A 115343-nucleotide genomic window follows, 5' to 3' on the forward strand; every position below is an offset into this window, starting at 1 on the left:
AATAAAATTTTTCCGGATGTAATACAGGCTGGCGGCATCTGTAAAAGGCGCATAATCGCAAGTGATGTCACACTTTTACCACTGCCGGATTCACCTACAAGTGCCAGCGTTTCCCCCTCGAACACTTGAAAGCTAACCGCTTCGACAACATTCGTTTGCTTACCGTTTGCCATATCAAATGCTATCGATAAATTATCGACTTGTAATACAGCCTTTTTTTCCTCGGTCATCAGCAATTACCTCCCTTGAATGTTGTAGCGAATCGCAATATTTTTCATTTGCGTATAGTTACGCATTGCTACAAGTCCTTTTTCTCGTCCGATTCCACTCTTTTTATAGCCGCCGAACGGCATTTGGATACCGCCCGCTGCACCGTAGTTATTGATAAATACTTGACCGGCCTTTATACGGCTGGCCATAAAATGCGCGACGTCAATATCGCGTGTCCATACACCGGCAACGAGCCCGTAATCTGTACTGTTGGCGAGCTGTATCGCATTCTCTACTGTTTCGAATGTAAAAACAGTTAATACAGGCCCAAAAATTTCTTCAACAGCGAGCGGATGTGTTACATCAAGCCCGTCTACAATTGTCGGCTCCACATAATAACCGTCCTCATAATTTTCTACACGTAAAGGGTTGCCGCCAATTAACACTTCACCGTCACGCTGGGCAAGTTTCAGCAAACCCGTGATTTTTTGAAATTGGTTTGCATTTAACAGGGGGCCCATGTCTAAATCTTGCTCTCCAGCCCCAATACGGATCTGTTTGAAACGTTCAACAAGTTTCGTACAAAATGTATCTTTATATGATTTTTCAATCAATAAGCGTGCACCTGCAGAACATGTTTGCCCTGCATTTTGAATAATCGCACGCATAACTCCTTCAAGTGCAAGCTCCTCATTTGCATCTGCAAAAACAATATTCGGTGACTTTCCACCAAGCTCTAACGTTACGGGTACTATATTTTTTGCGGCTGCCTGCATGACACTACTGCCTGTAGGTACAGAGCCGGTAAATGTTATTTGGTGAATCCCCGGATGACTCGATAAATAAGCCCCTACATCTTTACCAAGCCCGGTCACATGCTGAATAATACCTTTCGGAAGGCGCGCATTTAGCCATTTTACCAATTCGTGTGTCGTTAAAGGTGTATCTTCCGCACTCTTAATTATTACCGCGTTACCTGTCGCGATTGCCGCTGCAACACTGCGTGACGTAATTTGAATCGGATAATTCCAAGGCACAATATGTACCGTCACACCAATAGGCTCCAATACGACCGCATTAAAAATACCGTCTTCTATCGGAATCGTGTCACCCATCACTTTATCTGCCGCACCACCGTAAAACTCAAAGTAACGTGCAGCTGCCTCCACATCGCCACGAGCTTGTTGTATTGGTTTCCCGACGTCCAAACTTTCCAATTCCGCCAAATGTTCAGCGTTTTGACGAATAAACTGAGCAAGTTCCACTAATAGTTGCCCACGTTCAAATGGCTTTATCTTACGCCATTCCTCACTTTCAAATGCTGCGTTTGCATGACGGACAGCATCATCAATTTGTTCATTCGTTGCATTGGCAACTGTTACGAGCGGCTTCCCAGTAGATGGGTTATAAACCGTAATTTTGTCTTCTCCCTCAATCCATTCACCATTAATACACATCGGAATATGTTCCATCGTTTGTCCACCTTTCTATAAGCCGCGCCCGCCATCGACATGAAGCGTCGTTCCCGTAATAATATTCGATTGCTCTTGCAATAAAAAACGCACCGCATTAGCGATATCTTGCGGTTCGATTAATCGACCGAGCGGAACGGAGGAAGCGAAAATTTGTGCCTTCGCCTGCTCTACATCAGAATCTGCTGCCGCAAATTGTCCAAGCATTGACGTGTTGGCCGGTCCGGGATGAATTGTATTGACACGCACATTATATGGAGCTAATTCAATGGCCATCGCTCTGGAAAAGCTTTCAGCCGCACCTTTTGAAGCAATATATGCTTGAAGTCCCGGTCTCGGGCGTACAGCAGAAATCGAAGCAATATTTATAATGACGCCATCGTTCGCTCTCTTCATTTTTGGAACAACCGCTTTTGCTAATAAAAATAAACTTTTAACATTTACATTCATCAACTTATCCCAGTAATCGGCCGTTACCTCTTCAATCGGTGTAGCGGCTTGTGCTATGCCATGTACATTAATAAGTCCGTATACATTTGAAAGTGATTCGACAATTTTTAAAATCGTCTGCTCATCTGTTACATCGCATCGTTGATAATGGAAATTCGGGTGATCGAATGGATGATCTGTTGCTAAATCAAGTCCGACTATTTCATAATTTTCCTCTAACAGCTGTTGAACAATTTTTTGGCCCATACCCCCGGCAGCACCTGTTACAATTACCGTTTTCATGTTATACACCTCTCATTTCATAACAGCTTTTTAATGCGTTACAAATTGCTTCACCCATTTGCTCTGTCGTTGCATTCCCTCCAATATCTGCTGTTTTCACTTCGCTTTTCGCCAACACTTGCTCAATCGCCCGCACGATCAGCTGTTCTAAATCAGGGCGTCCTGTATGTCCGAGAAGTAATGCAAGCGACCAAATTTGAGCAATAGGATTCGCGATGCCACGCCCGGCAATATCAGGAGCTGAACCGTGGACAGGCTCAAACATTGAGGGATAGTCTCGATTTGGATTAATATTACCTGACGGGGAAAGTCCCAGCCCTCCGATAACGGCCGATCCTAAGTCAGATAAAATATCACCAAATAGATTAGAAGCCACCACTACCTCGAATTCCTCCGGGCGCTCTATGAAGTAAGCAACTAGCGCATCGATATAATAGCTTTTTAGTTGCAATTGCGGGTAGCGGCTCATCGTTTCCTTAACAATCGCATCCCAGAATTTCATTGTATGGATGACTGCATTTGATTTTGTTGCACTTGTTACCGTTGATTTTTTATATTTCAGTGCATAATCGCATGCCGCGCTCACAATATTATCAATGCCTACTTTCGTCATCACCGTATTTTGTATGGCAAGTTCATGCTCTGTACCACCGTATAGCCTGCCGCCGCTATTAGAATATTCACCTTCCGTATTTTCTCGGAAAATAACGAAATCAATCGCTTCTTTTGTTGCAAGCGGTGAAGCAATACCTGGAAGCGATTTTACTGGTCGGAAATTGACATATTGCTGAAATTGTTTACGGATAGGCATAATAAGCTCCCAAACGGTCACATCGTCCGGTACGCGCGCATCACCAATGGCACCAAATAAGATGGCATCATATTGGGCCAGCGTTTCAAGACCATCTTCCGGCATCATGCGCCCCGTTCGTAAGTAGTAGTCAGAATTCCATTGAAATGTCATTGTCTCGATTTCAAGTGCTGGCTCAAGTTCCTGCAAAGTTTCCAGTACTCTTAACGCCTGCTCCATCACTTCCGGCCCAATGCCATCTCCTGGAATGACAGCAATTTTCATAGATCATCACCTGCCAAAAATAACAATGCAGCTTTTCTGTAAATTGCTGTTGTTTCAGCCAATTCTTCTATATCTACATATTCATCTATTTGATGGGGTATGTCTCTGTCACCTGCACCAATGGTTACAATCGGAATTCCATGCACATGTAAAAATGTTCCATCTGTCGCTCCAGGTACACCATTATAGATCGGCTCCTTTTCAAGTACATGTTTTACTGCATAATGCACGGCTTCAACGACCGGATTTGTTCGTTCTGTATATGTGGCCGGTCGATTATCCAGTACAGTCAGTTCCACTTTGAAATCCGGGTCGGACTCCTTCATACGGGCAATAACCGCTTCAATTTTAGCTAGAAGCTCATCATGATTTTGTGCTGGAACAGTTCGGATATCAAGCGTCGTCATACATTGATCCGGTATCACATTAATCTGAGCATCGCCAACTACAGGCGCTTGTAAAATTGTCGGAGTAATCGAAGGCCATTTCAGAAATGGATCCTCTCCTAAACGCTCCTGCTCTTCCTTTTCCAGTTTCTCCATTTCCGTAATAAAGCGTGCCATGCGCCAGTTTGGATTAATACCGCTCCACGAAATCGCGCCATGGGCCATTTTTCCATAAATATCAACACGCAGGCGTATTGCTCCACGTTGTGCAATGCATACTTGGTTTTCTTCAGGCTCACAAATAATCGCCCCATCTACCCCATCTGCCCAGCCCTGTGCAATAAAGTGTTTTATCCCAAGCATAAGTCCTTCCTCATCACATGGTATGCATAAAATAATTTTACCTGTAAAGCTCTCTTGATCTAGCAAGATGGACTGCACAGCCGTAATCATACATGCTAAATTCCCTTTTGTATCATTTGTCCCACGACCATACATGCGCCCATCAACGATTTCAGCACCAAACGGGTCATATGCCCAGACATCGCGGTTTCCTTCTGTAACAACGTCTGTATGGCCTTCAAACAAAAGGGTTTTACCAGGTCTGTTAGAATCAATAATTCCAATGACATTCGGTCTTCCTGATACTACTTCTTCCATGTGTACTTCAATGCCTAAATTTAAATTCCGTAAATACTCAGCAACGTAATTGGCTACTGCCTGTTCATTACCTTTGCCATCATTTCGAAAAACACTTTCAATCTGTACTAGCTTTTGCGTCAACGCAATGACTGTTTCTCTATCCCGGACATACGTTGAAGTTTGTTTCATATCCACCCTACAAACACCCCTTTTCCGAATTTTCTGAAATTTAAAATCAGATTTCTTCAAGTATTGCTTATCTCTTTTATATTTGACATTCCTAAAATTATTCCTTTATAAAAAAGACATTTTCTATAAAATGGCAACTATGTGGATTTCATAAATCATAACTATAAGTTGGAGATGACAAGATCAAAACGCTTTTCTAATGGAGTCCGTTCTGTTCTGCTACGGGTCTTTATACGCTTTGAAGAGAGGTGTTTTGAAGCATGGGTCCGTTGTACTGCGCTCCGGGGCAGGCTTTCCGGGCGGCGTGGCTCCAACTGACTTTTGCACGCACGCTTAATCGCCAAGGAGTCCGCCCTTTCGCTCCGCTACTACACTCGCTTAAACAAGTGTGTCAGTGACTCACCCTTCGCACTCTACTTTGTTATAGAGTTACTTCCATTTGGCATCTGAACGCAAAAAAACATGCTGAAGCAATTGCCCCAGCATGTTTTTTATTTTTGTACGAAAGATTATGCGCGTGAAACGTATGTGCCTTCAGTAGTGTTGATGATTAATTTGTCGCCTTGGTTCACGAAGAATGGTACGTTTACCATTAATCCTGTTTCCATTTTAGCTGGTTTTGAACCGCCTGAAGCTGTATCGCCTTTAATACCTGGCTCTGTTTCAGCAACTTCTAAAGTTACAGTGTTTGGTAATTCAAGACCTAACATTTCACCTGCATATGTTTGGATATGAACTTCCATGTTCTCTAACAAGTAGTAAAGTTCGTCTTCGATTTGAGCAGCAGCTAAAGTTGTTTGGTCATATGACTCTAAGTCCATGAATACGTGCTCGTCACCTTGTGCATATAAATATTGCATTTTTCGGTTTTCGATCATTGCTTTTTCTACTTTTTCACCAGCACGGAAAGTCTTTTCTGTTACGTTGCCGTTACGTAGGTTACGTAATTTAGAACGTACGAATGCAGCACCTTTACCTGGTTTTACGTGTTGGAATTCTAGTACGCGGAATAAGTTACCGTCAACGATAATTGTTAAACCTGTACGGAAATCGTTTACTGAGATCATGAGTTATTTCCTCCAAATTATAAAATGATTAATTCTTTAGTCGAATGTGTTAGTACTTCATTACCCGTTTTTGTGATTAAAATATCGTCCTCAATTCGAACGCCACCAATTCCAGGAATGTATACTCCCGGTTCAATTGTTACAACCATATTAGGCTCCAGCACTGTATTGGAACGGAATGATAACCCAGGTCCTTCATGTACTTCAAGGCCGATACCGTGACCAGTCGAGTGACCGAATGCTTCGCCTAAGCCTTTTGATTTTAAATAATCTCGTGCTACAGCATCCGCTTCGATCCCTGTCATACCCGGACCAACTTTTTCAAGCGCAAGAAGCTGAGACTCGAGCACAGCATTGTACATTTCTACCAACTTCTCTGATGGTTGGCCTACAGCGATTGTACGTGTAATGTCCGAAATGTAACCATTATAGTAAGCACCAAAATCAAGTGTTACAAAATCGCCCGTTTCAATAATTTTGTTTGTCGCAACACCGTGCGGCAATGCAGAGCGTAATCCGCTTGCAACAATAATATCGAACGAAGAACTTGCAGCACCTTGTTTACGCATGAAAAATTCTAATTCATTCGATACGTCAAGCTCTGTAATGCCAGGCTTGATGAAATTTAAAATATGTGTAAATGCATTGTCTGCAATTTCACATGCAACCTTAATAATATTAATCTCTTCTTCGGTCTTAATCAAGCGAATTTTTTCAATTAAACCTGAAACTGGCACGAAATCAACATTCACTGCCGAATTGTATACTTCATATGTACCATACTGCATGGCATCCTTTTCAAATGCCAATGATTTTACACCCATTGCCGCCACTTGTTTTGCCACTTCTTCATGGATCGGACCGCTATGCTGAACGACACGGAATTCCTTTACTTGCTCTGATGCTTGTTCCGTATAGCGGAAATCTGTAATAAATACTGCATCCTGCTGGGAAACAACTGCAACACCGGACGTACCAGTGAAGCCAGTCATATAACGGCGGTTGTATTCATTTGTTATGAGTATTGCTTCGACATTGTTCTCGATCAGTGCTTGACGTAGTTTAGTAAGTTTCATCTGTTTTCATTCCCCTTTTGTTTGTTGTAAAAACTTGCAGCTTGTCATTTAATTGCCGAATCTGCAAATTTGGCCGGCGTCTTTGGCGGTACGCGAAGTAAAAACTCCTATTTTTACAGCACCTTCCATCACTTTGCAATGTGTTAAAAAAGGGACTTTAATATAAGCAGCTTCATCGTGTACGCTTCTTTTTTATACTGTCCCTATTTTATCACAGACTTTTCAGACATCAATACTTTCGACTAACGAAATAATGCGATGGTACGGTATCTGGCCGTTTCGACGATTAAGCGCATCGAAGTTACTACTACAACGAAAAATGGAATGGAGAATTTTTTGAATGATGCCCATTCAATAGGTAGATTTAAAATTTGCCACTCCAGTATTGAGGCGATAGCAACTCCTAAAATAACAGAGAGTAAAAAAGGCGGTACCATAACGAGCAGCTGTGTTACAACGAGCAATATAAACACAACAATGGCGATAATAAGAAATAAAATGACCCACCGCTCGAATGCCGTCCATTCGAACCATTCCAATTTTTTCAGAAATGAAACAGGATGCCATTGTATAAAATCAAATAAGTGCAAGCCTTTTAAGCTTGCTGTCACAATAAATGATGTGAATAATGACGTGACAAACAAATGCATGACAAAAACCCCTTTTTTTGACTCAGTATGACCCTTTGTAAAAAAACTATTCGAATGGATAGTGCTTTTCTCCAAAATTTAGTACAATATGAGGGTATAACAAAGAAAAGAGATGGATAGATTCCATTCTCCTTCCTAAAAATAGATTGAAATTTTATAAGAGAGTGGTGTCGAGCAAGTGAGTAATAATGCGCCAGTATATGGTGGGCAAGCGCTTTTAGAAGGTGTTATGTTCACCGGTCAGGATCATATGGTAACGGCAATCCGTCGAAATGACGATTCCATCGATTATTTTCATGTTAAAAAAGAGAAAAAGCCTGTTTTTCAAAAGCTGAAGAAAATCCCATTCGTACGCGGGGTTGTCGCATTAATCGAATCGGCGGGTTTTGGGTCTCGTCATCTGCAATTTGCTTCTGACCGTTATGACGTTACACCAGGTGAAGAAGAGGAAAACAGTGGTGAAGAGCCGTCAAAGCTAATGATGATTTTAGGAGTAGCCGTTATTGGTGTACTTTCATTTTTATTCGGTAAATTTGTTTTTACATTGGTGCCGATGTTTTTGGCAGAATTTTTAAAACCTTGGTTCCCGGGAAAGATGGTTCAGATTTTTATCGAAACCGGCTTTAAATTAATTTTACTGCTTGCCTATTTGCAGATTATTTCAATGACGCCATTAATTAAACGCGTCTTCCAGTATCATGGTGCCGAACATAAAGTAATTAACTGCTATGAAGCAGGTCTTGACTTAACGGTCGAAAATGTTCAAAAACAATCACGTCTTCATTATCGTTGCGGTTCAAGCTTTATTTTATTTACCGTAATTGTAGGTATGTTTACATATTTCTTCGTACCTGTAGATCCGCTTTGGGTACGTCTTGTAAGCCGCATTTTATTAATTCCGGTTGTCATCGGTATTTCTTTTGAAGTATTACAGGCGACAAATGCCGTTCGTGAAATTCCGGTTTTACGTTACTTGGGCTATCCTGGATTATGGCTGCAACTGTTAACAACAAAAGAGCCAAAAGACGAGATGGTGGAAGTGGCAATCGCATCTTTCAACAAGCTGCATGAAGTGGAGAAAAATCCGGCTGTTGCCCAAACATTAGTACATGATTAATTGAAGATTCGGGGAGTTACGTAAAAGGAATTCACTTTTACGATAACTCCCCTTTTTGTTGCCGCCAATATATTTAGAGTCTCGAAATATTTTCATTGAGTTCCGATTGATGAAGTGGCATAATAGAGTTAAAATTCAGTGAATTCATTATAAGGAGTTAACAAATGAAAACGATTTTTCGATTTATGAGGCGCTATAAATGGCCTGCAGCAATCGCCTTTTTACTGATGCTGTTGGAACTATCGAGCGATTTAATCCAGCCCCTCTTTATGGCGAGGATGATCAATGAAGGACTGCTTGAAGAAAATTTACATAATGTCGCTTTTTGGGGCGGCTGTTTATTTGCTTTAGCCCTATTCTCTTTCATAAGCGGCGTACTCAACTCCTTCTTCTCTGCGCATGTCGCCCATAGTTTCGGTTTTGATCTTCGTAAAGCATTGTACAGTAAAATACAATCACTGACGATGGCAACCTACCTGACATTTCCTACTTCCGGGCTAATAACACGCCTGACAAGCGATGTTACACAAACGATGAATATCGTCTTTATGATGCTGCGGATTGCGATGAAAGCCCCGTTAATGACGGTTGGTTCGCTTATTATGGCGTTTGTCATCAATGCGAAACTTGCGCTCATTTTATGTGTCAGCTTTCCGTTTCTGCTTATTTTCCTCGTCTGGATGGTCTCGGTCGGGATTAAGCTGTTCGCACAAGTACAGCAGCGACTTGATTTTGTAAACCGCCAGCTTCAGGAAGGACTGCAGGCTGTCCGACTGATTAAAGCATATATGCGTGGTCAATATGAAGAAAGCCGCTTTTTATCCGTTGCTGAAAACTTGAAGTTCGATACGATCAAAGCGACACGTGTCATGGAAATTGCATTGCCTGTTCTTCAGTTTGTAATGAATATCAGTTTGCTGCTTGTCATTTGGGTTGGTGCTGATGCGATCCGTGACAATGATATTCTTGCCGGTGACTTGGCCGCTATTATTAACTATGCATTCCGTATGACGGCATCATTTTCTATTTTCTCATTTATCATTATTGCTTATGCCCGCGCCAAAGCGTCTGCAGAGCGTATTGAAGAAATTTTAAATGTCGAGGAAGGCGTAGAGGAAGTGCAGAAAAATGATGCCCCTGTCCTTAAAGACTTCTCGATACGCTTTGAAAATGTCTCATTCCGTTATCCGACAACGGAACAGTATACACTTCAAAACTTGTCATTTTCAATTGAAAGCGGCGAAAAAATTGCCATTATGGGCGCAACCGGTTCAGGGAAATCGACTATTTTACAATTGGTTGAGCATTTTTACGAACCGAACAGTGGTGATATCTTTATTAATGATCAAAATATAAAAGATATCCCATTGCAGCAGTTACGTCGCTCGATTTCCTATGTTCCGCAGCAATCCCTTCTGTTTTCAGGTACGATTACGGACAATTTACGATGGGGTAAAAATGATGCAACAATCGAGCACATTATTGATGCGACGAAAAAAGCGCAAATTCATCACTCGATCGAAAGTTTTGATGAACAGTATGAGACAATGATCGGACAGCGCGGGATTAACTTATCCGGTGGTCAAAAACAGCGTCTTGCGATTGCCCGTGCCCTGTTAAAACCGGCATCATTACTTATTTTAGATGACAGTACTTCAGCGCTCGATGTCGCGACAGAGCAAAAATTATGGGAGGCACTCGATCAGGAGGCCATCACAATGCTCGTTGTAACCCAAAAAATTCAGACAGCGCAAACGGCCGATCGTATACTGCTTGTTGATGAAGGCCGACTACATGGGTTTGGCACGCATGAACAATTAATGGCGACGAACGATCTGTATGCGAAAATTGTTGCTTCTCAGCAGGAGGTGCTTGCCTAATGAAGTTTTTCAACTACGAACCGATCATCTCAAAAGAACAAATTAAAAACGCAAGCGGCAAGAAGAAAAAAGGTGACCGTGCCCAAAACTGGACGTATACATTGAAACGTATTTTCGATTTTGTAGCCGAACAGAAAATGCTCCTGTTTATCGTTCTGCTGCTTGTCGTGTTAAGCTCAGCGTTTGCGTTGATCGGACCATTCATTATCGGACGGCTGATCGACCAGTTTATTGATGGCAGTTCACTTAGTCAGCTTTCCTATTGGCTGTACGGACTGGCGGTCGTATATTTTCTTTACAGTCTGTCTAGCTATTTCCAGAACTATTGGATGGTCGGCATCGCCCAGCAAACCGTATTTCGAATTCGTACACAGCTATATGGTCACTTTTTCAAGCTCCCTCTTCGCTTTTTCGATAAACGAAAACACGGGGAATTGATGAGCCGTGCGACAAATGATATTGAAACAATCAGCTCGACACTAAACAGTGCTTTTATCCAAGTGGTCTCAAGTATTTTGACCTTAACAGGTACGGTTGCGGTTATGCTTTGGCTCAGTCCTTTATTGACACTGATTACAATGCTGATCGTACCGCTTATGTTTTATGGGATGCGCTGGATTACAAAGCGCACAAGCCTGCTGTTTAAACAGCAGCAGGCCGCAATCGGGGAAATGAACGGATTAATCGAAGAATCCATTACCGGTCAGCATGTCGTTAAAGCTTTTTCGCAGGAAACGGAAATGCTGCGTCAATTCGACGAGAAAAATTCCCGCATTCGCACAGTCGGTTTTTGGGCATTAACGTATTCCGGGTTCATTCCGAAAGTGATGAACACATTGAACAGTTTAAGCTTTGCGATTGTTGCACTGGCCGGTGGTTTATTTGCCTATTACGGTCACATTTCAATCGGGACGATTATTATTTTCACGGAATATGCACGACAGTTTACCCGTCCGTTAAATGATCTGGCCAACCAGTTCAACACTGTCCTTTCAGCATTGGCCGGGGCGGAACGTGTTTTCCTGATCATGGATGAAAAAGAAGATGAAATTGATGGGGAAAATGTGGAACTGCTAGGGAATGTTCGTTTCCAAAATGTTTCGTTCCAGTATGATGCACAGGCTTCCTCCCCTACCCTGTCGAATGTGTCCTTTGAGGTGAAATCCGGGCAGTCGGTTGCACTGATCGGCCAGACCGGTGCCGGGAAAACAACGATCATGCAGCTGTTGACAGGTCTTTATGAAAAAACCGACGGGAAAATTGTATTTGACGATATGGAAATTGACGAGATTTCGAAGGCGAGCTTGCGCAGTCAAATGGCATTTGTCCTGCAGGATCCGTTCCTGTTTGAAATGTCGATCAAAGAAAATATACGCTACGGAAAGCTCGATGCAACCGATGAAGAAATTTATGAGGCCGCGAAAAAAGCGAATGCCCACACATTTATCGATAAGCTGCCGGAAAAATACGATACGATTTTAAGTGCGGACGGCAGCCAGATCTCTCAAGGACAAAAACAGCTGTTATCGATCGCCCGCGCCTTTGTGGCCGATCCGAAAATTTTATTATTGGATGAAGCGACAAGCAGTATCGATACGGTGACGGAGCTGCATATTCAGGAAGCGCTCGAGAAGCTGATGGAGGACCGTACGAGCTTTATCATCGCCCACCGCCTGAATACAATCCGCAAAGTCGACTATGTCATTGTCCTGAATCAAGGGAAAATCATCGAACAAGGAAAACGCCAGGAACTAATTGAAAACCAAGGCGTGTTCGGACAAATGCTTAACGTGTAATTTCAAACTCGGATTCAGAAGTAAATTTTATATCTAGTAAGGAAAAAATTAATAAACGGAATTAAGAAAATTGTTTGGAATGGAGGGCGAGTGTTCGTGCTGACGGTTTCACCTTTCGCACTGTTAAAACACTAGCTGACGGCTACGCCTTTCGCTACAAGCAAAGCTTCCTGCGGGAATAGCGTGACGCCTGAGACTAGGAACAAAAGCTAAGAACGCCACTTCCTGTGGCAACGCTTTTGTGACCAACATCCTGTTGGCCTCACGCCCGCGGAAAGCGTCCCGGAATGGAAATCAATTTTCATACATAGCAAAATGCCCATTTTCTCTAAGAGAGAATGGGCATTTTTAAGTTATATATTAGCCTGATAATAATATCCATTATCAGCTACACCATTTCGATATCCGTTTGCTCCTCCAGCTTCGGTGCCGGATTTTTTAACTGACGGAAGTTTTTGTAGTATTTGACGAGTAAAAAGATAATGACCGCCGTCAAAATGAAAAAGAGCGCCACATTTATCAGCAACCCTTGCTGCGCAGCTTCTGTTGTCGGTAAGTCGATTTCGGCCGTTCGATTCGTATAAACAAACTGGAGATATGCCAGGAAATTATTAAAACTATGTAATAGCATTGGTATGACGATATTTTTTGTTTTCAGGTAGGCATAGCCAAGCACACAGCCTAATGCAAAAGCAAATACGACATTGATCGGGTTGAGGTGGATAATGCCAAATATAATAGAAGAAACAATAATACTCTTTTGCGGACTCCATCTCAATGTGAAACGACGAAGCAAAATCCCTCTGAACAACAATTCCTCATAAATCGGTGCAAGTATGCAAATATTAATAAAAAACAGGACGTATACAAGAAGTGATGGCCGCACCTCTTCCAAATCCATCATCGGAAAGAATGAAAACAGTTCCCGTATATGCTCTTCAAAAACAAGATAGAAAATCGTTAACAAAATTGCTGTAAATACAACGGTGATTAGTTGGAAGCATGCTGTAATCGATAAATACTTTGCCCAGCGCCCTTTTGTCATCGTCGTATGAATCGGCTGTTCATTATATATGAAATTCCATTTTTTCGTTTGATGCACCAAGTACATTAAACAGCTGACCGATACAAAAAATGTAATCCACTCTTCACTGGCCGGAAGATCGGTTATAAATAACAAGATAAAACTTGCTATGAATATACCAATCGCAAACAGTATAAAATAGCGCAGCTTGAAATTTTTCAATTCAATATAATCCATTATTTCACACCCCCTGTACATAGAGTAACACGAAATGGAAGTTTTATCCCAAGTATTGCTACCCCTTTTCGATCATTTTTCAACGAATAACATTTCTCCATTGCCAATACCGCCTCTTTTACAATACGATGGATACAAAACAGATAGAAGTAGGTGTTTTGCATGTCTAAAATTTTAATAGTGGAAGATGAACAGCAGATAGCACGTGTATTACAGCTGGAGCTGGGATTTGAAGGCTATGAAACAGCGATCGCCCATACCGGCACGGACGGTCTGCTGAAATTTCATGAAGACGAGTATGATTTAGTGTTGCTTGATGTGATGCTGCCGGAGCTGAACGGTTTGGAAGTATTGAAGCGAATTCGCAAACATAACGAAACTGTTCCGGTTCTTTTACTGACCGCTAAAAGTAATATAGAAGATAAAGTGACAGGGCTTGATTACGGGGCAAATGACTATATAACCAAACCGTTTGAATTCGATGAGCTCCTTGCACGAATCCGTGTGGCATTGCGATTTTCACACAAATCTGCCCCCGAGCCAACTTCATCTTTTGTCCATACATTTCAGGATTTATCATTAAATGAGCAAACACGCGAAGTCACAAGACAAGCACAGCAAATCGATTTGACTCCCCGTGAGTTTGACTTGCTGCTGCATTTTATGAAGCACGCGAAACTTGTGCAGTCACGTGAGCAGCTGCTGAATGCGGTTTGGGGATTTGACTATTACGGGGATACGAATGTAGTTGATGTATATGTACGTTATTTGCGTCAAAAACTGGAGGTTAATCTGAATTTACCGTCACTGCTGCATACAGTTCGCGGTGTCGGCTATGTGTTAAAGGAAGCGGCCAATGAAACTTAATACGAAAGTAAATCTGTTTTCCATGTTGCTGACTTCGGTTATATTAATCGGCAGTTTTACAGGGATTTATTATTTATATAAAGAGTTTGCCTTTTCAACAGAGGCGGAACAATTGCAGGCACGGGCAAATGAACTGACGACCGCCGTTAGCGCACTGGATACAACAGATGGAATCGATTCAATTTTCGGAGCATATCTCCCGACTGACGGAGCAATCTTCGTTTACGACAGTGCAGGTAATCAAATGAAGAGGCTTCAGAAAACATTCGAGCAAATTGAGTATGAACTTGATCCATCCCAGCATTATACGGAAAAAACGATACATGATATTCCCCATATTGCGCTGGCTACACCACTCATTTTACCGAATGATGAAATTGCCGAGGCAAAACTGATACAGCCATTGCCGACAATTACCGAAAATATGAACAGGCTATTAATCATATTAGTGCTGATGACACTTGTTGCACTCATTCCGATTTATTTGGCGAGCCAGCTGTTTGTTCGACTGATCGTAAAACCCGTTCAGCAGCTGACAACGACGATGGAAAAAAATATTCAGCAGTCCAGCTATGAGCAAATTCCGGTCCGCAAGCAATCAAACGATGAAATTGCGCAAATGGCTGCGACATACAATCATTTGATGGCACAGCTGGAAGATGCCCATGACAAACAGCAGCAATTTGTCGGCAATGCCTCACATGAACTAAAAACACCGTTAACCGTCATTGAAAGCTATACGAAGCTGTTAAAACGCCGCGGTACACAAGATGCAAAAATTACGGAAGAAGCACTGGAAGCCATTTTAAAAGAAACAACCAACATGAAGTCGATGATTGAACAAATGCTCGCACTGGCAAAAACGAATGAAATGACGAAAATCAATATGACGACATTTGCATTACAGCCTTTTATCGAGCAGATTGTGCAAAGTATAAAAGCCGCCTATCACCGTGAGATTCTCATTAACATACCCGATGTTGAAATTACAACGGATGAAGCAAAATTAAAACAGCTGCTCTTTATATTTATCGATAATGCACGTAAATACAGTGACGATGTTATTAAGATCCACGCCTCTGTGAAAAATGATCTGCACATTTCCATCCAGGATTTTGGTGTCGGAATTCCTGAGGAAGATCTCCCGAATTTATTCCACCGATTTTACCGGGTTGATAAAGACCGGAACCGGAAAACTGGTGGCACCGGCATTGGTCTGTCGATTGCAAAGGAACTCGCCGATCGTTTGAATGCCGAAGTTTCCATCGACAGCGAACTAGGAAAAGGAACGACGGTTTTACTCATTGTTCCACTTTCAGGAGGTGCACAGCATGAAAGCTAAATGGATTATTCTATGCATCGCCGTCATCCTCATCGGATTTTTCATTACACTGACAGTCAAGCAATTATCAACACCCCATGAACTGAACACGAATGAACTGGAATTGAAAATTAGAGATATTTATAATGCGGAAGTCCAAACATTGGTGAAAGAAAAAGAGCATTTTGTCGCCTCTTTCAATAAAGATGGTTCGATTTTTGAAGTGAATGTAAATGCTGTAACCGGTCAATTTACCGATTTGAAGCTTATTCATAAAAATGAAAATAAGCTAGCCGAGGAGCAAACGAAGCCGGAATCACCAAAAGAAAATCAAGCCGCAGAAAATAAGCCGGCAGCGGAAAATGCTACAAAGCCATTGCTTTCAAAAGAACAAGCCGTAGACATTGCTTTAAAGGAAGTGCCCGGTGAAGTCGATTCCGTTGAGCTTGTAAAAAATGCAGAAGGCGGCATTTATTTTGTGGAGATTGAACAGGAAGATGATGTGACCGTTCAAGTACATGCCATTACCGGCGAGATTATCATCATTGAATTTGAAGATTAGTTTTCTCATCAATTTCTAATAATTCTCTCAGACCGTTTTCATATTCGCTCGTTATACTAACATTACAAACAAGAAAAGGAGCGAGTGAATATGAATAAAAAATTATTAGCAATCCCGGCATTACTAGTAGCAATTGGTGGAGGTGCTGTATTTGCACAGTCTGATCTGTTTGCGCAAGCCGAAAACAACCCAAGCATTTCAGCAGGTGAAGCAAAGAAAATCGCGTTAAAACAATTGGACGGTGAAATTATCGGTTTTGAATATGATAGCGATGACCGCACACCACACTATGAAATCGACATCGTGAAAGACAATGAAAAAATCGAAGTTGAAGTGAATGCAGGTACAGGTAAAGCGGTCGTAACAGAACGTGAAAACATTCGTACCGTGAAAGCGGAAAATACAGTAAAAACAGATGGCGCATTAAAAGCAACAGATTCAGTGAACAATTCTTCCATCATTACTGAAGAACAGGCAATTGAAATTGCTCAGGCGAAATCAAAAGGTACAGTAACGGGCCTCGAATTGGATGAAGATGATAACCGTCTGATTTATGAAATCGAAATCCGTAACGGTAAAATGGAATACGATTTTGAAATCGATGCAAAAACAGGCGATATTATTAAGTACGAAGAAGATTTGGACGATGACCGTTTTGATGACTAATTACTATATGTAATTTATTGAAATGACAGGACGGGACATAAACCCTAAAAAGGCCATTTTCCTCTCAGGAAAAAATGGCCTTTTGCTATGAAATTACAGCTATGTACATCTTATTTTTCCCAATTTAATACCCAAGTATTAATTGCTCCTTGTATATAAGAAGTATATTGAACACCTTCATATTCATAAACTTTGGGTGTTTCCTCAAACAACTTACTATTTCTTTCCATATTGATAAATTCCGAATCATTCATCGGAAACCCGTAATCTCTTGCTACTTTTGCGGCATAACTTAATGATAATAAGTTTGAATATTCATCTAAATATAATGAATAACTACTTCCTTGATCAATAAGAGCTCCAATTACAGTATTATCCTTTTCAATAACGTAGTTTCCATCTTTTTCAACGAAACTAAAACTTGGATTAGTATTATTTTTTTCATTGTCATCTTTAATAAGAACTGTTTTATATTCCCTATCCCAATCAACACTAGCACCTAAAGATTCACTAACAAATCTTAATGGAACCATAGTCTTTGAGTGATAGATTTTAGGAGCGACATCGATGGTCTCGTTTAACTTCAATCCACTTAGCTCGTTGACACTGACTTTTTTCGAACCGATTTTTAATTGAATGGTTTTTCCATCTTTTTTGGCAGTAATCGTTTTAGAAGAATTGTTCCAATCCACTGTTGCACCTAATTCTTCAAAAATATCCCTCATAGGAATTAAAACTCTTCCATTTTCCATGATCGGTTTAACAGAATAAAAACTTACTTTTTCTGCGTTATGGTATACGGTAATCTCTTCTTTTGCTGAAACATTATTTGCAGCCATAGATAAAGTAAATATTGCTACAGCCGAGACTAAACTATTCTTTAAGTACCTTTTCATCATGGTTCACCTTTTTTCTAATTATTATAAGCATATTATATTATATTATTATTCTGCCAATTTGTCTTGTCATGTCGGTCAGCTTCTATGTCGCTAAACTATTATACATGTCTGGAAAATTTTAAATAGACTTATATTTCAAATTTCAGTAAGATGTAGGTAGAGGCATGTCTAGTTTTACCAATTCAACTTTTTTGTAAAAACTATGCAAATTCCTTAGCGGTTTGCATAGTTTTTGTTTTTACGCCTTCTTCACACTTTCAGAACTGGGGAAATTTTATGAAAAACAATGACTCGAAAAGCATCCTGCTCTTTTTACTATTCGCTTTTATTTCCAATTTATTCTATGTCGCCTCTCAACGCGTAGAACACCTGGAGCTGCCTTTAGCTCTTGTGACATTTGCTGTATTTATTTTATTTATTGTGCTTGTTTTAAAGCTCAACTTAAGACCAATAGTCATTACACTGGCAACAATTCTAGCTTTGACCGATATTAATTCCATCTTCTATTTGTCTCTTCCTGATGTTTATACGATCGGCTTTACAATCGGTATCCTTGTATTTCTTAGTTTTTTCTTTAAAAAGGAAAAAGATTCCATACTGGCCGCGATTGGTTTTTGTATGATGAATCTGCTGATCCATATAGAATTTTTCATACAATGGGAGTGGATATACCTTTTTGTATTACATAGTATTCTGTTTATTATCGCGAGCCGATACCAATTTACGATTACGAAAAGAATCTATTTAGGATTGTTCAGTGTAACTTTCTTTTTACTCGTTATCGGAATGATGACTGATCACAATTATTTGGCCGTATTAGGACTTATCCTGTATTATGCGGTGCTTATTCTAATTTACTTTTTTATTCGAAAACAAAAACAACATCGTACATATTCAACACATTGAGGGGAATCAACCAGATGAAAAATGTAAATCGTTTATTTCTCATTATCGCCATCATTATCCTTGTTATTATTGGCCGTTATTTTATGGCACAAAATGAAGTAACGGTAATTCCTGACGTAACAGCAGTTACAAATGAACAGACGATTGAAACAGTTCGAGGAAGCTATTGCTGGCATTCAGCAGGTGAAGCAGAGTGTGTTGATACTGCTGCCCCGCATGAAATTATAAGTGAGCAAAATACCCCTTACGTAAAAGTACAGCCAGGGGAAGTACTGGAGTTTCAATACAGTCAGAATGTAACGAGTGTATCTATTCAACAATGGATAGAAGATTTTGATTATAAAGAAATTGCTACATCGACACGTTTTACGGCCCCGACTGAAAAAGGAATGTATATTATTTCCAGCATGGCACGTTTCAGTAACGGTGATGTCACAGACAGTATTGCGATAGAAGTAGAATAATAGAAAGGGAAGCGTCCAATTTTACCGGACACTTCCCTTTTTAGTTGGGTTTTCGCTTATTGACGCTTCGTAATTTCCGCCAATTCGCTTTGTAATTGCTGAAGTTCATTACTCGCATCTGCAATCGATTTCATCATGACATGCTCTTCATGTATTGAACTCGCGATTTCTTCAGTCATAGCGGCATTTTCTTCAGAAATAGCGGACAGATTTTCAACTTGATTCATTACTTCTTCAACAAGTTGGTTTGTATGCGTAATGGTTGACATGTTTTGGTGAAGCTTTCCTTGAATACTATTGAAAGATTGCTTAATTCCATCAAATGAACCGGTAATTTTGTTCAATGTGCCAACACTAGAATGTACCGCTTCTTTTCCTTCATATGCTTTTAACTGGGCAGTTGTTGCCCGTTCAAGCAGCTGCTGAGTAACAGTAGTAATACTCGTTGCGATATTCGCACTCTCTTCCGCCAGTTTTTTCACTTCTTCTGCAACAACGGCAAAACCTTTCCCGTGCTCCCCTGCTCTTGCCGCTTCGATAGAGGCATTTAAAGAGAGCAAATTCGTCTGATCGGCAATAGCTTTGATACCATTTAACAGGTTATTTACATTTGCAAGGCTCTCTTGCATATTATCGATCGTCGTAGTCGTTAACTCGATGGAGTCACTTAATGTTGCCATATCAGCCGTCACATCATGTACCTGTTTCCAGCTCTGTTCAATCGCTACTTGGACTTCATCCGAATCCTTTACAGTCGATTCAGAGGACTCCTTCGTTTTCACCATATTGTCATGTGATAAAATCATTTGTTCATTAATCTGCTGAATCATATCTGCTTCATTATGAATAGCCGCTGCCATTTGATTCGAAGACTGTAAAATCGTCTCGCTCGCACTATTCAATGTACCGACATTTTCATTTACATGTGTAATATTTTGTGCAAGCTGGTATGAACCTTCATCTATTTTATTTAAAATCGATGTTAAATTTTCCAACAGTTCTTTTGCTTCCCGCTCTTTTTCCTGGGCATCCTTTATTAGTTTGTTGCCCCATTGCGTCAATCGGTACAGCATATAGTTACAGCCTGTCATACTTACAAAAATCGTAATAAATACAGGGAGATTTGCATTTACCCCCAACAGATTTTCCGGTACTGCTATGTATAATAAAATATAAAAAATGCTGGCGATCAGTAAAAATGTTTTGATCAGCCGCTCATTAAAATACATGGCACTCATAATAAATGTTATTAGCAGCATGTAATGTTTATTAATGGAATATCCATCCATATAAAATAATAGAAATACGACAAATGCCGGAATCAGTACAAAAATTAAGCCTTTGGCGAAGTTGGAGATATTCAGGAAGTAATTGGCCGTCGATAATAGGATGACACCACCTCCTGCGATTACATAAGGGATTGAATTACTCAACCCATTTGCAATAACAAGCGGTAAAACAATTAATACCGCCAATACTATCGTAATAATTAGATTTAGTTGATGAATCCAATTAAGTTTTCCGTTTCGTTTCTTCAAGCTGTTTCCCTCCTAGGAATATTAGATTATTTATATAATAGTTTATAGGTATATATTACAACCCTTAATTATACAATACAATGGACTTTTGTAGTGTGAATAAAAAAACATCATAAAAAAAAGAGACTCACGAATATATTTAATCGTGAGTCTCTTATCGTTATTCTACTGTAACAGCTTTTTTACGAACGACCGCACGAACAGGTGCACCGTCAGCACCTGCTATTTTTAGCGGCAGTGCGATCAGTTCATAAAGACCTTGCTGAACATGCCGCAGGTCCAGTCCTTCCAGAATATGAATGCCATGTTCGTACAACTTGTGATGTGCCAATACTTCCTTGCTGTCCAACGGATCAACGGAAGGATTGTCAATGCCAAGCAATATTACACCTCGCTCCTTTAAAAATGGCGCGACATCTGGATGAATGACGGGAATGGTTCCCGGAAATTCTTCACCAAGCTGTTCCACTGTTCTAAGCAGAACACGCTTTGCGCCAAGAAAATCAATCGGCTCAAGCGTTTGGGCTGTCATCACTTCCTGCCCTCTACAATCCACGATTATGCAATCACCGATATACACATTAATATCCAATTGCTCGATTGTCTCAGCTTCACTGTTAAAATGAAACGGGGCATCTGCATGTGTACCCGTGTGCAGCGAAGTCGTCATCCGCCCGATATTGACCGAGCCCGTCTGTTGTTTCGTAAACCCTACTTCAAAAGAAAACGGTGTATCCCCCGGCCAATTCGGCATTCCGTTTTTCATCGTTTGTGTAATATCAATCCACATGGTTTCACCCCTAATATTGAATGACTAAATATGTTAAGACTACGACGATGACTGTCGGAACAACGAAGGTCATTAAAAAGCGATATGTTTTGTAAAAGCCTTCCCCCATTTTACTTCCTTGCAGCAGTTCGCTTTTCACGAGATTTTTATCCATAATATGCATAATGAAGATCGCGATAAGCAAGTTGCCGACCGGTAAAATGATATTCGACACTACAAAGTCGGTGAAATCAAAAATATTGCGTCCAAAGATCGAAACATCACCTAAAGAACTGTACGTTAATGTCGAAGGAATCGAAGCGATAAATACAAAGATACCGATGATGACTGTAATTTTTGCACGGCTGATTTTCCATTTTTCTATAATAGCAGCAACGATAATTTCATACATACTAAACGATGACGTTAACGTTGCAAATAAAAACAGAATTAAAAACAGCGCTAAAAAAAGTTCACCGAACGGCATTTGTGAAAACGCTGCAGGTAATACCATGAACAATAATGGTGGTCCGCTCGCCACTTCCATATCAAAGGCAAAAACAACCGGGAAAATCGCCAGTCCCGCCAAGAACGATACGAAAATACTCAATCCTACAACAGAACCTGCTGAATTCGGTAAGCTCACATCTTTCTTTAAATAAGAACTATATGTAACTAAACATGAGAATCCAACAGCCAGCGCAAAGAATGACTGCCCTAACGCATACAAAATTGATTCACCGGTAATGTTCGAAAAGTCCGGATACAGAAAGAACTTGATTCCTTCCATTGCACCGTCCAATGTTACGGCTCTAATAACTAATATAAAGAACATAATAAACAGTAACGGCATCATGAATTTATTTGCCTTTTCAATCCCGTTTTGAACACCTAGCGCAATGATCACAACATTCGCCAATGTAAACAATCCTAAACCGAGTAAAGCAATCCAAGGTGTACCTGTTACTTGTCCGAAAAATGCCCCTGGTTCCACAGTCGGCGCGATCACTTCTCCAACAACCGAAACCCCGCTGTAAACAAAAATCCAGCCGCCAACTACACTGTAAAACGATAATAATAAGAAACAGCCAATAATGCCGAGCTTGCCGATCCAAGCCCAAGCTTTCGTATTCGGCGCCAATACTTTATAGGCAGTTACCGCCTCTTTTTGTGTGGCACGCCCGATAATATATTCCGATAAAAGCATTGGCAGCCCGATAATTAATGTCAGCAGCACAAAAATCAGGAAGAATGCGCCGCCTCCACTTTGACCGGCTACATAAGGCATTTTCCAAATTGCCCCGAGCCCAATCGCTGCGCCCGCTGACGCTAATACAAATCCTAACTTACTTGACCACTGTCCTTTACTCTTCTCCATCTGTCTCACTCCACTCATCTGTCTAACCTAGCTATAATACTGTACGCAAATCCCAAAGTTCCGGGAAAAAGCGGTGATCGAGCACTTTTCGCAAATAATTGACCCCTGATGAGCCACCTGTGCCCACTTTAAAGCCAATAATGCGCTCGACCGTTTTCATATGACGGAAACGCCACTGCTGCAAGGAATCTTCAATATCGACAAGCTTTTCACCAAGCTGGTATAAATCCCAGTACGTATCGATATTTTCATAGACGGTTTTCCATGCGGCCGCAACAGAATCGTCACCACTATATACTACCGAAAAATCACGGTTTAGCAAAGCTTCAGTTATTGGCAATCCTGCTTTAGCCAATGCCTGAATCGCTACATCATAAATACTTGGCGCATCATATGCCTCTTTAAGAACCGCTAGAGTGTCCGGTTCTTTTTCATAGATTTTGAGTATATACGGTGTTTTATAGCCAAGTGCAAACTCGATCAGGCGATACTGATAGCTTTGGAATCCCGATGCTTTCCCCAATTCATCCCGAAACTGCAAATATTCCGCCGGTGTCATCGTTGCCAACACGTCCCATGCCTGAATGATCTGCATTTGAATTTTTGATACCCGTGCGAGCATTTTAAATGCCGGCTGCATTTCCCCATTTTCAATTGCCTGTATTGCACCGCGCATCTCATGAATGATAAGCTTCATCCAAAGTTCGCTCACTTGGTGAATAATGATAAACAGCATTTCATCATGATGGTCGGAAAGACGGTTTTGGCTGTTTAAAAGGGGATCCAGGCTCAAATAATCGCTGTACGTCATATCTTCACGGAAATCCGTATGAATCCCCTTTTCATCCTTTAGCTTGTGCTGCAAATCCGAAATTGATCGTTTATCCACTAAACCACTCCTTATGCAATGATGTCTCGTTTATTTTCGTACTTCTCATAAGATTTGTTTGTGACAATGTCTTTTAAAATCTGCACTGACTGCCATACTTCCTCATAGGAATTGTATAGCGCTACCGGTGCGAGGCGGATACCATTCGGTGCACGGAAATCCGGTACAACCCCATATTCTTTTAATGTTTTACAAATTCTTGCCGCCTCGTCATGCACTAAAAACAGATGGCCGCCACGTGTGTCATCAAGCGGATTACCGAATGTAAACGTATTTGGCAACTCCTGCTCAATACAATCCATCATAAATTGTGTCAACGCAAGAGATTTTTCACGAACCGCTTCGATGCCGACCTCTTCAAACAGCGACAGTGCGCCTTCAATCGGTGCCAGGCTCAATATATGCGGTGTACCGATCTGGTAAGCCCCTGCATGCGGTGCAGCTGTAATTGTTACATCCAGATCAAACTGTTTTTCCTTAGCCGAGCCAAACCACCCGGCCAGTCCCGGTGCTGTTCCAAAATGCTTTTCATGCACGAACAATCCTGCAACAGAGCCCGGACCACCGTTCAAATGCTTATAATTGCACCAAAAAGCAAAATCCGCGCCGATTTCATGAAGATGATGAGGAACAGAACCGATTGAATGGCAGAGATCAAAACCGACCAGTATGCCGCGTTCATGTGCTGCTTCCGTAATCGCCTTTAGGTCCAACACTTGGCCACTGCGGTATAGGACAGCCGGCAGAACCGCAACCGCCACATCCTCGGTCATCGCCTCGATGATGGCTTCTGTCGTAATCGTTTGCCCGTCATCACTTTTTACGAGCTTCATACTGCTTTCCGGCAAATTGTGCAAAGCAATTTGACTGGCAATCGCATACAAGTCCGACGGAAAGTTCAGTTCGTCTGCCAAAACTTTATAGCGTGCCGCAGTCGGTTTGAAAAACGTGGCCAACAGCTGGTGCAAGTTTGTTGTTGTCGAACCAGTCAGCATTACTTCTTCACTTTTGGCACCTATTAAAGGAGCGCACATCGCAGACAGCTTTTCCGAGAAATAAAACCAGGGATGCTCCCCATTTGTCCAGCCGTCGATGCCATAATCTTTCCACGAGTCAAGCAGTGTATGCACCGACTGTTCCGCACGCTTTGACAGCAACCCGAGCGAATTGCCGTCCAAGTATATCTGTCCTTCTTTTTTATAAAATTCATCTGCATACTTCTGCAGTCCATCCAATTTATCGAGTTGTTTTGCTTTTTCCAACGTCGTCATGCTTCCACCCCTTCTAGTAACTTATTAATATCGTACGGGGGATAGTAGCGGTTGTCAAAGTATTCTGAAAGATAATCAAATAAAAAAAGCCTACCTTTCGTATAAGGTAAGCTAGTAAAATCATATCCATAATAATCCGTACATTATTATTAAGAAATATAATTTACTTATTATAAATTGCACCATTCGCCACTTTTTCTTACCGTATTTTGCTTCTAAAAGAATATTTATCAGTGCTGACAACAATAAAAACGCGATCAACTGAAACAAATGGAGTTGAGGAACCGAAACAAACAACACAAGAATCAAAAAAGTAAGAATCTCCACTACACTTTGCCAATAAGTAGAATGTGTCGGGAGGTGGCGTTTCGGATCTTCAGGGTCCCTCAGCTTTTTGCTCACCCGATTCATTGCAAAAATCAATAGAATAAAAACTACTATATTGATGATGGAAGAAATATTACCGTCAGCCGGTTCATGTAATTCGATCATTCCCCGCAAAGTTTGATCCTCTAATAGATATCTCTGCCCTGTTCCTATATCCCGGTAATACGTTGCTTCACTTCCATGGAATTCCTGGAGGCGCATGACCGTGTTATCTTCAAACTGCAACCGGTAGCTTTTATCAATATAAGGTTCTTCCATGATAATATCTGTTTTCTGCAGCTGTTCCAATAAAGTTTCCACGGCTTTTAAGGTTTCTTCATTTTTTACTTTTTTTACACCTGCCTGCAGTGTGGATTTGGGATCCCCTTCCCAGTCCATATAATAAACCGCTTGCAATGCACTGCTATCCGGATCGTCAGAAGTGGTCTGCTGCTTTTGCGGAAATGTACCGACTAAAAACAGCGTGATGCATGCGATGGCAATCATCACGGCAGGGATTTGCCAATGAAAAGGTTTAGAATCGAGGCGTTGCTGAATTTTTTTGAAGTCTTCTGCCCTTTTTTCCGGATCGACTTGAATCTTTTTAAGCTCCCTTAACTTTTCTTCTTCAAACATCCTCTTCCCCTCCTAACAGTTCCCGTAATGCTTTTAGACCGCGTGCCGTATTATTTTTCACTTTCACTTCACTGCAGCTTAAGATCATTGCCGTCTCTTTTACTGAATACTCTTCTATATAGCGCAGCACGATTACTTCACGATAATTCCATTTAATTTGCTGGAGGGCGTCATACAGTTTTTCATTTTCCGCATTTCGCTCGACGATTGCTTCCGGCAGATCTCCAACTGCTACCGGCTCTGTTTTCAACTGAAAAAAGCCAATAATCTTTTTCCTTCGAAAATGGTCATATACAAGGTTTCTGGCAATTTTCAGTAAATAAGTCCGTTCGTGTTCGGTATAATTTTTTTGATAAAAGCGGTAAAAGGTTTCTTGCAGCAGATCATGTGTTAAGTCTGTATCATTCGTTAAATAGCGTATATATTTATAAACAGCGTCGTAATGCACATCAAAAATTTCCCGTCTCAACCTTACAGCCCCCCCTTCCTCCTTAAAGACGATCGACCATTCATTTGGAATCACTTAGACAAAATAAAAACCCAGGCAAATTTTCGTTTGCCCGGGTTCTCATCATTACACACCCATTTTACGACGGGTATTGCTCGTTTTCTTTGTTTGTTGGCTCTTCATCTTCTTCGTTGATGTGTCACCCTTTAAATTACCTTTGTTGCCGGCTGCATTGTTTTTCTTCGCTTCCAGCTGTTGCTTCACTAATTCCTGCAAACTTAATTTCTTTTTTTCATTTTGTTCAGACATATTCAGACCTCCTCATCAATCTACTTTTCTAAGTATAATCCGTTGCCGCCGCATTTGTAAAAGAAATGATGTAAATTACAGCATAAAAAAACATCTTGAAACTTGCACTCGCTCCAAAATGTTTTTTAACTTAAGAACTGTACGTTACTTCCTGTGATGAAAGATTGAAATAATACCCTAACCCGCTTTTAGTTTTAATCCACTTCGGTGAGCTCGGTTCTTCTTCAATTTTTTCGCGAAGCCTGCGTATATGTACATCGACTGTACGGCGATCCCCTTTTGTAAAGTCCAGTATATCAATAATTTCCTCACGCGATTTAATATTGCCAGGCTGATCCAGCAAATGAAGCAGCAATTTAAACTCGCGCTTTGTCAAAGGAATTTCCACTTCGTCTTTATACACTTTGAACATGACTAAATCAACACGAAATGGTCCGATCAGCATTTGGGAGACACGCTCTTGCTGCTGTAACTCTCTTTCATATCGTTTTAAATGTATCCTTAAGCGAGTAAGCATTTCACGGAATCCGAACGGTTTTCGGATATACTCTGTCGCCCCCATTTCAAGCGCAAGCACAATATCCAATTCATCCGTACGCGCACTGATCATAATGATCGGAAAATCATGCTTGAAGCGGACTTGACGGCAAATCTCGATTCCTTCCATATCCGGAAGCATCCAATCAAGCAGCATCGCATCCGGTTCAAATGTTTGGATAGCATCCAATGCCTCTTTTCCCGTCCGGACACTATGGACTTCATAGCTATCCTTTACTAAATAAATATGCAGTAAATTCACTAAATTTTCGTCATCTTCAACGACTAATATTTTTTTCGTCATTAATGATTCCCCGCTTCTCTAATCAATTACGCCTCGGTGTAACTATGTCCAGATTCCGTTCACGCTCGTGCAATGAGTCCTTTACCAAATCTGTGACATCCGCCGGAGGCATTAACTTCTTTCAGCAGGCATTTGGACACCCGATGAAAACAGACCAAAAATTAATATCTTCTATCTTATAGTCGGACTCTGTGCCTGCTGCTTCACAAGAAAATTAATTTAAATCAAATAGCTGCCCTTTAATAAAGTAAGCTGTAGATTCCGCCATATTTGTAATATGATCGGCTGCACGTTCAACAAAACGGTTAATGAATAACAATTGCAATGTTTGTTCGATTTCCTGAGGGCTTTCTTTTAAATACTCAGTTAAAAGCGCATAGTTTTCATGATTTTTTCGATCTACAATATCATCAAGCTCGCCTACTTCTTTCGCCAGTGCAATATCCGCATCGATAAAAGCTTTCATTGATTTTTTCAGCATATCCATCGCGACATTTTTCATTTCAACCAATGAAGTCCTATCTAAAATTGTATCAACTTTACTAATGCGAATCGTCGCTTTTGCTGTATTTACCGCAAAGTCTGCAATTCTCTCGATATCCGACGACATTTTAATGACACTGATAATTCGGCGCATATCACGGGCTACCGGCTGCTCTTTCGCCATCAGCCATATCGCCATTTGGTTGATTTCATTTTCCAGATCATCAATGTAATTGTCCCCTTCAATGACATCCAGTGCCAGCACCATATCCTGCTCCTGAAGGGCTTTAAATGCCTTTTCCATCGCTACAACCGTCATGTCGACCATTTCACCCATTTTGTCCTGCAATTCAAGCATGTTCTTTTCGAAATTTTCGCGAATCATTCCCAAATCCCCCTTTTATCCGAATCGTCCTGTTACGTAATCTTCTGTACGCTCATCTTTTGGCGTTGAAAAAATAACATTCGTATCATCATATTCGATGACTTCCCCATTTAAGAAGAATGCCGTCTTATCGCTAATACGCGCTGCTTGTTGCATGTTGTGCGTTACAATAACAATTGTATAGTCTTTTTTCATTTGTGTAATCAGTTCTTCTACTTTCAATGTAGAAATCGGGTCAAGTGCAGAAGTCGGCTCATCCATTAAAATAACGTCCGGCTTCATAGCAATTGCTCGTGCGATACAAATACGTTGCTGCTGACCACCAGAAAGGCCTAATGCTGATGACTTCAGACGATCTTTTACTTCATCCCAGATTGCTGCACCGCGTAAAGACTCTTCCACAATCTCATTAAGGATTTTTTTATTTTTAATTCCCTGCATACGTGGACCATAGGCAACATTGTCATAGATGCTCATCGGGAACAGATTCGACTTTTGGAAAACCATCCCGACTCTTGTACGAAGCCTAATAACGTCACTTGATTCATACACATTTTCACCGTCGATGTGAATGTTCCCGATAACCCGTACACCGTCGATCAGATCATTCATACGGTTTAATGTGCGTAAAAATGTTGATTTACCACAGCCTGAAGGACCGATCAATGCCGTTACTTCTTTTTCTTTAATGTCCAGATTAACATTGAACAACGCTTGTTTTTCACCATAATACAGGTTTAAATCATTTACTTTAATTTTTGTTGGTAAAGCGCCCGTAGAAGTCGTCGTTGATTTAAAAATTGATGCTTCAGAAATAGTCATAGTCATATAGGTTTCGCTCCTTTTAATAGTCCGCTTTGTTTAATTTTTTCGAAATATATGTTGCCGTTAAATTCAATACTAAAATTATGACGATTAAAACAATCCCGATTGCCGCTGCAAGTCCGATATCGCCGGCTTCCTGTGTTACTAAATACGAGTGGACCGTCAATGTGCGGGCAGATGAGAAAATACTTGATGGCATTGCCGCCACTGTCCCTGCTGTCAGGAAAATCGCTGCCGATTCACCGACAATACGGCCGATCGATAGGATGATTCCGGATAAAATTCCCGGCATTGCACTTGGCAAAATTACTTTGATCAATGTTTGTAATTTCGTTGTTCCTAATGCCAGCGAGCCTTCACGATATGTTGCCGGCACTGTTTTCAATGCTTCTTCTGTCGTACGGATGATGACCGGCAATACGATAATCGTTAATGTTAATGATGCTGCAATGATCGACATCCCCAGCTTTAATATCGCTACGAAGAATACGGCACCGAATAAACCGTAAATAATCGATGGAATCCCTGTTAAACTTTCTGTCGCATAACGAATGATGCGTACGAGACGTCCCTGCTTTGCATACTCGTGTAAATAAACAGCTGCCAGAATTCCGATTGGTGTTGCGATTAAAAGTGAAATGACAATCGTTAAAATCGTAGTGACGATCATCGGGAATATCCCGCCGCCACCTGTTGGCGAATAATCACCGAATATAAAATCAAAACTGATATATGAAAAACCCTTATAGAAAATATAGCCAACGATTACAACTAATACGGCTACTGATACGAATGCGGAACCCCAAAGCAAGCCGCGAAACATATTATCTTTAAATTGTCGCATGTTACTGAGCTCCCTTCGCTGTAATACGTGCCAGTACAAAGTTTAAAATTAAGATGAATGAGAATAATACAATCCCTGTTGCAAACAGCATTTCCTGATGTGTTCCTGCCGCATAGCCCATTTCAAGTGCAATGTTTGTCGTCAATGGACGCACACTGTCAGTCAGGCTTGTCGGGATGATCAACGAGTTTCCTGCAACTAAAATAACGGCCATCGTTTCACCTAATGCACGGCCTAGTCCAAGAACGATTGCTGCCATAATACCAGATTTCGCAGCCGGTACAACAACTTTAAAGATTGTCCCAATTTGTGAAACACCTAAAGCAAGTGAACCTTCACGATATGTTTTCGGCACTGCACGGATCGCTGTTTCAGCAACTGTTACAATTGTCGGTAACATCATGATCGCCAATACTAAAATGACGGCGATTAAACTTTGTCCGCGTGCTAATCCCAGATTGTCCTGTAAAAACGGTACAATAATCGCTAAACCGAATACCCCGTATAATACGGACGGAATACCAGCCAAAAGCTGAATTGCCGGTGATACGATTTTAGCTACTGATTTCGGCGCAATCTCCGCCAAGAAAATCGCTGTTAACAATCCGATTGGTACCCCGATCACAAGTGCCCCGATCGTTGCGTAAATTGATGCAACAATCATCGGGAAAATACCGAATTTGTCTTCCGATGGTACCCAATCACTGCCAAAAAGGAAGTCGAAGAAGCTATAGCCGCCTGTTACAAATGGGTTTGCACCTTTATAAAATACGAATCCTACGATTAGCAGTAAGCTCACTACCGATAGAAGCGCACATGCTAAAAATATTTTCGATGATAAGCTTTCTAAAAAGTATTTTCGCTTATTGCCTTTGCTTATTTGCTGTTCTACTTCGTTTCTGTTTTGTGTGTTCACAAATTTATCCTCCAGCACTAATTATTTCGTTAATGGAATCGCTCCAGCTTCTTCCACAATCTTTTGCCCGTCAGCAGTTAAAATGTAATCCATAAACTTTGTTGCTGCTTCCGGTACGCTCTCTTTATAAACGAATAGGAATGGACGAGATAATTTATAATCGCCAGCCAAAACATTTGCTGCTTCTGCTTTTACTCCGTTAATGTCCATCGCTGAAACAGTTTCATCGATATATTCGAATGAAATGAATCCTACCGCATGTTTGTTCATTGCAACCGTTGTTTTAATATTTCCGTTTCCGCTTGCTACGATTGCATTACGAATCAGTTCACCTGACTCATAGCCGACGATTTCCTGGAATGCATCGCGTGAACCGGATCCATCTTCACGTGAAACAACGACGATTTCCATATCTTTTCCGCCAACATCTTTCCAGTTAGTGATTTCGCCTGTGAAGATTTGTTTCACTTGTTCCATCGTTAGGTCTTTAACCGGATTTGATGGATGTGCCACAACGACGATTCCGTCATAGGCAATGATCAGCTCCTGAATTCCGGAGGCGATTTCTTCCTGCTTCAGATCACGTGAGGACATCCCGATTTGTGAAACATCGTTGATCGCATTTGTAATTCCTGCTGATGAACCGATTTGATTTATTTCAATTTTTACGTCTTCTGTTTCTTCATATTTTGCTGCTAATTTCTCTGCTAAAGGCCCGACCGATGTAGAACCTGAAATCGTTACTAAATCTCCGCCCCCAGATGATGACTCCGAAGAATCTTCATTACTGCAAGCTGCTAATACTACCATTAGAATTGTTAACCCAATGAAGTAACATGTTTTTTTCAACATACTTCACTCCTCCATCAACATGAATGTTTTCTACCTGCTTTAACAATACATTCATAAAATTAATGTCATGTATTAAACTTGTAAACCTTATGTAAATTGTGAAGAAACGGTCTATTTATTATGTAAAATCATTCAGTTAAATCTGAAAATTTAAAATAAAGCGCGGGAATTGTAAATATTTATGAGATTATTTAACAAGTTGGAGGGAATTTTTATGAGGAATTAAATAATTTGTTTTTAGGGAAAAGAAAATATGTCGATATTATGTGCAAATATCTCATTCCCCATGTAAGGGAATCAGAAAGAAGCCGATTTGCAATGAATATTTAGAAAAATCTATTTACACTGCATTTACAAATAGCTGTTTTGTTTACAAAAAAGAAAAATGCATCCCTATTAAGAGATGCATTTAAAATCTATTTTACTGCAGCTTCCGATTCTAATAATTCAATCGCTTGCTGTACTTCTTCTTCCGTTAAGTTGTGACGGACGATATAACGATTGCGTTCATGTTTAGTACATTCGATTGTACAGCCACCTAAATGCTTCGCTTCGTTCTCCTCTGATGCAATGATTTGCTCATTGCATTCAGGGTTAGCACAATTAACGTAGCGTTCACATGGTGTTCCATCAAAGTGGTCACGACCGACAATAACATGTTCCACCTGGTTGATCGGCACTGTCAAACGCTCATCGAATACGTACATTTGACCATCCCAAAGCTGACCTTTAGCAACCGGATCTTTACCGTATGTTGCAACGCCGCCATGTAATTGACCAACATCGCCGAAACCTTCACGCTTCATCCAGCCTGAGAATTTTTCACAGCGGATTCCGCCTGTGCAATATGTTAATACATTTTTACCTTCGAATAATTCACGGTTTTCACGGACCCATTGCGGCGTGTCACGGAAATTCTTTACTTCCGGACGAATTGCACCGCGGAAGTGACCGACATCATATTCATATGTGTTACGTACATCTAGTACGACTGTATTTTCGTCCTGCATTTCTTCCAGGAATTGCTCCGGAGATAAATAGCGACCCGTTAATTCATGCGGGTTCACATCTTCTTCCAAGCCTAAGTGTACAAGCTCCGGACGTGGACGTACATGCATTTTTTTGAATGCATGGCCTTCTGCCGGGTCAATTTTGAAAACAATCCCTTTGAACAATGGATGTGCTTCCATCATATCGATATAGCTTTGAGTTTGTTCAATCGTACCTGAAACCGTACCGTTAATCCCTTCACGGGCAACTAAAATACGACCTTTTAAACCAATTTCCTTACATGCAGCTAAATGCTCTTCCGAAAAAGCAGCTGGATCTTCAATCGTTGTGTAATGATAATACAATAATACTTGATAATTCATTTTTTTCACCTATCATTCAATATATTTGCAGGATATACCTGATAGTTTAAAACTACCTTACAATGATACGCGATTTCCGGTAAAATTGCCATCATTAATTAGGCGGAGGTTTTTAGAAATTATTAACTATTCTATTTAACATTGATATAATGTTTGAAAATACTATTCAGAATAGAGGGATTACAAAAATGGGCTTTCTAATCTTTCCACTACTAATCATCATAACTTTTACCGCATTGGCAATTGAAAGAATCCTAAAAGACATACGTTCACAAAACAAAGAAATCATTGAGCTGTTAGCAAAATCTGATGAAGATAATAATTGACTGCCGTAAATTAGATATGTTGAATCATCTCCACTCTATTTCCAAAAGGGTCTCTAAACTCAAACCGTTCATAATTAGGGATAGGTACGGAGTCCAAAATCTCAATTTCGTTTTCCATCAATACGTTTCTCCAATAAGAAATATCTTCAACTTCGTAGGCGAGATGTGCTTTAGTTGTGAGCCGGTTAAAGCCATCTTCTGTCCCTACATGTACTTCCCGGCTCCCTACTTGCAGCCAAAAGCCCCCTCGCCCCTCCAGTGCAGAAGGATTTGAAATTTCATTTAACCCTAGAACTTTGCAATAAAAATCTTTCCCAGCATCCTCAGTACCTTTGGGAATTGTTATTTGTGCATGGTGTAAGCCAATAATCATTTGGTTTCCTCCTCCAGAGGTTTTTCTCCTTTCATAATTTTACTTCTAATAAGACATAAACAAAATGACAGGTTATTTATGTAAACCCATAACTTTTCCTTATCCTTCTTAAATGCTAGTTAAATTTTACAAATACTAGCACTTAGGGTTTAGGTGAGAAATTTTTTTATTATTATCCTATTACTTAAATACCATTAAATTCAATAAAATGGTATAATATGTATCGGAGTAGAAATACATTTTTATCCTACATAAAAGAGTGAGAGTAATGTTTTTGTACTAACTTAGAAGCATTTGCGGAAGGATATAACATATGACAACAGAAGTTTCGATTTTACCTATACAATCCGGTTTTTTAATTGACGATCGAATGATATCAGCAGAGGTTCTTCATGAGGAACCGCTCATTGTAAAGTTTTCGAATGTTTTAAGTGATGAGGAATGTCAGAATTTAATCGATTGTGCTTCTTCTCGTTTGGAAAGATCCAAACTGGCAAAAAAAGAAGTAAGTCCGATTCGTACGAGCAGTGGTATGTTTTTTGAGGAAAATGAAAATCCGCTTATTTCAGTAATCGAAAAACGGATTAGCAGCCTGATGCATCTTCCTCTAGAACACGCCGAGGGTCTGCAAGTTTTACATTACGAACCCGGTCAGGAATTTAAGGCGCATTTTGATTTTTTCGGTCCAAATCACCCTTCAAGCAGTAATAATCGCATTAGCACGTTAGTAGTCTACTTAAATAATGTGGAAGAAGGAGGCGTTACAACGTTTCCTAATTTGGGTATCGTAACTGTACCGGAAAGAGGTTCAGCGGTTTACTTTGAATATTTCTACAATGATCATAAAATAAATGAATTAACCCTTCATAGCGGTGAACCCGTAATACGGGGAGAAAAATGGGTTGCTACCCAATGGATGCGGAAAAAACAAATCCGCGACGTTTTTAATCCTTTTCAAAAGGATTTATATTAAATACGATAGATGTGAAGGAAGTGACGAACTATGGTGGAACTCCTAAACATACAAGAAAACAAATGGAATGACAGTCATCGTCCTTGGCCGCTGCCAAATTTGCCTTGGGGGATGAAACAAACGTGGAGTGATCTGTTATTCGCCCATTACCCGGTTAAATACGAAGTGTTGCGGAAGTTAGTTCCGAATGCGATGGAATTAGATGCATATGATGGTGTGTGCTGGGTTGGTGTTGTTCCGTTTCGCATGTCCGGTGTGAGACTCCGGGGATTGCCGCCTGTTCCCGGCACCGACGAATTTCCGGAACTTAATGTGCGTACCTATGTAACGATTGATGGAAAACCGGGTGTATACTTTTTCAGTTTGGATGCGGATAATTGGCCGGCTGTAAAAGGGGCCCGCACATTTTTCCATTTACCTTATCATTTCGCTAAGATGGATATTAAAAACTTCGGGAATACCGTACTGTTTGAAAGTAAAAGACGTGATGAATCAGACATTGTATTCGCGGCCCGTTATAAACCCATCTCCGATCCGTTTCTAGCGATAAAAGGGAGCTTCGAGGAATGGATCACCGAGCGTTACTGTTTCTACACATTAAATGCTTCAGGTGACCCGGTGCGCTGTGATATTTTGCACCATCCGTGGATTTTACAACAAGCAGAAGGTGAAATCACCCTAAATACAATGCTGTCCAAGCAAGGGATTATTGTGGAAAATGACCTGCCAATCCTGCACTTCTCCAAAAAGATCGATGTCCGCGCATGGCCATTAGTAAATCCTGCTACCGGCCGATTACGTTTTTAGAAAGACGAAAGAGGCCGGGACATAACCCAAAAATGCAATTTTTCTTTAAGAGAAAAATTGCATTTTCTTGCTGAACGTTAAAATTGATTTCCATTCCAGGACGCTTTCCGCGGGCGTGGCCAGCCAGCAGGGAGTATCAAAATTTGTTTTCTGACAAATTGGGATTTTGCCATCTGCATATCATCAATAACTGGTTTTCCTTCAGTTCTGCAGTAAGGCTTCCGTTCATTTTTTTCATTAAGCTTTTTGCAATAGATAAACCAAGTCCCGTACCTTTTCCCTTTCTAGATTGATCCACTTTATAAAAACGGTCAAACAGGAAAAAAAGATCTTCTGTTTTTAATTGAGAAGCAGGATTGCTGATTATAAGCTCGACAGATGACAAGGTACTTCTAAGCGTAATTGTTACATTGCCAGTGGAATGTTTTAAAGCGTTTGTAATTAAATTTTCTATTACCCTCTTTACTGCAGAAGAATCGCCCTTTACAATAATTTCCTGCTCAGGAATATGAATGGTCGGCTCGATATTTCTTCGATTGAATTCTTCATAAAATCCAACCAAGACTTCCAAAACCAAATCATTTAATTGAACGGATTCCACCTTTAACGGATAATCTGCCGACTCAATTACGGTCAGCTCAAAAAATTCTTCCAGTAACACTTTTAGTCGCAACGCCCCATTTTTCACAATCAAAATATACTCTCTTCTTTTTTCAGATGGGGTATTATCATCCTCCAAAAATTGAATATACCCCAATATTGAAGTCATCGGTGTACGAATATCATGTGAGATATTTGAAATTGCCTGCTTTAATTCATTTTCTGTACGTCTTTTTTGTGCATCGGCTTTCTTTGTCTCGTCAATCTGAACATTAATTTCCTCGGCCAGTTTCTCTATATCGTTATCGAAAAAAGCAAGACTGATTTTCCTATCTATACCGAGAGTGCTTCTCTCCTGTAATTGTTCAGTAACACGACGTATTTCTTTTTTCAGAAATAGAAAACGGATGAGGATCATTACTGTGATTAATACAGAAATTAACGCCACATAAATCATTTTCCTCACCCGCCCTTCATTTATTTTATTTCTTTTTTATAAAATAAGATGCTCCCTAAAATTCCGAGAGCTGTAAAAGTAATAACAGGAACTGCAATCAGTTTCACCATTTCAGCACTGTGAACAGTATCGTAATTGACAATATCCAAAAATAACTTAAATACAGAATAGTTGAAAATGACTTCAAATATCGGGGATACACTGCTCAATAAATATAAAACACTATCAAAAATAATGAAGAAGATCAGCATGAAGCCGATTGCCTTACCGCTATCCGTAAAGATTGTGGCAAACAAAGCCATCATTGATGCAAATGCGATTGCATAAAGAATCGTCAATCCGATTGTTCCTATAAAGTACCCGAACTCCGGCATCCCATTGAAATTCAAGACAACCGAGACAGCTCCCGTAAAAATAACAGGAAATATCAATGAGATTAAAACCGCACCAATGGAGTAGATGATCAATTTTGCAAAATAAAGGCGGAACCTGCTATTTCCTGAAGCAGCAATCGTTTTCATCGTACCGATTGAATATTCGCTGGATATAAAGAAGCCGGCTAATATACATGGAACAAGTCTTATAACATAGTTGTTTCCCTGCAGGATTGTATTTTGATAAAAATCCATCACTTTAATTGAATCTGCTCCGTCATCAAATACAATTAACAAAGGATAAGAAAGACTAACAGCAGTCAGAATGATGATCAGAGTCCATAGCGAACGGTCTTTCTTCAATTTAAACCATTCAGCTTTCATTAAATTATCCATTTTGCATACCCCCAATACGGTTCATAAAATAAGATTCCAGATCTTGTCCCATTGGCATGAATTGTTCAATGACCAATCCCTCATTAACAAGAGCCGTAGAAACCTTTCCGGGGGTATCTACATAGTGGTAGAGTTTAATACAGCCATCCGGCATGACTTCAAAGTTATTTGTCGAAAGCATCGTTTCAATAACAGTGGCAGCCATTTCAGGATTATTCACTTTAATATGCAAATATTGCTGACATTTTTCATTTAGCTCATCCACCGTTATTTGTTCCAGTAAATCACCTTGATGAATGATTCCATAATGGGTCGCAAGTAAATGTAATTCACTCAATATATGGCTGGAAATTAAAATCGTCATACCATATTCCTGATTTAATTTTTTCAATAATTCACGTATTTCAACAACGCCCATCGGATCCAGGCCATTGATCGGTTCATCAAGAATTAAAAATTCAGGATCTCCAAGTAACGCAATGCCGATTCCAAGCCGTTGTTTCATACCTAATGAAAAGTTCTTCGCTTTCTTTTTCCCGGTCTGCTGAAGGCCCACTATCGCAAGCGTTCTTTCTACACAATCTTTCCCCGGAATGCCTTTCAATAGCCGGTGTGCTTCTAAATTTTCAGCAGCGGTCATATGCGGATATAATGCCGGTCCTTCTATAATTGTGCCGATTCTTTTCCTCGCCTTAACCAGTTCCTGACTGTCGCTGTGCCCCAACAATTCAATGGACCCGCTAGTTGGACTGGCCAGACCCGTAACCATTCGTATAAGTGTAGATTTCCCCGCTCCATTTGCTCCGATAAAACCATAAATGGAGCCTTTTTTAATGGATACGTTCACTTTATTTATCGCAATCTGATTTTTGAATTGTTTTGTTAAATTACTTGTTTTTAGTACGTAATCGCTCATAAAACTTCCCTCCTCAACTTGATACACTCAGTATAGAAAGGAAACATTAACAGTCTCTTAAGAAAAATCTAAAGAAAGTCTTAAGTTTTGAGCCGATAGCCAATTCCCCAGACCGTCTCGATATATTGCTCATCAGGGTTGATGGATGCCAACTTGTTTCGTATATTGCTTATATGGACATTGATTGTATTGTCATCCCCATAGAATACCTCTTTCCAAACACTTTCAAATAAATTTTTCTTTGTGAAGACTTTTTTCGGAGATGATAATAAAAGAACCAATATCTCATATTCACGGGCTGTAAAACTTAGTTCCTCTCCTTGTACATATACCGTTCTTGCTTCCGAATCAATTTCAATATTTTTATAATGCAGTTTCGTCTTGTTTGAGAACTTATTAATACGCTGGTATCTTCTTAGATGAGATTCTATTCGGGCAGAAACTTCTTCATTGTCGAAAGGCTTTGTAATATAGTCGTCTGCTCCTGTTCTCAGCATGCCTACTTTTGTTTGCTGATCCAATTTTGCAGAAATGATGATTACCGGAATATTACTTTGATCAGCTATTTTTGAAAGTATTTCATCTCCAGACATCCCCGGAAGCATCAGATCAAGCAATACCATATCCCAGTCCTTATTTTGCAGATAGAGTAGCGCTTCCGTCCCGGAAAAGGCCGGCTGTGCGATGTAACCATTTTTTCTGACAATATCACAAAGTAACTGGTTTATCGCATCGTCATCCTCTACTACTAGAATCCTTACTTGTTCCTCCATAAGTTGCCGCTCCCTTCATTTAGAATATAATAACCGTAAAAAGAAAATAAGCGCTACTCCTATAAATCGGATAGCGCCCATTAGTCGAAGAAATAAAATTATAATTTATGGACAACTCTATTCGAGTAATGCCTGTAATATTCCCTGCTTAATATTCGGAAAGGAAAAATAACCTCTTACGGTCATCTTACCGAAGAGGTTATTTTTTATCAAACTATATTATTTTTTATAAACCACATTTCAGCTGTGCACCACAGTTTGTACATGTGTTGCAGCCGCCCATTTCCTCTACCGTACCTTGACGGCAAACCGGACATGTATTGCCAACTTCAGAACCGATTGTCACGTCTGTATCTGTCAACGGTTTGATTGTATCCACCAACACCACTTGACGTTTCACTTGGTCTTCTGTTTGTTTTAATTCTTCAAACTCTAATTGCTCATCTGAATTTGCTTCTTCAGCTTTTAAAGTCAGTACTTGTGTATCACGAGATCCATCGACATACACTGTACCACCTTTCGCACCGCCTCGGTATAGACGCTCATACACTTTTTGTACTTGCTCTACGCCATAGCCTTTTGGTGCATTTACTGTTTTCGAAATCGATGAATCAATCCAGTTTTGAATGATGCACTGAACATCTGCATGTGCTTCAGCAGAAAGCTCCATTGATGATTTGAACCAGTCCGGTAAATTATTTTCATCCACACCCGGATTCGCATCTAAATACTCTTTTACAATCTCAGCTTTCACTTCAATAAACTTCCCTAGACGACCTGAACGGTAGTAAGTGAAGCTGAAGTAAGGTTCAAGCCCTGTTGCAACTCCGACCATTGTACCTGTACTCACTTTTGTTACTCTCTAATTTTAGAGGGCGGGACTATTATTACCCGCTCCATATGTCGCCATATGGGTCAGACTATATCATCAACCATTTTAGAATGTCTCTTACGATGACACGGGAATTCACATAAAGAAATTAAATTTGAAAGCTGATTCGCTTTCTTCCAGTCCCCGTTAAATTGTTTAAAAGGAATAATGTGATGTACGGAAAGCTCCTGTCCATATTCTGCTTCTGTAATTCCGCAATCCTGGCAAGTATACTCATCTCTTGCTCTAACCTTCCTCCGTTGGCTATACCAATTAGGCCCATAATATGACACCCTACCACCTGTCCATGTACCACTGTTAGCACCAGAAAACAGTTCTTTCTCGACATAATAGATGGACATACATGTTCCAGTACAAAAGTTTAATTTTCTAATAGTAGAGGGAGTTTTTTCAAATTTCTTATGACAATTACTACAAGAAACAATAATTCGCTTACGATATTGTTCCTTTCCTCTAATACCATTAGCTTTTCCTAAACATCCTTTAGAACAAAACTTCGCTGTATGCTCACGATTTTTAGGTACAATAAAAAATTGATGACAGGTTAGACATTTAACTTCAACATCTTTTCTTAAATGCTGATTAATTAAATGACCATTTTGTATTTGATATAGTTTTTTACAATTTATATTGCAAAAGTTTGTTTTATTAATGTTAGAAGGTTTCCTCAATATTTTTTGTTTACAATAAGTACATGAAATCAATTCTTTTTTTGACATTTCACTCCAAAATTGAGGTGGATTGCTTTTTTGATACTCTGTTTTACAGATTCTAGAACAATATTTCTTCCGTTCAAATTGACTTGGTTTTACATTAATCTCTTTTGCACAATTAAGACAATTCTTTTTCATCGAATCACCCTTCACCTGTTTTATTAATTATAAAACAAGAACAGGAGTTCGTAAAATTAATGGTGCTCGGCGTGTAGTCGTTGAGGGGTCAGCCACGACTTCCCTGCGGATTGTCTGGTAGATAATTTCTTATCAACACTTTTACATTTTTACCTTTTTAAGGCTGGCAAAGCTAGGTAGTAAAAGATACGCCAGGGTTTCCCGCATACAGCCAAGTTTACGCTACATTTTTACAAATGTACGGGGCAACTTGTTTACCCGTAGGTGCAACCGTCAATAAATGCGAGTTACGAATACCATTTGCCACAATATTTTCGCGAATATGCTGCGGCATTTTTCTCATGAAGCCTGTGTTAATGAATGCTTCACGTAAACGTGCTGTTTCAGCTTCTGTTTGTCCTTCAAGGAACGGGAAGCTGCCGCGCTCTGTTGCCAGTTCAACTGACTCTTCATACGCTGCAACCGCAATTGTTTTGAAGATTTCATCAACAAGTGCATTGCCTTCTTCAGAGCCGTACTCTTTTTCACAGTAGATCAGCAAGTCGGCAAGACCCATTACACCAAGACCAACCCGGCGTTCGCCCAGTGCCTGCTTTTTGTTTTCTTCCAGGAAATATGGTGTTGCATCAATTACATTATCCTGCATACGTACGCCAACTTTTACCGTCTTGCGTAACGCTTCAAAATCAACTGTTTTCGTTTCTTTGTCTGCAAACTTCGCCAAGTTAACAGCAGCCAAGTTACAAACAGAATATGGTGCTAATGGTTGTTCTCCACACGGATTTGTCGCAACAACTTTCTGACCGTACGCTTTTGCGTTTGTCATGTCGTTTGCGTTATCAATGAAGAAAATACCAGGTTCTGCTGCATATGTTGCGCAGACATTGATTAGATTCCACAGTTCTTTCGCTTTGATTGTACGATACGTACGAACCGGATAACCAAGCTTCTCCCATTCACGAACATCGCCAACTTCATGCCATTTTTCGTTGTAGTCCAGCATTTGAGCCGGAGTGTAGTTCTCTACATCCGGGAAGCGTAATTCGAAGTCCAGATCTTTTTCTACAGCATCCATAAACTCTTTCGTTAATGTCACCGAAATGTTTGCGCCTGTCAGGAAATCCGGGTTATGGACTGAATACGTTCCGCCATCACGCAGTTTCGTTTCAGCGTCGCGAATAATCGCTTCGTTAAAACCGCCAAAACCTTCAATATTTTTATAGTTCACAATGCCTTGATACATCGCATCTTCCTGCTGTGTTAAAGGCTTGAATTTTAATTTTTCTTTTGCCAGGCGAATAATTGATTCATCTGCTGTGTTCTCGATCAGATAACGCAGAATACGCGGATTTTGCATTTTTGAAATGATGAATTCCACAATATCCGGATGCCAATCTGCCAGCATAATCATTTGGGCCAAATTATCTTTGGCGGACCGTTACTTCCGCGCTCTCTATGTCACCATAGAGTTGAGACCATATCTTACGTATTTTATATACGTCCTCGCACTTCGGAGTGACTTCACCCCTACTCTACTCACTTCCACAAATTGTGTGTTTTCGATGGTCGTTGAACCTTCTCCTTCAGCGGAGCTTGGCTGCTGATTGTCTTTGTCCCACGATCATTTTCAAGCATTCACGCTTACCATTTCTAGTTACGTTGTAGCTGATCGTGCATATAAAGAGTTTCCAGCAATTCACGAGGTTTTTTTAAAGACGAGGCACCCATATTATATACTCATACCACGTCTCGACCCACCTTGCTCAACAAGATGTGTCAGCTTGGCAATATCATCAAGCCAGCTTACCGATCCGCTTGATTTACCGTTTACACCGCGCGCCAATGTGTTGCGTGGGCGAAGTGTTGAACCGTTCGTACCGACACCGCCACCACGGCTCATAATTTCCATTACTTGCTTGCGGTGATCACTAATGCCTTCACGGGAATCGGCTACAAATGGCATAACATAACAGTTGAAGAATGTTACTTCTGTTTCCGAACCTGCCCCGTAAATTACACGTCCTGCAGGGATGAAGTTCATCGACACAAGCTCTTCGTAAAACTTCCCGAACCATTCCTGACGCTTTTCTTCTGTTTTTTCAACTGAGGCTAAACCAGTCGCATTACGTTTCGCAATCTGTTCATAAAAAATTTCGAGCGGCTTTTCAATAATATCCAATGACCGTTCGATAATGCCTGTTTCTTGTTCTTCGCCTTCCAATACGTGACGGTAATCTTCATCAATTTTAATAAGGGCGGTTTTCTTTTCCTGATTAATCGAATGAATAATGCCAAGTCCACGCGCCGGGAATTTCGGATCTTGTTTTACTGTCAAAACAACAAAATCCCCTGTTTTTAATGTTTTCTTTTCCGTATCTTTAAAAGAATAACGGTCAATCATTACAAGACGAGATACACCTTTATGCGTAATATGCATATCCGGTGTAATCGGGTGCACTTGAGGAAATTGCTCAATATCTTGATTTAATTGATTGACTTGGATGGATTGTTCTAAAACACTTGCCACCGCGTAAGCCCCCCTTTGAACGATTTTGTAAATTCCATTCCCTACATTTTTCTCCAATAAACACTTTTATATACAATATATTGTGTTTTATTGGATATTTTTATTCTATATGTAGGGTTAAATGATTTCATTTAAAAAGATTACAATAAATCTTTTTTTCAAACAAGGGCTTGATTTTTTATTCTTTTTGTTGAATCCATCTATATCAACGTTTCGGGTATGAAAATTTTTTTACAAAAAACAAAAACACATGTTCGCAATCTATTTTTTGAAATTCCAGTCATCTGTTAAATATTTTTTTTGCATCAATTGTTCTACATATTGGGTTTGCTGCTCCGATAATTCATAAGGAATTAGTTCTATGTCCAAAGCTGCTTCAAATCCTTTGGAAAATGCATTCACACATTGTTCGATTGTAAATGGTGTGTCGACAAACTGATTCATCGCCACTGCTTTTTCGGGTAACTTTTTACGCATTCTCTCTTTTGCTTCGGCCGTAGCAAAATTAAATACTGATAGCAGCAGTTCTTCGTTCAGGTCCAGTAAAATAGCGCCATGCTGTAAAATGACACCTTTTTGACGTGTCTGCGCACTGCCGGCCACTTTTTTTCCTTCGACAACAAGTTCATACCAGCTTGGCGCATCAAAACATACCGCACTTTTCGGTTTCTTCAAATCATCCAGCTGTTCCTTCGTCTCCGGCACACTAAAATAAGCATCCAATCCCAAAAGACGGAACCCTTGTAAAATCCCTTCGCTAATGACGCGATATGCCTCTGTAACGCTATCGGGCATATTTGGGTAGCTCTCTGTCACAATCACTGAATATGTAAGCTCCTGGTCATGTAAAACGGCACGTCCGCCTGTAGGTCGACGGATGAAACCTAAGTTTTGCTTTTTTACAGCTTCTAAATTAATATCTTTATGTACTTGCTGGAAATAACCGATAGATAATGTTGCAGGATTCCACTCGTAAAAACGAATAACAGGCGGTATTTCCCCTTGGCTATGCCAATCCAGCAATGCTTCGTCCAGTGCCATGTTATAGGCCGGGCTGCACGGACCCGAATTTATAAAATACCATTGTTTTTTCATAATTTCTCGCCTCCACCAATTCATTTTAACAAACTCGCTCGACTAACTCTAGTTCATCTCTTATAATAGATAGTACAGAAAGAAAGGGGTAATATCGCAGTGACAATTTTATATACGATACTAGTAATTTTAGTAGTAATCGTTGCTTACGTAGTAATCAACTCTATGCGCTTAAAAAAATCCGTAACAAACTTAACACAAGAGCAATTTATTGAAGGTTACCGTAAAGCACAATTAATCGATTTACGCGAACCTAAAGAATTCGAAGCGGGACACATTTTAGGTGCTCGAAACATCCCGATGACGCAGCTTAATACACGTCATAAAGAAATCCGTCCGGACCTTCCTGTATACCTTTACTGCCAAAACTCTGGTCGTAGTGCACGAGCTGCGTTGACATTAAAGAAAAAAGGCTATAGCCAACTTTTCCAATTACAAGGCGGTTTCAAAACTTGGACAGGTAAAGTTAAATCGAAAAACTAATTCTAAAGCTCTCTACATTGTAGGGGGCTTTTTAATTTTCATTCACCGGGCCTAAGAAACAAAATTGTCTGATTATCAGTAGTTTCTACCATTATATAGTGACACGTAAGAAGTCTAACCTTGCTCATAGAAAAAAGGTCAGAAAACAGCTCTGACCTTTTTGTCACAATTTATGAAATGGTTACTTCTTCTTTTTTTGTATAACGTAACACAGGTGTACGTGCAGCACGTGTTTCATCTAAACGGCTGATTACCGTTGTATGTGGTGCTTCTTGTACGATTGACGGATTATCGATCGTTTCTTGAGCAATTTGAATCATTGCATCACAGAATGCATCCAATGTTTCTTTTGATTCTGTTTCTGTTGGCTCGATCATAATACCCTCTTCCACATTTAATGGGAAGTATACTGTTGGTGGATGGTAGCCAAAGTCAAGAAGACGTTTTGCGATATCCAATGTACGAACACCCAGTTTTTTCTGACGACGACCAGATAGCACGAACTCATGCTTACAGTGACGGTCATACGGTAAATCAAAGTGCTCTTCCAAGCGGCGCATCATGTAGTTTGCGTTTAATACTGCATATTCAGTTACAGCCTTCAAGCCATCTGGCCCCATTGAACGGATGTACGTATATGCACGTACATTAATTCCGAAGTTTCCGTAGTATGGTTTCACACGACCGATTGACTGCGGACGGTTGTAATCGAAGTGGAATGTGCCATCTTCTTTTTTCACTAATACCGGTTTAGGCAGGAATGGAATTAAATCCGCTTTTACTCCTACTGGACCTGAACCCGGACCACCGCCACCGTGTGGACCTGTAAATGTTTTGTGCAAGTTTAAGTGAACACAGTCAAAGCCCATGTCGCCAGGACGTGCTTTACTCATTACAGCGTTTAGGTTCGCGCCGTCATAGTAAACCTTACCGCCGACACCGTGCACGATTTCAGCCATTTCTAAAATGTTTTCTTCGAATAAGCCTAACGTGTTCGGGTTTGTCAGCATAAGCGCTGCTGTATCAGGACCGACAACACGGCGTAAATCTTCAAGATCAACTAAGCCATCTTCACCTGATTTGATTGTAATTGTTTCAAATCCTGCAACTGTAGCAGAAGCCGGGTTTGTACCGTGAGCCGAGTCCGGTACGATTACTTTGTTACGGTGACCTTCACCATTTGCCTCATGGAATGCACGGATCATCATTAATGCTGTCCATTCGCCATGTGCGCCTGCTGCCGGCTGTAATGTCACTTCATCCATACCAGTAATTTCCTGAAGTGATGTCTGCAGATCATATAATAATTCCATTGCACCTTGTACTGTCGACTCATCCTGTAATGGGTGAACATTGGCAAAACCAGCGTAGCGTGCAACTGTTTCATTGACTTTCGGATTGTACTTCATCGTACATGAACCAAGTGGGTAGAACCCTGAATCCACACCGTGGTTACGGCGTGAGAGTGCTGTATAGTGACGCATAATATCTAATTCTGCAACTTCAGGCAGTTCAGCCGCTTCCTGACGTACTAACTCTTTTGGCAGCAGTTCTTCCAGGTCAAAATCAGGAACATCCAATGGCTCTAAATTGTAGCCGACACGACCTGGTTTTGTAATTTCGAAAATGAGTGATTGGTTTTCGTTATGCATTGTAAGCCCCCATTTCTGCAACTAATTGCTCGATCTCTTCTTTTGTACGGATTTCCGTAACAGCAATGAGTGCATGATTTTCTAATTCCGGATAGACACGACCTAAGTCAAAGCCGCCGATAATGCCTTTTTCGATTAATGCTTTGTTTATTTCTGTTACATTATGCTTTGTATTGACTACGATTTCGTTGAAGTGTGCGCCTTGATAAATAACTTCAAATCCAGCTGCTTCAAAGGCATTTTTAGCAAAGCGTGTCTTCACGATATTTTGTTTCGCCATTTCCTGCATACCTTGTTTTCCAAGGGCTGTCATTGCTACTGAAGAAGCAAGTGCCAGTAATGCCTGGTTTGAACAAATATTTGATGTCGCTTTGTCACGACGGATGTGCTGCTCACGAGCCTGTAATGTTAATACATAACCACGACGTCCATCTTGGTCTACTGTTTCCCCAACAAGACGGCCAGGTACTTTACGCATTAACTTATTTGTTACCGCGAAATAACCACAGTGTGGACCACCGAATGCTTCTGCAATTCCGAATACCTGTGCATCCCCAACTGTAATATCTGCGCCTAATTTTCCTGGTGGTGTTAAAATGCCAAGAGCTAACGGGTTTGCGGATACGATAAATAATCCTTTTGCATCATGTGTAATATCAGCTAGCGGCTGTAGGTTTTCAACTTGACCAAAGAAGTTCGGATATTGAACGATAACGCCGGCTGTTTGATCGTCGATTAAGCCTTTTAGTGCTTCGATGTCTGTCACACCGTCTTTTGTAGGAATTGTAACGACTTCAATTGATTGTCCTGTCGCATACATTTTCACAACATCTTGATATTCCGGATGTACAGCTCCTGAAACGAGTAATTTACCACGACGTGTATGACCTGCAGCAAGCATACCTGCTTCTGCCAAAGCCGTACCACCATCGTACATAGAAGAGTTAGCAATATCCATGCCTGTCAGTTCCGCAATCATCGTTTGGAATTCAAAAATCGCTTGAAGTTCACCTTGAGAAATTTCCGGCTGGTATGGTGTGTACGCAGTATAGAACTCTGAACGTGAAATAACATGATCGACAATAACCGGTTTATAGTGATTGTATACACCTGCACCTAAAAATGAAATATTGCTTGCTGTATCTTTATTTTTTGCAGCAAGTTGTGCCAGCTCTTTCATTAAAGCAGCTTCAGACTTTGCAGGTTTAATATTGTAGCTCCCTTGGAAGCGGACTTTTTCAGGAATATCCTCGAAAAGTTCATCAATTGTCGCAACTCCGATACGGTCTAACATTTCTTGTTTATCTTGTTCCGTCATTGGTAAATAACGATGTTTCATTGTTAACCCTCTTTTCAAAAGTTTATTTTGCACGCTTATAAAATGGTGTTTCTACCACAACTGCTTTAGCTCTATTTTTTCGAACTTCAATTTCTAACTCAGTTCCGATTTCAGTGAATTTTGCGTCAATTAAAGCTAGGCCGATATTGCGCTTTGTCATTGGTGACTGTGTTCCTGTTGTTACAAAGCCAATTTCTTCGCCATCTTTAAATACTTTATAGCCGTGACGAGGAATACCTTTATCAATCATTTCGATGCCTACTGATTTACGAGTCAGGCCATTTTCTTTTTGGTCGATTAGTGCTTGCTGCCCGATAAACTGCGGCTCTTTCGCCAATTTCACTGCAAAACCAATCCCAGCTTCCAGTGGTGAAATTTCTTTTGAAATCTCCTGACCATATAAGGGTAAGCAAGCTTCAAAGCGAAGTGTATCACGTGCTCCTAAACCGGCAGCTACTACACCTTTGTCTTTTCCTGCTTCCAGAATTCTGTTCCAAAGTTCGACAATCGCTGCTGGTGCACCGTAAATTTCAAATCCGTCTTCTCCTGTATAGCCTGAGCGGGAAACAAGAACCGAATGACCGCCTACATCCACATTGTCCTGGAATTTAAAGTATTTAATTGCCGTTAAGTCTGTTGCTGTTAATGTTTGCAGAACTTCCTGAGATAAAGGACCTTGTAAGGCGATTTGGGCATAGTCATCTGACACATTCGTCACTTTGACATCCCCTTCGACATGCTGCTGCAACCATTCAAAATCCTTTTCAATGTTCGCTGCATTAACACAAAGTAAATAGCGGTTATCTTCCAAACGGTATGTCAGTAAATCGTCAACAACACCGCCGTCTTCATAGCAAAGTGCACTATATTGTGCGCCGCCAACTGCAATTTTCGAAATATCATTGGAAAGCATCTTTTGTAAATATACAAGCGCATCCGGACCTTCTACGATAATTTCCCCCATATGGGATACATCAAAAAGTCCTGCGCGATTACGTACCGCATCATGTTCATCTTTGATCGAAGAAAATTGTACAGGCAACTCCCAGCCGCCAAAATCAACTGTTTTCCCACCATACTTTGCATATTCGTCAAAAAGTGGTGTGCGCTTTAGCTTTAATTCATTTGTCATGTTCATTTCCTCCTTTAATTATGTATGTTCGTATTGCCTTGCAAAGGGGGAAACAACATTACACCTAGAAAGGTATAAAATCTATCTTTTTATTAGAATCATCAGAATATTAAAAGCCGATTTCTCCACAAAAAAAAGACAGACGAATCCCCTTTACCGAGATTCTCTGTCCTTGCACCTGAAAGTTACACCTAAATTTGATCCACTATCACAATTTAGGCTTTCCCCGTTGGTGGCTGTTCGCAACATTTGCTATTACAGCACTCTCCAGAGTTGCGTCCGATACGAGTCTTTTTGCCTGAGAGATTCATAGCGTGGCTATTTGCTCCTTCGGCGACGTGACATCACGTTCTCTCCCCGTACCATCATCCGCGTTAGCTTATTTACTTCATGTTATTGCTCTTCTTAGCAATATCCTAACATTGAATGTAATGCAAACGCAATCTTTTTTTAATTTTATTCAAAATACGAACATTAAACACAATTATATAGCAATTATTCGCCTTTAAGACGTTTTACTTGAAAGCCGATGTACTCAACAATTTGTCTTAATGTTCTCCCGGCTGTCAGTACTTGTATATGGCCAGCTAGTCGATAATTCTTTCTGCGTTGGTGATACAGGTTTTCCAATTCTTGCTCCGTTGATGATTGAACAATGGGACGGTTTTTGTCATTCCGAATCCGCATATAAATATCTTCAAATTTTGCATCCAGAAAAAATACAAGCCCTGTCCGGCGCATAATTTTCCGGTTTTCTTCATTCACGGCAACCCCACCGCCTGTTGCGATAATGCATGCTTCATCACGAAAATTCTTTAAAAATTCCGTCTCGATTTTTCGGAAGTGTGCTTCACCGTATTTCTCGAAAATTTCAGGAATTGTCATACCCTGCTGTCGAACAATTTCGTGATCCATATCGTAATACGGCATTTTCAAGAAAAAACTTAAACGTCTTCCAATCGCACTTTTTCCGCACCCCATAAATCCTACTAAATAAATTTTACGCATGCTGTTCACCTTCTTCTATTACGGACTACTTAATCAATTACGCCTCTACCTGTTCTTTCGTTTCTATTTTGCGATTTGATCAAAAATATTTTTAGGTCAAACAAAATCGCATAATGCGACATTTTTTCGACTTTGCAAAAAGAAGTCGAACTTTAAGGTAAATTTAGTATATTTATCGTAGCACGAACGTAAATAGATTCCAATGAATTATATACTTTTATTTGCGCAAAATATGCATTTGTATAGAAAACAGCAGCTCCGGAAACTATGAACAATAAAAATACAGCAAGCAAAAATAATGCACCTTTCTCATTTTGGAGACAATGGTAATACGAGGTCTCTTTCGCGCCTTGTTCCATTTTTCATCACTACCCTCATCTTCAATTCATTTTCATCAACCGCCAGCTCCCATTCCTCAACAAAAGGAAGCATGATCTCATTCCCCCCTTTATTCGATCTTTTACGCAAATGCTCTTCCGATTTATCAAAGACAAACAACCTCTCCTCGGGGTCATTTAAGATTTCCAGTTGCAGTGTATTGGAATTGAGGACCTTCCCAGATGCAGAGTTCATATTGTATTGATGAAGATCATATACGAACAATTCCCAGTTCACTTCATCTTTCATCAATTCAAGTTGATGAAGATCCCGAATCCATAAAAGAATAAGCAGGCTAATTGCAGAAAAAAGTATAAATACAGTTAATTGAAATAAACTTTCAAGTAATGTAAACCCCCGCTCATTAAATATTTGTCTAAAATTCATACGCAAAGTTCCTCTTCATTTTCATTGTTGTCATAATGGACACACACTTGGCTGCCATCATAAATCCATTGAAACAAGACCCCATCAATCTGCTGAATTCCAGCTGCTTGTCCATACCTTTTATATTTCATCGCCCCTATATAAGCCACTTCCGCCGCATGTGCCTGAACTTTTTTAATGGCAATTTGCTGTTTCATATTAAATGTGAGCGGAATGATAGTCGACGAAAGAAAAAATAAAATGACGACTGCTAACAATGTTTCTACAAGAGTTAGCCCTTTTTGACTCATGGAAAACCTCCTTTTCCAAAATTCTGGCCTTCCCGATATTAATGGAGTATTGATGACTTATATTCTCAAAATGGTAAGTCAGTCTTCCAAATGCCTGGACATTCCCTTTTGCATTAAAAATCAGCCGACTATTTGGAGTGGATAAAAACATGTGAATCGGCCGCGCTATCCGCTGATCGTAGACAATATTAAAGGTATTGCGCTCCCTTATTCGAATCCGGTGACAGTTAATAATTTCGAAGCTATGGGAGGTTCCGGTCTCTATGGATAATAATTGTGCCATGCGTATAAACATCTCATTCTGGTTTATCACCTGTTTTTCTGTATAATCCATTAAAGGCTTCTGTGAAAAATAAAGAATCGCTGAATTGATGATTAAAAAAATAAAGAGGACGATGAGCATCTCCAATAATGTAAAACCTCTTTCATCTGTTAACAGTAACTTAACTTTTCGTCTCATTATTACGTTTCGCTGTTCCCCGGTCCAATAACTTTACCGTCTACGATTTCAATTTCCGTATTATCAGGACATCTCAAATCCTCTTCGACAATATAATCCTCTTTAATTAAATCCGAGACCGAAGACGGATACTCATTATGGTTTAATTTGTATGCCTCGACTTGTCCTTGAAGCATCATAATATAAGCATCACAGCCTTTTTCATCGATTGTTGCGAAATGTTTCGAAACATTGGGAATTGTAATCAATATCAAAATGGAAATAATTAATAAAACGACAAGCATTTCTACCAATGTAAATCCTTTTTCATTTTTCATCAGCTCCACCTCTTCTTATATAAAATCAATGACATCATACATCGGAATTAAAATACTCAAATAAGCAGCAATGACACAAACGGCAATGACAACAAAAAGCAACGGCTGAATAACCGCCAGTATTCGTTCAATTATTTTCTGAAGCTTTTCATCCAAAAGCTCACAATATAAAATAAGTTCCCGTCCCAATAAACCGCTCGCCTCCCCATGTGCAATAAAATGCTCAAACTTCGGATAGAAAAAGCCGACGATTTCCACCGCCCGCTCCAATGAATCGCCAATAAGAATGCGTTCTTGAAGTATACCGGCAATATAGGCAATCTGCTTTTGGTGCTGTTGGAACTTTAAATGATCGAATGCTTTTTGGAGAGAGAACCCAGCTAATAATAAATTACCTAAATGACGGGCAAACTGTCTCGTAAGGAAAAGCCGCCAAAAAAGGCCGATTAACGGAAGTTTAAACAGTAGATGAAGCTGCATTTCTATTCGTTTCTTACGAAGATAGTAAATAAAAACGGAAAGAGCTATTCCGAGACTCGCTGCAACTGCAACGATATAGTCCGGCATATGGAGGAAAAACTTCGACCACTGAATACTTGCGGACGATTCACTATGGACACGGGATGTGATAACAGAGGACATATTCGGCAAAAAGTAGGTTCGAAAGGCTAAAAACAGTAAAATTAAAAATGTAAATAAAATGAGCGGATACGACATCACTTTTATGAGTTTTGTTTTCGCCTGCTGTTGAAAGACGAGCTGCTTTGCCACAAGACCGATCGCTTCGCTCAGCTTGCCAGTCACTTCCGCTAACTCAATTGATACTAAATATTGTTTATCAAGGCAAAGCAGTTGGAAAACTTGTGTCGCACTACCGCCCCCGCGTAAAATACCCGAAATTTCTTGTTGGACCGGCTCATATTTTTTAACATGATAGGGCAACAGCATTTCGATACTATGGGTAAATGTATAGCCTTCATTTAACAGTGTGGAAATTCGTTTAAGTAATGTAGGAAGTTCCGAGGGCTTAATGACCGGTTTTTTAAACAGGACAGCAGGTGAGATGTTTTTAAGGAGCTGTATACTCATAGGAATCTCCTAGAAGTTTTGTCATTTGACCTGCCAATGTCTGCTCAAACGGCAGTGTAAAAGATCTTTCATGGATGATTGTTTCAATGGCAAGCTGTAATTGATTATCTGTTAAAAATTCAAAAATCGCTTTATAGTCGTTAGACTTTGATTTGAATAGACGCTGAGAAACAACAGCTCTAAGCATCTGCCGCATTTCCTCGAATGAAACCGATAAATCATGAAGCCGGTAAATACAGTTAACCGTATCTTTTGCATGGATCGTCGAAATAACAAGATGTCCAGAAAACGCCGCTTCTATAGCAACCTTTGCAGTTTCCCTATCCCGAATCTCTCCCAGCATGATCACTTCCGGAGAATGTCTTAATATTGCTTTTAAACCCGCTGAATATGTCATTCCGGCTCGTTCATTTACTTGGATTTGCAATAGCTGCTCTTGTCTGCTTTCCACTGGATCCTCTAATGAAATGACATGACGGGACAATTGCTGTGAACAATATTGGAGCAATGAATATAGCGTTGTCGTTTTGCCTGTTCCTGTCGCACCGCTAATTAAAATTAACCCGCTTTCCAGTCTGGCCAATCTATATAACTGTTCAACACTTTCCTGAAAATGACATAAAGTCTGTATGGGGACGGTATAATTTTGCCGTAATATACGAACAGCTAAACTTTCCCTGAAGAAACTGGAAGGTAACGTAGAAATCCGGAAGGCATACATGGACTGGTCAATAAATTTTTGGAAGGAACCACTTTGAGGCTTTCTCTTTTCACTGATATCAAGTGAAGAAAGAAATTTGAAATAGGAAATCATACGGATCGCGAGCTCTGTAGGAAGTTCTTCCTCCTTTTCAAAACGGCCGTATTTTCTCATTAATAAGTCATAACACCCTTCCCTAGGAAGAAAATGAACATCGGTCACGTTAAGCTGTGCTGCCTTGGATAAAAGCTCCAAACATTTTTGTTCAATGATTGATAACTGTTTTATGAAAATCACCCCTTCACAAATATTACTGTGACTCCATTATAAATGGCCTGTCCAGGAATTTGAATGAAAACAGATAAAATTTCTTTTTAATAGGAATTTTCTTTCAATATCAACAAATTCACGAATAATTCATGTAGAATAATAGTAAAGTTAGTATTTTATAATTTTTATCGTATTGGGGGTTTGCATATGATACATCCTATTAAAATTTCTAGTACTTTTGCCGACGAAACCCGGTTTTCTATTTATGAATTTATGTTGCAGCAAAAGCAATTTTTATCTGTTCAGGAAATCGCGGAACAATTTAAAATCCATTCGAATGTAGCACGTCTGCATTTAACCAAACTTGCAGAAATCGGTGCCATTTCTTCTGAACATTTAAAGACCGGAAAAGGCGGAAGACCTGGGAGAGTATATAAAGCAAAACAAGAAGGTATCAATTTAAGTATTCCTAGACGAGACCAATCTTCATTAATTAAATGGTCGCTCGAACTTATTCATGAGCTTGGTGAAGCAGCAATAAGTAAAGCGCAGGAAATCAGTTACCGTGACGGGAAACAATCGATGCTTGAACAAATGAACTCTCTTAAAAGAAAATCTCCACTTACTTTTGATGAGAAATTAGCCATGCTAACTAAAAGTGCAACATTAATAGGTTATATTCCGGAAGTAGTTGAACATCAACAATCCAAAACAATCATATTCTCACTTTTCAACTGCCCCTTCCAAGAACAAGTAACAAACTACGGAGAAATTGTATGTCAGCTCCATGAATCATATTTGTATGGACAAGTTGATACATTGTTTAATCAAAATGAAATTACGAAAATGGAAAGCATGGTAAGCGACTGTGACTATTGTAAATACAAAATTTCCGTAAACAATTAATGGAAAAAATATGCGTTTGTCACAACTCTTCCATATCTCCCAGTTTACATTATCCAGAAACTTGATTTATAATGAATGGGAGACTATTCTATTTTTTTAGAAAAGGAGGGATATTTGATGAGCAATATGTATAAAGTTATGGCATTCTGGACTGCTATTTTCGCCGTGATGTTCTACCTTGGTGGTATGAACGAGGTTTCGCTATTATTCGTAGGTAATACAGGTTTATTTTTATTATTAGGCTTCTTAAATCTTTCAGAACGCATGTACATGTACATTTTTGGCGCATACTTGACTGTTTTCTTCGCCGGTTTCACCTATTACACAACATTCATACACACTCCAGGTGGCGGACATTAAAAAACGACACGCTCTTCAATAGAGCGGTCGTTTTTTCATTTATACATGATTTAAAAACCATTTAAAAACGGATTGGAGTCCATTTCTGCCTCCGGTGTCGTATAGTCACCATGCCCAGGATAAATAATTGTATCTTCCGGTAATGATAAAAGCTTATCGTGAATCGACTTCAGCAGGACATTCATCGAACCTCCGATTAAATCAGTCCGACCAATGCTTTGTTCGAATAACGTATCGCCCACTATTGCAAACGCATCGTCTTTAAAAATAAAGGATACGCTACCCGGGGAATGTCCTGGCGTATGGGCTACCGTAAAGGTAAACGTACCGATTGTCATCTCCCCTTCTTTTCGGATAATATGTTCTTCCTCAGGTTTTTTGACAATATAATTTGGCAATTCCGCGTATTTGCCGGATCCATTTTTCATCGGATCCGCAAGCCAGTCCACTTCTTTTTCATGGACATACAGCGGGATTTTGTATATTTCCCGTATCGCATCCACCCCACCAATATGATCAAAATGTGTATGGGTTAATAAAATAGCTAATGGATTTAAGCCATTTTTACGTAATTCATTTACAATTCGTGCCCCTTCTTCACCTGGATCAAAAATTAAGCAGTCTTTTTCTTTATTGCTCACAATGTAGCAATTCGTTTGAATCGGTCCAAGACTATATTTTCTAACATTTAACATAGATCATCACCTCAGTTTCCATTATACATTTTTTCTAACGATCTCATAGTGAAAGTTATCGTTCAAACAAACGCCATTTTTAGTTCTCGACAAACGATTTGGAAACCTTTACAATAAAAGAGGAATATTGTTGAGACATTTTTTGGAATGTCGAAAGGAGTGTCAATTTTTTATGAACTTATTAATGGTTATTTTCGGTTTAGTTGCAATTTTTGGCGTAATTGGCATATTCCAATCAATCAAAGAGAAAAACCTTTTAGCTGCTGCCTTCAACGCTTTAGCTGCAGGTGTTTTCGGTTGGTTCGTCATTATGACGGTATTAAATCAAGGCTATCCACCAACTCACTAATTGCAACCAAAAAACGTATTGCCGTTGAAGCAATACGTTTTTTTATATGAGAAAAAAGCTGCTCCCGGATTTCTCCGGTGCAGCTTTAATTATTTATAATTCGTATCAATCAGCAGGTTCCCTGTTTCTGTATCATAGAAACGCAACAGGTCACCATTAATGATCTGATCCGAGTATTCCAGCTCTTGTGTAGCACGGTCAATAAACGGCTGACAAGCTTTCGTATCAATTGCATCTCCCGTTTCACGGTCGTAGCATACTTCACCTGCATACACATATTGATCTGTTACAAAACGACCATCACGGAAAATAACGAAATCCTCATGTTCTTCCGAGAACAGGTCAGCACCTAATTGCATATCTTTTGAAGTTTCAATACCTAACAGATGCAGTAATGTCGGACGAATATCCAACTGACCGGCTACATTATCCATCACTTGTCCATCATTTGAACCAGGAATGTGGATATATAATGGGACTGCCTGTAAAAGCGCACTGTCATACGGTGTGATTTCTTCTTTATTTAAATATTTTGCCATTGCTTTATTATGATTTTCGGAAATTCCGTAGTGGTCCCCGTACATCACAATAATTGAATTTTCATACAAACCCTGTTCTTTTAAATCATCGAAGAATTCCTTCACCGATTCATCCAAATAGCGCACTGTTTGGAAATAACGGTTTAACGTGCCTGAATTCGAATCATATTCAGGAATCATCATATCTTCCGGATCCAAATAGAAAGGATAGTGATTTGTTAAAGTAATCAAACGGCTATAAAACGGCTGTGGCATTTCTTTCATCAATGCTGCTGATTGCTCAAAGAATGGGATATCCTTTAATCCCCAGTTTACAGATGTTTCTTCCGTTACTTCGTACGATTCAATATCATAAAACTGGTCTAATTTGAATGACTTGTAAATCATGTCGCGGTTCCAGAATGATTTGTTGTTTGCATGCATAACATTCGTGAAATATCCATTTTCCCCTAAGCGCTCTGCAAAGGAATTATACGTATTTTCACCATGAGTAAAGAATACTGCCCCCCGACCTAAGCCATATAACGAGTTTTCGAAAATAAATTCGGAATCCGATGTTTTCCCTAATCCCGTCTGGTGGTAAAAGTCACTGAAATAATACGTATCTTTATCATTTGTTAATGAATTCAGGAACGGTGTCACGACTTCCCCATTCATTTCTTCGTTAATAACAAAAGACTGCAATGATTCCAACGATACTGCTATTACATTTCGGCCTTCATATTTGCCGAACATTTCAATATTAGGTTCCGCCTGGTTTGCACGAACGTAGTTGCTCACTTCAACAAGCTCACTGCCGTCTGCCAACGCACGCTGAGCTGATGATTTCGACTGAACATAAACATCGTATAGGTGGTAGTTATAAGTTCCGATGTTTTTTACTAACAGTTCCCGGTCAAAAGCACGTGTCAATAATTGCGGACGCTCTGTTTCTGCTAAACCTAAGTTTAAAAACAAAATAGCGGCCGTCATGACAAAGTACGCTTTACGCGCATCTTTACGGATAGGCAGTAGCTGCTCTTCCGCTTTCGGTAAAAGCTTCACGGCAATAATAATCAGTAAAACATCCACAAAGTAGAATACGTCCATCCAACTGATTATTGCTGCTGCCGATGTTCCCAACTCTCCAAAATTGCTCGTTTGGAATAAAACAGGCAAGGTTACAAAGTCATTGTAGAAACGGTAAAAGGCAACATTTCCGTATAATACGAAGGCAAGTAAAATACTACTGCCGATAACATAGCGGTTTCGCGCTTTTTGTGATTTCAAGAACAACGACAATCCATAGAAGAACAATAAAAAGCTTAATGGATTGATAATCAAAATTAACAATTGCATTGCATTTTCTATCTTCATATCAAAGCTAGTTTCATAAACAATTACAGTTTTAATCCAGGTTGCTATTACGGCAATCGCTAATATCGAATGTTTAGGCCATTTAAAATCTTTCATATCCTATACATCCTCTCTTTACATATTCGACTTTTTTTAATACATTGTTTTATTTGTGTAAAATCTTCATTCAAACAAAATCTATGTTAAAGCTTTTCAAACAAATCCGCAACAGAATTTCGTTTAAACAGTTTACATTCATAAAATCGCACTATTATTTAGTACGTATTAAACTTGAAAAGGTTTCGTGAAATATGAAAACAGCGGTTTGTTCCCGCTGTTTCACTCAGGAGATGTTCGTCAAATAGTTTAAAAACCTAAGTAAACAAGCATTCCTCTATATAATTCTTTCTATTATACGCTAAATTCCAGTTATTTTCCCGCTTTAAGCCTTTGCTCTTCCTGACGCAGAATCAGCAAGGCCATCTGAAAATCTTTCGTTTCAATAAATTTTGATTTATATAATTCCTTTATTTCGTCTTCCATTAAGTATAAATCTCCAATACGGTCCTTTGTGTAAATGTAAATGCCGTATTGTTTTAAAATGTCAAGCACATCCAACATTGACTTCATTGTCGTTCCTCCACCAATTATTCGCAGTTTATGCGATTTTTGTCTGTAAGTAGTATATGTACCGGAAGATCATGTGATTCTCTCGGTACTTCCTTCAACAGCTGTTCCTCAAATGCCAGGGATAACCGTATTCCTTTAAATCCAACTAGATAGCGGTCATAGTATCCTCCGCCGAATCCGATTCGGTATCCGTGATAATCAAAGACAACACCCGGCACGATCATCACATCAATTTGTTCTTTTTCAATCCGTTCCGTTCTTTCCGGTATCGGTTCTAATATATTTTGATATGCTCGTTCGGTTTCATCAAAACTGTTAATTTTGTAAAACTGCATCGAGCGGTCTTTCGGATTACATTTCGGAACTGCAACATATTTATTTAATTTCCATAATTCTTCAATAATAAACGTTGTATCCACTTCCGGCTGATTTGATAAAGTAATTGCGATAATATTTGCTTTTTGAATAGATGGTTCCTGTAATAATTGCCGAGCGATTTCCAATGAACGTTTGCTATATTCCTGATCGCTCATATTGGACAGCTTTTCCTGCACTTTTATACGATAATCCCTTTTCTCCAAACAAATCCCCACTTTCAACCAAGCTTTTTATATTAAACATTCCTATCATGAATCAATTTCATTGAATCATCATAGGAAAATTCAAAAGGATAGCAAGTAAAAAGCCAAAACCAACGAGTGGTTTTGGCTAAATGAGCGATTATTACTTTGTTTCACGGTGAAGAGTGTACTTCTTCTCGCGAGAGCAATATTTTTTAAGTTCAAGACGCTCTGGATTGTTACGCTTGTTCTTTTTTGAAATGTAGTTACGTTCGCCGCAGTCTGTGCAAGCTAAAGTAATGTTTACGCGCATCATTAACCCTCCCACTCTAAATTAAGAATAAATTTATTTGAGCATGATTTATACGACTTACCTATTATAACACACTGTTTTAAAAAATCTAGTATGATTTCTTAATAAGTTTTACTATGTTAAAATAAAGGGAATCTGCAGTAAAAATACGATTACCCAATTCAATTGCACATTTACTGTCTAAACTGATATAGATAAAAAGAAATGGAGGAATTCATATGGGACTTTCTTCAATATTAATGATTGCTGGAATTGCTGTCATTATTATATCCCTATTATTTAAAGATAAATCTGCAAAAGTTGAAAGAGATGTCGAAGATTTATCAATCAATATTTATCAGGAAACAAATTCTTTGAAAAGACGCGTAAAAGCATTGGAAGAGGAACTGCTTGTAGAACCAAATTTTCAAGTACGGAAACCTTCTTCTGTCCAACAACAAAGTCCAGAACAGCAAGCTGCTTTTTCATCTTTTCAGCAAGCGGCAGCACAAGTAAAAGCGGCTCAAAGTTACGGAGCGGCTTCTAAGGTAACCCCGCAAAAAAACGCGAAACCGATTAACGGCATTTTAGTTAGCCAGGTGCTTGCGCTCAATAGTCAAGGCCTATCGATTGAAGAAATCAGTAAGCGTTCGACATTATCACATGCTCAAATCGAATCGATTTTAGCAAATGGAGGTCAACAATGAAATCATCGCTGCGAGCATTTGGAATCGGGCTTTTTGTGGCAGGTGCGAGCATGGCATTGTTCGACAGGCTACCTTCTGAGTCCAGTGAGAAAGATAACGACGCTTACGAAAAGCAATTAGACGATTATGAAAAACAGATTGCTGAATTGACAAAACAGTTAAACGGGCAAAACCCTGATTCCGCGAATTCTAAAAAAGCGGACGAGCAAACAACTAGTACAACCGAAAAGAAAACTGCCGCTACAAAAGAAGAAGACAAATCAGACGTAGTGGAAGCGACCATTTATATTTATGAAAATGTTTCTATTTATACAATTGGACAGCAGGCGGAAGACCTGGGTATTGTCACAAATGGCCGGGAGCTTGAACTTTATTTGTCAAAACCGGAATTTGCGCGTTCTATTCAAAAAGGAGCATTTGATCTCCGCTCCGATATGACAATCGAAGAAATCGCCCAAGTGCTGACAGGTCAACCAACCGAATAACTGCAATTTTAAATTATAGAGAGTAAGCAAGCTTTCTTCCAAACTATCGTTTATTCAAAAGTTTTTATGATTGAAGGGATTATATGGACTATATAAAAAGAGGAACAAAAGCTTTTACAATGACGAATATCGCGTTATTTGCTGCAGGTTTTATTACCTTTGCCAACCTTTATATTACGCAGCCGTTAATGCCGCAGTTTTCCTATGATTACAACGTCTCCCCTGCGGTAGCCAGTCTATCGTTGTCTGTTGCCACATCCGTTTTAGCAATTAGTCTGTTGCTGTTCGGTTCATTGTCGGAAGCTTGGGGGCGAAAGAAATTAATGACTGCTTCGATTTTTGCTGCCTCTTTTTTAACACTCGCACTAGCATTTGCTCCTAATTTTGAGACGATTCTCGCATTGCGGATTATTCAAGGTTTTGTATTTGCCGGGGTTCCTGCCATTGCAATGGCTTATTTAGGAGAAGAAATGGAACCGTCAAGCCTAGGTGTTGCAATGGGTCTTTACATAAGCGGTAATGCGATTGGAGGGTTATCGGGACGTATCATTATCGGGACGATGAGTGATTTGTACAACTGGCAAACCGGAATGATTGTGCTTGGGGCTTTGAGCATTCTCATCAGTTGCTACTTCGTATGGGCACTACCCGAATCCAAACATTTCACACCACGCCCATTGCAATTCAGGCTGCTGACTAAAACACTGTTCCAGCATATAAAAGACAGAAGGCTCATCTTATTGTTTGGAATTGGTTTTACTTTAATGAGCAGCTTTGTGACAATGTATAATTATATTGGCTTCAAGCTGGTCGAATCACCCTATAGTTTAAGCATGACATTTGTGAGTTGGCTATTTGTTGTATATTTAGTAGGGACGTGGAGCTCAACATGGTTCGGAAGCTTATCTGATCAATTCGGACGGCAAAATGTTCTATACAGCGGGATAATCATTATGATCATCGGTGCAGTTCTTACCTTCCCTGTAAGTTTACCTTTAAAAATAAGCGGGCTCGTTATATTTACTTTTGGGTTTTTCGGCACCCACTCCATTGCAAGCGGCTGGGTCAGTCATTTAGCCAAAGTCGATAAAGCCCAGGCCTCCTCTTTGTATTTGTTCGCCTATTATATGGGGTCAAGTATCGGAGGAACGCTTGGCGGTATCTTTTGGATGCACTACGGCTGGACGGGGGTTGTGCTTTTCATCGGTTCAGCACTCGTAGTTACATTTGCTTTTGCTGGATTTATTCAATACTTTCAATCTAAATACGAAAAAATGCAGAGCACCTAGAAAGGGCCCTGCATTTTTTTAATCACGCACCCATGTCAATCCTAAAGTTCCTTCTCCTGCATGGACGCCTACACATGCAGAAAGTGGTGTCGGTGTAAATTGAATCGACGGATAGTCCTTCAATAATTGTTTTTTCCACTCGATAGCCCCTGCTTCATTATTACAGTGAATAATCGCGACTTCTTTGACAGGTGACTTTGACATCGCACGCTCCAGTTTTTCAATGACGGCTTTTTTGGCACGGTTATCGGCACGTACTTTTTTCGCCACCTCAACCCCGCCTTCTTTATTGTATTCAATCACTAGTTTGATATTAAGCAAGTTGCTGAGAAACATCGCCATTCCAGAAACACGTCCGCTTTTATGCAATTGCTCTAAGCTTGCAGGAATAAAAGCAAGTTCCGACTTGCCGCGCATTGCTTCTATTTTCTCGACAATTGCTTCCGGGGCATGTCCTTGTTTTTCAAGCTCAATTCCAAGAGCCAGCATGACTTGCATTGGATATGAACCTATTTTCGCATCTATCACATAACTTTTGAATCCTGCCTGTTCTGCGGCCATTGGAGCACTAAGTACAGTACCTGATAATTGCTCCGAAGTATGAATTGCAATCGCACAGTCATAGCCCTCGTCTTTCAATTTTTCATAAAGCGCCACATGCTCGCCGAAAGCAGGCTGAGATGTTTTCGGATGCTTTGTTGAATTTCTTAATTTATCGTAAAACTCATCGTGCGTCATGTCCACTGTTTCGCGAAGTGCGCCCTCTTCGAAAACGATGTTCAATGCAAGCACATGAATTGAATGTTCTTTAATAAAACTTTCCGGTAATAGTGCAGCCGTATCTGTAATCCAAGCAATCTTTTTATTCATTAGAAAACTCCTTGATGTTAAAATTTTATGTCTTCCCAAAATGTAAGCGCAAACATAGGAATGGCACAGTGACACCTGTCATATTTGAATGGATAAGTTTTAGAGCCGACATTATTTCGACAAGATTCGTGTTTTATTTTGATTTTTCATTGATACTGATTATTTTACATAAAGCCTTTTTTTCCGTACGATAAAAATACAAAAAGATTATATTAATAGTTTCGAGGAGGAACGGGGCATGAATATTTATGATATTCCTGTTAAAACAGAAAAAGGCGAGCAATATGAATTAGACCGTTATAAAGGTCAGGTAATGATGATTGTCAATACAGCAAGCAAGTGCGGATTTACCAATCAGTTTACAGAGCTTGAAGAATTATATGATAAGTATAAAGAGGAAGGTTTTGTCGTCCTCGGCTTCCCTTCTGACCAATTCAAACAGGAGTTGTCTTCGAGTGAGGAAGCTGCCGAGTTCTGTCGTTTAGATTATGGTGTTACATTCCCGATGCACGAAATGGTGAAAGTAAACGGTTCTGAAGCCCATCCTTTATTCAAACACTTATCTTCTGAAGCTAAAGGTCTTCTAGGCCAATCAGTTAAGTGGAATTTCACGAAGTTTTTAGTCGATCGTGATGGCAATGTCATTAAACGTTATGCCCCAAAGGATTCACCGACAAAAGCAGAAAATGATATTGCAAAATTACTGTAGAGTATACTTTATAATAGAAAAGAGCAGCCAAAGATGAATTCGGCTGCTCTTTTTAATATAAAAATACTTCTTCATCTGTTAGTTCCAGATATAATGGCATCACTACTAAAAATATTGCCAGTACATAAAATAACAGACACAAAATGGTCAAAGATACTGGTAAATCAAAATATGAAGAGAAAATAATTGTTGGTGATGTAAGCATCGTTAGTACACCGATGATTTGACGGTACTTTTTAGTATAAAATATTTTTTCATTGCACTTTATACATCTCAATTCCATCTTTAATTTACAAACTATCTTTATTTGTTCTTTATGTGAATACGAATAGTGGCAATGCGGACAGCATACCTCTCCTGTTGTATTACGGGCAAAATAAAATAAAATTACGACTTGCAAAAGAAGGACAAGCACGAAAATACTAAGTTTCAGCCACTGAATGTCCACTTCGAACATTTGGATTGCGCTCCCGATTGCATAGACGACAAATGGGGAGAGTGTGATGAGCAAATAACGTAACTTATAAACTGTTTTACGAAGTTTACGTATTTTCGGTTTTTGCCATCTTTTCATCTTAAAGAATACGATTGTGGCGAAAATTCCATTCACAATCAGCAATAAACTGATGATGGCCACATACTTCCCTCTTCTCACAACTTCTGCTAATTGCTCTTGTTCATAGTTTTCCACTAACGGATTCGATGCCTGATTAGGAGACGATACGATCCCATCATTAGCGAACAAGTAGAGGAAAAATACGGCTGTAAAAACAAATATCGGGGCAATTACAATGGTCCAGTTCGTTTGTCGTTTCGGACGTTTGGACTGGTCGATTGCTTGCTGTAACTTTGACTTCTGTTGCTCCGTTAACTCCAGTTTGCTTAACTCTTGCTGCCACTTTTCCTTAATCATCCTCCATCACCTCCATGCTTAATTTCGGCTTTAGTTTCGCTCGAGCTCGCTGTAAACGAGATTTAACAGTCGATACCGCCAATTCCAACAACTCGGCGATTTCAAAAACGGTCATTTCCTCATAATAGTAGAGTAATAACACTTCACGATCTTTTACCGGTAGTGCAAGAACAGCGGCGGTTACTTCCCCCTGTAATTCCTTCTCGACATAAATCTGTTCGGCACCTTTTGCATGTTGCTGAAAAAACTGAGTAAATACGAATTTCCTGTTTTTCCAGCTACGCAAATAATCATAGCTGCGATTAATCGTCATCTTCACTAAATAAGTTTTAATCGAGGCTTTCTGTTCAAACTGGTCTGATTTATGATAGTAGTTTATAAATACGTCTTGGACAACTTCTTCTGCTGTTAAACGATCCTTCGTATATATAAAAGCAATGCGGTACAAATAATCACTGTATGTATCAATTAATTTCTCAATATCCACTGGCCGCCCTCCTTTCACCCTTATAGACGGAAACAAATTCAATTTGGACGCAAATTTTTAAATATTATTAAAAAATCGCCTAACCGCTATACGATTAGGCGACTCTATTATGGCTGAAAACTTAGTAACGTTTCTTGAGCAGCTTCTACATTATCTTCATTGACTGGTGTTTTCTCCATTGCGGCAATTTGTTCTACCGCATCTGCCAATACGAGCTTCGAATAAAACGGCAGCTTCGGTACGATCGCAACGAGACACCAGTAAATCCACATATCATCGTCACCGCGCAGCACAGTGTCAACAAGTGGTGTCAGTTCATTCGGATATTGTAATAGCAGCTCAACCATTGGCTCCGCAACAGGCCAGTTCATATCCTGCACCCATTCAAGCAGTTTCGGCAGTAATGGAATAACCGCTTCCGCTTCCGCAGCATTCAGTGTTTCCACTGCTGCAATGTCATGTTTATCTTTCGGAATCATACCAATACCTCCACCTTCTTTAAAAACCCGCTGATCATGGCTGTACCGAGTTCTGTTCCAATGGACTCAGGATGGAACTGCAGTCCATAAACCGGATAGTTTACATGTTGAATCGCCATTATTTCTCCATCATCTGAACTTGTAGCAATAATTCGGAAATCTTCATGCAATGTGTGCTTTTCAATAATAAGTGAATGATAGCGCATCACTTCTACTTCCCCTTCGAACTGTGCAAACAAACCTGTTTTTTCATATTGAAGCATGCTCGTTTTCCCATGCATAATATTTCGGGCACGGCTCACCGTTGCACCGAACGCTTCACCAATCGACTGGTGGCCGAGGCATATTCCCAATATCGGAATCTCTTGATAAAGCTGGCGGATCATATCAATAACAATTCCTGCGTCTTTCGGTTCCCCGGGACCTGGAGAAATAACAATCGCTTTCGGCTGCAATGTACGGATTTCCTCAACCGTCATTGCATCATTTCGGACAATTTTTACGTCTTCCCCAAACTGGGCGATTTGGTGATACAGATTATACGTAAATGAATCATAATTATCGATAAGTAAAATCATTTGCGCACCTCCAGCAATGCTTTTGCTTTATTTAATGTTTCTTCATATTCCATTTCAGGGACTGAATCATAAACAATCCCTGCACCTGCCTGAACATACGCTTTTTCATCTTTAATGACCATTGTACGGATTGCAAGAGCTAAATCCATATCCCCTGATGCCGACAAATAACCGATGGCACCTGCATATATGCCACGTTTTCTCTGTTCCAGCTCATTTATGATCTGCATCGCCCGAATTTTCGGTGCACCCGATACTGTACCGGCGGGCAGGCTTGATGCAATTACATCGACTAAGTGGGCACCGTCCCGTAATTTCCCTGTCACTTCTGAAACGATATGCATGACATATTTATATTTTTCGATTTCCATATATTTTGTAACAGCTACTGTTCCGATCTGGGCAACACGTCCAACATCATTACGCCCTAAATCAACAAGCATTTTATGTTCGGCAATTTCCTTCTCATCTTGCAGCAATGCATTTGCAATTGCTTCATCCTCCTGTACATTCTGTCCACGCGGTTTTGTTCCGGCAATCGGATTTGTCGTTACAAGCCCCTTTTGAACTTTCACAAGACTTTCCGGAGATGTGCCAAGAACCATATAGTCCCCGAATTCCATAAAGAACATATACGGAGAGGCATTTGACGTCCGTAGTTTGCGGTATAGTGTCAATGGATTTTCACGGAATTCAGCTTCAAAGGTTTGCGACAAAACGACTTGGAAGATGTCTCCATTACGTATATGCTGCTTTGCCGTTTCAACCATTCCAATAAAGCGTTCTTTTTTAATCGTGGGAGCAAACTGTACCTCTATTTCTGCTGTGTGCTTATATGATACTGATGACATCATCATTTGTTCGATATCATCCACTTTTTGCTGCATGAATTCAATCGTATGGCCCGCCTGAAACAGATCCATTGCCACGATGGATACTTGCTGTAACAGATGATCGATGACGATAAACGTTTCGTAAAAATAAACATGAACATCCGGCATATTGTATACATCGCCTACAATTTCCCCGATCTGTTCAAAATGATAGGCTGTTTCATAACCAAAATAACCGATTGCCCCGCCAAAAAAGGCAAACGGAGCGTCTTCCTTCTGAATGGGCAGTAGCTCTTTTAATAAAGTTAATACCGGTTTCTGTTCTGTCGTCAGCTCCTGATTATGGATAGAGTAAGAACCGGATTCCGCATTTCCTTTCAGTTCACCGACCGGATTAAAGGCGATGAAGGAATAGCGCCCGTTTTGCTTAAATTTTGCATTGGATTCAAATAATACTTTTTTCGTTCCAACGATAGATTCAAAAATCGAAATTGGCGTATAGATATCACCATTTACCTGTTTCATTACATATTTGCATGTCTTTACTGCCATACTCATCTCTCCTCAGCTTTTCTTTTCGTGAACACAAAAAGGCCCTTCCGCTTTTAAAGGACGAAAGAGCCGTGGTGCCACCTTTATTGACTAAATTAATTTTATTTAGTCCACTCAATACTCGTAACGTGAGCGCTACGGCACAGCATTTCCTCTGTGCAGCTAGAAAGTCCATTCATAAAGTACGCTTACTGACTTCCACCAACCGTCAGCTCTCTAAAAAACGCCGCTTTACTACTCTTTTTTCATCTTAGCTTTTACTATACTTGCTATTGTATCGTTTTAGTCTATATTTTACAAACAATTTTAAATTAACTGTAAATATAAAGTTGACCTTGTGATTTTGCATAATATAGACTCGCATCGGCAAAGGCGGCTAATTGTTCATATGATACTTCTTCTTTTTTCAATTGGTCTGAATGGATAAATCCAAAATGAATCGGGATTTCCACAACTCCTGATGTCGAATGAACTGCAGTAGTTCGAAGTTTATCCTCCAGCTTCATTAACAACTTGAAAAAGTCGGTTTCAGAAATATTTTTTATAAATGCTTCTCCAGCGTTTTTCGATAGTACGTTAACCTTTGCCTCATACTCGAAAATATTCGAATAAATCGATTCAAATAATGTAAATAATAACTGCTCAGTAAATAATGTGCCGAATAGTTCTTCAATTTTATCCGTAATAAAGCACCAGTGAATACAGTAAATTGCCTCCTTGTTTGTAAGCGCATGTTTCACAAACTCGATGGTACTCTCTTTCGAAACAACATGCGGAAATTTAACTGCAAGCGCAGTCGTTTCCTCTTCGAAAAAAAAATCGGCATGTATGTTACGTATTTTGCGTACACTGATAGGTTCACTTTTATACATATTAATCAGCTGCTGCAGTTCCCTTTCATAACGAAACTGACCAAGTAGTCCAAAACGTTGAAGGTATCTTTCAACTACGGACAATAAAACATAATTCTGTTGTTTCTCCAATTGAAAAAAAGCCTGCTCAAACATTTCCAAGCTTTCATTCCCAAAGCCGGCCCTATAGTTTAAAATCGCTTCCGCAAATAGAATATTCCCCGCATAGTAAGGGTATTTGCCTTCCAGATGATGCAAAATGTCATGCTTTATCTGATTAAACATCATGTCATTACTCGTTGAAGCATAATAATAGAGCGCTCCTAAATAACCTCTAACAATTGTTGCGTTGACAGCAGGTATCTTATGTTTGTAATACTCCGCCAACTTAATAGAGATATGTGCATTTTCCGGTTCATTTTTATAACGGTACTGTGCTGCCAGATTGCAATAATTAATGATAATAAGCTCATCGTTTTGCAAATGATGCGCATATTTAAGGGATTTTTTTGCTGCTTCTATCGATTCATCATGATGTTTCGTAAAGATATGTTCAAGACTGTACAAATAATAATAAACCATCTTATTTTCATCTTTTCCATATGTTAAACAAAGCTTTTCATAATCATCCATGACTGCATGAAAGTTTTGATAGCAGCCTATTTCAAAATATGCTGAGGCCAAATATTCATAGGAAAGTAGTGCTTCTGTATATCTTTTTTCTTCAAGCGCGATCGGTAATGTAATTGTGCCGAATTGGATCACTTCCATATATCGCAACTCATTGAAGAGATTCCGCAAATGTTCAATCTGGTTTGAAATTTTCATGTCACTCGTCCACCCCAGTCATTGATTAATCCAAATACCGCTTCGTAAATCTCACTTGCCTCGGTAATCGCTTGTTCATAAAGGTTAAAAAGAGTCGGTTCGAATTCTATTACAAGTACCTGCAATTCTTTTAATATAGTGCTTTGCAATAAAGCGAGCTGTTGCGGGTAATTTTCAACTTCACTATATTTTGAATCATAAATAGGTCTTAGACTTTTACTGCTGAAGCCTTTCAAAGCCTGGAAACTTGCGGCCAATTCCTCGTTATCCGCTAATTTTTGCCCGAGAAACTGCTCCTGCTTTAAATAAATATAAATTGCACAAATGAACGCCAGCTTTTCATTTTCATATAAAGCAAGCTGAATATAGCGTTTTATTTGAAAGGTTTTAATTTTATCCAATAAAAATTTACGGATTGGATAAATCATTGTATTTTCCGGATTGGAAATACGATTGATTTCTTCAGTAGATAATAAATACCAAATATCAAAAATGATGACTGAACGTTGGTAAGACCCTTCACTGAGTGGAAGTATTAAGGTGAATAAATTAAGTTCATCGATCAACTGCTGAAATCGGTACATTGTCTCATCAGAAATTAAAAACATACAATCTGCTTTATCTATTTTAGCGTGCATGCTACATACCTCACCTCAAATAATTGTCAGTTTCATCCATCATATCATAAACTTACTGTTTTCAGTATTTCATTTTATTATCATTTTTATATAAAAAAAGTGATGGTTGAAAATTCTCTTTTCAACACACCACCTTATATTTTATTCAATTTAAATTAATTCGAACGTTGACAAATCATATCATATAAATACTTCGCTTGATCAAACTCAGGCTGCAGTGTATAAGCCTGTTTCAAATGATATTTTGCTTTATCGGTATCTGACGTGGATACTGCATATAGTACACCTAAATTATAATGTGCATCCGCATTATTCCAGTCTTCTTCAATAACATACTCCAGCTCGGGCTTCGCAAAATCGAACATTTCCAAAGAGCAAAGTAATATGCCGTATGCTAAACGAATTTGCAGGTCTTTTGGCGCAATTTCTGCTGCACGCTGCATAAATGGCAGGGCCAACTTGAATTGCTGTTCGCGTTCAAATGATTTTGCCAGCATGTAATAGGCATCTGCCCCTTCGATTCCGTAGTCGATCGATTTTTGATATAGTTTTGCGGCTTCTGTATAGCGTTCAGCTTCATAATATAAATTCGCTAATCCGTAATACGCTGTCGCAGCTTTTTCATCTACTGTGATTGCTTTCTGGAAAAAGCGTTCTGCACGTTCGATATCCCCCATTGCAGCAAGCAATGTACCGAAGTTTACATAGCCGATTGCATCGTTCGGCTGTGATTCAATTGCCTGTGTGAAAGCTTGTGCAGCTTCTTCATAACGCTTTTCCTGAAATGCTTTAATTCCGATTTCATTATAGTTTGTATCCATTATTTCACCTCTATAAATATGTATAGACGCTCATTTGAAATGAACGTCTATCGTCTATTACCCTACATATGTTAACTGTTCGCTGTTTTTAAACACGCCATCGATCGTACCGCCGCCCAGGCACTCTTCACCATCATACAGAACAACCGCCTGTCCAGGTGTGATTGCCCGAACCGGCTCTGCAAATTCGATAAATGCTGTACCGTCTTCACGCATTGTCACTGTTACCGGCGAGTCTTCCTGACGATAGCGGAATTTTGCCGTGCAGTTAAATGTGCCCGTTTTTGCTTCCCCTGTAAAGCTCATTTTTACAGCAGTCAATGCATCCGAATACAGTGCATCGTGATGGAAGCCTTGTCCAACATATAAAACATTGCGTTTTAGATCTTTCCCGACAACAAACCAAGGTTCACCGTCTCCGCCTATCCCTAAACCGTGACGCTGCCCTAATGTATAGTACATCAACCCGTCATGTGTGCCCTTTACTTCACCATCGAATGTTTCCATATTGCCCGGCTGCGCAGGAAGGTACTGGCTTAAAAATTCTTTGAAATTACGTTCACCGATGAAGCAGATACCTGTTGAATCTTTCTTCTTCGCTGTAGCCAAACCTGCTTCTTCCGCAATTTTACGAACTTCAGGCTTCGGTAAATGTCCGATTGGGAACATGACCTTTTCCAGCTGTTCTGAAGTTAACTGATTCAGGAAATATGTTTGGTCTTTATTGTTATCAATGCCTCGAAGCATTTTCACACCGTTTTCGTCATGCGCTACACGTGCATAGTGGCCTGTCGCTAAATAATCCGCGCCAAGTGCCAGTGCATGCTCCAGGAAGGCTTTAAATTTAATTTCTTTATTGCACATAACATCAGGATTCGGTGTACGGCCTGCTTTATATTCTTCCAGGAAGTACGTAAATACTTTGTCCCAATATTGTTTTTCAAAGTTGACTGCATAATACGGTATCCCGATTTGGTTACATACTGCGATTACATCATCATAATCTTCTGTCGCTGTACATACACCAAATTCATCCGTATCATCCCAGTTTTTCATGAAAATACCGATTACATCATAACCTTGCTGTTTCAATAAATATGCGGCTACCGATGAATCTACGCCTCCACTCATTCCAATAACTACTCGAATTTGAGATGGATCTCTTGTTTCTACCATTTACTATTCACCTTTTCTTAGACAAATCGCGTAAAAGGCGCGAAGTCTTTCTTATAAATTTACGAAGTTAGTCGTTTCACAATTTCAGCAGTTCGCTTCCCTGCTTCCCGCACTAACTCATCTGTTAATCCTAACCCAAAACTGAAACGAATGGAACTACGAAGCTCAGGCGCGTTCTGTCCATACATCGCAACAAGTACATGGGACGGGTCGATCGAACCTGCCGTGCAAGCAGAACCGCTTGATACGAGTACGCCTGCCATATCCAAATTGATTAAAAATGATTCAACATCCGTTCCGGGGAAAGTGACATTCAAAATATGCGGTAAAACACTTGTTTGATGACCATTCAGATGAAAATCAGTATCCGCCTGCTGGAACTGTTCAATTAAAATATTTTTAAAACCGTTGTACTGCCCGATACGCTGTTGTGCAGATTGTCCTGCTAACTCGGCAGCTTTTGCAAACGCAATAATCGCTGGGACATTTTCCGTTCCTGCACGGCGTTTTTTCTCCTGGGAGCCGCCAAATAGAATATTTGTTAATTTTACTCCTGTTTTTGCATATAAAAAACCAATTCCTTTAGGACCGTTAATTTTATGGGCAGTAACGCTCAACAAATCAACATGGAGTGCTTCTACATCCATTTTTTCCAGTCCGAATGCCTGAACAGCATCTGTATGGAATGTAGCTGTATGTTCTTTTAAGATCGCTCCAATTTCTGCGATAGGCTGGATAGTGCCGACTTCATTGTTTCCATACATAATCGTAACTAAAATCGTATCATCACGTAAAGCCTCTTTCACCTGTTCTGCGCTAATACGCCCCGTTTGGTCAACGGGTAAATACGTCACCGTGAAACCTTCTTTTTCAAGCTTTTCACACGCATGTAAAACGGCATGGTGTTCAATTGCTGTTGTAATAATATGCTTTCCTTCTTTTTGGCGCGCATACGCTGTACCAAAAATGGCCATATTATCGGCTTCTGTTCCACCGCTTGTAAAAATAATTTCAGAGGGTTTCGCATTTACTTTTGCTGCCAAACTCGCCCGAGAATCATCCAGTGCTTTACGTGCACTGCGTCCAACTGTATGAATACTCGATGCATTACCGCTTTCCTCGGTCATAGCACGTGCCATTACATCAATCACTTCCGGTGCAATGGGTGATGTTGCGGCATGATCAAGATAAATTGTATTTTTCAAAACAAACTAACTCCTTTTAATAACACTAAATGTAAAACATATAGCCGTCGGATACTTCATTATTTGTATACTTTGCCAAATCGTCAATCGTTGTTGTATCCAACACATTTTTTACTGCATCGCGAATACGCATCCATAATTCACGCTGTGGCGCCTCTTCATTTTCTATTCCTTCAACTGGCTGAATCGGCCCTTCCAATACACGGATGACATCAGCTGCAGAAATTTCATTTGGCTTATGTGCCAACATATAGCCGCCATATGCGCCACGGACACTTTTCACAAGACCTGCATTGCGCAATGGTGACACCAACTGTTCTAAATACGCTTCAGATAAGTCTTTATCCGCAGCAATTTGTCGCAGCGGAATCGGTCCTTCACCATAATGCTTTGCCAATTCAATCATAATCGTTAAACCGTAACGTCCTTTAGTCGATATTTTCATCGTTACACCTCTTATTCTCTAGTCCTTTAATATTATTCATTATAACACAACTCCTTTTAAACCACTCGGAAATACTTTATGATAATTAACAATAGCCATTTTATTCAACTGAAAAAAGGAGCGAAAAAATTATGCAAAATGAACCGCTCGCCTATAAAATGAGACCTCGTACAATTCGCGAAGTAGTTGGTCAGCAGCAAATTATTGGACCGGCAACACCATTGTTTAAAATGATTGAAAAAGGACATGTACCTTCGATGTTGTTATACGGGCCACCCGGGGTAGGAAAAACCTCGATTGCAAATGCAATTGCCGGCAGTTCAAAAATTCCTTTCTTTGCACTGAATGCAACACATGCCGGGAAAAAAGATATTGAGCAAATCGTGATGGATGCGCGAATGAGCGGTAAAGTCCTCTTGTTTTTAGATGAAATCCACCGATTCAACAAACTCCAGCAAGATACATTGCTGCCGCATGTTGAAAACGGTTCAATCGTCTTAATCGGGGCAACTACGGAAAATCCATTCCATGACGTAAACCCTGCCATCCGTTCACGCTGCGGGGAAATATTACAGCTAGAACGCTTAACAGGTGCTGATATCATCCAATTGCTCAATCAGGCATTGGCAGATAACGAACGCGGACTTGGCCATTTAGAAATCGATATTACCGAACAGCAAATCGAAAAAATTGCCAATGCTTCAAATGGCGATGCACGTAAAGCATTGACCTTGCTAGAATCGGTCTATTATGCTTCTGATGAAAAAGACGGGGTAACTATTATCAATGATAATGCAATCGATGCATTAGCAAGACGGATCGGGGTTTTCGGGGATAAAGGCGGCTCCCATTTCTATAACTTATTGTCAGCTCTTCAAAAGTCGGTACGGGGCAGTGATCCTAATGCTGCGCTCTATTATTTGGCTCATTTGCTCGAAAATGGGGACTTGGTTGCGGTATGTCGAAGACTGCTCGTCATGGCATATGAAGATATCGGACTTGCAAACCCTGGTGTTGGGGCACATGTGCAGGCAGCAACAGAAGCAGCCGTGAAGCTCGGGTTGCCGGAAGCGCGAATCCCTCTCGCAACCGCTGTCGTTGAAATGTGTTTATCGGACAAATCGAATTCAGCCTACCAAGCTTTGGATGCGGCGATTGCAGCAATCCATGAAGGAAAAACCGGCGATATCCCGAACCATCTGAAGGATGCCCATTATGCTGGTGCTGCAGCACTCGGTCATGTCGGATATAAATATCCGCACGACTCCCCTATCGGAACATTCGGGGGCTGGGTACAACAGCAATATTTACCCGATGAACTTGCAGAAACCGAATTTTACAAGCCCGTCATTGCAGGTGAAGAAAAAAGAATGGCCGCCATATACGAAAAGCTGAAATCCTTTAAGAAATAAGCGGCATTTATAAAGTACAAAAAAAGAGTCATTTTCAACTCAATGAAAATGACTCTTTTATATTACTTTTCGTATGACTCAGCAAATTGCTTGAATGCTTTTATACATTGTTCCACATTATCGGCAACAGTCAACTTTACTTCTTCGCCACTTAAGTGGTGAATACTGTTTTGAATTTCCGAAAGCAATTCCTCATTACTTTCAGTTTGCGCGTTTGGAATACAGCTTGCACTTAATTCATATAGCTTGATTACATGTGCACGTGCATCTGCATCATCGTCTGCTATTAAATTAGCATGCGCTAAACCTGTAAAGTATAAAAGTTTTGATGTAATATCCATATAAAGGATCCAATAAGTGTTGCTTGATGGCAGTTCCCCGTTATTTTTCGCGATGTAATCATTAAAATTATTCGCTACTTTATGCAATAATTCATCAAGCTGCTCAAAAGCTTTTGACCAATTTGGTTTCGTATCGATATTTTCAAAAACGATTCTATCCATTTTCAACTGTAGACTCGGCAAATTCAATAAATCATTTTTCATTTCAATTGTCATTCTATCGTCCTCCTTGCATCCCCATGCATATTATCAATACACTTTTAACTATAGCAAAAAAAAGGAATTTTTCTGCAAAAACGAAAAAATCATTAAAATCCCGCCATATTTTTGCCATAATTAATCTCTTAATAGAATATTATGTCATTTGCTATTCAAAAATTCATCTGTCAAACGTGAAAAGTATTTTTCATATAATAACTTCTCGTTATCAATATAACCGATTTTATAAACAACCATTACACCTTGTTCATAAATTTTTATTGACTGACCTGAACTGTAAAAGACCCATTTAAATGATTCAATCCATCTATCTAATCTTTTTTCATCATTGCTTAAGAATAATTGCTTTTCATTTATGATACTGGCCATTTTCCAAAAACCTTCACTTAGCTTGAAGTTTTTCGTTAAAAAATCATATTCCGGTTCAACAATATGATCCGTATCATATATATGGATCGTATTTAAATCGGCATCAATCGCAATTTCCACCGACCCGATCACATCATGTAAATTCAAGCCCCGGTATTCCATTTGTTGAATAACCATTTTTTAGTTCCCTTCCTTATATATTTTTATTATTTTACCACGATAATAACAACCTATAATAAAAAATGAGTAATCATTCATATTCTTATAGTTTATAGGAAATTTTTGTATAACTAAATATATTATGTAATTTATTGCGCAATATAGTAACTGTAACGGATGGAAAGATTAATTAGTTGTTTGTTCATTTCCACAATAAAATTATATATGAAAAAATCAGCTGAAATTATTCTTTATCATATAGCAAATATCCAATAAAAAAGGTGTGTAAAAGGGTCCGAAAACCCCTTTACACATCCTTATATTTAAAGTATTCCTCGCTTACCCTTGAACGCGTTTAATTTGGACATCTTTTAAAATCGTATTAATTACCCAGCTTGCCGCAATTAAGCCAGCAACAGATGGTACGAATGCATTCGATGATGGCGGTAATTGTGCTTTGCGGATTTCAGCTTCAGGCTTCCCGACATATTGTGCAACATCAGGACGTACGACAATCGGGGATTCATCTGAAAATACAACAGTTACACCTTTTTTAATGCCTTCTTTACGAAGTTTTGTACGAATTACCTTTGCCAGTGGATCTGTATGCGTTTTTGAAATATCGGCAATTTGGAATCGTGTCGGATCCATTTTATTGGCAGCACCCATGCTTGAAATAATTGGAATATTGCGTTTTAAACACTCTTTCATAATATGGATTTTGTATATTACCGTATCGGATGCATCAATGACATAATCGATTCCTTGCGCGAAAAATTGTTCATATGTTTCTTCTGTATAAAACATATGCATATCAATTACTTCACACTCCGGGTTGATATCGGCAATCCGTTCCTTCATAACAGCTGATTTCGATTTTCCGACTGTTGATAAATAAGCAACCAGTTGACGATTCACATTCGTAATATCCACATTATCTTTATCTACTAAAATGATACGGCCAATCCCGCTGCGTGCACATGCTTCTGCCGCGAACGAGCCTACACCGCCTACACCTAAAATTGCGACTGTCGTTTCTTTTAGTTTTTCTAATCCTTCTGTTCCAATAGCTAACTCGTTTCGTGAAAATTGATGTAACATCTAATTTTACCCCTCAATCTTTATCATTCTACTAGGCATTATAACGACATCAATTACGAGATGCAAGCAACAATATAATGACAGAAAATAGTATTTACATTAATTTCAGTTTATGAAAAAATAAAAATACTCTTCTACATGAAAGTAGAAGAGTAAAATTAGAAATTGACGAATCCCAAATATGCCGTCTTGCTACAACATCGTTTTGATCCCGCGTCTATAGCAAGGGGGTGCACTAATCGCAGCGTTAAACTTCCCGCTCCAGATGGGGCATGTTTGCTTCTACGGTAATAGTAGCTCCCAACGATTTATTGTTCGGTCAAAAGTGTTTAGTAACAAATATAGCGACGAACACTTCAGGATTCGTATTAATGTTATATTAACACCAATATTCTGATTATTCAATCGAAAACATCTTATTCTTATAAATTATTAATATTGTACTAACTTTTTAGAAAAATATGGTACAATTTTACTTTTTAAAAAAGGTACTTCTTCCCGAGAGAAGAAATACCTTAACTTGTTATTTTTTTGCTGTCGTTGCGATACGTAAGCTTAACTCTTCAAGCTGTGCATCGGAAACTGGTGATGGTGCATCTGTTAATAAGCAGCTTGCAGTTGCTGTTTTCGGGAATGCAATTGTATCACGTAAGTTTGTACGGCCGGCAAGTAGCATTACTAATCGGTCAAGACCCATTGCTAAACCGCCATGTGGAGGTACGCCGTATTCAAATGCTTCAAGTAAGAAACCGAATTGTGCACGCGCTTCTTCTTCACTGAATCCTAGCAGTTCAAACATTTTCGCTTGTAAATCCGGCTCATAAATACGAAGTGAGCCACCGCCAAGCTCATAACCGTTTAATACGATATCATAGGCTTGAGCACGAACTTCTTTAGGGTTAGTATTCATTAACTCTAAATCTTCATCGAATGGACGAGTGAATGGATGGTGAGCGGCATAATAACGACCTTCCGCCTCATCGTATTCGAATAACGGCCAATCAACAATCCATAAGAATTCGAATTTCGACTCATCGATTAAGCCTAATTCTTTTCCTAATTTTAAACGTAATGCGCCTAGTGCGTCTGCGACTACAGAAGTTTTGTCTGCAACGAATAATAATAAGTCACCAGCTTTTGCTTCTGTTGCTTGGATAATTCCGTCCGCTGCTTCTCCTTCAAAGAATTTTGCGATTGGACCATTCAAGCCTTCTTCCGTCACTTTTAACCAGGCTAAACCTTTTGCTCCGTAACGGCCGGCAAATCCACCCAATGCATCAATATCTTTACGAGAGTAGTTTGCTGCCGCGCCTTTCACATTGATTGCCTTTACTTCGCCGCCATTTGCTACTGCGTTTGCAAATACACCGAAAGCAGATTCTTTCACGATATCTGAAAGCTGTTTTAATTCCAACCCGAAACGTACATCCGGTTTATCCGAACCGAAACGATCCATCGCTTCTTTATAGCTCATGCGCGGGAATGGTGTAACGACATCGATACCTTTTACATCTTTCATAACTTGAGTAAGAAGACGCTCATTCATTTCGATAATTTCATCCATTGATAAAAATGAAGTTTCAATGTCGACTTGTGTAAATTCCGGTTGACGGTCCGCACGTAAATCTTCATCACGGAAGCATCGAGCGATCTGGAAGTACTTTTCAAAGCCACCTACCATTAAAAGCTGTTTAAACAGCTGTGGTGATTGAGGCAATGCATAAAATTCGCCGTCATGTACACGTGATGGCACCAAATAATCACGCGCTCCTTCTGGTGTTGATTTCGTTAAAATTGGTGTTTCAACCTCTAAGAAGCCTTCAGTTTGCAGGAAGTTACGGATCGTACGTGTTACATCTGAACGCATTTTGAATGTGTCATACATAACCGGACGACGTAAATCTAAATAACGGTATTTCAAACGTAATTCTTCCGAAACTTCCGCGTTATTATCAATTGCGAATGGCGGGTTTTTAGCTTCATTAATAATCGTCAGTTCAGAAGCTGCCACTTCAATTTCGCCTGTTTTCATATTTTTATTTATTTGGGCAGCATCACGTAAAACAACTTTACCCTTTACTTCAATGACAAATTCATTACGAATTTTATTGGCAAGTTCCAATGCATCTTTCGCCTGATCACCGAAAACCACTTGTACGATACCTTCACGGTCACGCATATCCACGAAAATTAATCCGCCTAAGTCACGACGTTTTTGTACCCAACCTTTTAATACAACTTCCTGTCCTGCTTCTGCAGCTGTTACTAAACCGCATGCATGTGTTCTTTGCGCCATTGTTATTCCTCCAACTATTTGTTTTCTAAAACGTATTGAACAAGCTGACCGAATTCCACTTTTGTCTGATCGCCTGTTTCCATTGTTTTGACGTTTACTGCTTGCTCTTCTAATTCTGACTCACCTAATACAATGACAAATTTTGCATTTGCACGGTCGGCAGCTTTCATTTGCGCCTTCATTTTTCGATCCGAATAATCCATATCTGCTGAAATACCTTTAGCACGGAATGAACTTACAAGCTCCACTGCTTTTAGTTTTGCCTCTTCACCCATTGCCACAACATACATTTCCAGATTATTACCCGTTGCAATCTCGATATTTTTTGCTTCCAGTGCCAATAATAATCGTTCAATTGACAGGGCAAATCCGATACCTGGTGATTCCGGCCCGCCAATATCTTCAACTAAACCGTTATAGCGTCCGCCACCACAAAGTGTTGTAATTGAACCGAATCCTTCACCAGTAATCATAATTTCAAATGCTGTGTGGTTGTAATAATCAAGGCCACGTACTAAGTTAGGATCAACCTCGTATGAAATGCCCAGTACATCCAAATATTGTTTTACTTTCGTGAAATACTCTGCCGAAGCGTCCGTCAAATAATTTGTTAAGGCCGGTGCAGTTGCCATTGCCGGATGTTTCGCATCTACTTTACAGTCTAGAATACGTAAAGGATTTTTCTCAAGACGGCTTTGACAATCACTGCAAAGCTCTCCGGCAACCGGTGTGAAGTGCTCGATTAGTGCACTGCGGTGTGCATCACGTGTCTCTTTGTCACCTAATGAATTAATGACTAATTTTAAATCAGTCAATCCAAGTGTTGTATACACATCCATTGCAAGTGCCATTACTTCCGCATCAATCGCAGGGTCAGCTGAGCCGATTGCTTCAACGCCAAACTGTACGAATTGTCGATAGCGTCCTGCCTGCTGACGTTCATAACGGAACATAGGACCTGTATAATAAAGTTTGACAGGCTGATCTGCCTGACCGAACATTTTATGTTCCACATATGCACGTACCGCGGAAGCTGTTCCTTCCGGACGTAGTGTCAGCGATCGATTTCCCTTATCGGTAAATGTGTACATTTCTTTTTGTACAATATCCGTTGTATCGCCTACACCGCGTTGAAATAGTTCTGTTGATTCAAACATGGGTGTGCGGATTTCGTTATAGCGGTATTTGTCACATAAATCACGAATGACACGTTCTACATACTGCCACTTTTCGGATTGACCCGGTAAAATATCCTGTGTTCCTTTAGGTACTTTAAAATTCATTAAAAGCACTCCTCTCTTAGTTGACCAAACCAATTGCGAGCTGAAGAAAGAAGAAAATAAAAAAAGCTCCCGCCCCTTGCAAAAACTGCAAGGGACGAAAGCTTGTAAATTCTTCCGCGGTTCCACCCTAATTGATGTATGACTACATCCTCTCGAATTCGGATAACGGCCGATTCCGTCTTCCCCTACTAGAAATAATTTTTTCGAGGAAACGCCTCTCAACTGTTGTTCACATGTTACATACTGCAGGAAAGATTACAGCCTATGTCTTTCCCTCTCTTTTCAGCATTGGCAACCGCTACTTGTTTGGTCATTGGCAATGTTACTTTTGTTAAATTAACACTAATCTTAATGATGTCATGACAAGTTGTCAACCATTTTCAAAAAAACGCTATATTTTTTGTCATAAATACTTTTATAATATAAGGGTATATAGTGAAAGGGTCATTTAAATAAAATAATCTTAAAAGGAGGAAACTATGAAAAGAAATAAACTGATAATAGGGTTATCATTTTTATTATTATTCACGGCGATTGTTCCGTACAGTTTTACCGCTCGCCCTGCTCTTGCCAGCGGGGAACCGTTGTATGTAAACGCGGAAATTTTATATTTACGTGAAGGGCCCGGTCTTTCTTATCCGATACTTGATACGTTGAAAGAAGGAACTGAAATCATTTCAATTGAAAAACAAGGCGACTGGCATCACGTCCAAGTTGGACAACAAGAAGGTTGGGTTGCGGCATGGCTTGTGAAAACAGCAAAAGTACAAAAAGACTCGTCAACCGAAAAAACGGTTATTTCACAAGTAAACGCTCTTAATGTTCGTGTAGCGCCATCATTATCTGCTTCAGTGCTGACGAAAATCTCTTCCGGTACGGAAAGTAAATTTTTACGACAGGAAAAGGACTGGATTCAAATTCAGTTCGGGGAGATGACAGGTTGGGTATTTGCCGAATATGTCACAGTAAAAGAAGCAAAGTCGGAAACGCCGAAAACGCCGGAAACTCCAACTGATAATGGGCAACCGGAACAATCGAACGAACCACTGCAGCAAATTGATCCAAATACATTTACCGTCAACGTAAGCGCAGTGAATATCCGTAAAAAACCTGATTTAACAGCCAAAAAATTAGGGCTTGCTACTGAAGGCCAACAATTTAAAGTGCTGAGCCGGGATCATAATTGGGTTGAAATTGAATATGAAAAAGGGAAAAAAGGTTGGGTATACAGTTTTTACGGAACTTTTACAAAACAATTGAAACAAAATCCTTCATCTGAAAAGGAAGAAGCGAAAAATTTTGTCACGATTATTTATAATGGGACAAATTTAAGGGAATCCCCTTCCACTTCTTCAAATGTTGTTGTCATTGCAGATGCTGGTCATACATATCCGATAGTGGAAAGCGAAGGCGACTGGTTTAAAATCGCGGTAAATAATCGTCAGACAGCGTATGTCGCAAACTGGGTTGTTAGTGAAAACAATTCACAAGGAACCCTATCTCAAAACAATACAAACAAGGCAGCTGAACGTAAAGAAGGTACATTAAAAGGCGTAACAATTGTACTGGATGCTGGCCACGGAGGTAATGACCGCGGTACTACCGGCGTTCGTGGAACCGATGAAAAAGATATTAATATTATTACAGCTGAATTGCTCCGTTCCAAATTACAGTCAGCAGGTGCCAATGTTGTCATGACCCGTGAATCCGATATATTTGTCGATTTGCGGAAACGTGTTGCAGTGTCTCATCAGGCCGGTGCCGATGCGTTTATCAGTATTCACTATGATGCAAATGAAGACAGTTCGGTGAGTGGATTTACGACCTATTACACGAATGGTTATCAGAAAAAGCTTGCCGAATATGTACATGAAGGCCTGGCATCAAAAGTTAACTTGAAGGACCGAGGACCACGCTTCGGTAATTATTTAGTGCTGCGTGAAAACCGTCAAAATGCTATATTACTTGAACTCGGCTATTTAAGTAATCCTTCTGAAGAACGGGCCATTACTACAGACTATTACCGGGAACAAGCAACACTCGGCATTTATCAAGGGTTATTAAACTACTTCGACGACCAGCTTGAACAATAAATTATTACCATTTTTAAATGCGTTGGACCATAAACCCAAAAAAGCTATTTTTCTCTCAGAGAAAAGTAGCTTTTTTGCTGAGCATTAAAAATTAATTTCCATTCCGGGTCGGACGCTTTCCGCGGGCGTGGCGTGAGGCCAACACCATGTTGGTCACAAAAGCGTTGCCACAGGACGTGGTGCTCTTAGCTTTTGTTCTTAAGTCTCAAGCTTCACGCTATTCCCGCTGGAGTCGCCTCCCCCTCCATTCCCATCAATTTTTATAAAATATCCGTTACATAATAAAAATTTCTTCTTAACCAACGGTACTTCTATTTATAATCCATCCTTTTTATACTACAGTTTTCCTTATCCATTATTCTTGAATAATTTGATATAAATAAAACATTTCATCTTTATTCACGATCCTCGGTACCGGGTATAGCGGGTTCGCTTCTTGTAATGCGCGCTCTACCATTAATGGCACATCACGGTTGATAATACCGGGTATTTTACGAGGAATTCCCATCTTTTTATTCATCTCTTCAATTGCTTCGATAAATAGCTCTGCCTTTTTTTCATCGTTATCGGTTATTTTCCCGATCCCTACAATTGTCGCCAGTTCTGCTAATGGCTTAGCAGCACTTTCCCCGTAAAATCGCAGAACATGAGGCAGAATAACCGCATTGGCAAAACCATGCGGAATTTGATAAAAACCGCCGAGTGTATGAGCAATGGCATGAACATATCCTACATATGCCCGGGTAAATGCAAGCCCTGCCAAATATGAAGCACGTTGCATTTCGCTTCTTGCTTTCATATCTGTCCCATCATCATAGGCACGCACCAAATACTTAAAAATAATAATAACGGCCTCTCGGGCATATTTTCTCGTTTCCTCGGTATTGCTTTTACCGATATAGGCTTCCACGGCATGTGTCAATGCATCCATTCCCGTTGTAGATGTAATGTGCGGCGGCAAATTAACCGTTAATACCGGGTCCAGTACAGCATAGTGCGGTACAAGCACCGGATCCATAATGGCGAATTTCTCATGTGTGTCACTATTTGAGACGACTGCGGCAATCGTCCCTTCACTTCCCGTTCCGGCTGTTGTCGGAATTGCAAAAAATGGCGGCATTTCTTTTCTCACTTTAAATAGCCCCTTTAAATCAGCCAGTGACTTTTCAGGGCGTGCGATCCTTGCTGCTACCGCCTTAGCACAATCCATCGGTGATCCGCCGCCAAATGCTATAATGCCATCACAATTATGCGCATTATACAATTCCAGCGCTTCTTCAATATTTGTGATAGTCGGATTTGGAACCGTTTTATTATAGACAGTAAATGCAATATTTTGCTCCTGTAAGCCTTCTAATAATGTATCCATAAGCCCCAGCTTGTGAATCCCCTCGTCGGTAATCACTAAAAGCATATTTAATTCCAAACTTTTCACTAGCTCCGGCAATCTTTCGAGGCTATTTTCCCCTTGGAGTAATTCCGGCTTTCTCCAGTTCATGAGCTTCATACCGACACGCATTGAACTTTGGACGGTTCTGCAATAGGCTGTATACATTGAACGAAACACTCCATTTCTCTCGATTTATGTATCCTTTCTTTAACTATTCCGCATCTACTTTTAAAATTCCTTGTTTACCACAAAATCCGACCAACAAAAAAACGAACCCGTAACGGATTCGTTCATAAAACTTTATTAATCGTTTGCAAAAAATACTTTGTCAGCAAATGAAATCGGCTGTTTTTCAAAATCCTTCTCGCTCATTGCGATAACAGCCAGGTCGATATCAAGCTCCTGCATTTTCCCTGCCATCACTTGCGGATTCAATTTATGGAAATCGGTAAATTGATTGTCCGTAATAATCATGAGATCACGCTGATTATCGATGTAGTCCTGAGTAAAGTATTCAATCGCCTTTTCTATAGCCGGCATAATTTGGGCTTCCCCGGTTAGATAATGCTGCAAAAATTGATCGAACAATTCAATATCAAGTATTCCATTTTTAAAAAGAAGGGGTTGAGCCGGTATATTGCTAAACGGAAGTATGATTAAATCCCTCTTCTGGACAGCACATAAATTAAATAGCGGTAATATCGTCCCTTTTGTAAAAGTTTCAAACTTATTCATGGCGTCAGACTGCTGAACGATGACAATCATCGGCGAATAAGTATTTTTTATCTCTTCAAACGGTACGTACAATACATTTCCATCAATGACCGTCCGATCTTTCATCAATTGCTTTTGTTGGTCCATCGGGAATAAATAATCTTTATCCTGTATTTTCGGCATCGTTGCTTCCACTTCTGCAATCATTTCTTCAAGTGCAATTGCTATTTCTGAGACCTCTATGAATAGTGGTTGTCGTCCAAATTTCTCCAGAAACTGTTGCTGCTGATTTTCTTCCAAAGCTTGAAAAGATGCATTACGGTATAAAAAATGAAGAATTTCATCGGTTAAAACAGTCTTAGAATCATTTGTCATCTGAAACCCCTCCATTAGTTTTCAAATTAATACCGATAGTATAGCGAAAAATAAAATTAAAAAGTAGTAATTTAAACTGTAAAAGAATAACTAACTTTATATTTGTGTTTAATTTGTGTTTTTCTCCATAAAAAAAGCGGTATCTCTATCACTAGGATACCGCTCCACACATAAATGTATGTAATTATAATTTTTGAGTTAAAGCGTGTAAAGTATCTTTCAAATCACGATCGCTGTCAGAAAGCTCAATTAAGTTTTCTAAACGTTCGTGTAAGACAGGACGTTCGATTACTAATTGCTCATGTAAAACTTGAACGAATAATTCAATAAGCATACGATTTTGAATTAATAATGCTTCTTCCACTCGGTCTGGGTTAATTTTATATTCTTTTACTTTTTTCGCCATTTGAAAATAGCCTCCCTTTTGTTTATACATCGTTATTTTAGCACACGGCTGTTTAATTTTGTGAAATTATTTCATTTTCAGCAATCGTTTGTGTTTTTCCGTACATCAGCCAGTTGTACCCAGAAAATCTTCGTAAGAAAAAACTTCATCCCAAGGCATGAAGTTTTTGAAAAGCTCCATTGTAAAATAACATTTCCAACAGCCGGCCTTTCCGATTTAACAGCCGATTTTTTTTACCTTTTCAATAATTTTCTCATAGATCGGGATCATATGCGCTTCCGTACATTTTTCGGCAACTTCGTCCATTTCGATCCAGCCGACTTCACTGTTTTCATCGAGTTTCGCCTGAAACGTTGCCTCATCACCGACCTCAAATATATAAGTCACATTGAAATGTAAATGTGCCGCAACATATTTTCCGTTCTTCATATGACCGATTACCGGCAGAATATCAAGCGAAATAATATCTTCCTGAATCGCTTTCACTTCTGCAAGTCCCGCTTCTTCCAAAAGCTCTTTTTTTGCCACATTAAATAATTCCGGATCACCATCTGCATGACCGCCCATCCAGCCCCATGAATTATAAATATTATGATGGGCCATTAATACGCGGGTGCGGTCCGGGTTGAATACAAAAGCAGAAGCTGTAAAGTGCAGAACTTCATTGTTTCGTGTCAGGACATCTGATAAAGTAACCATTGCACGTAAAATGATGTCCCGATCCTTTTCTTCCTGTTCATTGTAAGGTACATATTGTTTAATCTGTTCATGTAAGGTCATTTTAATCCTCCCTATTCCTATATAGTTTTAGAAAGATAGTGAAAAGGACGTGTCCGCCAAACGCATGCGGCACACCTCCTTTTCATAGATTTTTAATTTAGGAAATAAGCGTTTTGACAACTTTTGAAATAGTCGCTCCATCTGCTTTACCATCGAGTAATGGCTTTGCAATTTTCATTGCATCTCCCATATTCATGCCTGACGTAATACCTGCTGCCTGAAGCTCAGCTGAAATCTCTTCCTCTGTTAACTGCTTTGGTAAAAAGCTTTTTAAAATAACTAATTTTGCTTCTTCTTTTTCAATTAAGTCTGAACGTTCCGCTTGCTTTGCACCTTCCAGTGACTGGTTTGTCTGCTTAATTTCACGATTAATGACAGCTGTTTCTTCCTGTGGCGTCAATTCAGCGCCCTTTTCCTTTTCTGCGGCATCCAATGCGGATTTCACTAAAGTCAGTACTCCTTTAGCTAACACATCTTTGTTTTTCATCGCTTGCTTTAATTGGTCAAATACAATTGTTTTTAACATGCTGTCTACCCCTTTACATTTAAATAAGTATGTAACTTATTTGAATTATCTTTATTGTACCATGTACCCTTTCATTTCATATATTATTCATAAACAAATTGTTGAAATAAAGATAACATTTTTTTTGAAGTAGATTCCGTAAATGTTGCCAATTCTCTCTTACCAAACGGAAGAATATAAAGAAGACCTTTTTCGTTCTGCCAAACCGTATAGGATTCCCCTTCATTACGAATCACGTACAGCGGCGGCTCCGTTATTTCGATCGCCTCTTCATTTATAAGTACTGCTTTCCCGTATATCTCGTTGAATTCTTCAAGAACTTGGTCGGTTAATTCTATTTCTTTTATTCCATCGGCACGTTCTTTAGGCAAAAGAATTTCCAGACCATAATGAAGGCCTACACCTGCAAATTCAGTGCCTATCCGGTCTTCTGAAATTACCGTTTCTTTTAAATTGACATAATCGCCTACTTGAACCGGGTTCTTCGGATCATTTATAAACCATGCAGCAAATTTATCTACAAAAATACGAGGTGAAATCTGATTATATTCGTTAGTCGTCATATTCTTAACAAATAAAAACATATTATCCTCTACCGCTACTACCGCCCCGGAATTACTTAAACTTTTATTCGATGAAAATATAATATTATGTTGCTCTTTAAACTGATCTAATTGTGACTTATAATGTGTTTCCATATAGGACATTCCCATGAAATTTCCATAGGAATTAGCAATTCCCGGTAGCATTTTCGAATAATCCCGAAACATCTTTTCTTCCAACTTTTTGTTATAGGCTACCGTTTCTATTAATAGCGGGACAATATTTTCATCAAATTTTTCTTTTGGAATATGATTAGATACGGAAGCTGATGCTAACACACCTGTAAGGTCGCTTTCATTCCATTTTTGTTCAAGGAAATTTTTCGCCTGCTGACGATCCTCATCTGTAATTGTAATTCCGATACTCTTTGCATATTTCGGTATACCTATAATCTCCACCATTTGTAAGTAAGCATTAGCACGACTTGTCTCTGTACCGCCTTTATATTCCATTTCTTCAAGTACAGTGATAAATTCAAATAAATCTTCATTCGTAGGTTGGTCAGCCTGGCTAAGATCCATCATTTCCGGAATAAATATCTGCCAGGTAAAAAGGAACAGAGTCACAATAACTGCAGGCACTAAATAATAGCCCATCTTCTCCTTTTTGTTGCGAGGCTTTTTAAGTAATAGAGCATTTTTTACAGCAGTTTCACTTTCCGATAGATCCCCTGCAACATCGATTAATGCTTTTTTGAACTCATTCATGACGAAGCACCTCCCATTCTCCTTCCAGTACTGGCCTTAATTGTTCGCGACCCCGCCTTAACCGGGTCTTTACGGTATTTTCGTTAATCTGCAATATGGCCGCCACTTGCAGGACACTCATTTCTTCGTAGTAATACAATATTATTGGTTCCCGGTATTTCAATGGCAGCTTTAAAATAGCTGCCCCGATACTGGATCGTTCTTCTTGCTGGATGACATGATCATGGTCCGTCGCTTTCATCCACCATTTCGTTTCAAATTGTATTTTTTTATACGCCCAGCTCTTTAAGTAATCTTTACTTTTATTAACCGTCATTTTTGTTAAATATGCTCTTAATTGACCGCTTTCCGAGTAGTCGGTCTGCATAAACTTTATGTAAACATCTTGTACAATGTCTTCGGCAGCATGCCGATTTTTGGTGTAAAAGTATGCGATGCGCAACAAATGCTTACTGTATTCATCAATAATCTGCCCGATATCCTCATTCATATTACGCCGCCCTCCTTTCTACATTGTAAACGATTGCCAATGGGCTCACGTTTCAAAAAAACAAAAAAGTATAAGAAGTTTCCTCCCTATACTTTGGACATTTAATTATTCAGTTCATAATGCTTTCCTTTTACAAGATAGAATAAATGCTCTGCAATGTTTGTTGCGTGGTCTGCCGCGCGTTCGATACAGCGGCAGACGTAGGATAAACTCGTCACTTGTGCCACATGCTCGTTGGAAACAGAGAGCTTCATCAAGTTACTGAGCGTATTGCCTGTTAATTCGTCGACTTCATCATCAAGATTTGCAATTTCTTTTGCCTTTATAGTATTTTCCTCAATAAAAGCATCCACAATTTGGCGCAGCATTAAGGTCGTTTTATGAAACATTTCCTCAATCGGTTCCACGCTCGTAACAAATGGCTCTTTTCCGATACGAATCGATTCTTTTGCAATATTGACCGCATGATCCCCGATTCTCTCCATATCCGATGCCGCTTTAATGACAACGATCAACCGACGCAAATCAGTCGCAACAGGCTGCTGTTTTGCAATCAGTAAAATTACGCGGTCATTTATGATTTCTTCCAACCGGTTTATCTTTGGATCGGTATCAATTACCTGTAATGCTATATCTATATCCTTTTTCAAAAAGGCTTTAAAAGCCTCCTGTAATGAATGAATGCTTAAATCACAAAGTTCCATTAAATCTTGTTGAACTGCTATTAGATCATGTTCGAAACGTTCACGAATCATCGTTATCATTCTCCTTTTCTAATTATCCAAATCGACCTGAAATATAGTCTTCGGTGCGCTGATCTGACGGTGTCGAGAAAATGATATCTGTATTATCGAACTCCACGACTTCACCGTTCAGGAAGAAGGCCGTTTTGTCGGATATACGTGCTGCCTGCTGCATATTATGTGTCACGATGACGATCGAATATTGTTCTTTCATCTGCTGTACAAGCTCTTCTACTTTTAATGTCGAAATTGGGTCAAGCGCTGATGTCGGTTCATCCATTAAAATGACATCCGGTTCGATTGCCAGGCAGCGTGCGATACAAATACGCTGCTGCTGACCACCTGATAATCCATAGGCATTCTGGTTTAAGCGATCTTTTACTTCATCCCAAATGGCTGCACCGCGCAGTGACTTTTCTACAATTTCGTCCAGTATTTTCTTATTTTTTATCCCGTGAATGCGTGGCCCGTATGCGATATTATCATAAATCGACTTCGGAAAAGGGTTCGGTTTTTGGAACACCATTCCGACTTTCGTGCGAAGTTCTTCCACTTCATAGCCGTTCGAAAAAATATTGCGGCCGCGGTAATTGATCTCCCCCGATGTACGTACGATCGGCACAAGTTCAACCATCCGATTCAATGCCTTTATATAGGTCGATTTCCCGCAGCCGGAAGGTCCGATAATCGCCGTCACTTCATTTTCTTTCATTTCCAGGTTGATATCTTTTAAAGCATGATGGTCCCCATACCATAAATTAAAGTTACTGGAATGCATGACATTCGCTTGATTCGTTTCGATGCCTATTGCAGGTTGACGCACATCATGTTTCGTTAATAGTTGAACCATTCTATTTCACTCCTAATATCGTTTTTGGAATTTATTTCGGATAATGATTGCAATGGAATTCATCGTTAATAGGAAAATCATTAATACGATGATTCCGGCAGATGCCACATACTGGAATGCTTCTTGCGGACGTTTTGCCCAGTCGAATATTTGCATCGGCAATGCGGTAAATGTATCCAGATAACCGGTTGGTAAAAATTGTAATATTACAGGGATTCCGATCACGACCAATGGTGCTGTTTCTCCAATTGCGCGGGATAAAGCTAAAATACTACCTGTTAAAATACCCGGAATAGCCGCCGGCAGAACAACCCGGACGATCGTTTGCCATTTTGTCGCACCCATTCCGTATGAAGCTTCCCGCTGTTCATTTGGCACCGCGCGGATCGCTTCTTGAGCAGCAACAATAATAACCGGTAATATTAGTAAACTCATCGTCAAACCGGCCGCCAAAATACTCTTTTCAAAGCCGAACAGCCGAACGAAAATTGTTAATCCCAGCAAACCGAAAACAATTGAAGGAACCCCTGCCAAGTTAGAAATATTCATGCGGATAAAATCATTCAATTTATTTTGCTTTGCGTATTCTTCCAAATAGAGCGCTGTACTCACACCTAAAATTATTGATACAGGAGCAACTACGCTCATCAGCCATAATGATCCGACCAATGCTGCTTTAATCCCTGCATTTTCAGGGATACGTGACGCGAAGTTTGTAATGAAATTTATATCTAAAAAACCAAGTCCTTGCGCCAAAATTCGGTAAAGCAGCATACCTAGTGATACTAGGGCAAAACTTGTGGCAATAATGAAAATTATTTTCCACATTTTATTTGAAATGAGGCGTTTATTCATACGCTTCATTACTAACTCTTCTTGCATATAGCGCATATTAATACTCCTCTCGGAAGCGTTTTGAAATATAGGTTGCGAGCAAGTTCATCGCTAACGTGAAAATAAACAACGTGAATCCTACAGCGTAAATCGAGTAGTAAATTGTTGTACCGTAACCGGCATCACCTGTCGTCACTTGAACGATATAGGCTGTCATCGTTTGAATCGAATCAGTAAAGCCAAAGTCGAATTTTGGTGTAGATCCTCCTGCCAAAGAAACAATCATCGTCTCACCTATTGCCCGGGAAATACCTAATACGACAGAAGCGACAATTCCTGATAAAGCGGCAGGCAGAACAACTTTAACGGCCACTTCGAATTTTGTTGCACCTAACCCGAGCGCCCCTTCACGAATCGACCTTGGAACAGAGCTCATCGCATCTTCGGACATGGAGGTAATCATTGGAAGAATCATAATTCCAACAACGATTCCCGGGCTGATTGCATTGAAAATTTTCAAATTGGGAATAACCGTCTGTAATATCGGTGTAATGAATGTTAAGGCAAAAAACCCGTAAACAATCGTCGGTACACCTGCAAGTACTTCTAAAATCGGTTTAATGATTTTTCGTACACGTTCTGATGCATATTCACTTAAATAGATGGCAGCGCCTAAACCAAATGGTACTGCTACAATAATAGCAATCAGTGTTATTTTAAATGTCCCGAATATTAATGGTAATATTCCGTACAACGGCTCTTTACCTGAAAATGGAAGCCATTCTGTACCAAATAAATAATCTGTAATCGACACTCGCGTAAAGAATTCAAATGTCTCGAATATTAGTGTAAATACAATCCCAAACGTCGTAAGAACCGAAATCGTCGCTGCTAGAAATAACCCGAACGGTACTAACTTTTCGATTACTTTCTTTCCTTTGCGATTGCGCGAACGCTCGATTAATTGTTGGACACTTACTTGCTCCTGTTGTTTAAGAGCCATGTGCGAAAACTCCTTCCAGTCATCTATATAAAATAAAACGATCAATTATTTCTACATTAAAAAATGTGTGGGGGCATGAGAGCCACCCCACACTATTAAACATCGAAATTATTTTAGTGCTTCCAACTCTTTTAACGCTTCTTCATACTTTTCATCCGGCAGGCTCACATACCCTACTACTTCTGCCATTTCACCAGCATTTTCAAGTGAGAATTTCATGAAGTCATATGTAGCTTCATTATCTTTAACTGCACTGTTTTTCACATAAACAAATAGTGGACGTGATAATGGAGAATATTCACCTGATTCGATTGTTTCGTTTGTCGGTTCCACCCCGTCAACCGTTACAACTTGAAGTTTGTCTTTATTTTCCAGGTAGTACGCGTAACCGAAATAGCCGATTGCATTTTTATCAGCTGTTACCCCTTGTACTAACACGTTGTCGTCTTCAGATAATGTTGCTGCTTTAACAATGTCTTCACCATCTAAGATAATTTCATCGAAGTAATCATACGTACCTGAGTCAGAACCCGGTGAATAGAATACGATTTCTTCTTCCGGCCATGATGGATCGATATCAGACCATTTTTTAGTAGTACCGTCTTCAATCCAAATCTGTTTTAATTGATCAACTGTCAGATCTTTTGCCCAAGTATTCTCAGGGTGCACTACTACCGATAAACCATCGTAAGCAAGTTCAAATTCTGTATATTCTACACCTGCGTTTTTCAGCTCTTCCACTTCAGTATCTTTGATTGGACGAGAAGCGTTTGAGAAATCCGTTTCACCATTGATGAATTTTTCGAATCCGCCGCCTGTACCAGATACACCAACTGCTACGCGAACATCTTTTTGTACCGCCGCGTATTCTTCAACTAATGCTTCTGTAATTGGAGCAACTGTTGACGAACCATCGCCTACTACATTACCTGTTAATTGTGCGCTGCCAGTTTCAGCTTGTTCTGTGTTTGTTTGTGCAGATGTTGATGTTTCATCATTATCTTCTCCACCACACGCTCCTAAAAGAATTGCTGAACCTAGTAAAGCTGTTGATGTTAAGTACTGCCACTTTTTCATTTGTAATTCCTCCGCTTGTTTAATGAATGTTTTTTCTTACAATTCCAACTATAATGACAATTTGTTAAGCTTATATAATTTCACCGTTAATTGAATGTAAAGCTTTGTAAATAAAAAAGACAATTTACAGGAGGTCCCCGCAAATTGTCTCATTTTCTTTTTATTGAATCTTTTTTACGCTTTTTATGTTAATAAGTTTAATAGGATGTTCTATAAATGCAGGTTTTTCCTTTTTCGTCTTTACTTTATGTACATATAGTAAAATCGTTTTCGCATCTTTTGGATGGGCATAGCCTTCGAACGTTGCATTATATAACACCGTACCATCCCGCAAAGTAACCGTCGCCTTTTTAGCATCGACCAGTTCGCGTAAAAAAGGAAAGGCTTTAACATTCCGTTCACGTTCAGCACGGACTAAGCGTGGTTCCAGTACAAGCAGGAGCCCTTCAAAGATAACGATATATATAACCGACATTAAGATAATGAGCCACGCCGGCATGTCCATGAATGCTAAAATCGCTGCATTACTTAAGGCACCGACGATAACGACAATATGTATGATTTTCTTTCTCATTGAATCTTCCCCTTAAAAAAATCCCGTAGCGAGAAACTACGGGATCATTATTTTATTCATTTACTGTTTCAACTTCTTCGTCCTCATCCAGCTTTTCATCGGAATGCTTGATAATCGGTTTTTCTACTTTACTTGTAGATAAGCCTTCTTCCGCGTATTTATTTTTCAACTCAAAATATGAATCTACTAGTTCACGGGCCGTCAAATTCGCCTGTGGTAAATAGTTATTTGTAAAGTTCGTTGTAGCCCATGGAAAAATAACTGCGTAGGCAATTTCAGGATCATCAAATGGTGCATAGCCCACATGGACAATATTGATCGTGTTCGTTTTCCATTTATCACGCTGCGGTCCATAGTAAACTACCTCGGCTGTACCAGTTTTACCAGCAGCAGTATAATCTGCTGTTTCAAACTGACGACGGGCAGAACCATTCGCCCCGAAGTAAACTCGGCGCAGACCTTCTTGTACTTGCTCAATTTCCCGTTCGCTGTTTTCGATTTTGTTTAAAATCTTAGGCGTTACTTCTTCCACAACCTGCCCTAAATATTCCCCATCTTTGGAAGGATTGCGAATTTCTTTTAACATCCTAGGTTGGATGCGGTAACCGCCGTTTGCAATAGTTGATATATATTGCGCCAATTGCATTGTTGTATACGTATCAAACTGGCCGATCGCCAAGTTTAGTAATTTTACATCCGTATCCGGGTCAGCCTGATACCCGATTGATTCACCCGGAAGGTCAATCCCGGTAGGTACACCCAGTCCAAACTGTGCGTATTCATTTCGCATTGTCTGCAGTGTACCTGAAGCTAAACTAAAGCGCATACCAGGTGAATACGTACGGCCGCCAACACCCATCGCGATTTTGAACATATAGACGTTTGATGAACGCTCCAATGCCGTTAAATCACTAACCATGACACTACCATTCTTGTTGAATAGTGTATTTAAGGTAATATTCCCGATTCGCATTGGTGAATCGAGCAACACTGTTCCCGGCTTTATTATTCCTTCATTGTAACCCATTAAAACGGTTGCTGCTTTTACAGTTGAACCTGCTTCATATGCAGACGTAAATGTACCGTAAGAATAGTCGACAATATAAGGTTTGCCGGTATCTTTATCTTTTTCTATTTTCTTGCCGACTACCGATAAAAGTTCTCCGGTTTTTGGATCCATTGCTACTAAAAAGCCACGATCCAGTAACTGTGAACCACCCTTAGCTTTCAGCTCCAATAAATACTTTTCCAAAATTTCATCGGCTTTTTGCTGGAGTTCCACATCGATTGTTGTCACTAAATCTTTACCTGGCTCCCCTGCAAAAGTTGTCATCGTTTCAACTACTTGGCCTTTTTTATTCGTGATGTTTTTAACGACCGATTTTTCACCTTGCAGAATTTCCTCATACTGTGCTTCAAAATAACTTTCCCCAACACGGTCGTTTCGAGAATAATCCCGAGCTAAATAATGGTTCAGTTTTGATTTCGGCACACCTTTACTCGGTACTGTTGTACGACCCAAAATCGCCAATGGGGATAATCGTACGCGTTTCCAATCGGTTGTCGTATTCACACCAGGAAGATCCGCCAATTGTTCTGAAACTCTAGCAAACTCTTCCGGTGTAACATTCTCGCCTTTAATAATTTGGGGCGATAAACTATAGCCTGTCATCATTTCGCGGTAAATTGCCAGAACTTCCAGATCAAAATCGGAAAGCTGTTCCAGTTCTTCATCTGTAATACGATCACGGATTCGTCGATCATACTCTTTATTGATTTCTTTCGTTTCCAAATCTTCGTTTTCCAGTTGGAATTTCGTCATTTCCTTTTGTGTAACTTTTTCTTTTGCTTTTTCCGGATTCCGTAAAATCCAGAAATCCAGTTTATCCCGCTGTGTTACTTTTTCTGTCGGCTGCTCAATAAGATGTGCTAGTTTTTCTGCAATTTCAAGCATTTCAGCGGATTTTGTCGTTTGCATTTTAGTATAAGTAATCGCATTTTCCGGCTGATTATCCACTAAAATACGACCATAGCGGTCAAAAATACGGCCACGGGGTACACTGGTATTTACCCGTACTTCTTCTGTACGCTCCAATTCGCGCACATAATCTTCGCCTTTTACAATTTGTATATATCCTAGACGGAAAATTAGTAATGAGAACAAAACAAATATTGAAAAGAAAAGGACATTCATCCGAAAAGTTAAACTTGCCCGTTGCTTTGCCTTCGGATTTTGCTGACGATTTTGCGTAATTTTGCGCAAAGAACACTTCCCCTTTCTTACTTTATGTAGCGTGTACATGAATGTATAGTCATAGCTTTTAGTATAACACTGAAAACTCCATGAAAAAAGAGTTCAGATTTTAATTATTCATCTTTTAGACGGCTGTACTTTTATAAAGTTTCACAAAAAAAGAAGCTTCACGAAAATTAACGTGGAGCTTCGCCATCTATTTAAGAATTTCTTACAACAAGAACATCGCAGCGGGCATTTCTTATTATCCCTTCTGATACAGATCCGAGGAAAAAACGGGCTATTTCCCCTTTCCCTGTAACACCGCAAATAATCAGATCAATTTTTTCCTGTTGGGGAATATCGCGTGCGATAACGTGCTTGGGTGTCCCGTATTCAATAATCTTTTTAATATTTGTAAACCCTGACTGCTGTGCTTTTTTCTCAAATGAATCTAAAAGGTCCTTCTTATTATTCGTAAATTTTTCCGCCATATCAAAGTTATAGCCTTCTGAAAATGCAAAGGAACGAGTATCAATTACATGAACAATATACAGCTTACTTCCGACATTATTTAGTGCAACTTGCACAGCTCTCCTAAAGGCAATCAGCGACTCCTTTGATTCATCCACGGCAACCAGTATATTTTTGTACGTCATGCTCATCTATCCCTCACCTCTTTACAGTTTATTCATCTTAAGTTTGGTTTAGGTGTACTTACGACTAGAAGAGGCGGAATAAACAAGAAAAAAGCTTTGCAACCGAAGTTGCAAAGCGCGTCAGAAAATTAGGACAATATTGAAATATAACTTATCTTTATTTATCCTTGTATAATTCATTTATACAATGCATTTTCATAGGTAGTAATCCACTGCTCTACGGTAATCTTTTTGCTTAGTTCCCCGATCAATCCATACGGTATATGTTTTGTTGAAGTAAAGCGAATACAGCTTTTCCCCATGTTCAGCTTTGTAGGAACCGCATCTGCATAGGATTCCTGAAACCATGTGAGAAGTTCGGGATCACTGTAGACACCCATATGATAAAGCCCAATATGGCGCTTTTGTGGAGCGAGCGCCAGAAATGGTAACGGTGTACCCGGTGTTACATGATACCCTTTTGGATAGGTTGTTAATGGTACATTATATACGATCATATTCCGGTCTATTGACTTTTCAAACCCTGGCGGCAAGTTTTCATCTATTGTTTCCATTAGTTTTATATAAGCCTCATGCCACTTCTCATCAATTTGTGCTACAAATTCATCAAACATCTACTGCACCCCGATTCTGTTTATTGTTTTGAGCGTAGCAGAAAAATGGAAAAAAATACATAAAAACGCATGGAAGTAGTGAAACTTCTCATGCGTTTTATGATTAAAATATTTTGTACCTGCCGCTTTGCTTTCGGTACAGAATTAGCTTTAATTATTTAGCAGCTTGAAACTTAGATTCTACTACGTCCCAGTTCACTACGTTCCAGAATGCACCGATGTAGTCCGGACGACGGTTTTGGTAGTTTAAGTAGTATGCGTGCTCCCAAACGTCTAAGCCTAGGATTGGTGTTTTGCCTTCCATTACTGGAGAGTCTTGGTTTGGAGTTGAAGTAACAGCTACACCGTCACCATCAACGATTAACCATGCCCAACCTGAACCGAAACGAGTTGTTGCAGCTTTTGCGAATTCTTCTTTGAAAGCGTCGAATGAACCGAATTTCGCATCGATTGCAGCAGCTACTTCACCTACTGGAGTGTTAGAACCGCCTGGAGCGATTAATTCCCAGAATAATGTGTGGTTAGCATGTCCGCCACCGTTGTTGCGTACAGCAGTTTGTTTGTCAGCTGGTAAAGCATCGATGTTAGAGATTAACTCGTTGATGTCTTTGTCAGCGTATTCAGTACCTTCTACTGCTGCGTTTAAGTTTGTTACGTAAGTATTGTGGTGTTTAGAGTGGTGAATTTCCATTGTTTTTGCATCGATATGTGGTTCCAATGCGTCGTAAGCGTAAGTTAATTCTGGTAATTTGAATGCCATGATAATATTCCTCCCTGGAACAAGTAATTAATGTTGATTACAATACTAGGTTATCAAAAAATGATTGCTCATTCAATGAAAAAAACAGTAATATTTGCATTTCAGTCTTTTGACGGAAAGGCTGCGGATTACTTGTCTTACCTGTTGTTTGTAATCTTTCCATTACTAGTGTAAGCGATATCTATTTGATTTTACAAATATTTGCTCCTTAACAATTTCTTCAGATTTAATTTGTAACTAGATGGCAATAAAAAATAGGACAATCATAACTGCTTGAATAATCCCTTTTGTTACGACGGATGTTAAAAATCCTACCACTGAACCGACACCCACTTTAATCGCCTGCTGTAAATTGCTTCGTGTCACAATTAATTCGCCAATAATCGCCCCGATAAACGGCCCTGCGATAATACCCGCAAAAGGAATAACAAATGGACCGATCAATAAACCAATCGTGCTTCCCCACATCCCTGCTTTTGTTCCGCCGAATTTTTTTACTCCGATCAGATTCGAGATCGTATCTGCCGCAAATAACAGCGCAACAAATAGTAGCTCGATTACCCAGAACCACCACGGCAATTCGGTAAAACTATAAAACAGCCCATAAACGATAAACCCGCCAAGTAAAAATAAGACGGATGGGATAATCGGATATACTAAACCGATAAACGCGATTATAAACAGCGCAATAATAAGTGTCCATGCAATAATATCCACCCATTTCACATCCTTTCAAATATTCTTCCCACTATGTTTTCAAAAATTATACGTAATGTACGAAGAAAAGATTCAATTTAATTTTCCGAGTTCAAATCATATTTTTTTCATGTTACACTACTTTTATAAAGGAGCATTCAATCATTATGAAAATTTCACATATGCAGTTATTTATACATAGTTTAACGAGTCCTAAAAAATTGGGCGCCTATCGAATTCTATCAATCGGTAAAGTGATGCAGTATGCCTTTTTAATGATTACCCTCATTACCGCTTTTTCATTCGGGCAATTTATCAATACCGGGACAGCCGAGATTTTCGGTTATTCGGAAATTGAACAGTATGCCGAGAATATACAGTGGATTGTTTATCCGATTGCCATTGTATTTTTATTCGTACTCAATACGTCGATCTATTTTATTAAAGTAAGTTTATATGCGCTTGCAGGTCTGTTTTTCGTTAAGCCGATGAGACGCCGCGGTGAATATCGGCAAGTATGGCGGACAGCTGTTTTTGCCAGTACATGGGGAACATTTTTAACGATGTTCGGAAATCTTTTTATAATCTCACAAACAGTTATCACAATTAGCGGTATTTTTATCACAATGCTCTTTATAATCGTTGCATTAACAAAATATCCTGTACAAAAATAATAAATTCTCCTTATGAATCATATAGTTTAACAATCTATTAACGAGTTGAACTGAAGAGATAAGGAGGATTTTTTTTGCGCTTTTTAATAGCTTCCATTGTGCTATTGCTGTTTGCGTTTGTCATTAAAGTAGATTTACAGGAAGGTACGCTCCCATTAGCCTCCTTTTATGCTGCTCCACAATCATGCGAGGAAGCCGAAAAAGAAAGCTATGTAGTCGTGAAAATCCAGCAGGACGATACCATTTACAGCCTGTTTTCAGCAACACCATCACCTATTAAAACCACTTTCCCTGAAAGACTAGCCCAATTTTATCAACTTAACCCGCATTTAAATTTACAGCCACTTGTACCAGGAGATACTGTCCTAATCCCAATCATCTCGAACGTGAAGGAAAATTGTCTAAATTGACTTCATAATGTTTCTTCCTTGTTCTTCTTTTCATACACTGATAAAATAAGGAACAGTGACGGCTTACATATCGTTATATCTATTGGAGATGTAACACATTAAAAGCCTGAAAAGGAGAGAATTTTTCATGAGTGAAATCGTTCACCGTACGAAAACACGTCCTGTGCGTGTCGGTAACTTAACAATTGGTGGTAATAACGAAGTCGTAATTCAAAGTATGTGTACGACGAAAACACATGATGTAGAAGCAACTGTTGCCGAAATTAAACGTTTGGAAGAGGCAGGTTGTCAGATCGTACGTATTGCAGTACCAGATGAGCGTGCTGCAAATGCAATACCTGAAATAAAAAAACAAATTAATATCCCATTAGTAGCGGATATTCACTTTGATTACAAATTAGCATTAAAAGCCATTGAAGGTGGCATTGATAAAGTACGTATCAATCCGGGCAACATCGGGCGCCGTGAAAAAGTGGAGGCAGTTGTAAATGCGGCAAAAGCAAAAGGTATACCAATCCGAATCGGTGTTAACGCCGGATCTTTAGAGCATCATATCCTGGAAAAATACGGTTACCCAACTGCTGATGGAATGGTAGAATCTGCATTGCACCACATTAAAATTTTAGAAGACTTGGATTTCCATGACATTATCGTTTCGATGAAAGCATCTGACGTAAACTTGGCAATTGAAGCCTATGAAAAAGCATCAAAAGCTTTCAACTATCCGTTGCACTTAGGAATTACAGAATCAGGTACACTATTTGCCGGTACTGTTAAATCAGCTGCCGGTTTAGGTGCGATTTTATCTAAAGGGATCGGAAATACATTGCGTATTTCTTTATCTGCAGATCCGGTGGAAGAAATAAAAGTAGCTCGTGAATTATTAAAATCATTCGGCTTGGCATCAAATATGGCCACATTAATTTCTTGTCCGACTTGCGGCCGTATCGAAATTGATTTAATTTCAATTGCCAACGAAGTAGAAGAATATATTTCTAAACTGAATGTTCCGTTAAAAGTAGCAGTTTTAGGCTGTGCGGTTAACGGTCCTGGTGAAGCACGTGAAGCAGATATCGGCATCGCCGGTGCTCGTGGCGAAGGCCTTTTATTCATGAAAGGTAAAACAGTTCGTAAAGTTCCGGAAGAAACAATGGTGGAAGAACTGAAGAAAGAAATCGATAAATTGGCTGCTGAAATGGTGGCACAGCGTGAAGCAGAAGCTAATGCAACTGTGTAAAGAAATGAGGTAATGGAAATGACAAACTTAAAACATCGGTTCGGCATTGATATTGACGGGACTGTTACATGTCCTGCCACATTGATTCCCCATATTAATAAACAGTACAATATTAATATGACGCTACAAGATGTAACGGAATATGATTTTTTAAGTGGCTTTCCCCACCCTGTAGACCGCGCACAGTTTCAGGCCTGGTTTAAAGAAAACGAGCCACGAATGTATGAAGCGAGTGAGCTTGCTGCAGATGCACACCGCATTTTAACAGCCTGGCAGAACCAGTATGAGCTTTATTATATTTCTGCCCGTGGAGAAAATGTTTTCGACATTACGAAAAACTGGTTTGAACATTTTAAAGTACCATACGACCATATCGAATGTATCGGCAGTCATAACAAAATTGCCATCGCAAAAAAGCATGCAGTAGAAGCATTTTTCGAAGACAAACATGATAATGCAGTCGAAATTGCCGAGGAGCTAAAAATCCCTGTCATTTTGTTTGATACCCCATACAATCAGATACCTGTACCGAATAACGTCGTTCGCGTTAATAATTGGGTAGAAGCAAACGATTGGATCCTTAAAAACTTTTAATTGAACAAAACCAATTTACATGTAATTAAAAGGTCAACTCAGACTATTCTTTCTGAGTTGACCTTTTTTGTGGTTGGATTAAAAAATACTGCCGTACTCCGTGATTGTTGTCGCCAAGTCTTCACGGTAATTTTCATGCTGCAAGTTCAGGCTATTCACATTGACCTCGTTTCCGCCCAGCGAGGAATGGATATACTCATCATTACCAATATACATCGCTACATGACCAGGGAAGAAAATCAGATCTCCCGGCTTTAAGTTTTCAGCTTCTATTTTCCTTAACGGGAAACCTTCCTCTATTTTCGCATCACGGTAAATAAAAGCACCGTTCAGCATATACGCCATTGATACAAGACCTGAACAGTCAATACCTAAAGGCGTTTTTCCGCCCCATCGGTATGGTGTTCCCATATAGCGAAAAGCTGTTTCCACAACTTGCTTGCGGAATATCTCTTCATTTGTCGTATACACTTTAACTCGATCCTGAATCCAGGCTGACCGTACATACCCTTCTTCGCCTGTAACAAGCTTCACTTTTGCCCAAGCCGGATCAAGTCCTGCTTCCAGTACAACTTTAATAAAGGCACCTCGTGTCAGTGTAATGATGTTTTCACTTTGTATTTTAGGAGCTTTAAGGACATCGGCAAAGCTCTGTATAACGACATCATTTGCTTCATATACCCAGTTCACAGTCGGTTCACTTCCAACATGCAAGTCGGATTTTAGTGTATAGCCTTCGTACCGGTAAAATGTTCGTACTTTGACCCAATTTTCATCAATTTCTTCCTGCACTTCGACCGACATCCCGTATAACGCCTCGTCGATTAACTCGGAATGTCGGTCCGGTGCTGCATATAAATTCGCAATTTTTGTTTTTACAACGGCATTCAATCGATTCCCTCCTCCTGTTTTATAAAATGATCATAGACGATTTTAGAAATCGTACCAATCGTTTGTCTCGCTTTGTCATTGTCGGTCACTTCTGTAATGAAAACCCCGATAAAATAATCTCGTTCTTTAGCAAAAATAATTCCAGTATCATGGTCTACCGTATCCAGTCCACCTGTTTTGTGCGCTATTTTTACATCATCTACGATATAACGTTTGAGCGACTCATGACTGCGCTGCCTGCTTAAAATATCGAGTGCCACCGCATTCCACTCTTTTGTAAGCAGTGTCCCTCTATATATTTGCCGGAAAAGTTGCTGCATATCCTGCGCTGTCGTTTCATTATCAAAGCCAAGCTTTTGACGTTCAAAATCCATCATTTTTCGCTGGACTCGAGTATTATGTAAGCCGATTTCTTTAAAATAGTTATTGAATGCTTCCATGCCTAATAAATCAATACATACATTTGTTGCTGTATTGTCGCTCGTAATCGTCATCCAAAGCAACAGTTCGTGCAGTGTGGCACGGGTTTGCCTCTGTTCAGTTATAACACTGAACTCAACCATGTTTTCAGGAGTAATTTCGATTACCTGATTCAAATTGCCGTTCATTTTTTGCAGGTGAGCCAAAATGGCAATGAGTATCGGCACTTTGATAATACTTGCACTGCTGAAAATTTCCTTGTCCCGATTTTCCCATACAATCTCATTAGTATTATAATCTTCTACAATGACATGCACTTTATATGGACACTGAGCAATAATACGATTAAGTTGTTTATGCATCAGACTAACCTACAACCCGAATAGTATGATTCGTCGCATCGATAGTTACGGTTTTACCAAGCGGCAATGACATCGTCGGCAGTACATGACCACATGTTACATCTTTTATTATTGGAATATTCAATGGCACTAAAATTTCTTCAAATACCGTATCCAAACTCAAATTATTTTCTGCGTTATTTACATCCATTGGCCCACAATCCGTCCAAGCACCCAGCAAAATACCCGACAGTTGCTGAAGTTTACCTGATAGTGAAAGCTGTGTCAGCATCCGGTCGATCCGTTGCACATTTTCATCGATGTCTTCCAAAAATAGAATTTTGCCGTTCAGATCAATCTCGTACGGTGTCCCTAAAGATGCTGCAACCAGTGTTAAGTTACCTCCAGCTAATTCCCCTGTTGCATTACCGGGAACAACCGTGTTCATATTCTGGTCTTTTGCATTTTCCAGGAAATAATCATTCCATCCTGTATTCGTCACACTGTTGAGGAAGTACTCCCATGTATAGTCATCCATTTCAGGTCGGATAAATTCTGTTGAAGGCATCGGTGTATGGTATGTTATAAAGCCGCATTGCTGGTTGAATACAATATGCAGTGCTGTAACATCACTATAGCCGGCAAATACTTTCGGGTTTTCTTTAATCATCTCCAAATCAAGCATCGGTAAAATCCGTGTCGCGCCATAACCTCCGCGAATACAAAAAATACCGTCTATTTCAGGATTCCGGAACATGTCATTCAATTCTTTGGCGCGCAGCTCATCACTGCCTCCAAAATAACCGTGACGCGCTTTGCACGTTTCCCCTACAACTACATGGAAACCCAGTTTCTCCACTGCCTGGATTGCCCGATCGATACGATGTTCAGGTGTTGCTCCAGATGCGCTGATTAATGCTACAGTATCGCCTTTTTTCAGTGACTTCGGAATTATCATTGCCATATTCTACACTCCACTTCCGGCAAGCACTGCCCGATACTGTGCCTGCTCCTCTTGATTGGCCAATACGAAATGTCCTTCTTCAATTTCAACAAACTCAGGTGGATCCATTTCATACTGATGGACAGTCGGATCATACACTTGCAGCTTTTTTCTGCGCTCTTTTAACGGATTCGGTTCTGGAACAGCTGCCAGTAATGCTTTCGTGTAAGGATGCAGCGGATTGTTGAACAGCTTTTCCGTTTCACCCAGTTCAACGATTTTCCCCTTATAAATGACCGCCGTCCGATCTGTAATAAAGCGGACAATCGATAAATCATGTGCGATAAATAAATACGTCAAATCACGATGCTCCTGTAAGCTGGACAATAAGTTCAATACTTGGGCACGAATCGAAACGTCCAGTGCAGATATCGGTTCATCCGCTACGATAAATTCCGGTTCCATAACAAGAGCTCTGGCAATGCCGATCCGTTGACGCTGCCCGCCGGAAAACTCATGCGGGAAACGAGAAGCAAATTCCGGCAGCAGTCCGACTTCCAGTAATGCTTTTTTTACTTTATCGATCCGTTCCTGTTCATTGCTGTATCTTTTATTATTGATCAGACCTTCAGATACTATATAGTCAACCTTTGCCCGCTCATTTAATGATGCGCCGGGGTCCTGGAAAATCATTTGGATTTTTTGTGTAATTTCACGGTCCCATGCACTGGAAATACGGCCATTAATCGGGGTTCCATGGAATAGAATTTCTCCGTTTGTTATCGGGTTGATGCGCATAATCGCACGGCCGATTGTCGTTTTTCCCGAACCGGATTCCCCTACAAGCCCGAATGTTTCACCTTTATATATATCGAAGCTCACATTATCTACCGCTTTGAACTGCTTTTTCCCTTGTCCAAAAACGATATCGATATTTTTCACTTCAATCAGTTTTTCTTTTTTATTTTTAGTCATTTGCATATTGTCTCCCTTCTGCGAAAAAGGCTTGCAACACTTCTGGGGGCTCTACTTTCGGTGCCTTTGGATCAAGCAGCCATGTGCGTGCATAATGGGTATCGGTCACTTTGAAAAAAGGCGGACGTTCAACAAAGTCGATTTTGAGTGCATACTGATTCCTCGGAGCAAACGCATCCCCTTTAATTTCTTTAAATAAGTTCGGTGGTGTTCCTTTGATCGAATACAACTCTTCGCCTTTATTTCCTAATTGGGGAAGTGACGAAATCAATGCCCAAGTATACGGATGTTTCGCGTCAAAAAATACTTCCTCCGTTTGTCCAACTTCAATAATATCCCCTGCATACATTACTGCAATCCGATCCGCGACTTTTGCAACGACTCCTAAATCATGCGTAATATAAATTGTCGACAGCAAATACTTCTCCTGCAAATTTGTTAATAATTGCAGGATCTGTGCCTGTATCGTAACATCAAGTGCCGTTGTCGGCTCATCGCATATTAGGATTTGCGGGTTGCAGGCAACAGCAATCGCGATCACGATCCGCTGACGCATCCCGCCGGAAAATTCATGCGGGTATTGCTTATAGCGGCGCGCAACATCATGTATCCCTACATCCCGGAGCAGCTGCAATGTTTTTTCATACGCATCATTTCCTTTTAACCCTTGATGCAGCACGACACTTTCTTCGATTTGTTTTCCGATTGTTTTCAGCGGATTAAGCGATGTCATCGGGTCCTGTGTAACCATGGCGATTTTTTTGCCGCGAACTTTCAGCCAGTCCGCCTCTGTTTTAAATTTTGATAAATCATGACCGTCAAAGTGGATTTGTCCATCCGCAATATAGCCGTTTTTATCAAGCAGACCCATGATCGACTTTACTAACACTGATTTCCCCGAACCTGATTCGCCTACGATTGCTAGACTTTCCCCTTTATATAAATCGAGCGAAATATCACGGATAGCCGTCAATGTTTGTCCACGCAGTTTAAATTTTATAACTAGATTTTCGATGGATAATATTTTTTCCTGTTCCATATAACGCCCTCCTCTTTAAACGTGATTTTTCGGATCTGCCGCATCTGCAAATGCATTCCCGATAATATAAAAGGCAATCGTAATGACACTCAGCACGATACTTGGGAAAATAAGCTGATAACGTAAATCCGGTGACATCATCAGTACCCGTCCTTCATTGATCAAGTTTCCTAATGATGGTTCACTAACCGGCAATCCAAGGCCGATATATGTTAAAAATACTTCCGCACCAATTGCAGCAGGTACTGCTAAACTCATTCGCAGCATAATAACCGAAATCAGATATGGGAGCAGGTTTTTCAAGATGATTTTATAGCCTGGTGTTCCTAAAGTTTTAGATGCCAGATTGTACTCACGGTCACGCAATATGACAATCTGATTTCGCAGGAAACGCGCCATTTCAACCCAGCCTGTTATACACATGGCGATAATAATCGTCGATACGCCAGGTCGTAAAATATACGCCATTAAAATCAGCACGATCGTTGTCGGAATATTATCCACGATATTGTATAGCTGGGTAATCGGTGTCTCGAGTTTCCGCGAATAGCCCCATAAAGCCCCAACTGTAAAACCGATCAGAACTTCGATAATCGCTACAGCAAATCCGATAAATAAGGATGTTCTTGTCCCTTCCCAAATTCGGGACCATAAATCCTGACCGATGGAGTTTGTCCCAAAAATGTATTCATCATTCGGAGCGACATTCCGGTCCTGCATTCCTGTGTCCGGATTTAAATAAATTTGAGTCGGCGATTTCTGATCTGGCAAATAAGGTTGGACAAATGTAAATGCAATCAAGACGATGACAAAGACGAGCAAAAATACAGCAATTTTATTTTTCCTAAAGGAGCGGAAGGTCGAACGCCAATAAGAGTAATTGGAATAAGCTGTTTCTTCCGCTTTTGCATCATCGACAGCGGCAAAGTCAAACATGTGATCATGCAGCTGTTCTGTCGATTTTTCTGAAATATTCTGAATTTCTTTCGTGAAAATTCCCATTAGCGTACACTGTCCCCTTTCCCTAGTTTAATTCGAGGGTCAACAATTGCCATCAGTAAATCCCCTAAAATTAATCCAATAATCCCGAGTGCAGAAAATACAAGCACCAATCCTTGTACGACATTGTTATCCTGGCGCTGAATCGCATCTACGAGCAATCCACCCATACCTGGAATCGAAAATAATGATTCAATATAAATCGAACCGGTGATCGTAAATAAAATCGTTGCCGGTAAATATTGCGCCATCGGTATGAAGGCATTTCTCATCACATGGCGGAACATAATCGTACGCTCTGTCACACCTTTTGCCCGTGCGAGCTTAATATAATCCTTGTTCAGCTCATCCACCATATAGCGTCGCATCCACATTGCATATGAAGCAATCGGACCAAGGGCCAAACAGATTAACGGTAAAATAAAACTCCGTGGATTGTATTCATCAAACAGCATCGGCAAATTGAACCATTCCGAAATATACATTTGAATCATGAGGAAATAAACCATCGCCGGTACCGCCACAACAATAACGATATAGCCTGTGCCGAGCCTGTCGAGCCAGCGCCCTTTAAACTGGGCCATCAAAATGCCCAGCGGTACACCAACTAGTAATGAGAGCGCTACAGCTCCTAATCCGAATATTATGGAATACATCATTTTATCTTGAATAATGTCAAGTACTGGTACGTCTGTACGGTATGTAATCGATTTCCCTAAGTCGCCTTGAACAAGGTCGACGTAGAAATTTTTTAGTTGGACTAACAACGGATCCCGTAAGCCAAGATTTGTTAAATAGATTTCCTGTTGCTCAGGCGACATTTTTTCTGCTGCTGCACCTAAATAGCCTTCATCAGGCATTAATCGTAACAGGGAGAAAACTATTGTCACGATGATAAATAACGTCAATATGGATTGCGCGAATCGTTTCGCAATATACTTTAACAAACACGTTCCCTCCTCAGTAATTCCTCGGCGTAATGACGTCCGGATCGGTTTGTCGCTAGCGCCAAATACTTTTTATTGAATCCGTGATATCCGCAATAATGAAATATAAAAGCAGAAAGGAGATGCAGAAACATCCTGTCATCTCCTAATCTACCTCCATTTAAAATGCCTTCGTATTAATTAGAAGTGTTTGCTAAAGCTTCCGCACGCTCTTTTTCCCATGCTTCTTTAGCAGACTTGAATTCTTCATTACTCATTGGCTTTTCTAGGATAGACTGACCTTTAAACTTCTCGGATGTAACACCAAATGGCGAATATTGTGATTCAAATGGATTTAATTTTGAAGCAGTATAACCACCGCCGCCAACAGCGTACGGAATAACAAATGCTTCCTCAATTAAAAATGCCTCTGCTTTCGCAAATAACTCATAACGTACCGCCGGATCTACTTCTGCTTTTGCAGCTTCGACTAGCTTGTTGTATTCACTGTTATAACCTTCTGCCATTTCCGGCTTGTTATATGTTCCGCCTTCTGTAAATGGATCTGTATACGTTGACGGGTCAGCAAAGTCCGGACCCCAATTTGCTTCAATTATTGAGAACTTACCAGGGCGACGTACTTCACCAAGGAACCCTGTTGCAGGACCTGCATATAGCTCCACATCGATGTAATCAGCACCTAAAAGGTTTTCAAGCTGCTGTTCCACTACTTGTGAACGGTTTGCCCATTCCGGTGAACCAGAGTTGTAAGGTAACAATACCTTTACCGGGAATGTTGCTTTACCAGCTAATGCAGCCAATGCCGCCTCTTTATGTTCAAGCGCTAAATCTTTGTTAAATGAATCTGTTTCGGTAATTGCTTTTAATGGATCAAGCATTGTGTAATCTACACCTTCAACATCCACGAAGTTCTTTGGTGTAATTGTATTAGACAATAGATCTTGTGGATTGTAAGGCTCGATTGTTAACATCGCCGATACACGATCAAGCGCGTGATAAAGCGATTTACGGAAATCTTTATTGTTAACGGCCACTTTCCAGTTTTCAGGTTCATACTCTGCATCATATTGCGGATCAAAGTTTAATGCATAGAAGTATGAGTAGAAGTTATTTGTGTTTTGGCGTACTAAATCTTTTTTGTCATCACTGTTTAACCATTCATCCAAAATTGATGTCGGAATTAATGCCCCATCAATCTCATCACGCAAGAATAGTTCTGGTGCAACTGTTGCTGCTTCTTTATTGTACTTATAGCGGATACGATCGATTTTCACTGTTTCTTTATCCCAGTAGGCGTCGTTTTTCACAAGTACACGCTCATTCTGAGGTTCGAATTTATCTAAAATATATGCGCCATTATATAAAATATTCTCGCGAGTCGTTCCGAACGCATCACCTTTTTCAGCTAGGAACTCCCCGTTTACCGGGAAGAAACATACATAGTTCAGCATCGATAAAAAGTACGGTGTCGGTGCTTCCAATGTATATTCAAGCGTTGTTTCATCAATCGCTTTAATACCTACTTGCGAGAAATCCGTCAATTCGCCATTGTAGAAAGCATCACCGTTTTTCACGACTGTTGCAATCCACGCTGTCGAAGATTCGTTTTTCGCATCAAGCACATAATTTAAACCATCTACAAAGTCCTGTGCTACAACATTTACTACATCTTTACCTTCATGGTCCACCCACTTCACATCATCACGAAGTTTGAATGTCCATACAGTCGCGTCTTCATTGGATTCCCAGCTTTCTGCTAATCCTGGCTTAACGACGCCGTATTGGTCATATTCAATTAATCCTTCTACTAAATTCGCTGATAATGCAAATTCATTTGTTTCTGCTGTTTTTAAATAGTTCAGCGTTTTAATTTCGCCGGAATACACTGTTCGATATTCCGATGTTTCACCAGATTCCGATGAATCACCACATGCTGCCAGTACGAGTACAAACATACAAAGTAACGCTAACAAAGATTTTTTCAAAGTTATTTCCCCCATTTCTCTTTCCTATCTAGCTAAATAAGCTTCTATTAATAACCCGATACCGGGAGCATCGGCCATCTGAATATTTTCCCCTTTGAAAATCGGCCCCCCTTCAATTGGATCTTCACTGCACAAACTTGGTCCATCCAGATCGACCATTGTGACATTTTTGCTCGCTGCTGCAAAATGCGCAGCTGCACTGACACTAATTTTTGTTTCAAGCATACAGCCAATCATACAAGCGACACCATTTGCCTCTGCAATATGGTTGATTTGCTGTGCTTTTGAAATGCCCCCTGTTTTCATCAGCTTTATATTTATTAAATCCGCGGCCCGCTTTTCAATGACCTCGATCGCTTGCTTTGGAGAAAATACACTTTCGTCCGCCAAAATATTTGTATACGTATTGCTGGTCACATATTGCATGCCTTTAATATCACTGTAGTGTACAGGCTGTTCAACGAGCTCGATATCCGCGCCTTTGTCTTCAAGCTGTCCAATAATTTTTACAGCTTCTTTTGCTGTCCATCCTTGGTTGGCATCAACTCTTAACGTAACATCTGGACCTACTGCCTTTCGAATAGCTATAACACGTTCCACATCTTCAACCGGATTTTTCCCGACTTTCACTTTTAAAATAGAAAAGCCCCGTTTTACAGCTGCTAAACTGTCTTTCACCATTTCATCCATTCCATTCACACTAATCGTAATGTCCGTTGTAATGTTCTTTCGGTAACCCCCCAGCAATTTATAAAGGGGAGCATTGTATTGTTTCGCCCATAAATCATAAAGCGCGATTTCGACCGCCGCTTTAGCACTCGTATTTTGGTAGAGACAAGAATCGACCCGTTGACAAAGCAGCGCAATTTCATCAATTTCAATTCCAATAATCGATGGTGCTATCACTTCTTCAATTGCATAGCGGATCGATGAAAGAGTCTCGCCTGTAATGACATGGGTCGGCGCAGCTTCCCCGATGCCGATTAGTCCATTATCCGTATAAATAAAGACGGCGATATTTCGTATACTATGTACTGTGCGCAGTGCTGTTTTAAACGGAGTAATAAGAGGAGCCTCGACAAGCCCTACCTCAACTTTTGATATTTTCATAAATTCACCTGCTTTATGTTAAAAATTGTAACAGTCTCAACACTTCAAAATAATCGTTTGTTTCGAACCGGACTGTATTGTGCGGTTTAAATGTTGCACCTGGATAAAATGAATTCCGGTATGCCTTAATATGATCCTTATAAATAATTTCTACTGTGAAATGCTTCGGCAATTCTATTTGAAGCTTTGTTCGCTCAATTTTCATTGCCTGTTCTACAAGTAGTTTCGTCTTTTTCAATGTCGTTTGCGGACTTACATTAATTGTTGCATGGCCGACTCCCTCTTTTGTCGCGAATGTGACAATTTGATCATTGTAACCGGCGATATGCTCCGTTAATGCCTGATCTCCGCTGACAAAAGCAACCGGCACATCGTGGAGGGCTGCTGCATATGTATTTATTAAAAATTCACTTGCATATTCCCCGTTTATTTTGACATCTGCCAACAAGCTAAGTGTATGGGCAAGGGGGTTTTTCTCACTGCCGCCTTCACTGTGATAGCCAATAAAAATCGCCCTATCGAAACTGCTGTCCAAACCCGCAACCATGCACATTGGTTCTTGTGTCCAGCCTCGAATGATTTTTACGTTTTCAGGTAAGTTTTCAATAAGGATATTTCGTCCGGAATCATGTGCATCTTTCAGTAAAATCTCGGTAGCACCGCCTGCAAATGCACCTTCAATTGCCGCAAGCACTTCTTTTGTCATCTGTTTTTGAAACTGCGCATAATCCGGAGCGTTCAGTTCAGTTTCACTCCAAACCGTTGTGCCCGTAATCCCTTCGATATCGGCACTTATGTAAACTCTCATTTTTTCGATACTCCTTTCAACTTCCACGACATTCATCAGTGTAGAATAATATTTTTAAAGATTTAGATTTTTCAGTCTTCTGTTTATTATTAATAAAATACCATACTTATTTCGATTGTGGAAGTTTTTTCTAATAGTTTTTAAAATAATATAATTGAAGTATAAATCTCCAAAACCTTTGATATACAGCGATATTTAAAACATATCATTCCAATAGATATTATATTTTCATAAGAAAACAGCCTTCTACATAGGAGCTATGTAAAAGGCTGAATGAAGGTATTTAATTTAGCAAACTAAAAAATACATTATTCGACAAAATTATAACTTTGGACGGTATTGTTATTTCTTCCAGTTGTAGTTGTAGCTTGCGACAAAGAATTCAGAATCGCTTCTTCTGTCGCTTCGGCTGCTGCCATAAATAATGTGTTCATGACGTCATGATCTTCTCTTATCTGTCGGCGACTTTCCAGTTCTTCATCGCAGTGATGCTGTATTTTTCGAGCTGTTGTAAATCCAATGACAATATCCCCGCTTCCATGGGAAAAGTGACTGCCTGTTCTTCCTAACCCTATCCCGCAACGTTTTATAACTCGTTTCAGCTGGCGGCTGCTTAATGGGGCATCTGTCGCTATTACGATAATAATAGAGCCATCTGTAGGGCTAATTGTCGACTTCTCGTTGTCAGCGGTAACCGTATATCTTTCTTTTAAAAATTCGCTCGCCTTTCCAAAATTACTCAATACGAGACATCCAACCATATATTTTTGGCCAGCCTTATCTTCGACAATGCGTGACGAGCTGCCAATTCCTCCCTTATAGCCGAAGCAAACCATCCCTTTTCCTGCTCCAACAGCGCCCTCTTCAACGTTGTTTGTTTTAGCTTGCTGGATTGCTTCAATAGCATGCTCAGGTTTAACTGGAAAATGGCGGATGGAGTTTAAATGACTATCATTACATTCACCGACAACGATATTGACTGTCCCGGTAGAAATTCCAATCTCTTCGTTTTGTTCAAGTAAATATTGAAGTGTCCCCTGTGATACATTCGGCACAGCGAATGTATTGGTGAGCATAATCGGTGACTCGATTACGCCGAGTTCATCTACTTGAACAAGCCCGGTTGTTTTCCCGAAGCCGTTTAATATATAACTGGCTGCTGTCACCTTTTCCCGAAATAGATTGCCGCGATGCGGTAAAATAGCTGTTACGCCGGTACAGGCAGCATCACCTGAATCATTTAGTGCATAATCCAATGTTACATGTCCGACACTTACACCATCTATATCGGTGATGCAGTTTTTATCCCCTGGAGGCAATTGTCCAATCGTAATACCCATTTCCCGTACTTTCATTGTCTGTTCTCCTTTGAAATTTATGTAGATGGTTTCATCGTATACAACTTTCCCCAAAATGAAAATAGAAAAAAGATGCATCCTTAATTAGGTCGCATCCTTTTTCATCATGTAAAATGAATTTATTTTCTATTAATACTTCTGAATCCTGCATGATTCTGCAAAATCAAATTTCCAAAATCCCTCTTGTCCAACGATCCACAAAGCTTTCAAAAGTAATGCCATATTTGTTATACACTTCATGATAAACAAAGTAAATTCCAAGTTTGTCTAGCAACTCATCACTAATCCGCATTTAAATCACTCACTTTCAATTATTAGATGATGGACTATTCAGCGCCATGCAATCGATTCATATCTATTTCTAATCATACCCAGAGTTGCGAACGTTATTCAGAAACAGACAATGCAAATATTTTGAAAGAGGACTCCTTTAGTTCACTAATTAACAAACTGTTACAATTTTTTCACAATCTTTTTGAAAATTGATGCGAATCCTTCCAGTCAATTTAGTAAGATGGATGGAATGACAGCATTGGAGGGACTCTAATGAGGAAATATAGTTTATTATTATCTATTTCAATTTTATTGGCTGGATGTGGAGATACGGTAGCAGACTTAAAAAAGGCGGCATCAGGTATTAGTTCAAAGGCAGATGAAGCAGCTTCAGCAATTTCAATCGATGTCCATTCTATTCGAGCTACTGAAATTGAATTCAACAATCATTCTTTTACTATTAACGATTTATTTAAGACTATATTACGCGATGTCCAATGGGAATATGACGATAGCGGTGAAACACAGCAGTTGAAAATTACAGGCACTTGGCAAAATAACGGCCTATTTACACAACATTCATTTTCTGCGAGCCAAAAAGAGCGCTTACAAGAAAACGGCCAAGTAGAAGTCATTCTTTTATTTATCAGTGACACAATCGATGAAACCAAAACAAAAGTAACCATGCAATTGGATGGGCAGACACTTGTAGAAGAAGATGGGCAGGACACCCTTCATCACTTTTATAAAATTTATACACAATAAACCCTTTGTTTAGTATTAATGTATGAGGGAATATAAATACCATCTAAACTTTTAGGAGGTCATATTATGTCAAATGGATTTACAGATAAACTAAAAGGCGCAGCCAATAAAATTAAAGGCGAAGTTAAGGAAGAAATCGGTAAAAATACAAATGATCCCTCACTACAAGTGGATGGCCAGCGAGATCAGCTTAAAGGCGAGGCACAGGAAAGAGCTGCTGAAGTTAAAGATAAAATCACTTCAAAAATCGATGAGTACCGAAAATAATGTTTACCGAAACTAGTAAATTCGTATTTACTAGTTTCTTTTTTTTGCGTTAAAATAGTTAATAAAATCTATTATTCATTATGTACTTTAGACTCAAATAAAAGGGAAATATTTATATTAATATAATCTCACTTTAAATTCATAGGAATTTTGTTATACTTTAGTTAACACAATACTTTTTTAAAGGGGAAGTTAGAATGACCATTGATCAATTTATACCCCTATCAAAAGACCGCTTATTT

The 115343-nt window shown here is 39.7% G+C and carries 122 protein-coding genes, 1 other RNA gene, 2 pseudogenes, 1 riboswitch and 2 other annotated features (2 of these 128 only partly in view); of the genes and pseudogenes, 28 read left to right on the forward strand and 97 right to left on the reverse strand.

Annotation, left to right across the window (positions count from 1 at the left end; translation table 11 throughout):
- The 8 genes from MKZ25_RS11650 to MKZ25_RS11685 form a co-directional block, all read right to left on the reverse strand.
- Positions 1–236, reverse strand: the 5' end (the start) of a protein-coding gene (locus MKZ25_RS11650; protein ID WP_340801643.1) for an ABC transporter ATP-binding protein. It extends 778 nt beyond the left edge of the window; 236 of the gene's 1014 nt are visible here — the first part of the coding sequence; the start codon lies at positions 234–236; its stop codon lies beyond the left edge, outside the window.
- On the reverse strand, positions 237–1682 hold the full coding sequence (locus tag MKZ25_RS11655; RefSeq protein ID WP_340801644.1) for an aldehyde dehydrogenase family protein: 1446 nt from the start codon (positions 1680–1682) through the stop codon (positions 237–239).
- Positions 1683–1697: 15 nt separating this feature from the next.
- Complete coding sequence (locus MKZ25_RS11660; RefSeq protein WP_340801646.1) at positions 1698–2414, reverse strand: SDR family NAD(P)-dependent oxidoreductase; 717 nt, start codon at positions 2412–2414, stop codon at positions 1698–1700.
- Position 2415: 1 nt separating this feature from the next.
- Positions 2416–3489: a tartrate dehydrogenase gene (locus tag MKZ25_RS11665; protein WP_340801647.1), complete on the reverse strand. Its 1074-nt coding sequence runs from the start codon at positions 3487–3489 to the stop codon at positions 2416–2418.
- Entirely contained in the window at positions 3486–4706 is a 1221-nt protein-coding gene (locus MKZ25_RS11670; protein ID WP_340803011.1) for a M20 family metallopeptidase, read from the reverse strand. Before MKZ25_RS11670 ends, MKZ25_RS11665 begins: the two co-directional genes overlap by 4 nt.
- 509 nt (positions 4707–5215) lie before the next feature.
- On the reverse strand, positions 5216–5773 hold the full coding sequence (gene efp / locus MKZ25_RS11675; protein ID WP_339171774.1) for an elongation factor P: 558 nt from the start codon (positions 5771–5773) through the stop codon (positions 5216–5218).
- 17 nt (positions 5774–5790) lie between these two features.
- Complete coding sequence (locus MKZ25_RS11680) at positions 5791–6849, reverse strand: M24 family metallopeptidase (RefSeq protein WP_340801648.1); 1059 nt, start codon at positions 6847–6849, stop codon at positions 5791–5793.
- Between the two features lie 242 nt (positions 6850–7091).
- Positions 7092–7499: a DNA helicase gene (locus MKZ25_RS11685; RefSeq protein WP_340801649.1), complete on the reverse strand. Its 408-nt coding sequence runs from the start codon at positions 7497–7499 to the stop codon at positions 7092–7094.
- Positions 7500–7728: 229 nt separating this feature from the next.
- Between MKZ25_RS11685 and MKZ25_RS11690 the strand changes: the two genes are divergently transcribed.
- From MKZ25_RS11690 to MKZ25_RS11700, 3 genes are all read left to right on the forward strand, one after another.
- Positions 7729–8616, forward strand: a complete 888-nt coding sequence (locus tag MKZ25_RS11690; protein ID WP_340803013.1) for a DUF1385 domain-containing protein — start codon at positions 7729–7731, stop codon at positions 8614–8616.
- Positions 8617–8780: 164 nt separating this feature from the next.
- On the forward strand, positions 8781–10496 hold the full coding sequence (locus MKZ25_RS11695) for an ABC transporter ATP-binding protein (RefSeq protein ID WP_340801650.1): 1716 nt from the start codon (positions 8781–8783) through the stop codon (positions 10494–10496).
- Positions 10496–12292 (forward strand): ABC transporter ATP-binding protein, encoded by a 1797-nt coding sequence (locus MKZ25_RS11700; protein ID WP_340801651.1) that lies wholly within the window; start codon positions 10496–10498, stop codon positions 12290–12292. Before MKZ25_RS11695 ends, MKZ25_RS11700 begins: the two co-directional genes overlap by 1 nt.
- Before the next feature lie 388 nt (positions 12293–12680).
- On the opposite strand, the gene MKZ25_RS11705 is transcribed toward MKZ25_RS11700, so the two are convergent.
- On the reverse strand, positions 12681–13553 hold the full coding sequence (locus tag MKZ25_RS11705) for a CPBP family intramembrane glutamic endopeptidase (protein ID WP_340801652.1): 873 nt from the start codon (positions 13551–13553) through the stop codon (positions 12681–12683).
- Positions 13554–13715: 162 nt separating this feature from the next.
- On the opposite strand from MKZ25_RS11705, the gene MKZ25_RS11710 reads away from it, so the two are divergent.
- From MKZ25_RS11710 to MKZ25_RS11725, 4 genes are all read left to right on the forward strand, one after another.
- Positions 13716–14420, forward strand: coding sequence for a response regulator transcription factor (locus MKZ25_RS11710; protein WP_340801653.1), 705 nt, complete (start codon positions 13716–13718; stop codon positions 14418–14420).
- The gene (locus MKZ25_RS11715; protein WP_340801654.1) at positions 14410–15762 is read left to right on the forward strand and encodes a sensor histidine kinase; all 1353 of its coding nucleotides are present in this window, start codon (positions 14410–14412) and stop codon (positions 15760–15762) included. Before MKZ25_RS11710 ends, MKZ25_RS11715 begins: the two co-directional genes overlap by 11 nt.
- Positions 15752–16303, forward strand: coding sequence for a PepSY domain-containing protein (locus tag MKZ25_RS11720; RefSeq protein ID WP_340801655.1), 552 nt, complete (start codon positions 15752–15754; stop codon positions 16301–16303). Before MKZ25_RS11715 ends, MKZ25_RS11720 begins: the two co-directional genes overlap by 11 nt.
- Positions 16304–16393: 90 nt before the next feature.
- Complete coding sequence (locus tag MKZ25_RS11725) at positions 16394–16969, forward strand: PepSY domain-containing protein (RefSeq protein ID WP_340801656.1); 576 nt, start codon at positions 16394–16396, stop codon at positions 16967–16969.
- Between the two features lie 110 nt (positions 16970–17079).
- Here MKZ25_RS11725 and MKZ25_RS11730 read toward each other — a convergent pair whose 3' ends face one another.
- Entirely contained in the window at positions 17080–17865 is a 786-nt protein-coding gene (locus tag MKZ25_RS11730; protein WP_340801658.1) for a copper amine oxidase N-terminal domain-containing protein, read from the reverse strand.
- A 279-nt stretch (positions 17866–18144) separates the two neighbouring features.
- On the opposite strand from MKZ25_RS11730, the gene MKZ25_RS11735 reads away from it, so the two are divergent.
- Positions 18145–18774, forward strand: a complete 630-nt coding sequence (locus tag MKZ25_RS11735) for a heat-shock protein (protein WP_340801660.1) — start codon at positions 18145–18147, stop codon at positions 18772–18774.
- A 14-nt stretch (positions 18775–18788) separates the two neighbouring features.
- Positions 18789–19238, forward strand: coding sequence for a cAMP-binding protein (locus MKZ25_RS11740; RefSeq protein WP_340801661.1), 450 nt, complete (start codon positions 18789–18791; stop codon positions 19236–19238).
- Positions 19239–19294: 56 nt separating this feature from the next.
- Here MKZ25_RS11740 and MKZ25_RS11745 read toward each other — a convergent pair whose 3' ends face one another.
- The 16 genes from MKZ25_RS11745 to MKZ25_RS11820 all read right to left on the reverse strand — a co-directional run bounded on the left by MKZ25_RS11745 (position 19295) and on the right by MKZ25_RS11820 (position 34060).
- Complete coding sequence (locus MKZ25_RS11745; protein WP_340801662.1) at positions 19295–20776, reverse strand: methyl-accepting chemotaxis protein; 1482 nt, start codon at positions 20774–20776, stop codon at positions 19295–19297.
- Between the two features lie 160 nt (positions 20777–20936).
- A complete protein-coding gene (gene kynB, locus MKZ25_RS11750; protein ID WP_340801663.1) occupies positions 20937–21566 on the reverse strand; it encodes an arylformamidase in 630 nt (209 codons plus the stop codon).
- A 10-nt stretch (positions 21567–21576) separates the two neighbouring features.
- Positions 21577–22923, reverse strand: coding sequence for a sodium-dependent transporter (locus tag MKZ25_RS11755; RefSeq protein WP_340801664.1), 1347 nt, complete (start codon positions 22921–22923; stop codon positions 21577–21579).
- A gap of 31 nt (positions 22924–22954) precedes the next feature.
- Positions 22955–23812, reverse strand: a complete 858-nt coding sequence (gene kynA, locus MKZ25_RS11760; protein WP_340801666.1) for a tryptophan 2,3-dioxygenase — start codon at positions 23810–23812, stop codon at positions 22955–22957.
- 11 nt (positions 23813–23823) lie between these two features.
- Entirely contained in the window at positions 23824–25083 is a 1260-nt protein-coding gene (gene kynU, locus MKZ25_RS11765) for a kynureninase (protein ID WP_340801667.1), read from the reverse strand.
- A 120-nt stretch (positions 25084–25203) separates the two neighbouring features.
- A complete protein-coding gene (locus tag MKZ25_RS11770; protein WP_340801668.1) occupies positions 25204–26085 on the reverse strand; it encodes a signal recognition particle in 882 nt (293 codons plus the stop codon).
- Complete coding sequence (locus MKZ25_RS11775) at positions 26078–26554, reverse strand: RNA polymerase sigma factor (RefSeq protein WP_340801669.1); 477 nt, start codon at positions 26552–26554, stop codon at positions 26078–26080. The genes MKZ25_RS11770 and MKZ25_RS11775 overlap by 8 nt, the downstream gene beginning before the upstream one ends.
- Positions 26555–26659: 105 nt before the next feature.
- On the reverse strand, positions 26660–26842 hold the full coding sequence (locus MKZ25_RS11780; RefSeq protein ID WP_008404313.1) for a hypothetical protein: 183 nt from the start codon (positions 26840–26842) through the stop codon (positions 26660–26662).
- A 130-nt stretch (positions 26843–26972) separates the two neighbouring features.
- Positions 26973–27683, reverse strand: coding sequence for a response regulator transcription factor (locus MKZ25_RS11785; protein WP_340801670.1), 711 nt, complete (start codon positions 27681–27683; stop codon positions 26973–26975).
- A 214-nt stretch (positions 27684–27897) separates the two neighbouring features.
- On the reverse strand, positions 27898–28551 hold the full coding sequence (gene phoU, locus MKZ25_RS11790) for a phosphate signaling complex protein PhoU (RefSeq protein ID WP_340801671.1): 654 nt from the start codon (positions 28549–28551) through the stop codon (positions 27898–27900).
- A 15-nt stretch (positions 28552–28566) separates the two neighbouring features.
- On the reverse strand, positions 28567–29379 hold the full coding sequence (gene pstB, locus MKZ25_RS11795; RefSeq protein ID WP_340718713.1) for a phosphate ABC transporter ATP-binding protein PstB: 813 nt from the start codon (positions 29377–29379) through the stop codon (positions 28567–28569).
- 16 nt (positions 29380–29395) lie between these two features.
- Positions 29396–30220: a phosphate ABC transporter permease PstA gene (pstA, locus tag MKZ25_RS11800; protein ID WP_340718714.1), complete on the reverse strand. Its 825-nt coding sequence runs from the start codon at positions 30218–30220 to the stop codon at positions 29396–29398.
- Between the two features lies 1 nt (position 30221).
- A complete protein-coding gene (pstC, locus tag MKZ25_RS11805; protein ID WP_340718715.1) occupies positions 30222–31136 on the reverse strand; it encodes a phosphate ABC transporter permease subunit PstC in 915 nt (304 codons plus the stop codon).
- 21 nt (positions 31137–31157) lie between these two features.
- Entirely contained in the window at positions 31158–31988 is an 831-nt protein-coding gene (locus MKZ25_RS11810) for a phosphate ABC transporter substrate-binding protein (RefSeq protein WP_340801672.1), read from the reverse strand.
- Positions 31989–32404: 416 nt separating this feature from the next.
- Positions 32405–33361 (reverse strand): oxygen-dependent tRNA uridine(34) hydroxylase TrhO, encoded by a 957-nt coding sequence (gene trhO / locus MKZ25_RS11815; RefSeq protein ID WP_340801673.1) that lies wholly within the window; start codon positions 33359–33361, stop codon positions 32405–32407.
- A 336-nt stretch (positions 33362–33697) separates the two neighbouring features.
- Entirely contained in the window at positions 33698–34060 is a 363-nt protein-coding gene (locus tag MKZ25_RS11820) for a VOC family protein (RefSeq protein ID WP_340801674.1), read from the reverse strand.
- A gap of 313 nt (positions 34061–34373) precedes the next feature.
- On the opposite strand from MKZ25_RS11820, the gene MKZ25_RS11825 reads away from it, so the two are divergent.
- Together MKZ25_RS11825 and MKZ25_RS11830 are read left to right on the forward strand one after the other, a co-directional pair.
- The gene (locus MKZ25_RS11825; protein WP_340801675.1) at positions 34374–35033 is read left to right on the forward strand and encodes a 2OG-Fe(II) oxygenase; all 660 of its coding nucleotides are present in this window, start codon (positions 34374–34376) and stop codon (positions 35031–35033) included.
- A gap of 30 nt (positions 35034–35063) precedes the next feature.
- Positions 35064–35840, forward strand: a complete 777-nt coding sequence (locus MKZ25_RS11830; protein WP_340801676.1) for a YqjF family protein — start codon at positions 35064–35066, stop codon at positions 35838–35840.
- Positions 35841–35976: 136 nt separating this feature from the next.
- On the opposite strand, the gene MKZ25_RS11835 is transcribed toward MKZ25_RS11830, so the two are convergent.
- From MKZ25_RS11835 to MKZ25_RS11875, 9 genes and pseudogenes are all read right to left on the reverse strand, one after another.
- Entirely contained in the window at positions 35977–36897 is a 921-nt protein-coding gene (locus MKZ25_RS11835; protein WP_340801677.1) for a sensor histidine kinase, read from the reverse strand.
- A 20-nt stretch (positions 36898–36917) separates the two neighbouring features.
- Complete coding sequence (locus MKZ25_RS11840) at positions 36918–37667, reverse strand: ABC transporter permease (RefSeq protein ID WP_340801678.1); 750 nt, start codon at positions 37665–37667, stop codon at positions 36918–36920.
- Positions 37660–38583 carry an ABC transporter ATP-binding protein gene (locus MKZ25_RS11845; protein ID WP_340801680.1) on the reverse strand — a complete coding sequence of 308 codons (924 nt, stop codon included), beginning with the start codon at positions 38581–38583 and terminating at the stop codon, positions 37660–37662. The genes MKZ25_RS11840 and MKZ25_RS11845 overlap by 8 nt, the downstream gene beginning before the upstream one ends.
- 80 nt (positions 38584–38663) lie before the next feature.
- The gene (locus MKZ25_RS11850) at positions 38664–39356 is read right to left on the reverse strand and encodes a response regulator transcription factor (protein WP_340801681.1); all 693 of its coding nucleotides are present in this window, start codon (positions 39354–39356) and stop codon (positions 38664–38666) included.
- Positions 39357–39582: 226 nt separating this feature from the next.
- Positions 39583–40203, reverse strand: a pseudogene (locus MKZ25_RS11855) (response regulator SirA); the annotation flags it as partial.
- Positions 40204–40271: 68 nt separating this feature from the next.
- The gene (locus MKZ25_RS11860; protein ID WP_340801683.1) at positions 40272–41099 is read right to left on the reverse strand and encodes an HNH endonuclease; all 828 of its coding nucleotides are present in this window, start codon (positions 41097–41099) and stop codon (positions 40272–40274) included.
- A gap of 217 nt (positions 41100–41316) precedes the next feature.
- The gene (locus MKZ25_RS11865) at positions 41317–42519 is read right to left on the reverse strand and encodes a hypothetical protein (RefSeq protein WP_445326867.1); all 1203 of its coding nucleotides are present in this window, start codon (positions 42517–42519) and stop codon (positions 41317–41319) included.
- 321 nt (positions 42520–42840) lie between these two features.
- Positions 42841–43626, reverse strand: a pseudogene (locus MKZ25_RS11870) (ribonucleotide reductase N-terminal alpha domain-containing protein); the annotation flags it as partial.
- Between the two features lie 261 nt (positions 43627–43887).
- Complete coding sequence (locus MKZ25_RS11875) at positions 43888–44721, reverse strand: lipoate--protein ligase family protein (RefSeq protein WP_340801684.1); 834 nt, start codon at positions 44719–44721, stop codon at positions 43888–43890.
- Positions 44722–44820: 99 nt separating this feature from the next.
- Here MKZ25_RS11875 and MKZ25_RS11880 point away from each other — a divergent pair, with 99 nt between their 5' ends.
- Positions 44821–45204, forward strand: coding sequence for a rhodanese-like domain-containing protein (locus MKZ25_RS11880; RefSeq protein ID WP_079527702.1), 384 nt, complete (start codon positions 44821–44823; stop codon positions 45202–45204).
- A 170-nt stretch (positions 45205–45374) separates the two neighbouring features.
- Here MKZ25_RS11880 and gcvPB read toward each other — a convergent pair whose 3' ends face one another.
- The 10 genes from gcvPB to comGA all read right to left on the reverse strand — a co-directional run bounded on the left by gcvPB (position 45375) and on the right by comGA (position 54253).
- Positions 45375–46856, reverse strand: a complete 1482-nt coding sequence (gene gcvPB, locus MKZ25_RS11885; RefSeq protein ID WP_340801685.1) for an aminomethyl-transferring glycine dehydrogenase subunit GcvPB — start codon at positions 46854–46856, stop codon at positions 45375–45377.
- The gene (gene gcvPA / locus MKZ25_RS11890) at positions 46849–48195 is read right to left on the reverse strand and encodes an aminomethyl-transferring glycine dehydrogenase subunit GcvPA (RefSeq protein ID WP_340801686.1); all 1347 of its coding nucleotides are present in this window, start codon (positions 48193–48195) and stop codon (positions 46849–46851) included. The genes gcvPB and gcvPA overlap by 8 nt, the downstream gene beginning before the upstream one ends.
- 22 nt (positions 48196–48217) lie before the next feature.
- Positions 48218–49327: a glycine cleavage system aminomethyltransferase GcvT gene (gene gcvT / locus MKZ25_RS11895; protein ID WP_340801687.1), complete on the reverse strand. Its 1110-nt coding sequence runs from the start codon at positions 49325–49327 to the stop codon at positions 48218–48220.
- Positions 49328–49603: 276 nt separating this feature from the next.
- A riboswitch (glycine riboswitch) is annotated at positions 49604–49696 on the reverse strand.
- A gap of 126 nt (positions 49697–49822) precedes the next feature.
- Positions 49823–50335 carry a shikimate kinase gene (locus MKZ25_RS11900; RefSeq protein WP_340801688.1) on the reverse strand — a complete coding sequence of 171 codons (513 nt, stop codon included), beginning with the start codon at positions 50333–50335 and terminating at the stop codon, positions 49823–49825.
- Positions 50336–50644: 309 nt separating this feature from the next.
- On the reverse strand, positions 50645–51100 hold the full coding sequence (gene comGF / locus MKZ25_RS11905; RefSeq protein WP_340801689.1) for a competence type IV pilus minor pilin ComGF: 456 nt from the start codon (positions 51098–51100) through the stop codon (positions 50645–50647).
- Positions 51097–51390, reverse strand: a complete 294-nt coding sequence (locus tag MKZ25_RS11910) for a type II secretion system protein (protein WP_340801690.1) — start codon at positions 51388–51390, stop codon at positions 51097–51099. Before MKZ25_RS11910 ends, comGF begins: the two co-directional genes overlap by 4 nt.
- The gene (locus MKZ25_RS19870) at positions 51299–51850 is read right to left on the reverse strand and encodes a prepilin-type N-terminal cleavage/methylation domain-containing protein (protein ID WP_445326868.1); all 552 of its coding nucleotides are present in this window, start codon (positions 51848–51850) and stop codon (positions 51299–51301) included. Before MKZ25_RS19870 ends, MKZ25_RS11910 begins: the two co-directional genes overlap by 92 nt.
- A 2-nt stretch (positions 51851–51852) precedes the next feature.
- Positions 51853–52167, reverse strand: coding sequence for a competence type IV pilus major pilin ComGC (gene comGC / locus MKZ25_RS11915; protein WP_340801691.1), 315 nt, complete (start codon positions 52165–52167; stop codon positions 51853–51855).
- A gap of 15 nt (positions 52168–52182) precedes the next feature.
- Positions 52183–53256 carry a competence type IV pilus assembly protein ComGB gene (gene comGB / locus MKZ25_RS11920; protein WP_340801692.1) on the reverse strand — a complete coding sequence of 358 codons (1074 nt, stop codon included), beginning with the start codon at positions 53254–53256 and terminating at the stop codon, positions 52183–52185.
- The gene (gene comGA / locus MKZ25_RS11925; protein WP_340801693.1) at positions 53237–54253 is read right to left on the reverse strand and encodes a competence type IV pilus ATPase ComGA; all 1017 of its coding nucleotides are present in this window, start codon (positions 54251–54253) and stop codon (positions 53237–53239) included. Before comGA ends, comGB begins: the two co-directional genes overlap by 20 nt.
- A 180-nt stretch (positions 54254–54433) precedes the next feature.
- Here comGA and MKZ25_RS11930 point away from each other — a divergent pair, with 180 nt between their 5' ends.
- Together MKZ25_RS11930 and MKZ25_RS11935 are read left to right on the forward strand one after the other, a co-directional pair.
- Positions 54434–55132 (forward strand): helix-turn-helix transcriptional regulator, encoded by a 699-nt coding sequence (locus tag MKZ25_RS11930; protein ID WP_340801694.1) that lies wholly within the window; start codon positions 54434–54436, stop codon positions 55130–55132.
- Between the two features lie 117 nt (positions 55133–55249).
- On the forward strand, positions 55250–55492 hold the full coding sequence (locus MKZ25_RS11935; protein WP_008404362.1) for a DUF2626 family protein: 243 nt from the start codon (positions 55250–55252) through the stop codon (positions 55490–55492).
- A gap of 50 nt (positions 55493–55542) precedes the next feature.
- Here MKZ25_RS11935 and MKZ25_RS11940 read toward each other — a convergent pair whose 3' ends face one another.
- Positions 55543–56187, reverse strand: coding sequence for an MBL fold metallo-hydrolase (locus tag MKZ25_RS11940; protein ID WP_340801695.1), 645 nt, complete (start codon positions 56185–56187; stop codon positions 55543–55545).
- A gap of 172 nt (positions 56188–56359) precedes the next feature.
- Here MKZ25_RS11940 and MKZ25_RS11945 point away from each other — a divergent pair, with 172 nt between their 5' ends.
- Positions 56360–56536, forward strand: coding sequence for a DUF2759 domain-containing protein (locus MKZ25_RS11945; protein ID WP_008404364.1), 177 nt, complete (start codon positions 56360–56362; stop codon positions 56534–56536).
- An 89-nt stretch (positions 56537–56625) separates the two neighbouring features.
- On the opposite strand, the gene MKZ25_RS11950 is transcribed toward MKZ25_RS11945, so the two are convergent.
- From MKZ25_RS11950 to rpmG, 4 genes are all read right to left on the reverse strand, one after another.
- Positions 56626–58527, reverse strand: a complete 1902-nt coding sequence (locus tag MKZ25_RS11950) for an LTA synthase family protein (protein WP_340801696.1) — start codon at positions 58525–58527, stop codon at positions 56626–56628.
- 312 nt (positions 58528–58839) lie between these two features.
- A complete protein-coding gene (locus MKZ25_RS11955; protein ID WP_340801697.1) occupies positions 58840–59040 on the reverse strand; it encodes a YqgQ family protein in 201 nt (66 codons plus the stop codon).
- Between the two features lie 17 nt (positions 59041–59057).
- Positions 59058–59621 carry a 5-formyltetrahydrofolate cyclo-ligase gene (locus tag MKZ25_RS11960; protein WP_340801698.1) on the reverse strand — a complete coding sequence of 188 codons (564 nt, stop codon included), beginning with the start codon at positions 59619–59621 and terminating at the stop codon, positions 59058–59060.
- Between the two features lie 142 nt (positions 59622–59763).
- On the reverse strand, positions 59764–59913 hold the full coding sequence (rpmG, locus tag MKZ25_RS11965) for a 50S ribosomal protein L33 (protein ID WP_008408521.1): 150 nt from the start codon (positions 59911–59913) through the stop codon (positions 59764–59766).
- Positions 59914–60131: 218 nt separating this feature from the next.
- On the opposite strand from rpmG, the gene MKZ25_RS11970 reads away from it, so the two are divergent.
- From MKZ25_RS11970 to MKZ25_RS11980, 3 genes are all read left to right on the forward strand, one after another.
- A complete protein-coding gene (locus MKZ25_RS11970) occupies positions 60132–60599 on the forward strand; it encodes a hypothetical protein (protein ID WP_340801699.1) in 468 nt (155 codons plus the stop codon).
- Positions 60596–61084 (forward strand): hypothetical protein, encoded by a 489-nt coding sequence (locus MKZ25_RS11975; RefSeq protein ID WP_340801700.1) that lies wholly within the window; start codon positions 60596–60598, stop codon positions 61082–61084. The genes MKZ25_RS11970 and MKZ25_RS11975 overlap by 4 nt, the downstream gene beginning before the upstream one ends.
- Positions 61085–61167: 83 nt before the next feature.
- Complete coding sequence (locus MKZ25_RS11980; protein WP_340801701.1) at positions 61168–62373, forward strand: MFS transporter; 1206 nt, start codon at positions 61168–61170, stop codon at positions 62371–62373.
- 18 nt (positions 62374–62391) lie between these two features.
- Here MKZ25_RS11980 and MKZ25_RS11985 read toward each other — a convergent pair whose 3' ends face one another.
- Complete coding sequence (locus tag MKZ25_RS11985) at positions 62392–63243, reverse strand: DegV family protein (RefSeq protein WP_340801702.1); 852 nt, start codon at positions 63241–63243, stop codon at positions 62392–62394.
- 238 nt (positions 63244–63481) lie between these two features.
- Here MKZ25_RS11985 and MKZ25_RS11990 point away from each other — a divergent pair, with 238 nt between their 5' ends.
- Positions 63482–63952 (forward strand): glutathione peroxidase, encoded by a 471-nt coding sequence (locus MKZ25_RS11990; protein ID WP_340801703.1) that lies wholly within the window; start codon positions 63482–63484, stop codon positions 63950–63952.
- 52 nt (positions 63953–64004) lie between these two features.
- On the opposite strand, the gene MKZ25_RS11995 is transcribed toward MKZ25_RS11990, so the two are convergent.
- The 11 genes from MKZ25_RS11995 to cymR form a co-directional block, all read right to left on the reverse strand.
- The gene (locus MKZ25_RS11995; protein WP_340801704.1) at positions 64005–64865 is read right to left on the reverse strand and encodes a hypothetical protein; all 861 of its coding nucleotides are present in this window, start codon (positions 64863–64865) and stop codon (positions 64005–64007) included.
- A complete protein-coding gene (locus MKZ25_RS12000) occupies positions 64858–65352 on the reverse strand; it encodes an RNA polymerase sigma factor (RefSeq protein WP_340801705.1) in 495 nt (164 codons plus the stop codon). Before MKZ25_RS12000 ends, MKZ25_RS11995 begins: the two co-directional genes overlap by 8 nt.
- Positions 65353–65459: 107 nt before the next feature.
- The gene (locus tag MKZ25_RS12005; RefSeq protein ID WP_340801706.1) at positions 65460–65831 is read right to left on the reverse strand and encodes a DUF5071 domain-containing protein; all 372 of its coding nucleotides are present in this window, start codon (positions 65829–65831) and stop codon (positions 65460–65462) included.
- Positions 65828–66409, reverse strand: coding sequence for an anthranilate synthase component II (locus MKZ25_RS12010; protein ID WP_340801707.1), 582 nt, complete (start codon positions 66407–66409; stop codon positions 65828–65830). The genes MKZ25_RS12005 and MKZ25_RS12010 overlap by 4 nt, the downstream gene beginning before the upstream one ends.
- Positions 66406–67794, reverse strand: a complete 1389-nt coding sequence (gene trpE, locus MKZ25_RS12015) for an anthranilate synthase component I (protein ID WP_340801708.1) — start codon at positions 67792–67794, stop codon at positions 66406–66408. Before trpE ends, MKZ25_RS12010 begins: the two co-directional genes overlap by 4 nt.
- Before the next feature lie 53 nt (positions 67795–67847).
- Positions 67848–68055 (reverse strand) — a binding site (T-box leader).
- A gap of 50 nt (positions 68056–68105) precedes the next feature.
- Positions 68106–69473 carry a hypothetical protein gene (locus MKZ25_RS12020; RefSeq protein WP_340801709.1) on the reverse strand — a complete coding sequence of 456 codons (1368 nt, stop codon included), beginning with the start codon at positions 69471–69473 and terminating at the stop codon, positions 68106–68108.
- On the reverse strand, positions 69470–70111 hold the full coding sequence (locus MKZ25_RS12025) for an ATPase (RefSeq protein WP_340801710.1): 642 nt from the start codon (positions 70109–70111) through the stop codon (positions 69470–69472). Before MKZ25_RS12025 ends, MKZ25_RS12020 begins: the two co-directional genes overlap by 4 nt.
- A gap of 155 nt (positions 70112–70266) precedes the next feature.
- Complete coding sequence (locus MKZ25_RS12030) at positions 70267–70932, reverse strand: tetratricopeptide repeat protein (RefSeq protein ID WP_340801712.1); 666 nt, start codon at positions 70930–70932, stop codon at positions 70267–70269.
- A gap of 57 nt (positions 70933–70989) precedes the next feature.
- Positions 70990–72108, reverse strand: a complete 1119-nt coding sequence (gene mnmA, locus MKZ25_RS12035) for a tRNA 2-thiouridine(34) synthase MnmA (protein WP_340801713.1) — start codon at positions 72106–72108, stop codon at positions 70990–70992.
- Between the two features lie 59 nt (positions 72109–72167).
- A complete protein-coding gene (locus MKZ25_RS12040) occupies positions 72168–73313 on the reverse strand; it encodes a cysteine desulfurase family protein (protein WP_340801714.1) in 1146 nt (381 codons plus the stop codon).
- A 25-nt stretch (positions 73314–73338) separates the two neighbouring features.
- Positions 73339–73758, reverse strand: coding sequence for a cysteine metabolism transcriptional regulator CymR (gene cymR / locus MKZ25_RS12045; RefSeq protein WP_008408540.1), 420 nt, complete (start codon positions 73756–73758; stop codon positions 73339–73341).
- Between the two features lie 131 nt (positions 73759–73889).
- Here cymR and MKZ25_RS12050 point away from each other — a divergent pair, with 131 nt between their 5' ends.
- The gene (locus MKZ25_RS12050; RefSeq protein WP_340801715.1) at positions 73890–75170 is read left to right on the forward strand and encodes a replication-associated recombination protein A; all 1281 of its coding nucleotides are present in this window, start codon (positions 73890–73892) and stop codon (positions 75168–75170) included.
- Between the two features lie 62 nt (positions 75171–75232).
- On the opposite strand, the gene MKZ25_RS12055 is transcribed toward MKZ25_RS12050, so the two are convergent.
- From MKZ25_RS12055 to hisS, 6 genes are all read right to left on the reverse strand, one after another.
- Complete coding sequence (locus MKZ25_RS12055) at positions 75233–75727, reverse strand: GTPase (RefSeq protein WP_340801717.1); 495 nt, start codon at positions 75725–75727, stop codon at positions 75233–75235.
- Between the two features lie 144 nt (positions 75728–75871).
- The gene (locus tag MKZ25_RS12060) at positions 75872–76276 is read right to left on the reverse strand and encodes an aminopeptidase (RefSeq protein ID WP_340801718.1); all 405 of its coding nucleotides are present in this window, start codon (positions 76274–76276) and stop codon (positions 75872–75874) included.
- 321 nt (positions 76277–76597) lie between these two features.
- Positions 76598–77359: a tRNA threonylcarbamoyladenosine dehydratase gene (locus tag MKZ25_RS12065; protein WP_340801719.1), complete on the reverse strand. Its 762-nt coding sequence runs from the start codon at positions 77357–77359 to the stop codon at positions 76598–76600.
- A 168-nt stretch (positions 77360–77527) separates the two neighbouring features.
- Positions 77528–77725, reverse strand: a non-coding RNA gene (ssrS, locus tag MKZ25_RS12070) — 6S RNA.
- A gap of 157 nt (positions 77726–77882) precedes the next feature.
- On the reverse strand, positions 77883–79655 hold the full coding sequence (gene aspS / locus MKZ25_RS12075) for an aspartate--tRNA ligase (protein WP_340801720.1): 1773 nt from the start codon (positions 79653–79655) through the stop codon (positions 77883–77885).
- Positions 79656–79669: 14 nt separating this feature from the next.
- Positions 79670–80938 carry a histidine--tRNA ligase gene (gene hisS, locus MKZ25_RS12080; RefSeq protein WP_340801721.1) on the reverse strand — a complete coding sequence of 423 codons (1269 nt, stop codon included), beginning with the start codon at positions 80936–80938 and terminating at the stop codon, positions 79670–79672.
- Between the two features lie 87 nt (positions 80939–81025).
- Positions 81026–81261, reverse strand: a binding site (T-box leader).
- Between the two features lie 156 nt (positions 81262–81417).
- Here hisS and MKZ25_RS12085 point away from each other — a divergent pair.
- Positions 81418–83031 carry an N-acetylmuramoyl-L-alanine amidase gene (locus MKZ25_RS12085; protein WP_340801722.1) on the forward strand — a complete coding sequence of 538 codons (1614 nt, stop codon included), beginning with the start codon at positions 81418–81420 and terminating at the stop codon, positions 83029–83031.
- A 355-nt stretch (positions 83032–83386) separates the two neighbouring features.
- On the opposite strand, the gene MKZ25_RS12090 is transcribed toward MKZ25_RS12085, so the two are convergent.
- The 18 genes from MKZ25_RS12090 to MKZ25_RS12175 all read right to left on the reverse strand — a co-directional run bounded on the left by MKZ25_RS12090 (position 83387) and on the right by MKZ25_RS12175 (position 99086).
- Positions 83387–84586 carry an iron-containing alcohol dehydrogenase gene (locus MKZ25_RS12090; protein ID WP_340803014.1) on the reverse strand — a complete coding sequence of 400 codons (1200 nt, stop codon included), beginning with the start codon at positions 84584–84586 and terminating at the stop codon, positions 83387–83389.
- A 138-nt stretch (positions 84587–84724) separates the two neighbouring features.
- Complete coding sequence (locus tag MKZ25_RS12095) at positions 84725–85510, reverse strand: hypothetical protein (protein WP_340801723.1); 786 nt, start codon at positions 85508–85510, stop codon at positions 84725–84727.
- 184 nt (positions 85511–85694) lie between these two features.
- Entirely contained in the window at positions 85695–85916 is a 222-nt protein-coding gene (locus tag MKZ25_RS12100; protein WP_340801724.1) for a phosphate-starvation-inducible protein PsiE, read from the reverse strand.
- A gap of 216 nt (positions 85917–86132) precedes the next feature.
- Positions 86133–86696, reverse strand: a complete 564-nt coding sequence (locus MKZ25_RS12105; RefSeq protein ID WP_340801725.1) for an NUDIX hydrolase — start codon at positions 86694–86696, stop codon at positions 86133–86135.
- A 97-nt stretch (positions 86697–86793) separates the two neighbouring features.
- On the reverse strand, positions 86794–87222 hold the full coding sequence (locus MKZ25_RS12110) for a GatB/YqeY domain-containing protein (protein ID WP_340801726.1): 429 nt from the start codon (positions 87220–87222) through the stop codon (positions 86794–86796).
- An 83-nt stretch (positions 87223–87305) separates the two neighbouring features.
- Positions 87306–88532: a hypothetical protein gene (locus tag MKZ25_RS12115; RefSeq protein ID WP_340801727.1), complete on the reverse strand. Its 1227-nt coding sequence runs from the start codon at positions 88530–88532 to the stop codon at positions 87306–87308.
- Positions 88525–89022, reverse strand: coding sequence for a sigma-70 family RNA polymerase sigma factor (locus MKZ25_RS12120; protein WP_340801728.1), 498 nt, complete (start codon positions 89020–89022; stop codon positions 88525–88527). The genes MKZ25_RS12115 and MKZ25_RS12120 overlap by 8 nt, the downstream gene beginning before the upstream one ends.
- A 101-nt stretch (positions 89023–89123) precedes the next feature.
- Entirely contained in the window at positions 89124–89777 is a 654-nt protein-coding gene (gene phoU / locus MKZ25_RS12125) for a phosphate signaling complex protein PhoU (RefSeq protein ID WP_340801729.1), read from the reverse strand.
- A 22-nt stretch (positions 89778–89799) separates the two neighbouring features.
- Positions 89800–90543, reverse strand: a complete 744-nt coding sequence (gene pstB / locus MKZ25_RS12130; protein WP_340803016.1) for a phosphate ABC transporter ATP-binding protein PstB — start codon at positions 90541–90543, stop codon at positions 89800–89802.
- An 84-nt stretch (positions 90544–90627) separates the two neighbouring features.
- Positions 90628–91506 carry a phosphate ABC transporter permease PstA gene (gene pstA / locus MKZ25_RS12135; RefSeq protein ID WP_340801730.1) on the reverse strand — a complete coding sequence of 293 codons (879 nt, stop codon included), beginning with the start codon at positions 91504–91506 and terminating at the stop codon, positions 90628–90630.
- A 1-nt stretch (position 91507) separates the two neighbouring features.
- Positions 91508–92452 carry a phosphate ABC transporter permease subunit PstC gene (gene pstC, locus MKZ25_RS12140; protein WP_340801731.1) on the reverse strand — a complete coding sequence of 315 codons (945 nt, stop codon included), beginning with the start codon at positions 92450–92452 and terminating at the stop codon, positions 91508–91510.
- A gap of 108 nt (positions 92453–92560) precedes the next feature.
- Positions 92561–93529, reverse strand: a complete 969-nt coding sequence (locus MKZ25_RS12145) for a PstS family phosphate ABC transporter substrate-binding protein (RefSeq protein ID WP_340801732.1) — start codon at positions 93527–93529, stop codon at positions 92561–92563.
- Between the two features lie 160 nt (positions 93530–93689).
- Complete coding sequence (locus MKZ25_RS12150) at positions 93690–94103, reverse strand: response regulator (RefSeq protein ID WP_340801733.1); 414 nt, start codon at positions 94101–94103, stop codon at positions 93690–93692.
- A gap of 52 nt (positions 94104–94155) precedes the next feature.
- Positions 94156–96366 carry a peptidoglycan D,D-transpeptidase FtsI family protein gene (locus MKZ25_RS12155; protein WP_340801734.1) on the reverse strand — a complete coding sequence of 737 codons (2211 nt, stop codon included), beginning with the start codon at positions 96364–96366 and terminating at the stop codon, positions 94156–94158.
- Between the two features lie 191 nt (positions 96367–96557).
- The gene (locus MKZ25_RS12160) at positions 96558–97001 is read right to left on the reverse strand and encodes a universal stress protein (protein WP_340801735.1); all 444 of its coding nucleotides are present in this window, start codon (positions 96999–97001) and stop codon (positions 96558–96560) included.
- A gap of 170 nt (positions 97002–97171) precedes the next feature.
- Positions 97172–97609, reverse strand: coding sequence for a DUF1801 domain-containing protein (locus MKZ25_RS12165; protein WP_340801736.1), 438 nt, complete (start codon positions 97607–97609; stop codon positions 97172–97174).
- Between the two features lie 154 nt (positions 97610–97763).
- On the reverse strand, positions 97764–98369 hold the full coding sequence (locus MKZ25_RS12170) for a superoxide dismutase (protein ID WP_340801737.1): 606 nt from the start codon (positions 98367–98369) through the stop codon (positions 97764–97766).
- 237 nt (positions 98370–98606) lie between these two features.
- On the reverse strand, positions 98607–99086 hold the full coding sequence (locus MKZ25_RS12175) for a DUF456 domain-containing protein (protein WP_340801738.1): 480 nt from the start codon (positions 99084–99086) through the stop codon (positions 98607–98609).
- Between the two features lie 146 nt (positions 99087–99232).
- On the opposite strand from MKZ25_RS12175, the gene MKZ25_RS12180 reads away from it, so the two are divergent.
- The 4 genes from MKZ25_RS12180 to MKZ25_RS12195 all read left to right on the forward strand — a co-directional run bounded on the left by MKZ25_RS12180 (position 99233) and on the right by MKZ25_RS12195 (position 101980).
- Positions 99233–99739 carry a DUF1189 family protein gene (locus tag MKZ25_RS12180; RefSeq protein WP_340801739.1) on the forward strand — a complete coding sequence of 169 codons (507 nt, stop codon included), beginning with the start codon at positions 99233–99235 and terminating at the stop codon, positions 99737–99739.
- A gap of 74 nt (positions 99740–99813) precedes the next feature.
- Positions 99814–100149 (forward strand): hypothetical protein, encoded by a 336-nt coding sequence (locus MKZ25_RS12185; protein ID WP_008408576.1) that lies wholly within the window; start codon positions 99814–99816, stop codon positions 100147–100149.
- Between the two features lie 127 nt (positions 100150–100276).
- Entirely contained in the window at positions 100277–101386 is a 1110-nt protein-coding gene (gene ispG / locus MKZ25_RS12190) for a flavodoxin-dependent (E)-4-hydroxy-3-methylbut-2-enyl-diphosphate synthase (protein ID WP_340801740.1), read from the forward strand.
- 18 nt (positions 101387–101404) lie between these two features.
- The gene (locus MKZ25_RS12195; protein WP_340801741.1) at positions 101405–101980 is read left to right on the forward strand and encodes a 5' nucleotidase, NT5C type; all 576 of its coding nucleotides are present in this window, start codon (positions 101405–101407) and stop codon (positions 101978–101980) included.
- 78 nt (positions 101981–102058) lie between these two features.
- Here the strand turns inward: MKZ25_RS12195 and MKZ25_RS12200 are convergent, their stop codons facing one another.
- The 11 genes from MKZ25_RS12200 to MKZ25_RS12250 form a co-directional block, all read right to left on the reverse strand.
- Entirely contained in the window at positions 102059–102871 is an 813-nt protein-coding gene (locus MKZ25_RS12200; RefSeq protein ID WP_340801742.1) for a C40 family peptidase, read from the reverse strand.
- A complete protein-coding gene (locus MKZ25_RS12205) occupies positions 102868–103653 on the reverse strand; it encodes a serine hydrolase (protein ID WP_340801743.1) in 786 nt (261 codons plus the stop codon). Before MKZ25_RS12205 ends, MKZ25_RS12200 begins: the two co-directional genes overlap by 4 nt.
- 4 nt (positions 103654–103657) lie before the next feature.
- Entirely contained in the window at positions 103658–104596 is a 939-nt protein-coding gene (locus MKZ25_RS12210; RefSeq protein WP_340801744.1) for a S66 peptidase family protein, read from the reverse strand.
- Positions 104597–104599: 3 nt separating this feature from the next.
- Positions 104600–105550, reverse strand: coding sequence for an oligopeptide/dipeptide ABC transporter ATP-binding protein (locus tag MKZ25_RS12215; protein WP_340803017.1), 951 nt, complete (start codon positions 105548–105550; stop codon positions 104600–104602).
- Complete coding sequence (locus MKZ25_RS12220; RefSeq protein ID WP_008407551.1) at positions 105543–106589, reverse strand: ABC transporter ATP-binding protein; 1047 nt, start codon at positions 106587–106589, stop codon at positions 105543–105545. Before MKZ25_RS12220 ends, MKZ25_RS12215 begins: the two co-directional genes overlap by 8 nt.
- Positions 106590–106604: 15 nt before the next feature.
- Complete coding sequence (locus MKZ25_RS12225; protein ID WP_340801745.1) at positions 106605–107591, reverse strand: ABC transporter permease; 987 nt, start codon at positions 107589–107591, stop codon at positions 106605–106607.
- Positions 107591–108535, reverse strand: coding sequence for an ABC transporter permease (locus MKZ25_RS12230; protein ID WP_340801746.1), 945 nt, complete (start codon positions 108533–108535; stop codon positions 107591–107593). Before MKZ25_RS12230 ends, MKZ25_RS12225 begins: the two co-directional genes overlap by 1 nt.
- Positions 108536–108711: 176 nt before the next feature.
- Entirely contained in the window at positions 108712–110490 is a 1779-nt protein-coding gene (locus MKZ25_RS12235; protein WP_445326882.1) for a peptide ABC transporter substrate-binding protein, read from the reverse strand.
- Between the two features lie 54 nt (positions 110491–110544).
- Positions 110545–111630, reverse strand: a complete 1086-nt coding sequence (locus MKZ25_RS12240; protein ID WP_340801748.1) for a dipeptide epimerase — start codon at positions 111628–111630, stop codon at positions 110545–110547.
- 13 nt (positions 111631–111643) lie between these two features.
- Complete coding sequence (locus MKZ25_RS12245; protein WP_340801749.1) at positions 111644–112438, reverse strand: M55 family metallopeptidase; 795 nt, start codon at positions 112436–112438, stop codon at positions 111644–111646.
- A 308-nt stretch (positions 112439–112746) separates the two neighbouring features.
- Positions 112747–113793, reverse strand: coding sequence for a P1 family peptidase (locus MKZ25_RS12250; RefSeq protein ID WP_340801750.1), 1047 nt, complete (start codon positions 113791–113793; stop codon positions 112747–112749).
- Between the two features lie 549 nt (positions 113794–114342).
- Here MKZ25_RS12250 and MKZ25_RS12255 point away from each other — a divergent pair.
- From MKZ25_RS12255 to MKZ25_RS12265, 3 genes are all read left to right on the forward strand, one after another.
- A complete protein-coding gene (locus MKZ25_RS12255; RefSeq protein ID WP_340801751.1) occupies positions 114343–114834 on the forward strand; it encodes a 23S rRNA methyltransferase in 492 nt (163 codons plus the stop codon).
- A gap of 66 nt (positions 114835–114900) precedes the next feature.
- Entirely contained in the window at positions 114901–115101 is a 201-nt protein-coding gene (locus MKZ25_RS12260) for a CsbD family protein (protein WP_340801752.1), read from the forward strand.
- 197 nt (positions 115102–115298) lie between these two features.
- Positions 115299–115343 carry the start of a sensor domain-containing protein gene (locus MKZ25_RS12265; protein WP_340801753.1) on the forward strand. It continues 2139 nt past the right edge of the window, so the window shows 45 of its 2184 coding nt (coding positions 1–45); it begins with the start codon at positions 115299–115301; its stop codon lies off the right edge, out of view.

It is taken from the genome of Solibacillus sp. FSL W7-1464, assembly GCF_038004425.1.
Lineage (GTDB): Bacteria > Bacillota > Bacilli > Bacillales_A > Planococcaceae > Solibacillus.

What these genes read in the sequence shown, in the direction of transcription:
- MKZ25_RS12065 (WP_340801719.1), bottom strand. Translation starts at nt 77,359, where the DNA reads ATGTTACATCAATTTTCACGAAACGAGTTAGCTATTGGAACAGAAGGA.
- MKZ25_RS11945 (WP_008404364.1), top strand. Translation starts at nt 56,360, where the DNA reads ATGAACTTATTAATGGTTATTTTCGGTTTAGTTGCAATTTTTGGCGTA.
- MKZ25_RS11665 (WP_340801647.1), bottom strand. Translation starts at nt 3,489, where the DNA reads ATGAAAATTGCTGTCATTCCAGGAGATGGCATTGGGCCGGAAGTGATG.
- MKZ25_RS12150 (WP_340801733.1), bottom strand. Translation starts at nt 94,103, where the DNA reads ATGAGAAAGAAAATCATACATATTGTCGTTATCGTCGGTGCCTTAAGT.
- MKZ25_RS11735 (WP_340801660.1), top strand. Translation starts at nt 18,145, where the DNA reads ATGAAAAACAATGACTCGAAAAGCATCCTGCTCTTTTTACTATTCGCT.
- pstA (WP_340718714.1), bottom strand. Translation starts at nt 30,220, where the DNA reads ATGCGACAATTTAAAGATAATATGTTTCGCGGCTTGCTTTGGGGTTCC.
- rpmG (WP_008408521.1), bottom strand. Translation starts at nt 59,913, where the DNA reads ATGCGCGTAAACATTACTTTAGCTTGCACAGACTGCGGCGAACGTAAC.
- mnmA (WP_340801713.1), bottom strand. Translation starts at nt 72,108, where the DNA reads ATGGTAGAAACAAGAGATCCATCTCAAATTCGAGTAGTTATTGGAATG.
- MKZ25_RS11900 (WP_340801688.1), bottom strand. Translation starts at nt 50,335, where the DNA reads ATGCGTAAAATTTATTTAGTAGGATTTATGGGGTGCGGAAAAAGTGCG.
- pstB (WP_340718713.1), bottom strand. Translation starts at nt 29,379, where the DNA reads ATGACTATGACTATTTCTGAAGCATCAATTTTTAAATCAACGACGACT.
- MKZ25_RS12210 (WP_340801744.1), bottom strand. Translation starts at nt 104,596, where the DNA reads ATGGCAATGATAATTCCGAAGTCACTGAAAAAAGGCGATACTGTAGCA.
- MKZ25_RS11700 (WP_340801651.1), top strand. Translation starts at nt 10,496, where the DNA reads ATGAAGTTTTTCAACTACGAACCGATCATCTCAAAAGAACAAATTAAA.
- MKZ25_RS12100 (WP_340801724.1), bottom strand. Translation starts at nt 85,916, where the DNA reads ATGGCGAAAAAAGTAAAAGAATATAAAATTAACCCAGACCGAGTGGAA.
- MKZ25_RS11740 (WP_340801661.1), top strand. Translation starts at nt 18,789, where the DNA reads ATGAAAAATGTAAATCGTTTATTTCTCATTATCGCCATCATTATCCTT.
- MKZ25_RS11720 (WP_340801655.1), top strand. Translation starts at nt 15,752, where the DNA reads ATGAAAGCTAAATGGATTATTCTATGCATCGCCGTCATCCTCATCGGA.
- MKZ25_RS12250 (WP_340801750.1), bottom strand. Translation starts at nt 113,793, where the DNA reads ATGAAAGTACGGGAAATGGGTATTACGATTGGACAATTGCCTCCAGGG.
- MKZ25_RS12235 (WP_445326882.1), bottom strand. Translation starts at nt 110,490, where the DNA reads ATGTTTGTACTCGTACTGGCAGCATGTGGTGATTCATCGGAATCTGGT.
- MKZ25_RS11835 (WP_340801677.1), bottom strand. Translation starts at nt 36,897, where the DNA reads ATGATTTATGTGGCGTTAATTTCTGTATTAATCACAGTAATGATCCTC.
- gcvPB (WP_340801685.1), bottom strand. Translation starts at nt 46,856, where the DNA reads ATGCATAACGAAAACCAATCACTCATTTTCGAAATTACAAAACCAGGT.
- MKZ25_RS11705 (WP_340801652.1), bottom strand. Translation starts at nt 13,553, where the DNA reads ATGGATTATATTGAATTGAAAAATTTCAAGCTGCGCTATTTTATACTG.
- MKZ25_RS12010 (WP_340801707.1), bottom strand. Translation starts at nt 66,409, where the DNA reads ATGATTTTACTTATCGATAATTATGATTCATTTACGTATAATCTGTAT.
- MKZ25_RS11910 (WP_340801690.1), bottom strand. Translation starts at nt 51,390, where the DNA reads ATGAGTCAAAAAGGGCTAACTCTTGTAGAAACATTGTTAGCAGTCGTC.
- MKZ25_RS11850 (WP_340801681.1), bottom strand. Translation starts at nt 39,356, where the DNA reads ATGGAGGAACAAGTAAGGATTCTAGTAGTAGAGGATGACGATGCGATA.
- gcvPA (WP_340801686.1), bottom strand. Translation starts at nt 48,195, where the DNA reads ATGAAACATCGTTATTTACCAATGACGGAACAAGATAAACAAGAAATG.
- MKZ25_RS11955 (WP_340801697.1), bottom strand. Translation starts at nt 59,040, where the DNA reads ATGAAGTCAATGTTGGATGTGCTTGACATTTTAAAACAATACGGCATT.
- cymR (WP_008408540.1), bottom strand. Translation starts at nt 73,758, where the DNA reads ATGAAAATATCGACTAAAGGACGTTACGGTTTAACGATTATGATTGAA.
- MKZ25_RS12215 (WP_340803017.1), bottom strand. Translation starts at nt 105,550, where the DNA reads ATGACTAAAAATAAAAAAGAAAAACTGATTGAAGTGAAAAATATCGAT.
- MKZ25_RS11825 (WP_340801675.1), top strand. Translation starts at nt 34,374, where the DNA reads ATGACAACAGAAGTTTCGATTTTACCTATACAATCCGGTTTTTTAATT.
- MKZ25_RS12030 (WP_340801712.1), bottom strand. Translation starts at nt 70,932, where the DNA reads ATGGATACAAACTATAATGAAATCGGAATTAAAGCATTTCAGGAAAAG.
- MKZ25_RS11780 (WP_008404313.1), bottom strand. Translation starts at nt 26,842, where the DNA reads ATGTCTGAACAAAATGAAAAAAAGAAATTAAGTTTGCAGGAATTAGTG.
- MKZ25_RS12225 (WP_340801745.1), bottom strand. Translation starts at nt 107,591, where the DNA reads ATGGGAATTTTCACGAAAGAAATTCAGAATATTTCAGAAAAATCGACA.
- MKZ25_RS12085 (WP_340801722.1), top strand. Translation starts at nt 81,418, where the DNA reads ATGAAAAGAAATAAACTGATAATAGGGTTATCATTTTTATTATTATTC.
- MKZ25_RS12055 (WP_340801717.1), bottom strand. Translation starts at nt 75,727, where the DNA reads ATGACAATTGAAATGAAAAATGATTTATTGAATTTGCCGAGTCTACAG.
- MKZ25_RS11770 (WP_340801668.1), bottom strand. Translation starts at nt 26,085, where the DNA reads ATGTTTGAAGAAGAAAAGTTAAGGGAGCTTAAAAAGATTCAAGTCGAT.
- MKZ25_RS12005 (WP_340801706.1), bottom strand. Translation starts at nt 65,831, where the DNA reads ATGATTCCGAAAGATAAACATGACATTGCAGCAGTGGAAACACTGAAT.
- efp (WP_339171774.1), bottom strand. Translation starts at nt 5,773, where the DNA reads ATGATCTCAGTAAACGATTTCCGTACAGGTTTAACAATTATCGTTGAC.
- MKZ25_RS11730 (WP_340801658.1), bottom strand. Translation starts at nt 17,865, where the DNA reads ATGAAAAGGTACTTAAAGAATAGTTTAGTCTCGGCTGTAGCAATATTT.
- comGF (WP_340801689.1), bottom strand. Translation starts at nt 51,100, where the DNA reads ATGAATTTTAGACAAATATTTAATGAGCGGGGGTTTACATTACTTGAA.
- MKZ25_RS11990 (WP_340801703.1), top strand. Translation starts at nt 63,482, where the DNA reads ATGAATATTTATGATATTCCTGTTAAAACAGAAAAAGGCGAGCAATAT.
- MKZ25_RS12110 (WP_340801726.1), bottom strand. Translation starts at nt 87,222, where the DNA reads ATGTTAAAAACAATTGTATTTGACCAATTAAAGCAAGCGATGAAAAAC.
- phoU (WP_340801671.1), bottom strand. Translation starts at nt 28,551, where the DNA reads ATGATTCGCGAAAATTTCGAAAAGAACATGCTTGAATTGCAGGACAAA.
- MKZ25_RS11975 (WP_340801700.1), top strand. Translation starts at nt 60,596, where the DNA reads ATGAAATCATCGCTGCGAGCATTTGGAATCGGGCTTTTTGTGGCAGGT.
- MKZ25_RS12060 (WP_340801718.1), bottom strand. Translation starts at nt 76,276, where the DNA reads ATGGTTATTCAACAAATGGAATACCGGGGCTTGAATTTACATGATGTG.
- MKZ25_RS12145 (WP_340801732.1), bottom strand. Translation starts at nt 93,529, where the DNA reads ATGAAAAAGTGGCAGTACTTAACATCAACAGCTTTACTAGGTTCAGCA.
- MKZ25_RS12050 (WP_340801715.1), top strand. Translation starts at nt 73,890, where the DNA reads ATGCAAAATGAACCGCTCGCCTATAAAATGAGACCTCGTACAATTCGC.
- MKZ25_RS11695 (WP_340801650.1), top strand. Translation starts at nt 8,781, where the DNA reads ATGAAAACGATTTTTCGATTTATGAGGCGCTATAAATGGCCTGCAGCA.
- MKZ25_RS11985 (WP_340801702.1), bottom strand. Translation starts at nt 63,243, where the DNA reads ATGAATAAAAAGATTGCTTGGATTACAGATACGGCTGCACTATTACCG.
- MKZ25_RS11875 (WP_340801684.1), bottom strand. Translation starts at nt 44,721, where the DNA reads ATGAAAAAACAATGGTATTTTATAAATTCGGGTCCGTGCAGCCCGGCC.
- gcvT (WP_340801687.1), bottom strand. Translation starts at nt 49,327, where the DNA reads ATGACAAATGAATTAAAGCTAAAGCGCACACCACTTTTTGACGAATAT.
- MKZ25_RS12165 (WP_340801736.1), bottom strand. Translation starts at nt 97,609, where the DNA reads ATGTTTGATGAATTTGTAGCACAAATTGATGAGAAGTGGCATGAGGCT.
- aspS (WP_340801720.1), bottom strand. Translation starts at nt 79,655, where the DNA reads ATGGCGCAAAGAACACATGCATGCGGTTTAGTAACAGCTGCAGAAGCA.
- MKZ25_RS12195 (WP_340801741.1), top strand. Translation starts at nt 101,405, where the DNA reads ATGACAAACTTAAAACATCGGTTCGGCATTGATATTGACGGGACTGTT.
- MKZ25_RS11845 (WP_340801680.1), bottom strand. Translation starts at nt 38,583, where the DNA reads ATGAGCGATTACGTACTAAAAACAAGTAATTTAACAAAACAATTCAAA.
- MKZ25_RS11755 (WP_340801664.1), bottom strand. Translation starts at nt 22,923, where the DNA reads ATGGAGAAGAGTAAAGGACAGTGGTCAAGTAAGTTAGGATTTGTATTA.
- phoU (WP_340801729.1), bottom strand. Translation starts at nt 89,777, where the DNA reads ATGATTCGTGAACGTTTCGAACATGATCTAATAGCAGTTCAACAAGAT.
- MKZ25_RS19870 (WP_445326868.1), bottom strand. Translation starts at nt 51,850, where the DNA reads ATGAGACGAAAAGTTAAGTTACTGTTAACAGATGAAAGAGGTTTTACA.
- MKZ25_RS12020 (WP_340801709.1), bottom strand. Translation starts at nt 69,473, where the DNA reads ATGAAAATTTCAAACCAGATTGAACATTTGCGGAATCTCTTCAATGAG.
- MKZ25_RS11930 (WP_340801694.1), top strand. Translation starts at nt 54,434, where the DNA reads ATGATACATCCTATTAAAATTTCTAGTACTTTTGCCGACGAAACCCGG.
- MKZ25_RS11940 (WP_340801695.1), bottom strand. Translation starts at nt 56,187, where the DNA reads ATGTTAAATGTTAGAAAATATAGTCTTGGACCGATTCAAACGAATTGC.
- MKZ25_RS12120 (WP_340801728.1), bottom strand. Translation starts at nt 89,022, where the DNA reads ATGAATGAGGATATCGGGCAGATTATTGATGAATACAGTAAGCATTTG.
- MKZ25_RS11655 (WP_340801644.1), bottom strand. Translation starts at nt 1,682, where the DNA reads ATGGAACATATTCCGATGTGTATTAATGGTGAATGGATTGAGGGAGAA.
- MKZ25_RS11685 (WP_340801649.1), bottom strand. Translation starts at nt 7,499, where the DNA reads ATGCATTTGTTTGTCACGTCATTATTCACATCATTTATTGTGACAGCA.
- comGC (WP_340801691.1), bottom strand. Translation starts at nt 52,167, where the DNA reads ATGAAAAATGAAAAAGGATTTACATTGGTAGAAATGCTTGTCGTTTTA.
- MKZ25_RS11935 (WP_008404362.1), top strand. Translation starts at nt 55,250, where the DNA reads ATGAGCAATATGTATAAAGTTATGGCATTCTGGACTGCTATTTTCGCC.
- MKZ25_RS12090 (WP_340803014.1), bottom strand. Translation starts at nt 84,586, where the DNA reads ATGTATACAGCCTATTGCAGAACCGTCCAAAGTTCAATGCGTGTCGGT.
- MKZ25_RS12025 (WP_340801710.1), bottom strand. Translation starts at nt 70,111, where the DNA reads ATGCACGCTAAAATAGATAAAGCAGATTGTATGTTTTTAATTTCTGAT.
- MKZ25_RS12205 (WP_340801743.1), bottom strand. Translation starts at nt 103,653, where the DNA reads ATGCATAAACAACTTAATCGTATTATTGCTCAGTGTCCATATAAAGTG.
- MKZ25_RS12220 (WP_008407551.1), bottom strand. Translation starts at nt 106,589, where the DNA reads ATGGAACAGGAAAAAATATTATCCATCGAAAATCTAGTTATAAAATTT.
- trpE (WP_340801708.1), bottom strand. Translation starts at nt 67,794, where the DNA reads ATGGCAGTAAAGACATGCAAATATGTAATGAAACAGGTAAATGGTGAT.
- MKZ25_RS12160 (WP_340801735.1), bottom strand. Translation starts at nt 97,001, where the DNA reads ATGAGCATGACGTACAAAAATATACTGGTTGCCGTGGATGAATCAAAG.
- MKZ25_RS11950 (WP_340801696.1), bottom strand. Translation starts at nt 58,527, where the DNA reads ATGAAAGATTTTAAATGGCCTAAACATTCGATATTAGCGATTGCCGTA.
- MKZ25_RS12260 (WP_340801752.1), top strand. Translation starts at nt 114,901, where the DNA reads ATGTCAAATGGATTTACAGATAAACTAAAAGGCGCAGCCAATAAAATT.
- MKZ25_RS11715 (WP_340801654.1), top strand. Translation starts at nt 14,410, where the DNA reads ATGAAACTTAATACGAAAGTAAATCTGTTTTCCATGTTGCTGACTTCG.
- MKZ25_RS11860 (WP_340801683.1), bottom strand. Translation starts at nt 41,099, where the DNA reads ATGAAAAAGAATTGTCTTAATTGTGCAAAAGAGATTAATGTAAAACCA.
- MKZ25_RS11710 (WP_340801653.1), top strand. Translation starts at nt 13,716, where the DNA reads ATGTCTAAAATTTTAATAGTGGAAGATGAACAGCAGATAGCACGTGTA.
- MKZ25_RS11680 (WP_340801648.1), bottom strand. Translation starts at nt 6,849, where the DNA reads ATGAAACTTACTAAACTACGTCAAGCACTGATCGAGAACAATGTCGAA.
- MKZ25_RS11810 (WP_340801672.1), bottom strand. Translation starts at nt 31,988, where the DNA reads ATGTTGAAAAAAACATGTTACTTCATTGGGTTAACAATTCTAATGGTA.
- MKZ25_RS11660 (WP_340801646.1), bottom strand. Translation starts at nt 2,414, where the DNA reads ATGAAAACGGTAATTGTAACAGGTGCTGCCGGGGGTATGGGCCAAAAA.
- MKZ25_RS12180 (WP_340801739.1), top strand. Translation starts at nt 99,233, where the DNA reads ATGAAAATTTCACATATGCAGTTATTTATACATAGTTTAACGAGTCCT.
- MKZ25_RS11980 (WP_340801701.1), top strand. Translation starts at nt 61,168, where the DNA reads ATGGACTATATAAAAAGAGGAACAAAAGCTTTTACAATGACGAATATC.
- comGB (WP_340801692.1), bottom strand. Translation starts at nt 53,256, where the DNA reads ATGAGTATACAGCTCCTTAAAAACATCTCACCTGCTGTCCTGTTTAAA.
- pstA (WP_340801730.1), bottom strand. Translation starts at nt 91,506, where the DNA reads ATGCGCTATATGCAAGAAGAGTTAGTAATGAAGCGTATGAATAAACGC.
- MKZ25_RS11670 (WP_340803011.1), bottom strand. Translation starts at nt 4,706, where the DNA reads ATGAAACAAACTTCAACGTATGTCCGGGATAGAGAAACAGTCATTGCG.
- MKZ25_RS11820 (WP_340801674.1), bottom strand. Translation starts at nt 34,060, where the DNA reads ATGATTATTGGCTTACACCATGCACAAATAACAATTCCCAAAGGTACT.
- hisS (WP_340801721.1), bottom strand. Translation starts at nt 80,938, where the DNA reads ATGAATTTTAAAGTACCTAAAGGAACACAGGATATTTTACCGGGTCAA.
- MKZ25_RS12255 (WP_340801751.1), top strand. Translation starts at nt 114,343, where the DNA reads ATGAGGAAATATAGTTTATTATTATCTATTTCAATTTTATTGGCTGGA.
- MKZ25_RS11995 (WP_340801704.1), bottom strand. Translation starts at nt 64,865, where the DNA reads ATGATTAAGGAAAAGTGGCAGCAAGAGTTAAGCAAACTGGAGTTAACG.
- MKZ25_RS12095 (WP_340801723.1), bottom strand. Translation starts at nt 85,510, where the DNA reads ATGACAAATGATTCTAAGACTGTTTTAACCGATGAAATTCTTCATTTT.
- pstC (WP_340801731.1), bottom strand. Translation starts at nt 92,452, where the DNA reads ATGGCTCTTAAACAACAGGAGCAAGTAAGTGTCCAACAATTAATCGAG.
- ispG (WP_340801740.1), top strand. Translation starts at nt 100,277, where the DNA reads ATGAGTGAAATCGTTCACCGTACGAAAACACGTCCTGTGCGTGTCGGT.
- MKZ25_RS11830 (WP_340801676.1), top strand. Translation starts at nt 35,064, where the DNA reads ATGGTGGAACTCCTAAACATACAAGAAAACAAATGGAATGACAGTCAT.
- MKZ25_RS12105 (WP_340801725.1), bottom strand. Translation starts at nt 86,696, where the DNA reads ATGACCTTACATGAACAGATTAAACAATATGTACCTTACAATGAACAG.
- pstB (WP_340803016.1), bottom strand. Translation starts at nt 90,543, where the DNA reads ATGCATTCCAGTAACTTTAATTTATGGTATGGGGACCATCATGCTTTA.
- MKZ25_RS12170 (WP_340801737.1), bottom strand. Translation starts at nt 98,369, where the DNA reads ATGGCATTCAAATTACCAGAATTAACTTACGCTTACGACGCATTGGAA.
- MKZ25_RS11970 (WP_340801699.1), top strand. Translation starts at nt 60,132, where the DNA reads ATGGGACTTTCTTCAATATTAATGATTGCTGGAATTGCTGTCATTATT.
- MKZ25_RS11690 (WP_340803013.1), top strand. Translation starts at nt 7,729, where the DNA reads ATGTTCACCGGTCAGGATCATATGGTAACGGCAATCCGTCGAAATGAC.
- MKZ25_RS11840 (WP_340801678.1), bottom strand. Translation starts at nt 37,667, where the DNA reads ATGGATAATTTAATGAAAGCTGAATGGTTTAAATTGAAGAAAGACCGT.
- MKZ25_RS11785 (WP_340801670.1), bottom strand. Translation starts at nt 27,683, where the DNA reads ATGACGAAAAAAATATTAGTCGTTGAAGATGACGAAAATTTAGTGAAT.
- kynU (WP_340801667.1), bottom strand. Translation starts at nt 25,083, where the DNA reads ATGACGACGTTGGAAAAAGCAAAACAACTCGATAAATTGGATGGACTG.
- trhO (WP_340801673.1), bottom strand. Translation starts at nt 33,361, where the DNA reads ATGAATTATCAAGTATTATTGTATTATCATTACACAACGATTGAAGAT.
- kynB (WP_340801663.1), bottom strand. Translation starts at nt 21,566, where the DNA reads ATGTGGATTGATATTACACAAACGATGAAAAACGGAATGCCGAATTGG.
- MKZ25_RS11725 (WP_340801656.1), top strand. Translation starts at nt 16,394, where the DNA reads ATGAATAAAAAATTATTAGCAATCCCGGCATTACTAGTAGCAATTGGT.
- MKZ25_RS12245 (WP_340801749.1), bottom strand. Translation starts at nt 112,438, where the DNA reads ATGAGAGTTTACATAAGTGCCGATATCGAAGGGATTACGGGCACAACG.
- MKZ25_RS12240 (WP_340801748.1), bottom strand. Translation starts at nt 111,630, where the DNA reads ATGAAAATATCAAAAGTTGAGGTAGGGCTTGTCGAGGCTCCTCTTATT.
- MKZ25_RS12115 (WP_340801727.1), bottom strand. Translation starts at nt 88,532, where the DNA reads ATGAATGAGTTCAAAAAAGCATTAATCGATGTTGCAGGGGATCTATCG.